The sequence below is a fragment of the Variovorax sp. GW821-FHT09B01 genome (genome assembly GCF_059418345.1).
Genome location: NZ_JBWKPQ010000011.1, coordinates 1 through 115343 on the forward strand (window position 1 = coordinate 1; position 115343 = coordinate 115343).

98 protein-coding genes and 1 riboswitch (1 of these 99 running past the window's edge) are annotated in these 115343 nt (G+C 70.1%); of the genes, 71 read left to right on the plus strand and 27 right to left on the minus strand.

Annotated elements, in window-relative coordinates; all coding sequences use genetic code 11:
• Positions 1–169 precede the first annotated feature (169 nt).
• Positions 170–1369 carry an AGE family epimerase/isomerase gene (locus AC07RV_RS26395; protein ID WP_296781990.1) on the plus strand — a complete coding sequence of 400 codons (1200 nt, stop codon included), beginning with the start codon at positions 170–172 and terminating at the stop codon, positions 1367–1369.
• A 6-nt stretch (positions 1370–1375) separates the two neighbouring features.
• Here the strand turns inward: AC07RV_RS26395 and AC07RV_RS26400 are convergent, their stop codons facing one another.
• Both AC07RV_RS26400 and AC07RV_RS26405 read right to left on the minus strand, forming a co-directional pair.
• Complete coding sequence (locus tag AC07RV_RS26400) at positions 1376–2317, minus strand: glutaminase (RefSeq protein WP_208511028.1); 942 nt, start codon at positions 2315–2317, stop codon at positions 1376–1378.
• Between the two features lie 13 nt (positions 2318–2330).
• Positions 2331–3233: a DMT family transporter gene (locus tag AC07RV_RS26405; protein WP_057592405.1), complete on the minus strand. Its 903-nt coding sequence runs from the start codon at positions 3231–3233 to the stop codon at positions 2331–2333.
• Between the two features lie 164 nt (positions 3234–3397).
• On the opposite strand from AC07RV_RS26405, the gene AC07RV_RS26410 reads away from it, so the two are divergent.
• The gene (locus tag AC07RV_RS26410) at positions 3398–3730 is read left to right on the plus strand and encodes a DMT family transporter (protein WP_296781989.1); all 333 of its coding nucleotides are present in this window, start codon (positions 3398–3400) and stop codon (positions 3728–3730) included.
• Between the two features lie 19 nt (positions 3731–3749).
• On the opposite strand, the gene AC07RV_RS26415 is transcribed toward AC07RV_RS26410, so the two are convergent.
• The 3 genes from AC07RV_RS26415 to AC07RV_RS26425 are packed head-to-tail and all read right to left on the minus strand — an operon-like array spanning position 3750 to position 5716.
• A complete protein-coding gene (locus tag AC07RV_RS26415; protein WP_296781988.1) occupies positions 3750–4256 on the minus strand; it encodes a BON domain-containing protein in 507 nt (168 codons plus the stop codon).
• A complete protein-coding gene (locus AC07RV_RS26420; protein WP_296781987.1) occupies positions 4253–4762 on the minus strand; it encodes a flavin reductase family protein in 510 nt (169 codons plus the stop codon). The genes AC07RV_RS26415 and AC07RV_RS26420 overlap by 4 nt, the downstream gene beginning before the upstream one ends.
• Before the next feature lie 30 nt (positions 4763–4792).
• Positions 4793–5716, minus strand: coding sequence for a LysR family transcriptional regulator (locus AC07RV_RS26425; RefSeq protein WP_296781986.1), 924 nt, complete (start codon positions 5714–5716; stop codon positions 4793–4795).
• Positions 5717–5830: 114 nt separating this feature from the next.
• Here AC07RV_RS26425 and AC07RV_RS26430 point away from each other — a divergent pair, with 114 nt between their 5' ends.
• Positions 5831–7822 (plus strand): alkyl/aryl-sulfatase, encoded by a 1992-nt coding sequence (locus AC07RV_RS26430; RefSeq protein ID WP_296781985.1) that lies wholly within the window; start codon positions 5831–5833, stop codon positions 7820–7822.
• Positions 7823–7829: 7 nt separating this feature from the next.
• Here the strand turns inward: AC07RV_RS26430 and AC07RV_RS26435 are convergent, their stop codons facing one another.
• On the minus strand, positions 7830–10031 hold the full coding sequence (locus AC07RV_RS26435; protein WP_296781984.1) for a DUF6351 family protein: 2202 nt from the start codon (positions 10029–10031) through the stop codon (positions 7830–7832).
• A 187-nt stretch (positions 10032–10218) separates the two neighbouring features.
• Between AC07RV_RS26435 and AC07RV_RS26440 the strand changes: the two genes are divergently transcribed.
• Entirely contained in the window at positions 10219–11109 is an 891-nt protein-coding gene (locus AC07RV_RS26440) for a helix-turn-helix domain-containing protein (RefSeq protein ID WP_296781983.1), read from the plus strand.
• Between the two features lie 19 nt (positions 11110–11128).
• Here the strand turns inward: AC07RV_RS26440 and AC07RV_RS26445 are convergent, their stop codons facing one another.
• Positions 11129–12157: an SDR family oxidoreductase gene (locus AC07RV_RS26445; RefSeq protein ID WP_296781982.1), complete on the minus strand. Its 1029-nt coding sequence runs from the start codon at positions 12155–12157 to the stop codon at positions 11129–11131.
• 64 nt (positions 12158–12221) lie between these two features.
• Here AC07RV_RS26445 and AC07RV_RS26450 point away from each other — a divergent pair, with 64 nt between their 5' ends.
• Positions 12222–13226 (plus strand): AraC family transcriptional regulator, encoded by a 1005-nt coding sequence (locus AC07RV_RS26450; RefSeq protein WP_296781981.1) that lies wholly within the window; start codon positions 12222–12224, stop codon positions 13224–13226.
• Positions 13227–13241: 15 nt separating this feature from the next.
• On the opposite strand, the gene AC07RV_RS26455 is transcribed toward AC07RV_RS26450, so the two are convergent.
• From AC07RV_RS26455 to AC07RV_RS26465, 3 genes are all read right to left on the minus strand, one after another.
• Positions 13242–13922, minus strand: a complete 681-nt coding sequence (locus tag AC07RV_RS26455) for a nitroreductase (protein ID WP_296781980.1) — start codon at positions 13920–13922, stop codon at positions 13242–13244.
• Positions 13923–13929: 7 nt separating this feature from the next.
• Positions 13930–14898 carry a Bug family tripartite tricarboxylate transporter substrate binding protein gene (locus AC07RV_RS26460; protein ID WP_296781979.1) on the minus strand — a complete coding sequence of 323 codons (969 nt, stop codon included), beginning with the start codon at positions 14896–14898 and terminating at the stop codon, positions 13930–13932.
• 70 nt (positions 14899–14968) lie between these two features.
• The gene (locus tag AC07RV_RS26465) at positions 14969–16135 is read right to left on the minus strand and encodes an acyl-CoA dehydrogenase family protein (protein ID WP_209540356.1); all 1167 of its coding nucleotides are present in this window, start codon (positions 16133–16135) and stop codon (positions 14969–14971) included.
• Between the two features lie 227 nt (positions 16136–16362).
• On the opposite strand from AC07RV_RS26465, the gene AC07RV_RS26470 reads away from it, so the two are divergent.
• The 6 genes from AC07RV_RS26470 to AC07RV_RS26495 are packed head-to-tail and all read left to right on the plus strand — an operon-like array spanning position 16363 to position 22261.
• The gene (locus AC07RV_RS26470; RefSeq protein WP_296781978.1) at positions 16363–17595 is read left to right on the plus strand and encodes a CaiB/BaiF CoA transferase family protein; all 1233 of its coding nucleotides are present in this window, start codon (positions 16363–16365) and stop codon (positions 17593–17595) included.
• Positions 17596–17639: 44 nt separating this feature from the next.
• Entirely contained in the window at positions 17640–18104 is a 465-nt protein-coding gene (locus AC07RV_RS26475; RefSeq protein WP_209540358.1) for a MaoC family dehydratase, read from the plus strand.
• Positions 18101–19396 carry an acetyl-CoA hydrolase/transferase family protein gene (locus AC07RV_RS26480; protein ID WP_296781977.1) on the plus strand — a complete coding sequence of 432 codons (1296 nt, stop codon included), beginning with the start codon at positions 18101–18103 and terminating at the stop codon, positions 19394–19396. The genes AC07RV_RS26475 and AC07RV_RS26480 overlap by 4 nt, the downstream gene beginning before the upstream one ends.
• Entirely contained in the window at positions 19387–20574 is a 1188-nt protein-coding gene (locus AC07RV_RS26485) for a CaiB/BaiF CoA transferase family protein (RefSeq protein ID WP_296781976.1), read from the plus strand. Before AC07RV_RS26480 ends, AC07RV_RS26485 begins: the two co-directional genes overlap by 10 nt.
• Positions 20574–21449 (plus strand): HpcH/HpaI aldolase/citrate lyase family protein, encoded by an 876-nt coding sequence (locus AC07RV_RS26490; protein ID WP_296781975.1) that lies wholly within the window; start codon positions 20574–20576, stop codon positions 21447–21449. Before AC07RV_RS26485 ends, AC07RV_RS26490 begins: the two co-directional genes overlap by 1 nt.
• A gap of 56 nt (positions 21450–21505) precedes the next feature.
• Positions 21506–22261, plus strand: coding sequence for an IclR family transcriptional regulator (locus AC07RV_RS26495; protein WP_296781974.1), 756 nt, complete (start codon positions 21506–21508; stop codon positions 22259–22261).
• On the opposite strand, the gene AC07RV_RS26500 is transcribed toward AC07RV_RS26495, so the two are convergent.
• Positions 22243–23472, minus strand: a complete 1230-nt coding sequence (locus AC07RV_RS26500; RefSeq protein WP_296781973.1) for a nucleoside recognition domain-containing protein — start codon at positions 23470–23472, stop codon at positions 22243–22245. The genes AC07RV_RS26495 and AC07RV_RS26500 overlap by 19 nt on opposite strands.
• Positions 23473–23579: 107 nt before the next feature.
• On the opposite strand from AC07RV_RS26500, the gene AC07RV_RS26505 reads away from it, so the two are divergent.
• From AC07RV_RS26505 to AC07RV_RS26520, 4 genes are all read left to right on the plus strand, one after another.
• Entirely contained in the window at positions 23580–25166 is a 1587-nt protein-coding gene (locus AC07RV_RS26505; RefSeq protein ID WP_296781972.1) for a phospholipase D family protein, read from the plus strand.
• A 126-nt stretch (positions 25167–25292) separates the two neighbouring features.
• Positions 25293–26456 (plus strand): ABC transporter substrate-binding protein, encoded by a 1164-nt coding sequence (locus AC07RV_RS26510; protein WP_296781971.1) that lies wholly within the window; start codon positions 25293–25295, stop codon positions 26454–26456.
• 134 nt (positions 26457–26590) lie between these two features.
• A complete protein-coding gene (locus AC07RV_RS26515) occupies positions 26591–28075 on the plus strand; it encodes a sensor domain-containing diguanylate cyclase (protein ID WP_296781970.1) in 1485 nt (494 codons plus the stop codon).
• A gap of 82 nt (positions 28076–28157) precedes the next feature.
• On the plus strand, positions 28158–28772 hold the full coding sequence (locus tag AC07RV_RS26520) for a TetR/AcrR family transcriptional regulator (RefSeq protein WP_256222581.1): 615 nt from the start codon (positions 28158–28160) through the stop codon (positions 28770–28772).
• 13 nt (positions 28773–28785) lie between these two features.
• On the opposite strand, the gene AC07RV_RS26525 is transcribed toward AC07RV_RS26520, so the two are convergent.
• Together AC07RV_RS26525 and AC07RV_RS26530 are read right to left on the minus strand one after the other, a co-directional pair.
• Positions 28786–29190: a phage holin family protein gene (locus tag AC07RV_RS26525; protein ID WP_093343829.1), complete on the minus strand. Its 405-nt coding sequence runs from the start codon at positions 29188–29190 to the stop codon at positions 28786–28788.
• Positions 29191–29273: 83 nt separating this feature from the next.
• Entirely contained in the window at positions 29274–30080 is an 807-nt protein-coding gene (locus AC07RV_RS26530) for a metallophosphoesterase (RefSeq protein WP_296781969.1), read from the minus strand.
• Positions 30081–30206: 126 nt separating this feature from the next.
• On the opposite strand from AC07RV_RS26530, the gene AC07RV_RS26535 reads away from it, so the two are divergent.
• Positions 30207–30380: a hypothetical protein gene (locus AC07RV_RS26535; protein WP_177239347.1), complete on the plus strand. Its 174-nt coding sequence runs from the start codon at positions 30207–30209 to the stop codon at positions 30378–30380.
• Positions 30381–30409: 29 nt separating this feature from the next.
• Here the strand turns inward: AC07RV_RS26535 and AC07RV_RS26540 are convergent, their stop codons facing one another.
• Positions 30410–31390 carry a LysR family transcriptional regulator gene (locus AC07RV_RS26540; RefSeq protein ID WP_093343834.1) on the minus strand — a complete coding sequence of 327 codons (981 nt, stop codon included), beginning with the start codon at positions 31388–31390 and terminating at the stop codon, positions 30410–30412.
• A gap of 102 nt (positions 31391–31492) precedes the next feature.
• Here AC07RV_RS26540 and AC07RV_RS26545 point away from each other — a divergent pair, with 102 nt between their 5' ends.
• Positions 31493–32038, plus strand: a complete 546-nt coding sequence (locus AC07RV_RS26545) for a hypothetical protein (RefSeq protein ID WP_093344175.1) — start codon at positions 31493–31495, stop codon at positions 32036–32038.
• Between the two features lie 85 nt (positions 32039–32123).
• On the opposite strand, the gene AC07RV_RS26550 is transcribed toward AC07RV_RS26545, so the two are convergent.
• The 3 genes from AC07RV_RS26550 to AC07RV_RS26560 form a co-directional block, all read right to left on the minus strand.
• Entirely contained in the window at positions 32124–33974 is a 1851-nt protein-coding gene (locus tag AC07RV_RS26550) for a phosphoenolpyruvate carboxykinase (GTP) (protein ID WP_296781968.1), read from the minus strand.
• 151 nt (positions 33975–34125) lie between these two features.
• On the minus strand, positions 34126–34278 hold the full coding sequence (locus AC07RV_RS26555) for a hypothetical protein (protein ID WP_177239348.1): 153 nt from the start codon (positions 34276–34278) through the stop codon (positions 34126–34128).
• 129 nt (positions 34279–34407) lie between these two features.
• A complete protein-coding gene (locus tag AC07RV_RS26560) occupies positions 34408–35607 on the minus strand; it encodes a threonine ammonia-lyase (RefSeq protein WP_177239349.1) in 1200 nt (399 codons plus the stop codon).
• Positions 35608–35723: 116 nt separating this feature from the next.
• Here AC07RV_RS26560 and AC07RV_RS26565 point away from each other — a divergent pair, with 116 nt between their 5' ends.
• The 3 genes from AC07RV_RS26565 (at position 35724) to AC07RV_RS26575 (ending at position 41220) form a co-directional block, all read left to right on the plus strand.
• Positions 35724–38048: an ATP-binding protein gene (locus AC07RV_RS26565; RefSeq protein ID WP_093343839.1), complete on the plus strand. Its 2325-nt coding sequence runs from the start codon at positions 35724–35726 to the stop codon at positions 38046–38048.
• Between the two features lie 148 nt (positions 38049–38196).
• On the plus strand, positions 38197–39768 hold the full coding sequence (locus AC07RV_RS26570) for a S41 family peptidase (RefSeq protein WP_296781967.1): 1572 nt from the start codon (positions 38197–38199) through the stop codon (positions 39766–39768).
• A 255-nt stretch (positions 39769–40023) separates the two neighbouring features.
• A complete protein-coding gene (locus AC07RV_RS26575) occupies positions 40024–41220 on the plus strand; it encodes a nucleoside hydrolase (RefSeq protein ID WP_444814153.1) in 1197 nt (398 codons plus the stop codon).
• A 6-nt stretch (positions 41221–41226) separates the two neighbouring features.
• On the opposite strand, the gene recQ is transcribed toward AC07RV_RS26575, so the two are convergent.
• Positions 41227–43101, minus strand: coding sequence for a DNA helicase RecQ (gene recQ, locus AC07RV_RS26580; RefSeq protein WP_093343842.1), 1875 nt, complete (start codon positions 43099–43101; stop codon positions 41227–41229).
• Between the two features lie 373 nt (positions 43102–43474).
• Between recQ and AC07RV_RS26585 the strand changes: the two genes are divergently transcribed.
• The 14 genes from AC07RV_RS26585 to AC07RV_RS26650 all read left to right on the plus strand — a co-directional run bounded on the left by AC07RV_RS26585 (position 43475) and on the right by AC07RV_RS26650 (position 59262).
• The gene (locus AC07RV_RS26585) at positions 43475–44437 is read left to right on the plus strand and encodes an ABC transporter substrate-binding protein (protein WP_093343844.1); all 963 of its coding nucleotides are present in this window, start codon (positions 43475–43477) and stop codon (positions 44435–44437) included.
• A 43-nt stretch (positions 44438–44480) separates the two neighbouring features.
• Positions 44481–45356 carry an ABC transporter permease gene (locus tag AC07RV_RS26590; RefSeq protein WP_296781966.1) on the plus strand — a complete coding sequence of 292 codons (876 nt, stop codon included), beginning with the start codon at positions 44481–44483 and terminating at the stop codon, positions 45354–45356.
• Between the two features lie 5 nt (positions 45357–45361).
• Positions 45362–46150 (plus strand): ABC transporter ATP-binding protein, encoded by a 789-nt coding sequence (locus tag AC07RV_RS26595; RefSeq protein WP_296781991.1) that lies wholly within the window; start codon positions 45362–45364, stop codon positions 46148–46150.
• 4 nt (positions 46151–46154) lie between these two features.
• A complete protein-coding gene (gene hutC, locus AC07RV_RS26600; RefSeq protein WP_203203650.1) occupies positions 46155–46934 on the plus strand; it encodes a histidine utilization transcriptional repressor HutC in 780 nt (259 codons plus the stop codon).
• 64 nt (positions 46935–46998) lie between these two features.
• Positions 46999–48564, plus strand: a complete 1566-nt coding sequence (gene hutH / locus AC07RV_RS26605; protein WP_296781965.1) for a histidine ammonia-lyase — start codon at positions 46999–47001, stop codon at positions 48562–48564.
• A 53-nt stretch (positions 48565–48617) separates the two neighbouring features.
• A complete protein-coding gene (gene hutU / locus AC07RV_RS26610; RefSeq protein ID WP_296781964.1) occupies positions 48618–50351 on the plus strand; it encodes a urocanate hydratase in 1734 nt (577 codons plus the stop codon).
• 2 nt (positions 50352–50353) lie between these two features.
• The gene (locus tag AC07RV_RS26615) at positions 50354–50935 is read left to right on the plus strand and encodes a HutD/Ves family protein (RefSeq protein WP_296781963.1); all 582 of its coding nucleotides are present in this window, start codon (positions 50354–50356) and stop codon (positions 50933–50935) included.
• Positions 50936–50958: 23 nt separating this feature from the next.
• Positions 50959–52203 carry an imidazolonepropionase gene (gene hutI, locus AC07RV_RS26620; RefSeq protein WP_296781962.1) on the plus strand — a complete coding sequence of 415 codons (1245 nt, stop codon included), beginning with the start codon at positions 50959–50961 and terminating at the stop codon, positions 52201–52203.
• Complete coding sequence (locus tag AC07RV_RS26625) at positions 52200–53582, plus strand: formimidoylglutamate deiminase (protein ID WP_296781961.1); 1383 nt, start codon at positions 52200–52202, stop codon at positions 53580–53582. Before hutI ends, AC07RV_RS26625 begins: the two co-directional genes overlap by 4 nt.
• A gap of 12 nt (positions 53583–53594) precedes the next feature.
• A complete protein-coding gene (gene hutG, locus AC07RV_RS26630) occupies positions 53595–54410 on the plus strand; it encodes an N-formylglutamate deformylase (RefSeq protein ID WP_296781960.1) in 816 nt (271 codons plus the stop codon).
• Between the two features lie 18 nt (positions 54411–54428).
• Positions 54429–55817: an FAD-binding oxidoreductase gene (locus AC07RV_RS26635; protein ID WP_296781959.1), complete on the plus strand. Its 1389-nt coding sequence runs from the start codon at positions 54429–54431 to the stop codon at positions 55815–55817.
• Complete coding sequence (locus tag AC07RV_RS26640) at positions 55814–56953, plus strand: histidinol-phosphate transaminase (protein ID WP_296781958.1); 1140 nt, start codon at positions 55814–55816, stop codon at positions 56951–56953. Before AC07RV_RS26635 ends, AC07RV_RS26640 begins: the two co-directional genes overlap by 4 nt.
• The gene (locus AC07RV_RS26645) at positions 56950–58155 is read left to right on the plus strand and encodes an MFS transporter (protein ID WP_296781957.1); all 1206 of its coding nucleotides are present in this window, start codon (positions 56950–56952) and stop codon (positions 58153–58155) included. Before AC07RV_RS26640 ends, AC07RV_RS26645 begins: the two co-directional genes overlap by 4 nt.
• Before the next feature lie 57 nt (positions 58156–58212).
• The gene (locus AC07RV_RS26650; protein WP_296781956.1) at positions 58213–59262 is read left to right on the plus strand and encodes a homocysteine S-methyltransferase family protein; all 1050 of its coding nucleotides are present in this window, start codon (positions 58213–58215) and stop codon (positions 59260–59262) included.
• 21 nt (positions 59263–59283) lie between these two features.
• On the opposite strand, the gene AC07RV_RS26655 is transcribed toward AC07RV_RS26650, so the two are convergent.
• Genes AC07RV_RS26655 through AC07RV_RS26665 form a run of 3 tightly spaced genes read right to left on the minus strand, consistent with a single transcriptional unit; the run spans position 59284 to position 60934 of the window.
• Positions 59284–59703 (minus strand): type II toxin-antitoxin system VapC family toxin, encoded by a 420-nt coding sequence (locus tag AC07RV_RS26655; protein ID WP_296781955.1) that lies wholly within the window; start codon positions 59701–59703, stop codon positions 59284–59286.
• Positions 59703–59963: a type II toxin-antitoxin system Phd/YefM family antitoxin gene (locus AC07RV_RS26660; RefSeq protein WP_296781954.1), complete on the minus strand. Its 261-nt coding sequence runs from the start codon at positions 59961–59963 to the stop codon at positions 59703–59705. Before AC07RV_RS26660 ends, AC07RV_RS26655 begins: the two co-directional genes overlap by 1 nt.
• A 53-nt stretch (positions 59964–60016) precedes the next feature.
• On the minus strand, positions 60017–60934 hold the full coding sequence (locus AC07RV_RS26665) for a LysR family transcriptional regulator (RefSeq protein ID WP_296781953.1): 918 nt from the start codon (positions 60932–60934) through the stop codon (positions 60017–60019).
• Positions 60935–61050: 116 nt separating this feature from the next.
• Here AC07RV_RS26665 and AC07RV_RS26670 point away from each other — a divergent pair, with 116 nt between their 5' ends.
• The 5 genes from AC07RV_RS26670 (at position 61051) to AC07RV_RS26690 (ending at position 67775) form a co-directional block, all read left to right on the plus strand.
• Positions 61051–61488 (plus strand): PACE efflux transporter, encoded by a 438-nt coding sequence (locus AC07RV_RS26670; RefSeq protein WP_093343867.1) that lies wholly within the window; start codon positions 61051–61053, stop codon positions 61486–61488.
• Between the two features lie 69 nt (positions 61489–61557).
• Positions 61558–61687: riboswitch (S-adenosyl-L-homocysteine riboswitch) on the plus strand.
• Between the two features lie 60 nt (positions 61688–61747).
• Entirely contained in the window at positions 61748–64462 is a 2715-nt protein-coding gene (gene metH, locus AC07RV_RS26675; protein WP_296781952.1) for a methionine synthase, read from the plus strand.
• 148 nt (positions 64463–64610) lie between these two features.
• Positions 64611–66356: an ArnT family glycosyltransferase gene (locus AC07RV_RS26680; protein WP_296781951.1), complete on the plus strand. Its 1746-nt coding sequence runs from the start codon at positions 64611–64613 to the stop codon at positions 66354–66356.
• Positions 66353–67369 (plus strand): glycosyltransferase family 2 protein, encoded by a 1017-nt coding sequence (locus AC07RV_RS26685; RefSeq protein WP_296781950.1) that lies wholly within the window; start codon positions 66353–66355, stop codon positions 67367–67369. Before AC07RV_RS26680 ends, AC07RV_RS26685 begins: the two co-directional genes overlap by 4 nt.
• 4 nt (positions 67370–67373) lie before the next feature.
• Positions 67374–67775 (plus strand): GtrA family protein, encoded by a 402-nt coding sequence (locus AC07RV_RS26690; RefSeq protein ID WP_296781949.1) that lies wholly within the window; start codon positions 67374–67376, stop codon positions 67773–67775.
• 12 nt (positions 67776–67787) lie between these two features.
• Here AC07RV_RS26690 and AC07RV_RS26695 read toward each other — a convergent pair whose 3' ends face one another.
• Genes AC07RV_RS26695 through AC07RV_RS26705 form a run of 3 tightly spaced genes read right to left on the minus strand, consistent with a single transcriptional unit; the run spans position 67788 to position 70496 of the window.
• Positions 67788–68987 (minus strand): amidohydrolase family protein, encoded by a 1200-nt coding sequence (locus AC07RV_RS26695; protein ID WP_296781948.1) that lies wholly within the window; start codon positions 68985–68987, stop codon positions 67788–67790.
• On the minus strand, positions 68933–69703 hold the full coding sequence (locus AC07RV_RS26700) for a TetR/AcrR family transcriptional regulator (protein ID WP_057593424.1): 771 nt from the start codon (positions 69701–69703) through the stop codon (positions 68933–68935). The genes AC07RV_RS26695 and AC07RV_RS26700 overlap by 55 nt, the downstream gene beginning before the upstream one ends.
• Before the next feature lie 19 nt (positions 69704–69722).
• Positions 69723–70496 carry a ferredoxin--NADP reductase gene (locus tag AC07RV_RS26705; protein WP_093343879.1) on the minus strand — a complete coding sequence of 258 codons (774 nt, stop codon included), beginning with the start codon at positions 70494–70496 and terminating at the stop codon, positions 69723–69725.
• A gap of 304 nt (positions 70497–70800) precedes the next feature.
• On the opposite strand from AC07RV_RS26705, the gene AC07RV_RS26710 reads away from it, so the two are divergent.
• The 28 genes from AC07RV_RS26710 (at position 70801) to AC07RV_RS26845 (ending at position 106259) form a co-directional block, all read left to right on the plus strand.
• Positions 70801–72426 carry a 6-hydroxynicotinate reductase gene (locus AC07RV_RS26710; protein ID WP_296781947.1) on the plus strand — a complete coding sequence of 542 codons (1626 nt, stop codon included), beginning with the start codon at positions 70801–70803 and terminating at the stop codon, positions 72424–72426.
• Positions 72427–72428: 2 nt separating this feature from the next.
• On the plus strand, positions 72429–73334 hold the full coding sequence (locus AC07RV_RS26715; protein ID WP_296781946.1) for a UPF0280 family protein: 906 nt from the start codon (positions 72429–72431) through the stop codon (positions 73332–73334).
• Positions 73335–73355: 21 nt separating this feature from the next.
• A complete protein-coding gene (locus tag AC07RV_RS26720) occupies positions 73356–74000 on the plus strand; it encodes an amino acid synthesis family protein (protein ID WP_057593420.1) in 645 nt (214 codons plus the stop codon).
• A 46-nt stretch (positions 74001–74046) separates the two neighbouring features.
• A complete protein-coding gene (locus AC07RV_RS26725) occupies positions 74047–74631 on the plus strand; it encodes an amino acid synthesis family protein (RefSeq protein ID WP_296781945.1) in 585 nt (194 codons plus the stop codon).
• Between the two features lie 73 nt (positions 74632–74704).
• Positions 74705–75910: an ABC transporter substrate-binding protein gene (locus AC07RV_RS26730; RefSeq protein ID WP_093343883.1), complete on the plus strand. Its 1206-nt coding sequence runs from the start codon at positions 74705–74707 to the stop codon at positions 75908–75910.
• 142 nt (positions 75911–76052) lie between these two features.
• Positions 76053–77984: an ABC transporter permease gene (locus tag AC07RV_RS26735; protein ID WP_296781944.1), complete on the plus strand. Its 1932-nt coding sequence runs from the start codon at positions 76053–76055 to the stop codon at positions 77982–77984.
• Positions 77981–78745, plus strand: coding sequence for an ABC transporter ATP-binding protein (locus AC07RV_RS26740; protein WP_057593416.1), 765 nt, complete (start codon positions 77981–77983; stop codon positions 78743–78745). Before AC07RV_RS26735 ends, AC07RV_RS26740 begins: the two co-directional genes overlap by 4 nt.
• A complete protein-coding gene (locus AC07RV_RS26745; protein WP_057593415.1) occupies positions 78742–79485 on the plus strand; it encodes an ABC transporter ATP-binding protein in 744 nt (247 codons plus the stop codon). The genes AC07RV_RS26740 and AC07RV_RS26745 overlap by 4 nt, the downstream gene beginning before the upstream one ends.
• Before the next feature lie 80 nt (positions 79486–79565).
• Positions 79566–80291: a bifunctional nicotinamidase/pyrazinamidase gene (gene pncA / locus AC07RV_RS26750; RefSeq protein WP_057593414.1), complete on the plus strand. Its 726-nt coding sequence runs from the start codon at positions 79566–79568 to the stop codon at positions 80289–80291.
• Between the two features lie 80 nt (positions 80292–80371).
• Complete coding sequence (locus AC07RV_RS26755; RefSeq protein WP_296781943.1) at positions 80372–81532, plus strand: ABC transporter substrate-binding protein; 1161 nt, start codon at positions 80372–80374, stop codon at positions 81530–81532.
• Positions 81510–82016: a (2Fe-2S)-binding protein gene (locus AC07RV_RS26760; RefSeq protein WP_296781942.1), complete on the plus strand. Its 507-nt coding sequence runs from the start codon at positions 81510–81512 to the stop codon at positions 82014–82016. Before AC07RV_RS26755 ends, AC07RV_RS26760 begins: the two co-directional genes overlap by 23 nt.
• Complete coding sequence (locus AC07RV_RS26765; RefSeq protein WP_296781941.1) at positions 82013–85756, plus strand: molybdopterin cofactor-binding domain-containing protein; 3744 nt, start codon at positions 82013–82015, stop codon at positions 85754–85756. Before AC07RV_RS26760 ends, AC07RV_RS26765 begins: the two co-directional genes overlap by 4 nt.
• 100 nt (positions 85757–85856) lie before the next feature.
• Positions 85857–87047: a fumarylacetoacetate hydrolase family protein gene (locus AC07RV_RS26770; RefSeq protein WP_296781940.1), complete on the plus strand. Its 1191-nt coding sequence runs from the start codon at positions 85857–85859 to the stop codon at positions 87045–87047.
• Positions 87048–87227: 180 nt separating this feature from the next.
• Positions 87228–88319 carry a type VI secretion system protein TssA gene (gene tssA / locus AC07RV_RS26775; RefSeq protein ID WP_093343890.1) on the plus strand — a complete coding sequence of 364 codons (1092 nt, stop codon included), beginning with the start codon at positions 87228–87230 and terminating at the stop codon, positions 88317–88319.
• 61 nt (positions 88320–88380) lie between these two features.
• Positions 88381–88947 (plus strand): type VI secretion system contractile sheath small subunit, encoded by a 567-nt coding sequence (gene tssB / locus AC07RV_RS26780; protein ID WP_093343892.1) that lies wholly within the window; start codon positions 88381–88383, stop codon positions 88945–88947.
• Positions 88948–88981: 34 nt separating this feature from the next.
• Complete coding sequence (tssC, locus tag AC07RV_RS26785; RefSeq protein WP_296781939.1) at positions 88982–90487, plus strand: type VI secretion system contractile sheath large subunit; 1506 nt, start codon at positions 88982–88984, stop codon at positions 90485–90487.
• 45 nt (positions 90488–90532) lie between these two features.
• Entirely contained in the window at positions 90533–91015 is a 483-nt protein-coding gene (locus AC07RV_RS26790; protein WP_057593445.1) for an Hcp family type VI secretion system effector, read from the plus strand.
• 257 nt (positions 91016–91272) lie between these two features.
• Positions 91273–92139 (plus strand): type VI secretion system accessory protein TagJ, encoded by an 867-nt coding sequence (locus AC07RV_RS26795; protein WP_296774492.1) that lies wholly within the window; start codon positions 91273–91275, stop codon positions 92137–92139.
• A complete protein-coding gene (tssE, locus tag AC07RV_RS26800) occupies positions 92139–92696 on the plus strand; it encodes a type VI secretion system baseplate subunit TssE (protein WP_093343897.1) in 558 nt (185 codons plus the stop codon). Before AC07RV_RS26795 ends, tssE begins: the two co-directional genes overlap by 1 nt.
• 188 nt (positions 92697–92884) lie before the next feature.
• On the plus strand, positions 92885–94765 hold the full coding sequence (gene tssF / locus AC07RV_RS26805; RefSeq protein WP_208511656.1) for a type VI secretion system baseplate subunit TssF: 1881 nt from the start codon (positions 92885–92887) through the stop codon (positions 94763–94765).
• The gene (gene tssG, locus AC07RV_RS26810) at positions 94762–95946 is read left to right on the plus strand and encodes a type VI secretion system baseplate subunit TssG (RefSeq protein ID WP_444814384.1); all 1185 of its coding nucleotides are present in this window, start codon (positions 94762–94764) and stop codon (positions 95944–95946) included. The genes tssF and tssG overlap by 4 nt, the downstream gene beginning before the upstream one ends.
• Positions 95943–98663 carry a type VI secretion system ATPase TssH gene (gene tssH, locus AC07RV_RS26815; protein WP_296774495.1) on the plus strand — a complete coding sequence of 907 codons (2721 nt, stop codon included), beginning with the start codon at positions 95943–95945 and terminating at the stop codon, positions 98661–98663. Before tssG ends, tssH begins: the two co-directional genes overlap by 4 nt.
• Positions 98664–98678: 15 nt before the next feature.
• Positions 98679–101072 (plus strand): type VI secretion system Vgr family protein, encoded by a 2394-nt coding sequence (locus AC07RV_RS26820; RefSeq protein WP_296774497.1) that lies wholly within the window; start codon positions 98679–98681, stop codon positions 101070–101072.
• A gap of 14 nt (positions 101073–101086) precedes the next feature.
• Positions 101087–101548: a hypothetical protein gene (locus AC07RV_RS26825; RefSeq protein WP_296774499.1), complete on the plus strand. Its 462-nt coding sequence runs from the start codon at positions 101087–101089 to the stop codon at positions 101546–101548.
• A 45-nt stretch (positions 101549–101593) separates the two neighbouring features.
• Positions 101594–104113 carry a DUF2169 family type VI secretion system accessory protein gene (locus tag AC07RV_RS26830; protein ID WP_296774500.1) on the plus strand — a complete coding sequence of 840 codons (2520 nt, stop codon included), beginning with the start codon at positions 101594–101596 and terminating at the stop codon, positions 104111–104113.
• Complete coding sequence (locus AC07RV_RS26835; RefSeq protein WP_296774502.1) at positions 104110–105159, plus strand: pentapeptide repeat-containing protein; 1050 nt, start codon at positions 104110–104112, stop codon at positions 105157–105159. Before AC07RV_RS26830 ends, AC07RV_RS26835 begins: the two co-directional genes overlap by 4 nt.
• A 43-nt stretch (positions 105160–105202) precedes the next feature.
• Positions 105203–105865 (plus strand): DUF3540 domain-containing protein, encoded by a 663-nt coding sequence (locus AC07RV_RS26840; RefSeq protein WP_296774503.1) that lies wholly within the window; start codon positions 105203–105205, stop codon positions 105863–105865.
• Positions 105866–105878: 13 nt separating this feature from the next.
• On the plus strand, positions 105879–106259 hold the full coding sequence (locus AC07RV_RS26845; protein ID WP_093343911.1) for a DUF4150 domain-containing protein: 381 nt from the start codon (positions 105879–105881) through the stop codon (positions 106257–106259).
• Positions 106260–106283: 24 nt separating this feature from the next.
• On the opposite strand, the gene AC07RV_RS26850 is transcribed toward AC07RV_RS26845, so the two are convergent.
• Genes AC07RV_RS26850 through AC07RV_RS26860 form a run of 3 tightly spaced genes read right to left on the minus strand, consistent with a single transcriptional unit; the run spans position 106284 to position 109728 of the window.
• Positions 106284–107102 carry a PP2C family protein-serine/threonine phosphatase gene (locus tag AC07RV_RS26850; protein WP_296774505.1) on the minus strand — a complete coding sequence of 273 codons (819 nt, stop codon included), beginning with the start codon at positions 107100–107102 and terminating at the stop codon, positions 106284–106286.
• Positions 107095–109266 (minus strand): type VI secretion system-associated FHA domain protein TagH, encoded by a 2172-nt coding sequence (gene tagH, locus AC07RV_RS26855; protein ID WP_296774506.1) that lies wholly within the window; start codon positions 109264–109266, stop codon positions 107095–107097. Before tagH ends, AC07RV_RS26850 begins: the two co-directional genes overlap by 8 nt.
• Before the next feature lie 45 nt (positions 109267–109311).
• Positions 109312–109728: a TssQ family T6SS-associated lipoprotein gene (locus AC07RV_RS26860; protein WP_093343915.1), complete on the minus strand. Its 417-nt coding sequence runs from the start codon at positions 109726–109728 to the stop codon at positions 109312–109314.
• A 124-nt stretch (positions 109729–109852) separates the two neighbouring features.
• On the opposite strand from AC07RV_RS26860, the gene tssJ reads away from it, so the two are divergent.
• The 4 genes from tssJ to tssM all read left to right on the plus strand — a co-directional run.
• The gene (gene tssJ / locus AC07RV_RS26865; protein ID WP_093343917.1) at positions 109853–110368 is read left to right on the plus strand and encodes a type VI secretion system lipoprotein TssJ; all 516 of its coding nucleotides are present in this window, start codon (positions 109853–109855) and stop codon (positions 110366–110368) included.
• Positions 110369–110557: 189 nt separating this feature from the next.
• On the plus strand, positions 110558–111940 hold the full coding sequence (gene tssK / locus AC07RV_RS26870) for a type VI secretion system baseplate subunit TssK (RefSeq protein ID WP_093343919.1): 1383 nt from the start codon (positions 110558–110560) through the stop codon (positions 111938–111940).
• 8 nt (positions 111941–111948) lie between these two features.
• Complete coding sequence (locus AC07RV_RS26875) at positions 111949–113286, plus strand: DotU family type VI secretion system protein (RefSeq protein ID WP_296774708.1); 1338 nt, start codon at positions 111949–111951, stop codon at positions 113284–113286.
• Position 113287: 1 nt separating this feature from the next.
• On the plus strand, positions 113288–115343 hold the 5' portion of the coding sequence (tssM, locus tag AC07RV_RS26880; protein WP_296774510.1) for a type VI secretion system membrane subunit TssM. Its footprint extends 1625 nt past the window's final position; the window shows 2056 of its 3681 coding nt (coding positions 1–2056); it begins with the start codon at positions 113288–113290; the stop codon falls past the right edge of the window.

The following is a 115343-nucleotide window of genomic DNA, read 5'->3' on the forward strand; positions in this document are numbered from 1 at the left end:
TCACCGTACGTGAGTACGGCTGCGGTCCTCGGCACGACCTCGGGGCGCTCGCTACGGTTTCTTCACACCTTGTGAGCACTGCGCAAGGGCGTCGTTTTTCGACGATCGGGCCGGGATGCTGATAGCCTGAGGTGCCGCGCTCAGCCATCGCAACCCAGCCCTTCTTGCCATGCCCGACTTCCGCTCGCCCGAATTCCTGATCGGCCACGTGCAGCACACGCTCGCGTTCTACGACGGCCGCAGCCTCGATCCGCACGGCGGCTTCTTCCACTTCTTCAAGGACGACGGCACGGTCTACGACCGCCGCACGCGCCACCTGGTGAGCAGCACGCGCTTCGTCTTCAACAACGCCACCGCCTGGCGCCGCTTCGGCCGGCCCGAGCACCTGGCGGCGACGCGCCACGGCCTCGAGTTCCTGCAGCGCGCCCATGCGCATCCGCAGGGCGGTTACCTGTGGGAGCTCGACTGGCACGAGGGCCGCGCGCAGGTGCGCGACGGCACCCACTACTGCTATGGCCTGGCCTTCGTGCTGCTCGCGCATGCGCACGCGGCGATGGCCGGCGTGGACGAGGCACGCGCGGGCATCGAATCGACCTGGCAGCTGCTGGAGCGGCATTTCTGGGAGCCGCGCCACCAGCTCTATGCGAACGAAGCCACTGCCGACTGGGCGGTGTCTCCCTACCGCGGCCAGAACGCCAACATGCATGCCTGCGAGGCGATGATGGCGGCCTTCGAGGCCACGGGCGATGCGAAGTACCTGGACCGCGCGGCGACGCTGGCGCAGGCGATCGCGCTGCGCCAGGCCGACATGACCGGGGGCAGGGTCTGGGAGCACTTCCGCGAGGACTGGTCGGTCGATGCCGACCACAACCGCGGCAACCGCGCCGACATCTTCAAGCCCTGGGGCTTCCAGACCGGCCACCTGACCGAATGGACCAAGCTGCTGCTGCAACTCGAGGGCCTGCTCGCCGGTCGGGGCGTGGAGACCGGCTGGATGCTGCCGCGCGCGCAGTCGCTGTTCGAGGCGGCGATGCGCCACGGCTGGGACGACGAGTTCGGCGGCCTGGTCTACGGCTTCGATCCCGAGGGCGCGCTCTACGACGGCGACAAGTACTTCTGGGTGCAGGCCGAGAGTTTCGCGGCCGCCGCGCTGCTCGCCGTGCGCACCGGCGAGTCGCGCTACTGGGACTGGTACGACCGGATCTGGGACTACGCCTGGCGGCACATGGTCGACCACGAGCATGGCGCCTGGTTTCGCATCCTGTCGCGCGACAACCGCAAGCTCAGCGACGAGAAGAGCCCGGCCGGCAAGACCGACTACCACACGATGGGCGCCTGCCACGACGTGCTGCGCGCCCTCCGCGCCTGAAGCAACTCAGAACACCGACAGCCCCGTGCGCGCCACGAACATCTCGAGCGCCTTCATGCCCAGCAGCGAGTTGCCGGTGGCATCGAGCGCGGGCGACCACACGCTGAGCGTGAGCCGGTCGGGCACCACGGCCACGATGCCGCCACCCACGCCGCTCTTGCAGGGCAGGCCGATCGAGAAGGCCACGTCGCCCGCGGCGTCGTAGGTGCCGCAGGTCAGCATCAGCGCGTTGATGCGCCGGGTCTGGCGCTCGCTGGTGATCGCGGCCTCGCCGTCGATCGGGTGCGCGCCGTCGCGGCACAGGTAGCCGGCTGCGCGCGCGAGCTGGCGGCAGCTCATGCGCAGCGCGCACTGGTGGAAGTAGGTGTCGAGCACCTCGGTCACGTCGTTGTCGAGCTTGCCGAAGCTCTTCATGAAGTTGGCCAGCGCCACGTTGCGAAAGCCGGTCTCGGCCTCCGAGCGCGCGACCTCCTCGTCGAAGCCCACGGGCTCGCCGGCCAGGCTGGCCATGAGCGCGAGGATGCGCGCTTTGGCGCTGCCGCCCTCGGCGCGCGCATGGCTCACGAGCCGGTCGGCGACCGCGATCGCGCCCGCATTGATGAAGGGGTTGCGTGGCTTGCCCTGCTCGTTCTCGAGCTGCACCAGCGAGTTGAACGGATTGCCCGAGGGCTCGCGGCCGATGCGTTCCCACAGCGCGTCGCCCACGGCCTGCATCGCGAGCGTGAGCGTGAACAGCTTGGACACGCTCTGGATCGAGAACGGCGTGTCGGCATCGCCGGCCGCGGCCTCCTCGCCGTCGCAGGTGCGCAGCGCGATGCCGAACTGCCGCGCGTCGACGCGCGCGAGCGCCGGGATGTAGCTGGCCACCGTGCCGGCCTGGCCCAGCAGCGGTTGCATCGCGGCCGCGATCTCGTCGAGCACGGGCTGGAATCGGGTGGATGTCGCCATGTCGCTCGTTCCTTCAGGCGCGGCGCGCGCCGCCGCGATTGACCAGCACGATGCCCACCGCCACGCCGGCCAGCGCCACCACCAGCTGCGGCGTGAGCGGCTCGGACAGCAGCAGCACGCCGAACACCAGCGCGAACAGCGGCGTGAGGAAGGTGAAGGAGGACATCTGCGTGGCCGGGTAGTGGCGCAGCATCCACATCCACGCGAGGTAGCTCGCGAAGGCGCCGATCACGGTCTGCAGCGCGATCGAGGTCCAGGCCCAGGCCGAGTAGTGCGTGCCCCAGGTTTCGCCGAGCAGCAGCGAGATCAGGGGGCAGACCGCGGCCGTCACCGCGACTTGGTAGAACAGCGTCTTCTCGGCGCTCGCGGTGGCGAGCCGGGTGGCGCGCAGGGTCAGCGTGGTCAGGCCCCACAGCATGCCGGCGGCGAGTGCCAGCGCGTCGCCACGCAGTTGCGACGAGGAGGTGTGGCCGAAGCCTTCGCTGAAGGCCAGCACCACGGCCGCGAAGGCGATCGCGAGCCCGGCCCACTGCAGCCCGCGCAGCCGCTCGGCCGGCACCCAGCGCGGCAGGAACAGCGAGACCCAGAACGGCGCCGTGTAGAGGAACACCGTGAGCCGCGAGGCGCTGGTGAGCTGCAGGCCCAGGTAGATGCCCGCGAACTCGCCCGCGAACAGCAGCCCCGCGAGCAGGCCGCCGGGCAGCGTGCCGTCGCGCTCGAACAGCGGCACCTTGCGCCAGGCGCACCACAGCCCCAGCAGCACCACCGCGCCGGCCATGCGCATCGAGGCCTGCCACATCGGCGGCACCTCGGCCACGGTGGTCTTGATGAGGATCTGCTGCAGGCCCCAGAAGGCGCAGCAGACGACGAGCAGGCCGATGGCGAGCGCGTCGAGGTGGGTTTTTCTCTGGATCATCTGTTGTTCGTTCTTCGCAAGGCGGCCCGCCCGCATCGCGCGGCGGCGCCGACGATCCTAGCGCGCGGGCGCTTCCCCGCTACCATCCGGGTTTCGTTCCCGGGTACCGCCCCTCCCGTTCCTGGTTCCGCATCCGGTATAGATGCGGGGCCCGGGAGGCATGCATGGGCATGCGGAATTTCTCGTGGCTGCTGCTCGCGGCCAGCATCGCGGCGGAGGTCGTCGGAACCCTCGCGCTGCGTCACGCCGACGGCTTCACGCGTGCACTGCCCTCGGCCGTGGTGGCGGCGGCCTATGCGCTCGCGATCTGGCTCATGGCGCTGGCGGTGCGGCAGCTCGAGGTCGGCCTGGCCTATGCGGTCTGGGCCGGCGCCGGCACCGCGCTGATCGCCGTCTGCGGCGTCTGGCTGTTCGGCGAAGCGGTCACGCTCGCGCGCTGCCTCGGCGTGGCGATGATCGTGCTCGGCGTGGTCGTGCTCCACCTCGACCCGCGCTGAGGTGACCCGCGCCGAGGCTTCAGCGCCCCGCGACCGGGTAAGGCGGCTTACCGCGCGTGCCCACCATCAGGTCGGGCACCACCGCCTCGACGTCGGGCAGCGCGCGCGCCGCGCGTTCGAGCTGGCGTGCCAGCGCGGACGAGGGCACGCAGCCCTGCAGGTAGACCCAGCGCCGCTGCACCATGACCCACACGCTGCCCCGGCGCAGGCCTGGCACCGCCTCGAGCGCGGCGCGCACCTTGGGCGCGAGCGGCTTGTCGTAGCGGTAGGCGTTGCTGTCGCTGCATTTGCCCGCGAGCCAGCAGCTGGTGCCGCGCTCGAGCCGCGAATGGATCTGGATGCGGCGCTCCTCGGCCGTGTAGAACGGGCCTTCGGGTTCGGGGCAGCCCGGCAGTCCGGCCGAGACGCGGAAGAAGGGATCGTCGAACCAGTTCTGCTTGGCAGGCGAGGCGGCGTCCTGCGCGCTCGCCGCATGCGGCGCGGCCACGGCGCACAGCAGGGCGAGCACCGGCGCCGCGTGCTTCACAAGGGATGTTCCGTGTAGAAGCGGCCGCCGTGGAACAACAGCGGCGAGGCGCCGGCGTCGTGGCTGCAGCGCTCCACCTCGCCGACGAAGATCACGTGGTCGCCCTCGTCGTAGCGGCTGCGGTTGAAGCACTCGAAGCTCGCCGCGGCGCCCGCGAGCACCGGCGCGCCGCCCAGGCCTTCGGTGAAGTCCACGTCGGCCCAGCGGTCGATGTCCTTGGTGGCGAAGCGCTCGGCCAGCGTCTTCTGGCTGGCCGCGAGGATGTTCACCGTGTAGTGCGAGCCGGCCCGCAGCGCGGCCATCGAGGCGGCGCTGCGCGACAGGCTCCAGAGCACCAGCGGCGGCGACAGCGAGACCGAATTGAAGGAGTTGGCGGTGAGCCCGACCAGCGCGCCGTTGGCCGCGCGCGCCGTGACGATGGTCACGCCGGTGGCGAACATGCCGAGCGCCGCGCGGAATTCAGCGGACGAGAAGGTGGGCGGCTGGGCGCTGCGCAAGGTGGTCACGAAGGAGCGGGAACGGTGGAGGGCAGGGGGCTATTCTGGCGCACCCGTCTTTCCCGCCCCCGGCGCGGCCGACATCACCTCGGTCACGAAGCGGGTGTAGGCGGCCGCGGCCGGCGAGGGCGTGCGGCCCGCGAGCGTGACCAGGCCGTAGTGGGTGCGCATGCCTTCGAGGCCCGCGATGGGCAATGGCACCAGCGGCTGGGTCTCGTGGCGGAAGGCCGGCGCATCGGGCGCGAGCACCACGGCGCGCGCCGTGAGCGCGAGATGGCGCAGGGTGCCGGTGTCGTCGCAGACCAGGTTGAACACGCCGCGTCCGGCGCGCTTCGCCTGGCGCTCGAACTGCGCGGCCACGCGCGCGGGCAGCTTCGGGCCGGCGACCGGGTAGTCCATCGCCTGCTCGAGCGTGACCGACGCCAGCCTGCGCAGCGGATGGCGCGGCTGCACGAAGAACGAGACCGGCACGTCGGGCAGCCGCATGGTCTCGAGGCCGCCCTGGCGCGCGAGGTCGCGCGTGTCGGCGATGAACAGGTCGATCTCGCGCCGGTGCAGCCGCTCGGCCAGGGTGGCGGTGTCGGCCACCTCGGTGCGCACCGAGAGCTGCGGATGCCGCTGCACCAGCAGCGTGAGCGCCGCGCGCCCGAGCATGCCGGCCGCGAACGGCCCCAGGCCCACCTGCAGGCTGCCGGCGGCCAGGCCCTCGAGCTGCAGCACGTCCTCCCTGAGCTGGCGCGCGTCGATGAGCAGTTCGCGGGCGCGCGCGAGCACCAGCTCGCCGGCCTGTGTGAAGCGCACCGTGCCGTAGGCGCGGTCGATCAGCCGCACCTGCAGGCCTTCCTCGAGCGCCTCGATGCTGCGCGAGAGCGCGGGCTGCGAGAGGTGCGAGGCCTGGGCCGCGCGGCCGAAGCTGCCCTGCTCGGCCAGGGCGACGAGGTGCTGGAGCTGGCGCAGCTGCATGGCGATCTTGTGTTTTTCTTCAAATCGATCGACGTATTTTGCATTTGCCAATGGTTTGGGGGCTGCCCAGAATCGCGCCACTTTCCAGCTTCCAGCTTCGCGCCAGGCCGCACCATGCATCTCCTCCACGTCCTTCCACGCGCGCATCGCGCCGCCGCCGCCTGTGCCGCGCTGGCCTGCGCCATGGCCTTCGCGCAGCCCGCAACGTCCCTCGCGCCCAAGCCGTCCGAGCCCGCCACGCTGGCCGCCAACGCCGAGTTCGCGAAGACGCTGCCCTTCGCCGACCGGCGCGATTTCGAGGACGCGATGCGCGGCTTCATCGGCACCGTGCCCGACGCGCTGGTGCCCGGCGCCGGCGAGCGCCCGGCATGGAGCATGAAGCCCTACGGCTTCCTGCAGGCCGACGCGCCGGCCGACAGCGTCAACCCGAGCCTGTGGCGCCAGGCGCAGCTCAATGCGATCCATGGGCTGTTCCGCGTGACCGACCGGGTCTACCAGGTGCGCGGCTTCGACATCGCGAACATGACCATCGTCGAGGGCGACAGCACGCTGATCGTCATCGACCCGCTGCTCGCCGCCGAGACCGCGCGCGCCGCGCTCGCGCTGTACTACCAGCATCGGCCGCGCAAGCCGGTCGGCACCGTGATCTACACGCACGGCCATGCCGACCACTTCGGCGGCGTCAAGGGCGTGGTCGACGAGGCCGACGTGGCGGCCGGCAAGGTGCAGGTGATCGCGCCCTCGGGCTTCATGGAGACCGCGGTGGCCGAGAACATCCTCGCGGGCAACGCGATGAGCCGGCGCTCGCAGTACCAGTTCGGCTCGCTGCTGCCGCCCGGCGTGCGCGGCCAGGTCGACACCGGGCTGGGCAAGGCGCTGGCGCGCGGCACCGTCACGCTGATCGCGCCCACCGCCACCATCGACAAGCCGACCGAGGAACGCACCATCGACGGCGTGCAGTTCGTGTTCCAGCTCGTGCCGGGCTCGGAGGCGCCGTCCGAGATGCTCATGTACCTGCCGCAGTTCCGCGTGCTCAACATGGCCGAGGACGTGACGCACACCATGCACAACCTCTACACCATCCGCGGCGCCGAGGTGCGCGACGGCAGCCTGTGGTCGAAGTACATCGACCAGGCGCGCGTGGCCTTCGGCGACAGGACCGACGTGCTGATCGCCCAGCACCACTGGCCCACCACGGGGCGCGATCGCATCGTCGAGCTGCTGAAGAAGCAGCGCGACATGTACAAGTTCATCAACGACCAGTCGCTGCGGCTGCTCAACCACGGCTACACCGCGGCCGACATCGCCGAGACCCTGCGCATGCCCGCGAGCCTCGAACAGGAATGGTCGGCGCGCGGCTACTACGGCACCCTGCGCCACAACGCGAAGGCGGTCTACCAGAAGTACCTGGGCTGGTACGACGCCAATCCCGCCAACCTGAATCCGCTGCCGCCCGTGGCCCAGGCCCGCAAGACGGTGGAGTACATGGGCGGCGCCGAGGCGGTGATTGCGCGCGCCCGCAGCGATTTCGCCAGGGGCGAGTACCGCTGGGTCGCGAGCGCGATGAGCCAGGTGGTCTATGCCGATCCCTCGAACCGCGCGGCGCGCGAGCTCGGCGCCGACGCGCTCGAGCAGCTGGGCTACCAGTCGGAGGCCGGCACCTGGCGCAGCGCCTACCTGGTGGGCGCGATGGAACTGCGCAACGGCGTGCCGAAGATCCCGTCGGGCGGCACCGCCAACGCCGACACGCTCAAGGCCGTGAGCAACGACCTGTTCTTCGACTACCTCGGCGTGCGCCTCGATGCCGCGAAGGCCGAGGGCAAGCGGCTGGTCATCAACTGGAACTTCACGGATTCGAAGCAGCAGTTCGTGCTGACGCTCGAGAACTCGGCCCTGACCCACATCGCCGGGCGGCAGCCGGATGCCGACGCCACGGTGACGCTGAGCCGCGCCACGCTCGACGCCGTGACGCTGAAGCAGACCAGCTTTCCGGCCGCGGTGCTGGCCGGCCAGGTGCGCATCGAGGGCGACCGCGCGAAGCTGGCCGAGCTGATGGCGATGCTCGACAGCTTCGAGCCGATGTTCCCGGTGGTGGAGCCGCGATGAACGCGGCTCAGGGCAGGTCGGGCAGCGGCATGCCGCCGACGACGACCTGGCCCAGCGTGTCCAGGTAGGTCTGCCAGAAGCGCGTGGGCTGCTGGCCCTTGCCGGGCCGGCCGAAGTCGCACACGCCGGTGGGGAAGGCGGCCTTCAGGCGCGACCATTGCGCGTCCGAGAACACCACCGCGCCGTAGCTCGCGCGGTCGAGCGGCGCGAGCTGACACTCGAGCACGTCGCCCGTGATGGCCTCGCCGGCCGCCATGCGCGTCGAGCCGTCGGCCAGGCCGGTGCATTCGAGCATCGAGAGCCCCGTGCCGTCGGCGCTGCCGCAGCGGTCGTTGGCGCTGGCGGGGCGATGGGCGATCACCTTCCGCGCGAGCGGCGTGGCGCCGCCGTCCCGCTCGATCGCGCCGAGCCAGGCATCCATCGTGTCGTAGGCCTCGCGCTGGCTGCCGGCCTGGTACCAGATCGCCTGGTTGGCGTGGCCGCCGTTGGCGCGGTCGAGCCGCGCGCGCAGGGTCCACGAGCGGTGCTGGTGATGGATGCCGCTGATGTCGAGCGTGCGGATGTCGATGATCGCGACCTGGCCCAGGCCGTTGGCCTGGTTGAACGAGCCCGAGCGGTACGAGGCCTCGATCGCGCCCGGATCGGCCGCCACGCGCGGCGCCTGCAGCGCGTAGTCGATGGTGTGCGAGCCGATGTTCGCGTTGAGGTCCACGAACTGCTCGGCGCTGATGCGGCCCGCCTTCAGCGCGAGCAGGCCGTACTGCAGGCCAACGTTCGAGTACGGCCGGTTGGCGAAGCCGTCGGGCCGCTTGCCGAAGATCGAGATCGCCGAGTCGGCCGAGGTGCAGCGCGCGCCGCCGGGGTTGAAGGTGGCGTCGTAGCGCGCGCCCGGGGGCGCGTCGCAGCCGCCGAGCGCGGTGGGCGAGGTGCCGGGAAGGTTCGCGATGTTGGTCGCGTAGGGGTTCAGGTTGTTGTTGAACTTGTAGAAGTCGATCCACTCGGCGCACACGGCGGTGTTCAGGTGGCCCGAGGCGGCGGCCTGCTGGTCGGGCGTCCACGCGGTGGCGGTGCGGCCGAAGTAGTTGCGCAGCAGCGCGCAGTCCTCGACCTCGTTGCCGGTCGATCCCGCATCGGGGAAGGAGGCGCCGACGATGATCCCCTGGTAGAGGCCCGGATAGGCGTTGGCCATCCACTGCTGGGCGATGGCGCCGCCCGAGCTGCCGTAGCCGAAGGTGTAGCGCAGCTCGCCATAGGCCTCGACGATGCGCTCCTTGGCCATCATCGTGGCCTCGGCCTGCACGGCGATGTTGCAGTTGTGGCCCGAGTCGTTGAGCGACACGGCCAGCACCGCGAAGCCGCGCGAGAGCGCATCGCGGTCGAGCACGCGCTGCGAGGACAGGGCGTTGGACTGGCCGTAGCCGTTGCCGCAGCCCGAGCCATGCTGGATCAGCAGCTTGCGGTTCCACGCGGCCTGCGGCTGCCACGGCGCCCAGGGCTTCGCGGGGTCGAACAGCACCGCCACGTCGTAGTAGTCGCGGTCCTGCACGCCGGTCTCGATGCGCACCACGAAGGGCACGGTACGACCCTGGTCGGTGGTGGTGGTGGCGACGTCGGCCGGCGGCCGGGCCGGGTCGTAGGGCTGGAAGCCCGCGACGGCCGGATCGCTCGACAGGTACTTGAAGCCGTAGCTCACGGGGCGGTTGCAGTCGGCGTCCTGCGCGCCGGCATCGCAGGCCCAGGGCTGGATCTGCGGGCCGTAGAGGATGCGCCCGCCGTTGGCGTGGTTGGTGATCACTAGCGACGACAGCGCCGTGTCGCCGGCGCGCGCGCTCAGCAGGTGGCGGCCCTCGCTCATGCCGGTGACCAGCCCCATGAAGCGCTCGCCGGGCCGCATCGCGAACGCGGACGACACGTCGGTGCCGTCGAGCTCAATGCGCAGCGCGCTCGCCGCGATGCCCGCGGCCGGCACGATCTCGACCAGCGCGTCGCCGCCGCTGACGAGGTCCGCGCGGTTCGACAGCACCTTGATGTCGGCCGCCTTGGTCGTCGTTGCGGGCGGCTGCGCGGGGTTGCCCGTGCTCGCGGGCGGAAGGCCCGCGAAGCGCGCGCCGCCATCGCCGCCGCCGCAGCCCGCGAGCAGCGCGCCGCCGCCGATGCACCACGCCGCCAGCAGCACGCTGCCGCGGCCGCTCCATGTCTTCTCGCTCATCGTGTCTCCAGGTATTGATTGGCGGCGCGATGCTAGGCAGCGCGCGCGGCCATGGCTTCCACGAAACGGCGCGGCTTTTCAGAATCTTGCAATTGCTTGCGGGCGCTGCGGGCAAACCTGCATGCCCGCGGCAGGCCGCGCGTCGGACACTCGTGTTTTTCTTCCCCGACAGAAAGACCAGACGCCCGTGCAGACCTTCGCCGAGCGATTCGACACCACGACCGCGTCCCGCACGAAGTTCGAACCCGAGGCGGTCCTGCTGCAGGACCAGGGCCTCTGGCCCGGGCTGCGGCTCGAGGAGTGGCGCGGCTCGGGTGGGGATATGCCCGAGACCGTGCTGTTCCAGCACGGCGTGATGCTCCACCACGAGGCACTGACCTCCGCGCGCATCCACTGGTCGGGGCACCGGCCGGTGACGGGCGACTTCGCGCCGGGCAGCTTCGGCATCTTTCCCGCCGGGCTGTCGTACAGCGGGCATGCGCGCGGCCGCTGGCGCGGCGTGGTGCTGGGTCTGACGCCGGGCCTGGTGCAGGCCGTCTCGAGCTCGCCGGGCGCGAGGACGGTCGAGCTGGTGCCGGGCAACGGCATCCGCGACGGCTTCGTCTGGCAGGCCAGCCTCGCGCTCGCCGCCGACATCCGCGAGGGCTATCCGGGCGGCGCGATCTACGGGGAAAGCATCGCGGTGGCGCTGGCGGCCTACCTGCGGCGGCACCATGCGGCCGATCCGCGGCTGCAGGTCGAGCGCATCGATGCCGGCGACGCGCTGCGCCGGCGCGTGCAGCAGTTCATCCTCGACCAGTTGCAGGAGAAGCTCACGCTCGCCGAGATGGCGGCCTTCGTGCAACTCGATGTCTATTCGTTCGCGCGCTGGTTCAAGCGCGCCTTCGGCATGCCGCCGCACCGTTACCTGATGGCCGCGCGGATCGCGCGCGCGAGGACGCTGCTGTTGCGCACCGAGCTGAGCCTGGTCGAGATCGCGCTGCAGTGTGGCTTCAGCAGCCAGAGCCACCTGTCGAGCGCGTTCCGGCGCTTCGCCGGCATCGCGCCCGGCAGCTACCGGGCACGCGGGAGGGAATGAGGCAGCGGCGGTGCGCCGCTCACGCCTTCAGCAGCTGGAGCCGCACCAGGCTCTCGGCCGTCGCGACGATCGCCTCCTCGGCCGAGCGCGGATTCCATCCGAGCAGCCGCCGGGCCTTCTCGCTGGTGGCGTTCATGTTCACGCCGAGCATCGGCACGACGGCCTTCATGCGCGGGTCGGTCTTGGCGCCGAGCCGCACCAGCCAGTTCGGCAGGGCCCGCGTCGACACCTTCTGCGCCGCCGCGCCCATGCGCTCGCGCAGGATGCCCGCCACGTCGGCCAGCCACAGGCTCTCGCCCGCGATCGCGAGGAAGCGCTCGCCCTTGCCGGCCGGATGCGTCATCGCGAGCAGGTGCAGGTCCGCGACATCGCGCACGTCGACGAAGCCCGAGTTGATCTTCGGCGAGCCGGGCTGGCCGTCCATCATTCCCTTGATGATCTGGATCGAGTGCGAGAAGTCGGCACCGAGCGCGGGGCCCAGCACCGCGGTCGGGTTGACGGCCGCGAGCTCGAGGCCGCGGCCTTCCTTCTCGACGAAGGCCCACGCTCCGCGCTCGGACAGCGTCTTCGACCGCTGATAGGGCGCGACATCGCCCGCGAGATTGCTCCAGTCCTCTTCATTGAAGGGCCGGCCCATCGGCCCATGGCCGACACCGACCGCGCCGAAGGCCGAGGTGAGGACCACGCGCTTGACGCCCGCATCGCGCGCGGCGCGCAGCACGCGCAGGTTGCCGTCGACGGCCGGCCGGACCCAGTCCTCGTCGGTGGCATAGCTGCCCGATGGCGTGGGCGAGGCGCCGTGGATCACGTAGGTGCATCCCTTCGCGGCCTCGGCCCAGCCGGCGTCCGCGCCCAGGTCCGCGACCACGAAGCCCAGCCGCTCGCCCGGCTCGGCGCCGCCTGTCTTGAGGTGCTCGCGGACCTCCGCTTCCCGTGCGAGCGTGCGCACCGTCGTGCGAACGCGAAATCCCTGCTCGAGCAGCGCGAGGATGCAGTGCTGCGCGATGAAGCCGGTGCCGCCGGTGACCAATACCAAAGCCTGTTCCATATCCGTTCCTTGTTCGTCCTTGATTCGAGATGGGGAACGATATTTCGAGGGGGTCGGACTGTGAATGCTTGGGAGTACGCTTTGCTTGCGCGATAGTACGAAGATGAGCGCCGATCCCTTCTCCGACATCCTCAAGCTGACCCATGCGCAAAGCCTGGTGACCGGCGGGTTCACGGCCGGCGGCACCTGGGCCCTCCGTTTTCCGGCGCCCGACAAGATCAAGTTCTTCGCCGTTGTGAAGGGCCACTGCTGGGTCCGCATCGAGGGGGAGCCCGAGCCCGCGCGCTTCGAGACCGGCGACGTGGGGCTGCTGTCGGCGCACCGCTGGTCGATCCTGTCCAGCGATCCCGAGGCCGAGCCGGTCGATGCCATGGGCCTGTTCTCGGGCGCGGGCCGCTCCTCGGCGCAGCTCGGCGACGGCAGCGAGTTCGCGCACATCGGCGGCCATGTGCTGCTCGATCCGGTCAGCGGGCCCTTGTTGCTGAATGCGCTGCCACCGTGGATCCATGTTCGCGCGTCGGCGCCGCAGGCCCCGGTGTTCCGCTGGCTGCTCGATCACCTGATGGAGGAGCGCACGCAGGCACAGCCGGGTGCGCAACTCGCCGCGGCCCAGCTCGCGCAGCTGCTGTTCATCCAGATCCTGCGCGCGCACCTGGGCACCTCGGGGCCGCTGGTCGCGGGCTGGCTGCGCGCCCTGAGCGAGCCGCGCATCGCGCCGGCTCTGCGGGCGATGCACGACGATCCGGCGCGTGCCTGGCACCTGGAGGAGCTGGCCAGCGCCTGTGCCATGTCGCGCACCACCTTCGCCTCGCACTTCAAGGCCGTGGCCGGCATCGCACCGCTGGGCTACCTGACCGAGTGGCGCATGCGCCTGGCCGAGCGCGCGCTGGGCGAGGACGACACGCCGGTCGCGCTCGTGGCGCAGAGCCTGGGCTACACCTCCGAGAGCGCCTTCAGCCATGCGTTCAAGCGCGTCACCGGGAGTTCGCCGACGGCCTACAGGCAGGCGCTGCGCGCGGGGGCGAGGGTGGGACTCACGGGCCGCGAGGCGGTGCCGCAGGAGTCCTAGGCGCCCGCGCGTCCTTCAGTCGCGCGACCACTGCAGGGTCGCGTCGACGGGCGCGCGCGAGGTCCTGTAGCCGTTCGCCGGATCGTCCGCATCGGCGTGGCCGAAGGAGATGCCGCACACGACCTGCTGGTCGGCGGGCAGGCCGAAATGCGCGCGGATCGCCGCGGCGTGCCGTGCCAGCGCGGCCTGCGCGATGGCCGCGACGCCGTGCGCCTCGGCCGCCAGCAGGAAGTTCGCGACCCAGCCGCCGGCGTCGACCAGCGCATAGGGCCCGAGCTCGGCCGGCACGGTGACGACCAGCACATGGGGCGCGCCGAAGAAGTCGAAGTTGCGCAGCGCCTGGGCCGCCGAGGCGTCGCGATCGCCGCGGCGCACGCCGACGGCGTCGTAGAGCTGCAGGCCGGCTTCGCGGCGCCGCTCGAGGTGCACGCCGCGGTAATCGGCAGGAAAGGGAAAGTCGCTGGCCGGTGGCTGCGCGCGTGCCGCGACCTGCATGGCCGCGCGAAAGCGCTCGGTGCCCGCGCCGCGCGTCACGACGATGCGCCAGGGCTGCGTGTTGCACCACGAGGCCGTGTGGCGCGCGGTCTCGAACAGGTGCTCGATGGTGGCGTCGGGCAGCGGCTCGTCCAGGAAGGCCCGGCAGCTGCGGCGGCGCGACACGAGGTGCGCGAGCGTCTGGACTTCGGATGCGCTCAACGCCGCCTCACTCCGCCTGGATGCCCGCGTCCTTGATGCGCGTGCCCCAGGCCGCTTCCTGCTCGACCATGAAGCGCGCGAACTCCTCGGGCGGCGCGGGATAGGGCTCCAGGCCCAGCGCCGCGAAGCGTTCCTTGATCGCGGGCTTGTTGAGCGACTTGACGACTTCGGCGCTGAGCTTCGCGACGATGTCCGGCGGGATGCCGGCCGGCCCCATCAGTCCGCCCCAGGCGATGTACGAGAAGCCCGGAAAGGTCTCGCCCAGCGCCGGCAGGCCCGGCATCAGGACCGAGCCCTTGTCGGCCATCATGGCCAGCGGCCGCACCTTGCCGTCCTTGACCAGCCCCTGCGACGAGGCCAGGTCCACGAACATGAAGTCGAACTGGCCGCCCACCAGGTCGACCAGCGCCGGCGGCGTGCTGCGGTAGGGCACCGCGATCGCCGAGAACTTGCCGACGTTCATCAAGTGGGCGCCCGCCACCTGGCCGGTGGCGTTGCCGTAGCCCATGGTGTTCTTCGCGCCGCCGCGCACGGCCTTGAGGAAGTCGGCGACGTTGGTCAGGGGCGAGGTGCCATTGACCACCAGCACGAACGGAAAGTTGGTGGTGCGCGCGATCGCGGTGAAGTCCTTGATCGGCGCGTAGTTGAGCTTCTTGTAGAGCCAGGGATTGGCCGAGTGGGCCGAGCTCGTGCCGAGCAGCAGGGTGTAGCCGTCGGGCGCGGCCTTGCTCACGGCCTCGGCGGCGATGGAGCCGTTGGCGCCGGGCTTGTTGTCGATCACGATCGGGGCGCCGAGTCCCTTGTGCACGTCCTCCATCAGCACGCGCGTCATCACGTCGGTGCCGCTGCCCGCGGCGAAGGGCACCACGACGCGGATCGGCTTGGCGGGATAGGGCTGGGCCGAGGCCGCGGCGCAGGCCAGGGCGAGCGTGCCCGCCGCGAGCGCCTTCGCCAGGAAGGAATCCAGAATCTGCATGCGTGTCTCCTGCCGCTGAGGGCTTGTTGTGGGTCCGGTCTGTCGATGCGTGGCGTGCGTGCCGTGTGCCTCAGTAGGACTTGGGCAGCCCCAGCACCTTCTCCGCGATGAAGCACAGCACCAGCTCGGGGCTGATCGGCGCGATGCGCGGGATCATGATCTCGCGCAGGTAGCGCTCCACGTGGTATTCCTTCGCGTAGCCGAAGCCGCCGTGCGTCATCACCGCCTGCTGGCAGGCATTGAAGCCGGCCTCGCCGGCCAGGTACTTGGCGGCGTTCGCGGCCGCGCCACAGGGCAGTCCGCTGTCGTACTGCCAGGCCGCCTGCATCACCATGAGCCAGGCTGCCTCGAGCTCGATCCAGTTGCGGGCCAGCGGATGCTGGATGCCCTGGTTCTGGCCGATCGGGCGGTTGAAGACCACGCGCTCGTTGGCATAGGCGGTGGCGCGCTCGAGCGCGAGCTGGCCCAGGCCGACTGCCTCGGCGGCGATCAGCACGCGCTCGGGGTTCATGCCGTGCAGGATGTATTCGAAGCCGCGGCCTTCCTCGCCGATGCGGTCCTCCACCGGGATCTCGAAGTCCTCGATGAACAGCTCGTTCGAGTCGACGCACTTGCGGCCCATCTTCTCGATCTCGCGCACCTCGATGCGGCTGCGGTCGAGGTCGGTATAGAACAGCGTGAGCCCGTGCGTGGGCTTCTCGACCTCCTCCAGCGGCGTGGTCCGCGCGAGCAGCAGCACCTTCTGCGCGACCTGGGCGGTCGAGATCCAGACCTTGCTGCCGTTGACCACGTAGCGGTCGCCGCGGCGCTGCGCGCGCGTGCGCAACTGGGTGGTGTTGAGGCCGGTGTTCGGCTCGGTCACGGCGAAGCAGGTCTTGACCTCGCCGCGCGCCATCGGCGGCAGCATGCGCTGCTTCTGGGCCTCGCTGCCGAACACGACCACGGGGTTGAGCCCGAACACGTTGATGTGCACCGCCGAGGCGCCCGACATCCCGGCGCCCGAGCGCGAGATGGTCTGCATCATCACGGCCGCATCCGCGATCGACAGCCCCGAGCCGCCGTACTGCTCGGGAATGCAGATGCCCAGCCATCCGTCCTTGGCCAGGCTGTCGGCGAACGCCGTGGGGAAGCCGCCTTCCCGGTCGCGTTCGAGCCAGTAGGCATCGTCGAAACGGCGGCAGATCTTCTGGATGGAATCGCGGATGGATTCCTGTTCGGCGCTGAGCTGGAAATTCATGGACGGGCGACAGGTTGAAAACCCAATCATTCATCTATGTGTTCAATATTGACATGAGGGAGAACACCTAGACTGATCGCCGATGGAGATGCTCTTCCTCTAGAGGCGAGCAAAAACTCGAAGTCAAAAGAGTTTGTCGAGTCAGCAGAAGCGTTTCAGGAGCTTGGCGATAATGTTCATGTATGTGTACTATTCGTACACGACAAAGAACAATCCTCAGGAGACGCATGACAGTTCCCCCCACGCCTGCGCCGCTCGCGGGCTTCCGCATCGTCGACATGAGCACGGTGCTCATGGGCCCGGTCGCGACCCAGGTGCTGGGCGACTACGGCGCCGACGTCATCAAGGTCGAGCCGCCCGAGGGCGACGTGATGCGCCACGCCGGCATGGCGCGCACGCCGCGCATGGGGGCGATGTACCTGGCGAACGGCCGCAACAAGCGCAGCATCGTGCTGGACATCAAGCAGCCGGCCGCGAAGGAGGCGCTGTTCGCGCTCTGCCGCTCGGCCGACGTGTTCATCCACAACGTGCGCCCGGCCGCGATGCAGCGTGCCGGGCTCGGCTACGAGGACCTGCGCGCGATCAACCCGTCCATCGTCTACGTCGCGCTCGTGGGCTACAGCGAGCACGGCCCCTATGCCAACCAGCCGGCCTTCGACGACATCATCCAGGCCGGCGCCGGCGTGTCGGGGCTGTTCGTGCGCGCGGGCCTGGAAGAGCCGGTGTTCGTGCCGATGACCGTCGCCGACCGCGTGACCGGGCTGACCGCGGCGCACGCCACGCTGGCCGCGTTGCTGATGCGCGAGCGCACCGGCATCGGCCAGGCGATCGAGGTGCCGATGTTCGAGACGCTGGTGCAGACCGTGCTCGGCGACCATCTCAACGGACAGGCCTTCGAGCCGCCGATCGGCGAGTCGGGCTACAGCCGCCTGCTCACGCCGCACCGCCGGCCCTACAGGACGCTCGACGGCTACATCGCCGCCACGCCCTACAACGACAAGCAGTTCCGGGCCTTCTACGCCGCGATCGGCCGCGCCGAGGAGATCGACAGCAATCCGCTTTTGGGCAGCCAGAGCGCGCGCGCCAGCAACTACCACGCGACCTACGCGCAGCTCGCCGAGATCATCGCCACCCGCAGCACCGACGAGTGGCTCGCGCTGTGCCGCGCGCACGAGGTGCCGTGCGCGCGCGTCAATTCGATCGACGACCTGCTGGTCGATCCGCACCTCGAGGCGGTGGGCTTCTTCGAGCGCGGCGAGCATCCGTCCGAAGGCCGCATCGTGCAGATGCGGCCCAGCACGCGCTGGAGCAGCGCCGACGTCTCGATCCGGCGGCATGCGCCGCGCATCGGCGAACAGAGCGTCGAGCTGCTGGCCGAGGCCGGCTTCGATGCCGCGCGCATCGACGCGATGCTGGCCGAAGGCAGCACCGTCGACGGCCGACCCGGACCGCGCGACTGAGATCCGTTTTCCTCTTCCGCTTCCACCCACGCACAGGACCCACCATGGCAGGCCTCTACTTCGAGCAGTTCGAGATCGGACACATCTTCCAGCACGCGACCACGCGCACCGTCACCGAAACCGACAACCTGCTGGCGACCGTGCTGAGCATGAATCCGCAGCCGCTGCACCTGGACGTCGAGTTCGCGGCCAGGACCGAGTTCGGCCGGCCGCTGGTCAACAGCACCTTCACGCTGGCGCTGGTCATCGGCCTGTCGGTCAGCGAGACCACGCTGGGCACCACCATCGGCAACCTCGGCATGCGCGAGGTCACGTTCCCGAAGCCGGTGTTCGCGGGCGACACGCTGCGCATCGAGACCACGGTCAAGAGCAAGCGCGTGTCGAAGTCGCGGCCCGACGCGGGCATCGTCGACTTCGAGCATCGCGGCTACAACCAGCGCGGCGAGATCGTCTGCGTCTGCCAGCGCGCCGCCTTCATGCGCCGGCAGCCCGAGCCGGCCCTCGCATGACGGGCGGGTCGTCGCCGGTCGACGCGCGCGACTTCGACCTGCGCGGCCTGCTGCGCGCGGACGACTGGATCGTCTGCGGCCAGGCCGCGGCCGAGCCGCTGACGCTGACGCGGCGGCTGCTGGCGGACGACGGCGCGGCGCTGCCGTCGACGGTGTTCCTCGGCACCACCCTGTCGGCGAGCTTCGACGGCCCGGTGCCGCCAGGCATGCGCTTCGTCTCGTACGGCGCGATGGCGCGCACCTGCGGCCTGGCCGACCGCGGCCTGCTCGAGGTGCTGCCCGAGCGCTATGCCTTGCTGGCCGGGTTGTTCGCCGAGGGCACGCTGCGCGCCGACGTGGTGCTGCTGCAGGTGGCGCCGGGCGGAGCGCACCGGCCGCCGAGCCTGGGCCTGGCCAACGACTACACGCTGGCCGCCGCGCGGCGCGCGCGCGTCGTGATCGCGGAGGTGAATCCGGCCGTGCCCTGGACCCATGGCGCGGCGCTGCCGGCCGACCTGCGCGTCGACCACTGGGTCGCGGCCGACGGCCCGCCGGTCGAGCTGGCGCCGGCCCGTTCCGGGCCGGTGGAGCAGGCGATCGCGCGCCATGTCGCGGCCGCCATTCCCGATGGCGCCACGCTGCAGACCGGCATCGGCAGCCTGCCCGATGCCGCGCTGGCTGAACTCGGCGGGCACCGCGACCTCGGCATCCATTCGGGCGTGCTCGGCGACGCCGGCGCGCGGCTCGTACGCGCGGGTGTGGCGAACAACAGCCGCAAGGGCATCGACGCCGGCATCTCGGTCACCAACACCGTGATCGGCAGCGCCGAGCTCTATCGCTGGGTCGACGACAACCGGGCCGTCGAGGTGCGCCCCGCCTGCTACACGCACGCGGTCGAGGTCATGGCGCGGCTGCATCGCCTGTGCGCGATCAATGGCGCGCTCGAGGTCGACCTGTCGGGCCAGGTCAACTGCGAGGCCATCGGCGGACGCCAGCGCGGCGGCGTCGGCGGCCTGCTGGATTTCGCGCGCGCCGCGCGCCAGTCGCCGGGCGGGCGCGCCATCACGGTGCTGCCGGCCACCGCCGACGGCGGACGGCGCAGCCGCATCGTGCTCGACCTCGCGGGCAACCCGGCCACCATCGGCCGCGCGGACGTGGACCTGGTCGTCACCGAATTCGGCGCCGCCGACCTGCGCCACGCCACGCTGGACCAACGGGCCGAGCGGCTGATCGCGATCGCCGCGCCCGCATTCCGTGAAACGCTGGACCGCGGCTGGCGCGCATCCACCGGGGGGAGAAGGTCATGGCACTGACGCAGGGACCGCTCGCCGGCATCCGCGTGCTCGAGTTCGCGGGCATCGGCCCAGGGCCGCTGTGCGGCATGCTGCTCGCGGACATGGGCGCCGAGGTGCTGCTGGTCGAGCGCAAGGAGGCGGCCGACATCGGGCTGCCGCGGCCGCGACGCTTCGAGCTGCCGCACCGCGGCAAGCACTCGATCGCGATCGACCTCAAGGCGCCCGAGGGCGTGGCGCTCGCGGCCGATCTCGCCGGCGCGGCCGACGTGCTGGTCGAGGGCTTCCGGCCCGGCACGATGGAGCGACTGGGGCTCGGCCCCGAGCCCTGCCTGGCGCGCCAGCCGGCGCTGGTCTACGGCCGCATGACCGGCTACGGGCAGCATGGCCCGATGAGCCGCGCCGCGGGCCACGACCTCAACTACATCGCGCTGGCCGGCGCGCTGCATGCCATGGGCCGGGCCGGGCAGGCGCCCACGCCGCCGCTGAACCTGGTCGGCGACTATGCGGGCGGAGCGCTGAACCTGGCCTTCGGCATCGCCTGCGCGCTGGTCGAGCGCGGACGCTCGGGCCGCGGCCAGGTCATCGATGCCTCGATGGTCGAGGGCGCGGCCCTGCTCATGACCTCGTTCTTCGGCCTCTATGCAGCCGGCATGCACGCGGCGCCGCGCGGCTGCAACCTGCTCGATTCGGGCGCGCCGTTCTACGACGTCTACCGCTGCGCGGACGGCGCCTGGGTCGCGTTCGCCGCGATCGAGCGCAAGTTCCGCGCGGTGTTCGCCGAACGCGCCGGCCTCGCGCCCGATGCGCTCGCGGGGCTCGACGATCCTGCCACCTGGCCCGCGGCCAAGGCCATGCTCGGCGCGCTGTTCGCGGGCCGCACGCAGGCCGACTGGTGCGCGCTGTTCGAGGACTGCGATGCCTGCGTCACGCCCGTGCTGTCGCACGAGCAGGCGGCGGCGCATCCACACAACCGGGCGCGCGCGAGCTTCGTGCGGGTCGACGGCGTCGCGCAGCCCGCGCCGGCGCCGCGGCTGTCGCGCACGCCGGGCGCCATCCAGCGCCCGCCACCCGAAACCGGCGCGGGCGGCCTGGCCGTCGCGCGCGCCTGGGGCATCGGTGGCGACCGGCTCGATGGCCTCCTGCAGGCCGGCGCGATCGCCGGCGCCCTCGATTCCCAATCCCAAGAGATGCCCTGATGCGATCCTTCCTCTTCGTGCCCGCGGACAGCCCGCGCAAGATCGACAAGTCGTTCACGAGCGCGGCCGACGCGCTGATCCTCGACCTCGAGGACGCGGTGGCGCCGCAGCGCAAGGACGAGGCCCGGCGGCTGGCGCGCGAGGCCCTGGGCCGCGAGCGGGCCGGGCGCCGGGTGTTCGTGCGCGTCAATGCCTTCGACACCGGCCTCACGCTCGCCGACCTCGGCGCCGTGATGCCCGGCGCGCCCGACGGCGTGGTGCTGCCCAAGTGCGCGGGGCGCGAGGACATCGTTCGCCTCGACCACGTGCTCGACGGCATGGAGGCGGCGCTCGCGCTGCCGCCGGGCCGCACCTCGATCATTGCCGTGGCGACCGAGACGCCGGCCGCCGTGCTGGGGCTCGCCGGCTATGCGGGAAGCAGCGCGCGGCTGTGCGGCCTGATGTGGGGTGCCGAGGACCTGGCGGGTGCGCTGGGCGCGTCGTCGAACCGCACGGACGGGCGCTACCGCGCGCCGTTCGAGCTCGCGCGCAACCTGTGCCTGCTCGGCGCCGCGGCGGCCGAGGTGATGGCCATCGACGCGGTCTACACCGACTTTGCCGATGCCGAGGGCCTGCGCGCCGAGGCCTCGGCGGCGCGCGTCGACGGCTTTCGCGCCAAGGCGGCGATCCATCCGGACCAGTGCGCCGTCGTCAACGCGGCCTTCGAACCCTCGGAGGCGGAGCGCCGCTGGGCCCGCGCCGTGCTGGACGCGCTCGCCGCCACGCCCGCGGGCGTGGCGAGCCTCGACGGCCGGATGATCGACCGGCCGCACGAGGTGCAGGCGCGCCGCATCCTCGGCCTGGCCGCTCCGGGCGGGCCGGTGGGCTCCGGCTAGACTTCCCGCCGGTACCGGGCCCCACTCCGTCGTCAGTCAGAAGGAAATTTTCATCCGTGGATGTCAAGCAGGTCGTCAACGCCCTGGAGCTGATCGAGTTCTTCGCGACGCATCGACGGCCGGCCACGCTGGCCGAGATCTCGAAGCATTTCGGCTGGCCGCGCTCGAGCACCTTCAACCTGCTGGGCACGCTGGCCAATCGCGGCTACCTCTACGAGCCGCGCGCGCGCGAAGGCGTCTATCCCTCGCCGCGCTGGCAGCAGCTCATCGATGCGATCGAGCGCGCCGCGCCGCTGCCGCCGAGCCTGCGCACGCTGCTGGAGGCGCTGTCGAAACGCACCCAGGAGACGGCCGTGCTCGGCGCCATCAGCGGCGGCCAGGCGCTGTTCATCGACGCGGTCGAGTCGCCGCATGCCGTGCGCTATTCGGCCGCGCCCGGCAAGCTGGTGCCGCTGCACGTCACCGCCACCGGCCGCGCGCTGCTGTCGCAGCTGTCCGACGCCGACCGCGCCACCTTGCTGCGCAAGGCCGTGTTCGAGCGCTACACGCCGACCACGCTGATGAGCGTGGAGGCGGTCGAGATCGAGATCGCGCGCTCGATCCAGCGCGGATGGTTCGAGGGTGCCGCGGAGTTCACGGCCGACCTCGGCGGCGTGGCGCTGCCGCTGCAGGTGGGGCAACGCCAGTTCGCGCTTCTGGTGGGCGGTCCGATGTTCAGGATCCAGCCGCGCCGTGAAGAGCTGGCGCGCATCATGCGCGAGGAGATCGCGGCGCACCTGCCGGACGCCGGTCTTCAGCCGAAGAACCAGTAGCAGACCGCGATCGCCGCGATCACGCCGGCCAGCTCGGCCAGCAGCGCGCAGGCCACCGTGTGCCGCGCGCGCTGGATGCCGACCGCGCCGAAGTACACGGCCAGCACGTAGAAGGTGGTCTCGGTGCTGCCCTGGATGGTGGCGGCCGCGAGCGCGGGGAAGCTGTCGACGCCCTGGCTCTTCATGGTCTCGATCAGCATCGCGCGCGCCGCGCTGCCCGAGAAGGGCTTGACCAGCGCGGTCGGCAGGGCGTCGACGAAGCGCGCGTCGAAGCCGCCCGCATGGACCAGCCAGCGCACGCCCTCGAGCGCGAGATCGAGCGCGCCCGAGGCGCGCAGCACGCCGATCGCGCACAGCATGGCGACCAGGTAGGGCAGCAGGTTCTTCGCGATGTCGAAGCCTTCCTTGGCGCCCTCGATGAAGCATTCGTAGACCTTCACGCGCTTCAGCGCACCGGCCAGCAGGAAGGCGACGAGCACGCCGAACAGCGTGAGGTTGCCCAGCAGCGAGGAGAGCGAGGCGATGGCCGCGGCCGAGAGCGTGCCCAGCAGCGCCATGAAGCCGCCGAGCAGCAGCGCGCCCGGCAGCAGGTAGGCCAGCACCACCGGGTCCCACAGCTTGAGCCGCTGCACCGCGGCCACCGACAGCAGCCCGACCAGCGTGGAGGCGCTGGTGGCCAGCAGGATCGGCAGGAACACCAGCGTGGGATCGGCCGCGCCCTGCTGCGCGCGGTACATGAAGATGGTGACCGGCAGCAGCGTGAGCGAGGAGGCGTTGAGCACCAGGAACAGGATCTGCGCGCTGGTGGCCGTGACCGGGTCGGGGTTGAGCCGCTGCAGCTCGCGCATCGCCTTCAGGCCGATCGGCGTGGCGGCGTTGTCCAGGCCCAGCGCGTTGGCCGCGAAGTTCATGGTGATCAGGCCCAGCGCCGGATGGCCGGCCGGCACGCCGGGCATCAGCCGGCGGAACAGCGGGCCGAGCATGCGCGCGAGCCAGCCCACGAGGCCGGCCGCTTCGGCGATGCGCAGGAAGCCCAGCCACAGCGTGAGGGTGCCGAACAGCAGCACCATGACCTCGACCGCGAGCCTGGCCATCGCGAACAGGCTCTCGACCAGCGCCGCGAAGACGGCCGGGTCGCCGCCGAGCAGCCAGCGGCCGAAGGCGGCCAGCGCCGCCACCAGGAAGAAACCCAGCCACAAGCCGTTGAGCACCCTTTTCTTACCTCTTTTCTTAGCCTTCTCTTACCCCGCACGGGCCGGTATCGCCGCGCCGATCATAGGTGTGCCGCTCGTCATCGCCGCGAGCTACATTTCGAGCCATGCCCGCCACCTCGCTCCGCCGCCTTGCCGCGCTCGCCCTGTGCGCCGCGGCCGCATGGATTTCGGGCTGCGCGAGCCTGCCGCCACCGCCGCCCGACAAGCCGCCGACGCTGGCCTTCACCGACGTGACGCAGACCGAGCTGGGCCAGCTCGCCTACAAGGACGCGCCGGGCGGCAGCGAAACCCCGCTGTCGGGCTTCCGGCTGCTGCCCGAGGCGGCCTTCGCCTTCGACGCGCGCATCTCGCTGGCGCGCCACGCCGAGAAGTCGCTCGACGTCCAGTACTACCTGATCCAGAACGACGACGTCGGCCTGCTGTTCCTCAAGGAGTTGCGCGAGGCGGCCGCGCGCGGCGTGCGCGTGCGCCTGCTGGTCGACGACCTCTACACCGGCGGCGCCGACGAGGTCTTCAGCACCTTCTCGGCCTTCCCGAACGTGGAGGTGCGGCTGTTCAACCCGCTGCCCTCGCGCTCGAGCTCGCTGGCCACGCGGCTGGCGCTGTCGATCACCGACTTCGGCCGCATCAACCACCGCATGCACAACAAGCTGCTGATCGCCGACAACAGCTTCGCGGTCTCGGGCGGGCGCAACATCGCCAACGAGTACTTCATGCGCAGCACCGCGGCGAACTTCATCGACATGGACGTGATCTCGTGCGGCCCGGTGGTGCGCAAGATGTCCGACGGCTTCGACCGCTACTGGAACAGCCCGCACGTGCGCCCGATCGAGAACATCGCGCCGCTGGCGATGACGCCCGAGGCGGCGCAGCGCCGCTTCGACGAGATCGCGCGCACCGCGGTGCCCGACGTGCCGATCCGCCCGCGCGACATCCTCGACAAGTCGCCGGTGGGCGAGCAGCTGATCACCGGCAAGCTCGACCGCTACTGGGCGCCGTTCACGCTGTTCGTGGACGACCCCGAGAAGATCACGCGCAAGCCCGAGCTGGCCTACCGCGGCAGCGTGACCGAGGGCGCGCTCGGCGTCATCGATTCGGCGCAGCACGACGTGAAGATCGCCTCGCCCTATTTCATCCCGGGCGCGCGCGGCATGGCGCAGATGAAGAAGAACGTGGCCTCGGGCGTGCGCATCACGGTGATCACCAATTCGCTGGGCGCCACCGACGAACCGCTGGCCTACGCGGGCTACGAGCGCTACCGCGCCGACATGCTGAAGATCGGCGTCAACATCTTCGAGATCGCGCCGCTGCTCAGCGGGCGCTCGGGCCAGTTCGGCGACTTCGGCAAGACCATCAGCCGGCTGCACGCCAAGCTCGCGATCGTGGACGAGGAGCGCTTCTTCGTCGGCTCGATGAACCTCGACCACCGCTCGGCCGCGGTCAACACCGAGATGGGGCTGGTGATCGACAGTCCCGACATGGTCAACGACTACGAGCGGCTGATGCGCACCACCGCGCGCGTGAACATCGGCTACCGCCTGCGGCTGGGGCCCGACGGCCGCCGCGTGCAGTGGCTCGAGTACGACGACGCGGGCGGCGACATCGTCCACGAGGACGAGCCCGGCGAGTTCATCTGGCTGCGCTTCAAGAACTGGCTGCTGCTGCCGATCGTGGGCGAAGAGCTGCTCTGACACGCCACGGCGGGCAGGGCGGCCGGCCTGTCATTCCGCCGCGAACGGTGTGAGTTACATTCCTGGCAAAAGTGTGAAGTTTTGTCACCAAGACATCGCCAGGATGTCGCCAGGGAGCCCCGAACCATGACCGTCGCGACGCCGCGCGTGCCGCCATCCCCCGTCCTGCCCACCGGCCGCCGCCGGGCCCTGGGCCGTATCGCGGCCACGGCCTTCGCCGCGGGCCTGGGCCTGCCGGCCTTCGCGCAGAACCGGCCGCTGCGCATCGGCGCCACCTTCGACAACAGCAGCGTGGAGAAGGTCAACGGCCAGGGGTTGTTCCAGGGCTCCTCGGCCTTCTTCGCGGCGATGAACCGCGCGGGCGGCTTCAACGGCACCAGGGTCGAACTCGTGATGGCCGACGACCAGTTCAAGCCCGAGCTGGCCAAGGCCAACGCGCTGGCCTTCGAGAAGGACGCTTCGGTGCTCGCGCTGCTGCATCCGCTGGGCACGCGCCCGTCCTCGGAGGTGATGGACGCGGTGCCGGGCATGGCGGTGGTGGGGCCGCTGACCGGCACCCTCGCGCTGCGCAAGAAGAACGCGCCCAACACCTTCTGGGTGCGCGTCAACTACGCGCAGGAGATCGAGAAGCTGGTGAGCACGGCCCGGGTGCTGGGCCAGGACCGCATCGGCCTCGTGCACTCCGACGACCCGCTGGGCCAGTCGCTGCTGGCGGCCTTCAAGGCCTCGCTCGCGAAGGCGAAGCTCGAGCCGGCCGTGGTCGCGACCACGCCCAACACCACCAGCATGGAGGTCGGCCCGGCCGCCACGGCCATCGCCCAGGCGAAGCCGCAGGTGGTGATCGTCGGCCTCGCGGGCACGGCGCCGGTGTTCCTCAAGGCGCTGCGCGAGGCGGGCGGCAACAGCTCGGCCTACGGGCTGTCGATCACGGCGAGTTCGCTCGGCACGCTCGGCGAGCTGTCGCGCGGGCTGGGCTTCACGATCGTGGTGCCGTCGCCGAACGCGACCAAGTTCGAGATCGTGCGCCGCTACCAGGCCGACATGGTCGCCAACGGCACGCGCGAGTTCTCGCTCGCGAGCCTCGAGGGCTACGTGAATGCCGCCGTGCTGGCCGAGGGCATGCGCCGCGCCGGGCCGTCGCTGAATCGCGCCTCGGTGCTGCAGGGGCTCGAGCGCATCGAGGGCTTCGACCTCGGCGGCCTGAAGCTGAACTACGGCCGCGCGAACCGCGAAGGCGGTAATTTCGTGGACGTGGCGGTGATCGGAAGCCGCGGCCAGATGCTGAGCTGAGCGGGGCTTTTCTGGACGGGCGGCAGGCAGAATCCCCGGTTGCGGGATGCGCCATCGTGTCTTGGCAGGGTAATAATTAGGTTTTAGTCCGCGCTGCCCCGCTTGTCCCGCCTCTTCTTTCGAAAGCTTCACGGATGGACCTGACCGACGCGACCGATGCCGCTCCCGTCGACGACCTCGACGCCACCTTCGACCTGGCGCCGGTCTCGCTCTGGATCGAGGACTACAGCGCGCTGCGGCGCATGCTCGACGGCTGGCGCGCGCAGGGCGTGACCGACCTCGTCGCCTTCCTGGCCGAGGACCCGCAGCGGGTGCGCGACTGCATGGCCTCGCTGAAGGTGCTGCGCGTGAACCGCCACACGCTCGAGCTGTTCGCGGCCGAGAGCCAGGCGCAGTTGCTCGGGTCGCTCGACAGCGTGTTCCGCGGCGACATGTCGGCCACCGTGGTGCACGAGCTCGACCAGCTCTGGCGCGGCCGGATGCGCTTCGAGAGCGAGACCGTGAACTACGCGCTCGACGGTCGCCGGCTCGACGTGCGGGTGCGCGCGCGCGTGCTGCCGGGCCACGAAGCGCACTGGGACCGCGTGCTGGTCGCGCTCGACGACGTGACCGAGCGCGTGGCGGCGCAGCGCCGGCAGGCCGAGAGCGAGCGCTATGCGCGCAGCCTGTTCGACCACTCGCCGGTCTCGCTGTGGGTGGAGGACTTCAGCGCGGTGCGCGGCCTGCTCGACAACCTGCGCGCGCGCGGCATCACCGACTTCGCCACCTTCCTCAAGGTGCATCCCGAGTTCGTGACCCGCTGCATGCAGGAGATCCGCGTCATCGACGTGAACCACGAGACCCTGCGCATGTTCGGCGCGCCCGACCTGCGCACCCTGCTGGGCAGCCTGTCGCGCATCTTCCGCGACGAGATGCGCGAATCGTTCGCCGAGCAGCTCAACGACCTGTGGAACCACAAGACGCTGCAGCAGCGCGAGGTGATCAACTATTCGCTCTCGGGCGAGCTGCTCAACATCCACATGCAGTTCGCGGTGCAGGAAGACCGGCTCGACAGCTGGGACCTGGTGCTGGTCTCGCTGGTCGACATCACCGCGCGCAAGAAGGCCGAGGCCTACCTCGAGTACCTGGGCAAGCACGACGTGCTCACGCAGCTGTGCAACCGCACCTTCTACACCGAGGAGCTCAACCGGCTCGCGCGCAAGGGGCCGTGGCCGGTGTCGATCGTGGCGATCGACCTCAACGGCCTGAAGCAGCTCAACGACCAGGAAGGCCACGCCGCCGGCGACACCATGCTGCGCCGCATGGGCGAGGTGCTCGACAAGGCGGTCGACACGCCGTCCTGGCCCGCGCGCATCGGCGGCGACGAGTTCGCGGTGCTGATGCCGCAGACCGACGAGCGCGGCGCCGAGGCGATGCGCGAGCGCATCCTCGCGCTGCTGGAGCTCAACAACCAGTTCCATGCCGGCCAGAGCGGCCATGCGCTGAGCCTGGCGATCGGGCTGGCGACCTGCCACGTGGGCGATTCGCTCGAGGCCGCGCTGCAGCGCGCCGACCGCGCGATGTACGCGGACAAGGCACAGCACTACAAGGACAGCGCGCACGAGCGCCGCGGCGCCTGAGCCCCGGGGTGGAACTTCAGACTGCTTGGTAATTCGGCACGCGCGCCGTATGCCGGATGACGCGCGAGACTAGAATTTCGGCATGACCGTTTCGACCGCCAAGCCTTCCTTCAAGGCGCAGATGCTGGCTGCGCGGGAAGAGGCCATCGTGCAGACCGCCAACCGGCTGCTGGCGCAGAAGGGTTTCGAGTCGATGACGGTCGACGAGGTCGCGGCCGCGGTGGGCATCGCCAAGGCCAGCCTCTACAAGCATTTCCCGAGCAAGGAAGACCTGGCGGCCGCCGCGATGGTGCGGCTGATGCAGCGCACGCTCGACATGCTCGCGGCGCTGCCGGCCGAGGAGCCGCCGATCGGCAAGCTGCGCGCCACGGTGCGCTGGGCGCTCGAGCTGCAGCTCGCGGGCGAGATGCCCACGCTGCCGCACCAGAACTCCAGCCTGCGCGCGACCCTGCTGGGCAACCGCGGCTACATCGACCGGCTGGTGACCATCAGCGACACCCTCGGCGGCTGGATCCAGGCGGCCCAGGCCGACGGCTCGATGAATCCCAAGCTGCCCGCGATCGGCGTGCTCTACACGCTCTATGCGCGCGGCTGCGATCCGGTGCTGGGTTTTCTCCAGGGCGGCGGGCAGCACAGCGACGCGCAGATCGTCGAGCTCGTGCTCTCGACTTGCTTCGACGGGCTGGCCGCGCGCTGAAGCGCGGCGCTGGCTAGAGCCAGTTGCCGGTGCCCTGCGGCATCTGGATCGTGGTGGCCGGATCGCTGCCGCCGACGAAGGCGCCGATCAGGATGCTGAGGATCGAGACGAACAGGCTCGCGAACAGCGCGGTCCAGAAGCCCGAGACCCGGAAGCCGCGCACCAGCGCCGCCACCAGCAGGATCATCAGCGCGTTGATCACCAGCAGGAACAGGCCGAAGGTCACCAGCGTGAGCGGCAGGGTCAGCACGATCAGCAGCGGCTTCACGACCGCGTTCGCCAGGCCCAGCAGCAGCGCCGAGATGATCAGCGCGCCGGTGCTCTCGAAGCTCAGCCCCTTGAAGATGCGGCTGGCGACCCAGAGCGAAAGCGCGGTGATGGCCCAGTGGATGAGGAAGGGTGCGAGGTTGTCGAGCATGCGCGGGCGGCAAGAGGCCGAAGGGCGGTGGTTGGAGGAGTGCGGGCCATCATATCGGCGGCATCACGGCGGCTTTGTCGGACTCAGCGGATCTCGATCAGCAGCTCGGGCCGGAAGCCCTCTTGCTCGCCCTTGCTGCGGTAGCCCAGCGGATTGGCGACCACACGGCAGCCGTCCTTCACGTAGTCGAAGGCGCAGTGCAGGTGGCCGTGCAGCCAGAGGCTGGCCTGCGGCAGCAGCTCGTCGAGCGAGTTGCAGAAGCCCGCGGTGCCGGGCGTGAGCCCGTAGCGAGGGTCGGCGCTGGCCAGCGAAGGCGCGAAATGGGTGATCGCGACCGTGGTGCCGTCGAAAGGCCGGGCCAGCGCCTCGCGCAGCCAGGCCTGGCATGCGAGCCCTTGCTCTCGCAGTTCGGCTGACAGGAAGGGCACGCCATTGCGCCGCGAGGACATCTTCTCGAGATAGAAGTCGGCCGCGCGCATTGCCTTGCCGCGCTTCTTGAGCGCCTCGGCGAGGCCGTCGGTGGGCGTCACGAGCGCGTCGAAATCGGCCCACAGCGTGGTGCCGATGAAGCGGATGCCCTCGATCACCAGCGTTTCGCGCTCGAGCCAGAGGATGCCGAGCTCCTCGCACAGTGCGCGCAGCCGAACGTGGGTTTCGTCGAAATCGAGGTTGTCGTACTCGTGGTTGCCCGGCACGTAGATCACCGGCGTCGGCCAGCCCTTCTTGGGCGAGAAGCGGCCGAGGCCGAAGTCGGGCTCCTCCAGGCGCGAGCCCTCCTGGTAGGAGCCCACGTCGCCCGCGAGCACCAGCAGGTCGGCGCCCGGCACGGGCTCGGCGTGGAAGCGCGGGTGGGATTCGAGATGCAGGTCCGAGAGCAGCTGCAGTTTCATCAGGGTTTCTATCTAGGTGGATCAGCCTATGCGTATCACGCATAGATGTGGCATTTTTTAACTAGGGTTAACCCCTAATCTATGGGGCATCAATCACTGCAGCGCAGCCAAGAGCCGCGCACCATCATGTTCAGCCTCATTGCCCAAGTGGCACGTTTCTTCCGTTCCTCCGCCAATTCTGCGCCGGCCAGCCACGCCGCGGCGCTGATGGAAAGCGCCGATGTGCGCGCGGGCCTCGACGCCCACCACGCGCAGGAACTGCGCGGCGCGGCAGCCGCCTGGCTGCGCGTCGTTCGCTAAGCAGCAAGCGATTCCAACCGCCGGGCGTTTCAGCCCGGCACCTGCTGCCCGAGTATCGAGCCCGCGAAAGCGGCCGCCGCCGAGCGCAGCAGCGATTGCCGCAGCCATTCGTGCGAATGGGCGTGCTGGGCGCGCCGGTGCCAGATGGCATCCACGTGCACCGGCGGCTGGTCGAAAGGCAGGTCGCGCAGCACCAGCTGGTCGCCGATGCCCGTGACCGTCACGAAATGGCGCGGCAGCACGGTCAGCAGATCGGTGGTCGCGACCACCTGGCCGGCCGTGAAGAACTGGTTCACCGTGACCACGATGCGCCGCTCGCGCCCGAGCGCGCCCAGCGTCTGGTCGATGAAGCCATAGGGCCGGCCCGAGAAACTCACCAGCAGGTGCCGCGCGGCGCAGTAGTCGTCGAGCGTGAGCGGCCGTTCGGCCAGCGGATGGCCGCGGCGCATCACGCATACATATTGGCCCAGGTACAGCCGCTGGGTCTCGAAGGGCACGCCCACGCCCGACTGGCCGCGCGCCGCGAGGCTCGCGATCACGGCCGGGAAGTAGCCGATCGCCATGTCGACCTCTTCGTGCTCGAGCATGCGGCGCGGGTCGCGCGTGGTCAGCGGCAGCACCCGCATCGAAATGCCGGGCGCCTCGGTCTCGGCGATCCGCACCAGGCCCGGCATCAGCTCGGCCGCGGTGGCATCGGCCATCGCCAGCAGGAAGGTGGTGTCGGCGGTGCCGGCATCGAATTCGCCCGGCGCCAGCGTGTGCTGCAGCTGGCGCAGCGCGTCGCGCACCGTGGGCCACAGCGCCAGCGCGCGCGGCGTGGGCTCCACGCCGGCACCGGCGCGGCGCACCAGCTCGTCGCCCAGCACCTCGCGCAGCCGCCGCAGCGCGTTGCTCACGGCCGGTTGCGTGATCGACAGGTTGCGCGCGGCGCGCGTGAGGTTGCGTTCCGCCATCACCTCGTCGAAGACGCGCAGCAGGTTGAGGTCGAGTGTGCGGAAATTGACGTCCATCAGTCTTGTGAATGATAAACATCAGAAAGATAAAGTGGAAACTTACTAGGGCAAACCCTAATATCGAGGCATCGGAAATAGAAACACGCCTTGGAGGGCACCATGACTAGCTTCATTCACGTCGACCAACCCACCGTCCACCCCGGCGTCCAACGCGCCGAAGTCCTGTTCGGACACCTGAAGGCCGCACGCGGCGGCAACAGCGCCCGTCCGCTGATCCTGCTGCTGATCGTCGCCATCGTCTCGGCGGTGCTCGTGGTGGCCGACACCATCGTCGCCCACTGGGACGAAGGCGCGCTGCTCGCGGCCTGGGCCCTGGTCTGCGCCGGTGCCTTCGCGGTCATCGCCCTGTTCGCCGGCTCGCTGGCCAACGGTGCCAACAAGTTGGGCGCGCTCTGGCTCGCCGCCGCACAGCGCCGCGCTTCGGCCCGTGCCGACGCCCGCTTCCTCGACACCGCGCAAAGCGACCCGCGCGTGATGGCCGAACTGCAAGCCGCCGTCTGGCGCCAGCAGTCCGAAGGCACGGCGAGCGTGGCCGACGTGGCCAGGATCGACGCGCTGGCCGGTGCCGCCGCCCGTACGCAAGCGGCCCGCATGCCCACGCTGTACGAAGCGATGCGCCGCATGAACAGCTCGCGCTACTACTGATCGGATCGGGCGATCGCGCCCACGAAAAAGCCGCCCTCGGGCGGCTTTTTTGCGTCTGGAACGCCCCTTGCGGGGCGCTTTGACATCAGGCCGCGAGGCGCTGCTCGATCGCCGCCTTGGTCGCGGGCAGTTCCTTCGGCAGGTGATGGGCCAGTTGCTCGAACAGCTCGTCGTGCAGCTTGAGTTCGGCCTGCCAGGCGGCCTTGTCGATGCTGGTGACGGTGGCGAACTGCTCGGCGCTGAAGTCCAGGCCGGTCCAGTTGAGGTCCTCGTAGCGCGGGCTCACGCCGGTGATGTGGTCGACGCCGTCGGCCTTGCCTTCGATGCGGTCGATCATCCACTTGAGCACGCGCATGTTCTCGCCGTAGCCGGGCCAGACGAACTTGCCGTCGGCGCCCTTGCGGAACCAGTTGGTGGTGTAGATGCGCGGCAGCGTGGCGCCCGAGGCCTGCAGCTTCTTGCCCAGGTCGAGCCAGTGCTGGAAGTAGTCGCTCATGTTGTAGCCCATGAACGGCAGCATCGCGAACGGATCGCGGCGCACCACGCCCTGCTGGCCGGCGGCCGCGGCGGTGGTTTCCGAGCCCATGGTCGCGGCCATGTAGACACCCTCGACCCAGTTGCGGGCCTCGGTCACCAGCGGCACGGTGGTCGAGCGGCGGCCGCCGAAGATGAAGGCGTCGATCTTCACGCCCTTCGGATCGTCCCAGGCGTCGTCGAGCGCGGGGTTGTTGGTGGCGGCCACGGTGAAGCGCGCGTTCGGATGGGCGGCCTTGGCGCCGGTTTCCTTGGCGATCTGCGGCGTCCAGTCCTTGCCCTGCCAGTCGATGCAATGCGCGGGCGCGTCGCCCATGCCTTCCCACCAGACGTCGCCGTCGTCGGTCAGCGCCACGTTCGTGAAGATCACGTCGCGGTCGAGGCTGGCCATGCAGTTCGGGTTGGTCAGGTCGTTGGTGCCCGGCGCCACGCCGAAATAGCCGGCTTCGGGGTTGATGGCGCGCAGGGTGCCGTCGGCCTGGGGCTTGATCCAGGCGATGTCGTCGCCGATGGTCGTGACCTTCCAGCCGTCGAAGCCGGCCGGCGGGATCAGCATCGCGAAGTTGGTCTTGCCGCAGGCGCTCGGGAAGGCGGCGGCCACGTGGTGCTTCTTGCCCGCGGGGCTGGTCACGCCCAGGATCAGCATGTGCTCGGCGAGCCAGCCTTCGTCGCGGCCCATGTTCGAGGCGATGCGCAGCGCGAAGCACTTCTTGCCCAGCAGCGCGTTGCCGCCGTAGCCCGAACCGAAGCTCCAGATCTCGCGCGTCTCGGGGTAGTGGACGATGTACTTGGTCTTGTTGCAGGGCCAGGCGACGTCCTTCTGGCCGGCCTCGAGCGGCGCGCCCACGGTGTGCACGCAGGGCACGAACTCGCCGTCGGCGCCCAGCACCTCGTACACGGCCTGGCCCATGCGGGTCATGATCTTCATGTTGACCGCGACGTAGGGGCTGTCCGACAGCTCGATGCCGATGTGCGCGATCGGCGAGCCCAGCGGGCCCATGCTGAACGGCACGACGTACATCGTGCGGCCCTTCATGCAGCCGTCAAAAAGAGGCTGCAGAGTGGCACGCATCTCGGCCGGGGCCATCCAGTTGTTGGTGGGGCCGGCGTCTTCCTTGTTGGCGGAGCAGATGTAGGTGCGGTCCTCGACGCGCGCCACGTCGCTCGGGTCGGACGAGGCGAGGAACGAGTTCGGGCGCTTGGCGGGATTGAGCTTCTGGAAGGTGCCGGCGTCCACCAGCTGCTGGCAGAGACGGTCGTACTCTTCGTTGCTGCCGTCGCACCAGTAGATGGATTCGGGTTTGCACAGCGCGGCCATCTCGGCGACCCAGGCAATCAGCTTGGCGTTCTTGACGTAGGCGGGCGCCTGAATGCCAAGGCCCTTCGTCGTGGGTGCGTTCATCGGAAATCTCCTAAGTTGAAAAATCGTCTTTCCGAACGGTGCGCCACGCCGCGGGGGGCGTGGAGGTCCGTTTGAGAAAACGTTTCGGCTCGGGAGAGGAGGATGCGTCAGCGCGGGCCGCACGACCCGCGGACGAAAGCGCAAATGCCTGTCAGGCCAGGAAGACGGCGATCGATGCCAGCAGCAGCATCAGCACGCCGCCGGCGATCGGCAGCACGAGCGGCATCAGGTGAACGATCGACTCGACCGTGTCTTGCTCGGCGGCGGCGCCGTGTGCGGGCTCGACAGGAGTGGGGTGGGACATCGGAAATACCTCTGATACTTTGAATGACACGAACTGATGGCATTTTACCGGTGGGGTGCAGGCCCGCGGTCTAGGGGGTTGCCAGACCCCTGGAACCAGACGTAACCGGACGAGCCGGCCCGGCCTGGCTCAGTGCTGCTCCTGCGCCTCGAAGCCCGCCGTGGCCAGCGCTTCCAGCACGCTGGCCAGGTGTTCGCGGCCGCGGGTCTGCAGCACCAGCTCGATGTCGACGTTCTGCGCCGCCAGCATGGTGAAAGCCCGTTGGTGGTGGACCTCGTCGACGTTAGCGCCCGCTTCGGCCACGGTGGCCGTGATCTGGGCCAGCGAGCCCGGCACGTCGCGCGCGCTGACGCGCACTCGCGCGAGCCGGCCGGCACGCACCATGCCGCGCTCGATGATGGCCGCGAGCAGCAGCGGATCGATGTTGCCGCCCGACAGCACCAGGCCCACGCGCTTGCCCTTGAAGCGTTCGGGGTGCCGGATCAGCGCGGCCAGCCCGGCGGCGCCGGCGCCTTCGACCAGCGTCTTCTCGATCTCGAGCAGCATCAGCACGCCCTGCTCGATGTCGCCTTCGTCGACCAGCACCAGGTCGTCGACATGGCGCGCGATGATCTCGCGCGTCAGCACGCCCGGCGTGCCGACGGCGATGCCCTCGGCGATGGTGCTCTTGCCCTGCGGATGCTGCGTGCCCTGGACCGCGTTGACCATGGCGGGGAAGCGCGTGGTCTGCACGCCCACGATCTCGATGCCGGGCTTGAGCGCGCGCGCGGCCACGGCCATGCCCGCGATCAGGCCGCCGCCGCCGACCGACACCACCAGGGTGTCGAGCTCGGGCTCGGCCGCGAGCATCTCGAGCGCCACCGTGCCCTGGCCGGCGATGATGGCCTCGTCGTCGTAGGGATGCACGAAGGCCAGGCCCTCGCGCTGCGCCAGTTCGACCGCGTGGGCGCGCGCCGCGTCGAGCGTGTCGCCGTACAGCACCACCTCGGCGCCGAAGCCGCGCGTGCGCTCGATCTTCACGCCGGGCGTGAAGCGCGGCATCACGATCAGCGCGCGCAGTCCGAGCCGCTGCGCGTGATAGGCCACACCCTGTGCATGGTTGCCGGCCGACATCGCGATCACGCCGCGGGTGCCGCTCTCCGACAGGTCGACCAGCTTGTTGCAGGCGCCGCGCTCCTTGAACGAAGAGGTGAACTGCAGGTTCTCGAACTTGAGGAACACCTGCGCGCCCACGATCTCCGACAGCGTGCGCGATTCCACGCAGGGCGTGTCGAGCACCTGTCCCGCGAGGCGTGCCGCGGCGCGGCGTATTTCTTCGATTTCGACCATGGCGCGCATTGTGGACGGAATCGGACACCAGGGTTTTTACCCTTTCGGCGTCTTCCCGAAGCCAAAAGTCTGCGTTATGGTCTGGCCGGTAATTCCCCTCTCTGGAGGTTCGTCCGATGGTCAAGCGTGCGGGTGTCGATGTAGTGGCTGCTGCGGTTCGCGGGCAGGCATTGCCGTCGCCCGGTCTCAAGGAAGCACCGGTGCTCGAGCTCATGTGCTCGCACTTCGTGCTCACGCTCGCCGCCAAGCAGGGGCCGCGCTTCAACGTGCGGCGCGACATCAACGGCCTGCTCTCCCTGACCGGCCGCCACCTGGTGTGGCCGGCCGCGGTGCTGCAGCGGCTGCGCGAATTTCTCGGCCGCCGCTGTGCGGGCAACGAGGCCTGGAAGGGCATCGAGAACCTCGACGGCCGCACGCTGCTCGAGCGCCACGGCGTCTGGCGCGGCCCGTACGAGGAAGGCACGCTGTTCTTCTACCTCGACGAGTACGCCAAGGACCAGCCCAAGGACCTGCTGTCGGTGCTGGCCGTCACGCGCGACTGGCTCACGCATGCGCTGCGCAAGCAGTCCACGCTGGTCGAGAAGAACATCGATGCGCTCGCGGGCCTGCTGCAACTCAACAAGGCCGAGCGCGCGCTGCTGCTGTACGGCACGCTCGCGCGCTACCAGCGCGACCTGCGCTCGCTGCTGGTCGAGTTCAAGGTCAACAACGCGCCCGAGGCCTATGCCGCGATCGCCGATATCGCGGGCGTCAACGCGAGCGAGGTCGGCGAGGCGCTGCGGGCCGGCTCGCGGCTCGAGCGCATCGGGCTGGTCGAGAACCTGATCTCCGAACACAACATCACCGACCTCGCCGACCTGATGAAGGTCAGCGAGAAGCTGCCGCCGGTGCTGATGCGCGAGTACCGCGACCACAACGAGCTGATGGCCGTGTTCACGCGGCCCTCGGCCAAGAGCGCGCTGCTGCCGAACGACTTCTCCTTCGTCGACGAGGAGGTGCGCGTGCTCGTCACGCTGCTGCGCGCGGCGGTCGCGCGCAAGGAGCTGGGCGTGAACGTGCTGCTCTACGGCCCGCCTGGCACCGGCAAGACCGAGCTCGCCAAGGTGGTGGCGCAGGCCGCGGGGCTCGAGCTGTTCGAGGTCGAGTACGCCGACCGCGACGGCAATTCGCTGTCGGGCCGCGACCGCTACCGCTCGCTGCAGATCGCGCAGGTGTTCCTCAAGGGCAGCGCCCAGGCCGCGCTGCTGTTCGACGAGGTCGAGGACGTGTTCCCGCCGATCAGCACCGAGGCCGCGCAGTACATGGCGCGCGCCGAACAGATTCCCGCGCCGGCCAACGGCAGCGTCAGCGGCAAGGCCTGGGTCAACCAGATCCTCGAGGCCAACCCGGTGCCCACGCTGTGGGTCACCAACCGCATCGAACAGATCGATCCGGCGTTCCGCCGCCGCTTCGCCTACCACCTCGAGCTCAAGTCGCCGCCGCCGGGTGCGCGCGAGCAACTGGTCAAGAAGACGCTCGAGGGCGTGACGGTGTCCGAGGCCTTCACCGCCAAGCTGGCCGAACGCAAGGGCCTGACGCCGGCGCAGATCCGCACCGCGGTGCGCTTCGCGGGCCTGGCCCGGACCGACGGCGCCTCGGTCGAGGCGCTGATCGAACGCCAGCTGCGCAATGCCGACCTCGCCCTGGGCACCAGCGACACCGGCCGCGGCGAGCGCCGCACCGTGACCACCTACGACCTCGACATGCTCAACGTCGAGACCCGTTTCGAGATCCCGCGCATCGTCGAGGCGCTGAAGGCGCGCGGCCACGGCACGCTGTGCTTCTACGGCGCGCCCGGCACCGGCAAGACCGCGCTCGCCGAGCACATCGCCAAGGCCATCGCGCGGCCGCTGATCGTGCGCCAGGCCAGCGACCTCATGAGCAAGTACGTCGGTGAGACCGAGCAGAACATGGCCGCCATGTTCCGCGAGGCCGAGAGCGAGAAGGCCGTGCTGCTGCTCGACGAGGCCGACAGCTTCCTGCAGGACCGCCGCGGCGCCCAGCGCACCTACGAGGTCACCGAGGTCAACGAGATGCTCCAGGGCATGGAGCGCTTCAATGGCATCTTCGTGTGCACCACCAACCTGCTCGAGCGGCTCGACCAGGCGGCGCTGCGGCGCTTCACCTTCAAGATCAAGTTCATGCCGCTGACCGCGGCGCAGCGCGAGCGCATGTTCGTGACCGAGGCGCTCGCGGGCGACGCGTCGCTGCTCACGGGCGAGGTCCGCGCACGGCTGGCGCAGCTCTCGCAGCTGTGCCCCGGCGATTTCGCGGCGGTGAAACGGCAGACCGATATCCTGGCGACCGAGTTCTCGGCGGCCGAATTCCTCGACCAGCTCGAGGCCGAGCACCGCATCAAGCCCGAAGTGCGCGAATCGCGCGGCATCGGCTTCGTGCAGTAGCGGCCCCGCGCCGCCGCCGGGGCGCAGCAAGAAAAAAGGCGGAAGGGAAGCCGCCATCACGCCGGGAGACACGCGCCGAGGGCGGCCGGGCGCTTCCGGGTTCCAGACGTCCGCCCGCGTTCGCGGGCCCGCATGAGGGAGATGTTCGATGAGGTTTCGCAACGCAGGCCGCGCGCGGCAACACGCCGGGGCTTCGACCCCCTGGGCCCTGGCCGGTGCCCTGGCCCTCGCGGGGCTGCTCGCCGGTTGCGGCGGTGGGGGCGGCGGCGGAGGCGGTGGCCTGCCGTTCATTCCGGGCCCGGGCGGCGGCACGCCCGGCGACGACGATGCGATCGTCGCCTCGTCGAGCGTGGCCGGCCAGTGCGCGACGCCGCGCCCTGGTATCAACCCGGCCACCGGCATCGGCTACCCCGACCGCGCCGGTTCGCTGGCGATCGAGAAGCGCTGGGTGCGCGCCTGGATCGACGAAACCTACCTCTGGTACAACGAGGTGCCGACCACGCTCAAGGCGGCCGACTACGCGACGCCGGTGGCCTACTTCAACGTGCTGAAGACCCCGCTCACCACGTCCTCGGGCCGGGCCAAGGACCGCTTCCACTACATCTACGACACCGAGGTCTACCGCCAGCTGTCCGAGGCCGGGGTCTCGGCCGGCTACGGCATCGAGTTCGCGTTCGTGCGCAACTCGCGTCCGCGCGACCTGCGCGTGGCCTTCACCGAACCGAACTCGCCGGCCGCCAACGCCGGCATCGCGCGCGGCGCCAAGATCCTCGAGGTCGACGGCATCAGCGTGGTCAACAGCACCAACACCACCGCCATCAACAACGCGCTCTCGCCCGACGACCTCGGCGAGTCGCACAGCTTCAAGCTCGAGGAGGCCGGCGGCGCCACGCGCACCGTCACGCTGACCTCGGCGCGGATCACGCGCACGCCGGTGCAGAACGTGAAAACCGTCGACACGCCGAGCGGGCGCGTCGGCTACCTGCTGTTCAACGACCACATCACGACCTCCGAGGCGCAACTGATCTCGGCCATGAACAAGTTCCAGGCCGACGGCGTGCAGGACCTCGTGCTCGACATGCGCTACAACGGCGGCGGCCAGCTCAACATCGCGAGCCGGCTCGCCTACATGGTGGCCTCGCCGGCCGCGACCGCGGGCAAGACCTTCGAGCGGCTGGCTTTCAACAACAAGAGCCCGTTCGGCCTCCAGCCGCCGCTGCCTTTCCTCGGCACCTCGCGCAACAGCCAGCCGCTGCCGCAGCTCGGCCTGTCGCAGGTCACGGTGCTCACCAGCCCCGACACCTGCTCGGCCAGCGAGTCGGTCATCAACGGCCTGCGCGGCGTGGACGTCCGGGTCAACCTCGTGGGCGGCGCCACCTGCGGCAAGCCCTATGGCTTCTATCCGCAGGACAACTGCGGCACCACCTACTTCGCGATCCAGTTCCAGGGCGTGAACAACAAGGGCTTCGGCGACTACGGCGACGGCTTCACGCCCAACTGCACGGTGGCCGACGACTTCGCGCATGCGCTGGGCGACCCGAGCGAGGCCCGCTTCTCGGCCGCGCTCGCGCTGCGCAGCACCGGCAGCTGCCCGGTGCCGGTCGCGGCCGCGGCGCGCGCCGCACCGGGGCTCGAGAAGGCGGAGGCGGCGCCCGACGCGGGTCCGACGCTGCTGCTGCGCTCGCCGCTGCGCGAGAACCGGTTGATCGAGACCGACTGATCCACCGGCCGGCGCCGCTTCGCCGGCACCCTTCTTGCCGAACCGACAAACGGGCCCGACGGGGCCCGTTTTCACGTGTCCGAGCGCGCCCGCCGCGCGCCATCCGCCTCGCGGAAAACCCCTAGGCCACGGGCCTTGCCTGTGCCGTGCCCTCGCGCCCAGAATTCGGCAAACGTTTGCGCAAACGTTTTCGTTCGAGCATCCGTTCGACGGCTTCCCCCTGAAAAGACACCACTATTCCAAGGAGAGAGAGAAATGCAGATGCCCAGAAGACGATGGATCGTGTCGGCCCTGTCGGCCGCGGTGCTCACCGCCTGCGGCGGCGGTGGCAGCAACGGCTTCGCGTTCGTGCCGACCGGCAGCGCGCCGCCGCCCCCACCCCCGCCGCCTCCGCCGCCACCCCCTCCGCCGGCGCGCAAGATCATCATCGACAGCGACTACAACACGATGAGCGACGACGGCCAGCTCGGCGCCATGGCCGCGCAGCTGCAGGCCGAGGGCAAGGTCGACGTGCTGGGCATCAGCGTGGTGTCGGGCAACAAGTGGCTGCGCCAGGGCGTGGCCGAGGCGCTGAAGTCGGTCGAGCGGCTCGGCGTGGGCGAGCGCATCGGCGTCTACGTGGGCGAGAACTACGCGCTGAACCACACCAAGGCGGACATCGACGCCGAGATGAAGGCCGGTGCCGGCGGCGACGGCTACCTGGGCGCCTGGAGCTCGCCCGAACCCAAGAGCGACGCCGACCTGGTGCCGATCCCCGACGGCTTCGCCACCCACACCAAGGTGCAGGCCAAGGGCGCGGTCGACTTCCTGATCGATGCCATCAAGGCGAACCCGAAGGAGGTCAGCATCCTCGCGATCGGCCCGCTCACGAACATCGCGCTGGCCGCCAAGCGCGCGCCCGAGATCGTGCCGCTGATCAAGGAGATCATCTACATGGGCGGCGCGGTCCACGTGGCCGGCAACACCACCAAGACGGCCGAGTTCAACTGGTGGTTCGATCCCGACGCGGCGCAGTACGTGGTGCGGCTGCCGATCCCGCAGGTGGTGCTGCCGCTGGACGTGACCGACACCGTGCTGATGACCAAGGCCATCTACGACAAGATCGCGCACCCGGCCACGCCCACGCCGGTCACCGAGGTCTTCCGCAAGGAGTGGTTCGCGGATTCGTTCGAGACCAAGCCCGGCTACACCTCGAACATCTGGGACACGCTGACCATCGCCTACCTGCTCGACCCGAGCTACGCGACCGAGGTCAGCGAGGAGTACGTCGACGTGATCGCCAAGCCCGGCGATCCCGAGAACGGCCGCTCGGTCGGCTATGCCACGCCGCCCGCGGGCGTGCCGCTGCAGAAGATGAAGGTGGTGAAGAAGTTCGACAACGCGCGCTTCTACGACCTCTACGTCGACCTGCTCACGCGGCCGGTGCCGGTGAAGCTGCCCGTCGCGAACTGAGGCCGGCTAGAACGCCGAGCACACCCGCAGCACCTCGCTGCCGTAGGCCTCGAGCTTCTTGGTGCCGATGCCGCTGATGCCCTTCAGGTCCTCGAGCGTGGCCGGTGCTCGCTCAGCGATCGCGGCCAGCGTGGCGTCGTGGAAGATCACGTAGGCCGGCAGGTTGTGCTCGCGCGCCACCTCGGCGCGCCAGGCCTTGAGCGCGTCGAAGCGCGACTGGCCCTGCGCGTCGAGCGTGGCCGCGGCCGGCGAGGGCGCGCCGCGCGCGGTCTTCTCGCGCCGTGCCTTGCCGCCGCGCGCCGTCGGCGAGGAGATCGACTCGCGCAGCGACACCGTGGTCTCGCCGCGCAGCACCGCGCGCGAGCCCTCGGTGAGCTTGAGCGTGTTGTAGGCCTCGGCGTCGACCGCCACCGCGCCGATCGCGATCAGCTGGCGCAGCACGCCGCGCAGCTGCACCTCGCTGAATTCCGCGCCGAGCCCGAAGGTGCTGATGCGCTCGTGGCCGAACTGCTTGACCTTCTCGGTCTCCTTGCCGCGCAGGATGTCCATCACGTGGCCGGCGCCGAAGCTGATGCCGCTTTGCTGCTGCACGCGGTAGACAGTGGACAGCAGCTTGCGCGCCGCGTCGGTGCCGTCCCAGACCTGCGGCGGCGCGATGCAGTTGTCGCAGTTGCCGCAGGGCGTGCTCTGCTCGCCGAAGTAGCCCAGCAGGCGCACGCGCCGGCAGTCGCTGGCCTCGGCCAGCGAGAGCAGCGCGTCGAGCTTGCCGCGCATCACCTGCTTGAACTCCTCGCCGGCCGGGCTCTCGTCGATCATGCGGCGCTGGTTCACCACGTCCTGCAGGCCGTAGGCCATCCAGGCCTGGGCCGGCTCGCCATCGCGGCCCGCGCGGCCGGTCTCCTGGTAGTAGCCCTCGATGTTCTTGGGCATGTCGAGGTGGGCCACGAAGCGCACGTCGGGCTTGTCGATGCCCATGCCGAAGGCGATGGTGGCGCACATCACGATGCCTTCCTCGCGCAGGAAGCGGTCCTGGTGCGCCTGGCGCACCGAGGCGTCGAGCCCCGCGTGGTAGGGCAGGGCGTTGATGCCCGCGTCGCGCAGCGCCACCGCCACGTCCTCCACGCGCTTGCGCGACTGGCAATAGACCACGCCGGCATCGCCCTCGTGCTCGCGCTCGATGAAGCGCAGCAGCTGCGTGGTGGCTTCCTTCTTCTCGACGATGGTGTAGCGGATGTTCGGCCGGTCGAAGCTCGAGACGAACTGCTGCGCCTGCTCGAGCTGCAGCCGCTCGACGATGTCGGCGCGCGTGAGCGCGTCGGCGGTGGCGGTCAGCGCGATGCGCGGCACGCCCGGGTAGCGCTCGTGCAGCACGGTCAGCGCGCGGTACTCGGGACGGAAGTCGTGGCCCCACTGGCTCACGCAATGCGCCTCGTCGATCGCGAACATCGACAGCTTGCCGCGCGCGGCCAGCGCGTCCATCAGCTCGAGGAAGCGCGGCGTGGTCACGCGCTCGGGGGCGGCGTACAGCAGCGTGACCTCGGCGCGCGCCATGCGGCGCTCGACGTCCTGCGTCTGCTGCCAGTCGAGCGTGGAATTGAGGAAGGCGGCGTCCACGCCGGCCTCGTGCAGCGCGCCGACCTGGTCGTGCATCAGCGCGATCAGCGGCGACACCACCACCGCGATGCCGTGCCCGGCGCGCTGGCGCGCGATCGCGGGGATCTGGTAGCACAGCGACTTGCCGCCGCCGGTGGGCATCAGCACCAGGGCGTCGCCGCCGCCGGTCACGTGGTCGACGATCGGGGCCTGCGGACCGCGGAAGGCGGCGTAGCCGAAGACCTCGTGCAGGATCTGCGCGGGGTCGGCGGAAGGTGAATTGGACAAGGCGGCGGGCTGGGTGGCGACGGAAGGGGTCGATTGTCGCCGCAGCGCAGCACGCGCGCCGCCGCGGTCGCGGGGCCGGGCGCGACCGCCCGTCGGCCTGGGTGCCAAGCCTGGCTGGCACGCCGTTTGCAAGCAGTCGGCATTCGCTTGAAACGCCTGTATAGACAGCATACTGGTGCATGGGCCGGGCGGTTCGCACCAATACAAGGTGCGCTCCGCGCCGGCTTGCACCGTTCTCGCCGCGGCTTTTTCGGGTTATCCTGTATATACAGGGGTGTTCAGGCGAATGACACTGCGGCCGCGCACCACGGAAAGCTCCGACGGGCGCTGCCAGCCGATTCAATTGACGCTTCACACGAACAGGAGGGCCTCGATGGCCAAGACAGTCGCAAAGATCGCCACGCTGCTGGCAGCCGGTGCATGTATCGCGGGCGCGGCCGGAGGCGCCGCCGCCCAGACCAAGATCACGCTCGGCATGTCGGGCTGGACCGGCTTCGCGCCGCTGTCGCTGGCCGACAAGGCCGGCATCTTCAAGAAGAACGGGCTCGACGTGGAGCTCAAGATGATTCCGCAGAAGGACCGCCACCTCGCGCTGGCCGCGGGCGCGATCCAGTGCGCCGCCACCACCATCGAGACGCACGTGGCCTGGAACGCCAACGGCGTGCCGATCGTGCAGATCTTCCAGATGGACAAGTCCTACGGCGCCGACGGCATCGCGGTGCGCAACGACGTCAAGAGCTTCTCCGACCTCAAGGGCAAGACCGTCGGCGTGAGCGCGCCCGGCACCGCGCCGTACTTCGGCCTGGCCTGGATGCTGTCGAAGAACGGCATGAGCATCAAGGACGTGAAGACCGTCTCGCTCGAGCCCCAGCCGGCCGCGCAGGCCTTCGTCGCGGGCCAGAACGATGCCGCCATGACCTACGAGCCCTACCTGTCGACCGTGCGCGCCAACCCGCAGGCCGGCAAGATCCTCGCGACCACGCTCGACTACCCGATGGTGATGGACACCGTGGGCTGCGCGCCGACCTGGCTCAAGGCCAACGCCAAGGCCGCGCAGGCGCTGACCGACTCGTACTTCGAGGCGCTCGAGATGATCAAGTCCGACCCGGCCAAGTCCAACGAGCTGATGGGCAGCGCGGTCAAGCAGAGCGGCGAGCAGTTCGCCAAGTCCTCGGCTTACCTGCGCTGGCAGGACAAGGCGGCGAACCAGAAGTTCTTCAGCGCCGAGCTGACCCAGTTCATGAAGGAGTCGGTGCCGATCCTGCTGGAGGCCGGCGTGATCCGCAAGGCGCCCGAGGACCTGGCCGCGACCTTCGACGCGAGCTTCATCAAGTAAGCCACCTCAACGCATAACGACGAAGCGCCACGCATCGCCCGCCATGGAAGCGACGACCGTCATCCCCTCCACGCCAGCCGCTCCCGCGGCGGCCTCCGTTCCCCCCGCCGCCGTGCGCGTGGCTGCCGCGCGGCGCCGCCGCGCGATGGCGCCGCTCGAACCCGTGAGCCCGCGCGCGCGCTGGATGCTCGGCGTCGGCTTCTTCGTGCTGTTCTTCGCCGTCTGGGCCTTCTTCACGCTCGGCGGCTTCGTCTCGCCGACCTTCCTGGCCAGCCCGGTCACGATGCTGCGCGAAGGCTGGCTGCTGTTCACCGAGTACAACTTCATCCAGGACATCGGGATGACGGTGTGGCGCGTGGTCGGCGGCTTCGTGCTGGCCTCGGTGATCGCCGTGCCGCTGGGCATCGCGATGGGCGCCTACAAGCCGATCGAGGCCTTCCTCGAGCCCTTCGTCTCGTTCTGCCGCTACCTGCCGGCCTCGGCCTTCATTCCGCTCTTGATCCTCTGGGCCGGCATCGGCGAGAGCCAGAAGCTGCTGGTGATCTTCATCGGCTCGGTGTTCCAGGTGATCCTGATGGTGGCCGTGACCGTGGGCAGCGCGCGCAAGGACCTGGTGGAGGCCGCCTACACGCTGGGCGCCAGCAGCCGGGGCATCGTGCGCCGCGTGCTGATCCCGGGCGCCGCGCCCGGCATCGCCGAGACCCTGCGCCTGGTGCTGGGCTGGGCCTGGACCTACGTCATCGTGGCCGAGCTCATCGGTTCCTCCTCGGGCATCGGCCACATGATCACCGACAGCCAGGCGCTCCTGAACACCGGCCAGATCATCTTCGGGATCATCGTCATCGGCGTGATCGGCCTCGTGTCCGACTTCGCCTTCAAGGCGGTCAACCGCCGCCTCTTCGCCTGGAGCACGCTGTGAGCGCCATCATCAAGCCGGCCCAGTTGTCGATCCACGGCGTCTCTCGCACCTTCACCGGCACGCGCGGCCAGCGCACGCAGGCGCTGCTGCCGGTCGACTTCGAGGTGCGCGAGAACGACTTCGTCACCATCCTCGGCCCCTCGGGCTGCGGCAAGTCCACCCTGCTGCGCATCGTCGCGGGGCTCGACTTCCCGACCACCGGCGAGGTGCTGCTCGACGGCCAGCCGATCGAGGGCCCGGGCGCCGACCGCGGCGTGGTGTTCCAGAGCTACACCCTGTTCCCCTGGCTCACGATCGCGCAGAACATCCGCTTCGGCCTGCGCGAGCGCGGCACGAGCGAAGCCGAGCAGAAGGAGCGCAGCGAGTTCTTCATCGCCAAGGTCGGCCTGCGCGGCTTCGAGCACCACTATCCCAAGCAGCTCTCGGGCGGCATGCAGCAGCGCACCGCGATCGCGCGCGCGCTGGCCAACGATCCCAAGATGCTGCTGCTCGACGAGCCCTTCGGCGCGCTCGACAACCAGACCCGCGTGCTGATGCAGGAGCTGCTGCTGGGCATCTGGGAGTCGGCGCAGAAGACGGTGCTGTTCGTCACGCACGACATCGACGAGGCCATCTTCATGGCCAACCGCGTGGCCGTGTTCAGCGCCCGGCCCGGCCGCATCAAGACCGAGATCGCGGTCGACTTCCCGCATCCGCGCCACTACACGATCAAGACCTCGCCCGAGTTCATGGAGATCAAGGCCCGGCTGACCGAGGAGATCCGCGCCGAATCGATGGCGGCGGCGGAGCATTGAGACCATGAAGCGCGACCTGCCGTCCTCCGCACCGAACCCCGCCGGCGCGCCCGCGGCCGCGCCGTCGCTCGCGCTCTATGCGCAGGTCAAGGACCACATCTCGCGCAAGATCCAGGACGGCACCTGGCCGCCCGGCCACCGGCTGCCGTCCGAGCACGAGCTGGTGGCGCAGTTCGCCATCTCGCGCATGACCGCCAACCGCGCGCTGCGCGAGCTCTCGGAGCAGGGCCGCATCGTGCGCGTGGCCGGCGTGGGCAGCTTCGTGGCAGAGAACAAGCCGCAGTCCACGCTGCTGCAGATCGCCAACATCGCGAGCGAGATCCGCCAGCGCGGCCACGACTACCGCTGCGAGTTCATCGCGCTCGAGCGCATCGCCGCCTCGCCCGACATCGCCGTGTGGCTCGACCTGCGGCCCGGCGAGTCGGTGTTCCACACCGTCTGCCTGCACCTGGAGAACGGCACGCCGGTGCAGATCGAGGACCGCTACGTCAATCCGCGCGCCGTGCCCGAATTCCTCGACCAGGATTTCTCGGTCGTCTCGCCCGGCGAGTACCTGGTGCGCAACGTGCCCTTCGACCAGATCGAGCACGTGGTCGACGCGGTGCTGCCCACCGCCGAACAGGCCGAGCGCCTGGACATGCCGCCGGCCGATCCCTGCCTGCTGCTGACCCGCCGCACCTGGACCCGCGACCTGCCCGTGACGCTGGTGCGCTGCCTGCACCCGGCCTCGCGCTACCGGCTCGGCAGCCGCTTCCGCGTCGACGGCAACCAGGCCTTCGGCTGAATCCACGCACGCCATTCCGGCCTTCGATTTTTTTCGCACCTACTTGTATATACAGGATCGCACCATGAAGCTTGCTCCCCACGCCGCCACCGAACCGCTCGTGCTCTCGCCCGGCGAGGTCGACCTGCCCGCGCTGCGCCGCATCCATGCGGGCGGCGCGCGGCTCGAGCTCGCCGGCGCCGCGCGCGCCGGACTGCTGGCCGCCCAGGCCACCGTGCGCCGCATCGTCGAGGCCGGCGAGGTGGTCTACGGCATCAACACCGGCTTCGGCAAGCTCGCGCAGACCATCATTCCGCCCGAGCGCCTGGCCGAGCTGCAGCGCAACCTCGTGCTCTCGCACAGCGTCGGCACCGGCGTGCCGCTGCCCGACGGCGTGGTGCGGCTGGTGCTCGCCACCAAGGCCGTGAGCCTGGCGCGCGGCCATTCGGGCGTGCGGCCCGAGATCGTCGATGCGCTGCTCGCGTTGTTCAATGCGGGCCTGCTGCCGCGCATCCCGAGCAAGGGCTCGGTCGGCGCCTCGGGCGACCTCGCGCCGCTGGCCCACATGGCCTGCGTGCTGATCGGCGAGGGCGAGGTCGGCACGCCCGAGGGCGAGACCATCGGCGGCACCGAGGCCATGCGCCGCATCGGCCTCGCGCCCTTCGTGCTCGGCCCCAAGGAAGGCCTGGCGCTGCTCAACGGCACGCAGGTGTCGACCGCGCTCGCGCTGGCGGGCCTGTTCGGCGCCGAGGACGTGTTCGCGGCCGGCCTGATGGCGGGCGCGCTCTCGCTCGAGGCGATCCAGGGCTCGATCAAGCCCTTCGACGAGCGCATCCACGCCGCGCGCGGCCAGCCGGGCCAGATCGCGGTGGCGGGCGCGGTGCGCGCGCTGCTCGAGGGCAGCGCCATCGTGCCTTCGCACGCCGACTGCGGCCGGGTGCAGGACCCGTACTCGATCCGCTGCGTGCCCCAGGTCATGGGCGCCTGCCTCGACAACCTCGCGCATGCGGCGCGGGTGCTGCGCATCGAGGCCAACGCGGCGTCGGACAACCCGCTGGTCTTCAGCGACACCGGCGACGTGATCTCGGGCGGCAACTTCCACGCCGAGCCCGTGGCCTTCGCGGCCGACATCATCGCGCTGGCGGTGAGCGAGATCGGCGCCATCTCCGAGCGCCGGCTCGCGCTGCTGCTCGACTCCGGCCTCTCGGGCCTGCCGCCCTTCCTGGTGCGCGACGGCGGCGTCAACTCCGGTTTCATGATCGCGCAGGTCACGGCCGCGGCGCTGGCCTCCGAGAACAAGTCGCTGGCCCATCCGGCCAGCGTCGACAGCCTGCCGACCTCGGCCAACCAGGAAGACCACGTGTCGATGGCCACCTTCGCGGGCCGCCGCCTGGCCGAGATGGTCGACAACACCGCGGTGGTGGTCGGCATCGAGGCCATGGGCGCCTGCCAGGGCATCGAGCTCAAGCGCGACGCCGACAGCCCGCGCAGCTCCGCGCTGGTCGAGGCCGAGTTCGCCGCCATCCGCGAGCGCGTGGCCTTCATCGAGCAGGACCGCTTCATGGCGCCCGACGTGGAAGCCATGCGCCTGTGGGCCCGCCGCGGCGACTGGGCCGCGCCGCTGGCCGCCGTGCTGCCGAGCCGCGCCTGAACCTTCCCCCGATTCCTCGTCCGACCTTCCTTGCCATCGAAAGGACTCCCGCCATGAACGCACCCGACAAATTCGTCGCCGCCAACGCTTCCATCGCCGCCGATCCGCGCCACGACCCCACGCGCGTGATCCGCGCCCCGCGCGGCAGCCAGCTGAACTGCAAGAGCTGGCTCACCGAGGCGCCGTTCCGCATGCTGCAGAACAACCTCGACCCCGAGGTGGCCGAGCGGCCGCAGGACCTCGTGGTCTACGGCGGCATCGGCCGCGCCGCGCGCAACTGGGAATGCTTCGACCAGATCCTCGCCTCGCTGAAAGAGCTCGAGGACGACGAGACCCTGCTGATCCAGTCGGGCAAGCCGGTGGGCGTGTTCAAGACGCACGAGAACGCGCCGCGCGTGCTGCTCGCCAACTCGAACCTGGTGCCGCAGTGGGCCAACTGGGAGCACTTCAACGAGCTCGACCGCAAGGGCCTCTTCATGTACGGCCAGATGACGGCCGGCAGCTGGATCTACATCGGCAGCCAGGGCATCGTGCAGGGCACCTTCGAGACCTTCGTCGAGGCCGGCCGCCAGCATTACGACAACAGCCTCGCGGGCAAGTGGATCCTCACGGCCGGCCTTGGCGGCATGGGTGGCGCGCAGCCGCTCGCGGCCACGCTCGCGGGCGCGGTGTCGCTCAACATCGAGTGCCAGCAGTCGAGCATCGACTTCCGCCTGCGCACCCGCTATGTCGACAAGCAGGCGCGCGACATCGACCATGCGTTCGAACTGATCAAGCAGCACTGCGACGCCAAGGAAGCGGTGTCGATCGCGCTGCTGGGCAACGCGGCGGAGATCCTGCCCGAGCTGGTGAAGCGCGCGAAGGCCGGTGGCCTCAAGCCCGACCTCGTGACCGACCAGACCTCGGCGCACGACCTGATCAACGGCTACCTGCCCGCGGGCTGGAGCGTGGCGCAATGGCAGGCCGCGATGAAGGACGAGTCGCAGCACGCCGCGCTCAAGAAGGCGGCCGCGCAGTCGTGCGCGGTGCACGTGCAGGCCATGCTCGACTTCCAGGCCATGGGCATCCCGACCGTGGACTACGGCAACAACATCCGCCAGGTGGCCTTCGACGAAGGCGTGAAGAACGCCTTCGACTTCCCGGGCTTCGTGCCGGCCTACATCCGGCCGCTGTTCTGCGAGGGCAAGGGCCCGTTCCGCTGGGTCGCGCTCTCGGGCGATCCGGAAGACATCTACAAGACCGATGCCAAGATCAAGGAGCTGTTCCCCGAGAACACCCACACGCACCGCTGGCTCGACATGGCGCGCGAGCGCATCAGCTTCCAGGGCCTGCCCGCGCGCATCTGCTGGCTCGGCCTCGGCGAGCGCCACAGGGCCGGCCTGGCCTTCAACGAGATGGTGAAGTCGGGCGAGCTCAAGGGCCCGATCGTGATCGGCCGCGACCACCTCGACACCGGCTCGGTCGCCAGCCCCAACCGCGAGACCGAGGCGATGAAGGACGGCACCGATGCCGTGAGCGACTGGCCGCTGCTCAACGCGCTGCTCAACACCGCGGGCGGCGCCACCTGGGTCAGCCTGCACCACGGCGGCGGCGTGGGCATGGGCTACTCGCAGCATTCGGGCGTGGTGATCGTCTGCGACGGCACCGATGCGGCCGCCAAGCGCATCGAGCGCGTGCTGTTCAACGACCCCGCCACCGGCGTGATGCGCCATGCCGACGCGGGCTACGACATCGCCGTGGCCACCGCGAAGAAGCAGGGCCTGAAGCTGCCGATGATCAAGGGCTGAGCATGGCCGGCGGCACGCAGCGCTTCTCGCGCGCCACCTTGCCCGTGATGCCGTGGAAGAACGGCGGCGGCACCACGCAGGAGATCGCCTGCTGGCCGGCCGGCGCCGGGCTCGAGGACTTCGGCTGGCGCGTGAGCATCGCGAGCATCGCGCAGGCCGGCCCGTTCTCGCGCTTCGCGGGCATCGACCGCAGCATCATGCTGCTCGAGGGCGACGGCGTGCGGCTGCGCTCGGCCGACGGCGCCATCGACCATCCGCTCGATGTGCCGCACCGGCCCTTCGCCTTCAGCGGCGACACCGCGCTCGACTGCACGCTGCTGGGCGGCGCCTCGAGCGATTTCAACGTGATGACCCGCCGCGGCGCCTGGCGCGCCGAAGTGCGCGTGCTCGACGGCGCCACGGCGCTCGAAGCCGCGCCGCATGGCGTGCTGCTCGCGCTGCGCGGCGGCTGGCGGCTCGATGCCGGCGGCGCGGCGTGCCGCGAGGGCGAGGGCCTGTGCTGGTCCGATGCGCCGCGCGCCTGGCAGCTCGCGCCCGAGGACGCGACGGCACGCCTCGTGGCCGTGCGCATCGTTCCCGCCTGAGGCCGCAACCCGAGACCACAGACATGACCCTCTCCCATCCTTCCGCCGATGGCCTCTGGACCGGCCTGCGCCTCGCGCCAGGCGCCGCACCCGGCATCGAATCGGACGATGCCGCCCTCGTCGTCGCGCAGGGCACGATCCGCTGGGTCGGCGCGCGCGCCGCGCTGCCGGCCGAGTACGCGGCATTGCCCGTGCACGACGGCGGCGGCGCGCTGGCCACGCCGGGCCTGGTCGACTGCCACACCCACCTGGTCTACGGCGGCCAGCGCGCCAACGAGTTCGCGATGCGGCTCGCGGGCGCGAGCTACGAGGAGGTGGCGAAGGCCGGCGGCGGCATTGTCTCCTCGGTGCGCGCCACGCGCGAGGCCGACGAGGACACGCTGTTCGCCCAGGCCGCGCCGCGGCTCGAGGCATTGCTGGCCGACGGCGTCTGCGCGATCGAGATCAAGTCGGGCTACGGCCTCGCGCTCGCGCACGAGCGCAAGCAGCTGCGCGTGGCGCGGCGGCTCGGCGAACACTACGGCGTGACGGTGCGCACCACCTTCCTCGGCGCCCATGCGCTGCCGCCCGAGTACGCGGGCCGCAGCGGCGAGTACGTCGAGCTGGTCTGCCGCGAGATGCTGCCGGCGCTCGCGGCCGAGGGGCTGGTCGACGCGGTCGACGTGTTCTGCGAGCGCATCGCCTTCTCGCTCGACGAAACCGAGCGCGTGTTCCAGGCCGCCCGGGCGCTGGGCCTGCCGGTCAAGCTGCATGCCGAGCAGCTCTCGGACATGGGCGGCGCCGCACTGGCCGCGCGCTACGGCGCGCTGTCCTGCGACCACATCGAGCACCTGTCGGCCGAGGGCATCGAGGCGATGCGCGCGGCCGGCACCGTGGCCGTGCTGCTGCCCGGCGCGTACTACACGCTGCGCGACACCCACCTGCCGCCGATCGAGGCGCTGCGCGCCGCGGGCGTGCCGATGGCGGTCTCGACCGACCACAACCCCGGCACCTCGCCCGCGCTGAGCCTGCTGCTGATGGTCAACATGGCCTGCACCCTGTTCCGCCTCACCGTGCCCGAGGCGCTGGCCGGCGTTACCGTGCATGCGGCGCGCGCGCTCGGCCTCGAGGCCACGCATGGCGCGATCGCCGCGGGCCGGCCCGCGAACTTCGTGCTCTGGTCGGTGCGCGACGCGGCCGAGCTCGCCTACTGGTTCGGCCAGCGACCCGTGCGCACCGTGGTGCGGCAGGGCCGTATCGCCGTCGAAGCCGTGGGAGCTTCGGCATGACGCGCGCGCTGTTCGCGGCCGATGCGCTGCTGCCCACCGGCTGGGCGAAGAACGTGCTGCTGGCATGGAACGCGGCCGGCCAGCTCGTCGAGGCAAGGGCCGGCGCCGACAAGCCCGCCGCTGCCGAGACGGCCGGCGGCCCCGTGATCCCCGGCATGCCCAACCTGCATTCGCATGCCTTCCAGCGCGCCTTCGCGGGCCTGACCGAGCACCGCGCCGAACAGCAGGACAGCTTCTGGAGCTGGCGCACGCTGATGTACCGCTTCGCCGCGCGCCTCGGCCCGCGGCAGATGGAGGACATCGCGACCTGGCTCTATGCCGAGATGCTCGAGGCCGGCTATACCAGCGTCTGCGAGTTCCAGTACGTGCACCACGACGCCGACGGCAAGCCCTATGCCGACGACGCCACGCTGAGCCGCGCGCTGCTGCGCGCCGCCCACAAGACCGGCATCGGCTTCACCCTGCTGCCGGTGCTCTACCAGACCAGCGGCTTCGGCGGCCTGCCGCCCAACGAGGGGCAGCGGCGCTTCATTCGTTCCACCGACTCGATGCTGCGGCTGCTCGAGGCGCTGAAGCCCGCCTGCGACGCGCAGGGCGCGCGGCTCGGCCTCGCGCCGCACTCGCTGCGCGCGGTGCCGCCCGAGGCGTTGCGCGAGGCGCTCGCGGGGCTCGATGCGATCGAGGCCGGCGCGCCGGTCCACATCCACATCGCCGAGCAGACCAAGGAGGTCGACGACTGCATCGCCTGGAGCGGCCAGCGTCCCGTGGCATGGCTGCTCGAGCACGCGCCGGTCGACGCGCGCTGGTGCCTGGTGCATGCCACGCACATGGATGCCGACGAATACCGGCGCGGCGCTCGCAGCGGCGCGGTCGCCGGCCTCTGCCCAACCACCGAGGCCAACCTCGGCGACGGCCTGTTCGACTTCGCGGCCTGGCGCCAGCACGGCGGCGCCTGGGGCCTGGGCTCCGACAGCCACGCCTGCGTCGATGCGGCCGAGGAGCTGCTGATGCTCGAGTACGGCCAGCGCCTGCGCACGCGCCAGCGCAACGTGGGCGCGACCGCGGCGCAGCCGCACGTGGCGACCGCGTTGACCCTGCAGGCGGTGCAGGGCGGCGCGCAGGCCGCGGGCCGCGCCATCGGCGGCCTCGCGGCAGGCCAGCAGGCCGACTTCGTGGTGCTCGACGCGCAGCAGCTCGCGCTGCAGGGGCTGTCGGCGCCCGACATGCTGTCGGCGCACGTCTTCGCGAGCCACCGCACCCGCGCCATCGACGCCGTGTGGGTGGCGGGCCGCCCGCGCGTCGCCGCCGGGCGCCATGCGCTGCATGCCGAGGCCGCGTCCGCCTTCGTGGCCGCGCGCACCCAACTGCTTCAAGACTGAGGAACCCACGCCATGAGCTTCACCACCACCGAACCGGCCTTCCGCTTCCGCCAGGGCACGCGCCCGTTGCTGATCTCGATGCCGCACGTGGGCACCCACGTGCCGGGCGCGCTGCTCGCGCGCTTCACCGAGGAGGCGCGCCATGTGCCCGATACCGACTGGCACCTCGAGCAGCTCTACGACTTCGCCGACGCGCTCGGCGCCTCGGTGCTGGTGGCCACGCACTCGCGCTACGTGATCGACCTCAACCGTCCGCCCGACGGCGCCAGCCTCTACCCGGGCCAGAGCGTCACCGGCCTGTGCCCGGTCGACACCTTCGACGACACGCCGCTGTACGCCGCGGGCGACCTGCCCGGCGAGGCCGAGATCGCCGCGCGCCGCGAGGCGATCTGGCAGCCCTACCACGCGCAGCTCGCGGCCGAGCTGGCCCGCCTGAAGGCCGCGCACGGCACCATCGCGCTGTGGGACGCGCACTCGATCCGCTCGGTGCTGCCGCGCTTCTTCGAAGGCAAGCTGCCCGACCTCAACCTTGGCACTGCCGACGGCAAGAGCTGCGACCCCGCGCTCGCCGCCACCTTGATGGGCATCGCGACGTCGAACCCCGGCTACACCGGCGTGCTCAACGGCCGCTTCAAGGGCGGCCACATCACGCGCCAGTACGGCAATCCCGCGGCCGGCGTGCATGCGGTGCAGCTCGAGATGACGCAATCGAGCTACATGCAGGAGGCGCTGCCCTTCGCCTACCTGCCCCCGGTGGCGGCCGGCGTGCAGCCGCAGGTGCGCCGCATGCTCGAGGCGGTGCTCGACTTCGTCGAAGGCCGCGGGTGAAACAGGAATGAACCGGCAATGAACCAGGAGGCCTTTCTCGCCGCGCTCGGCGAGGCGCTGGGCGCCGGCCAGGTGCTGCGCGGCGAGGCCATCGCCGAGCGCCACCGCAGCGACTGGAGCGGCGTGGCGCCGGTGCTGCCGCTGGCGCTGGTGCGCCCGCGCGACACGCGAGAAGTGTCGGCCGTGCTGCGCATCTGCAGCGAGCACCGCGTGCCCGTGGTGCCGCAGGGCGGGCTCACGGGACTGGCCGGCGCGGCGGTGCCGCGCGCGGATGCGATCGCGCTCTCGCTCGAGCGCATGAACGCCATCGAGTCGCTCGATGCCGCCGCCGGCACGCTGACCGTGCAGGCCGGCGCCACCCTGCAGTCGGTGCAGGAGGCGGCCGCTGCTCGGGGCCTGCTGTTCGGCGTGGACTTCGGCGCGCGCGGCTCGTGCCAGATCGGCGGTGCGCTGTCGACCAACGCGGGCGGCAACGGCGTGCTGCAGTTCGGGATGATGCGCGAGCAGGCGCTGGGCCTGGAGGTGGTGCTGGCCGACGGCCGCGTGCTGCCGATGCTGCGGCCCATGCTCAAGAACAACACCGGCTACGACCTCAAGCAGTTCTTCATCGGTGCCGAGGGCACGCTGGGCGTGATCACGCGCGCGCTGCTGCGGCTGCATCCGGCGCCGCGCGCCAAGGCCACGGCGCTGGTCGCGCTGCCGGACTTCGAGGCCGCGCTGGTGCTGCTGCGCCGGCTCGGCGCGCGCTTTCCGGGCGCGCTCGCGGCCTTCGAGCTGATGTGGCGCGACTTCGTGCAGACCTCGCTGCGCTGGCAGCAGCTGCGCGAGCCCTTCGACGCGGCGCATCCGCTGGTGGCGCTGGTCGACGTGACCGGCGAGGACGAGGCCGCGCTGCGCGAGGCGCTCGAGGCGGCGCTGGCCGGCGCGATGGAGGAGGGCGCGGCGGTCGATGCCGCCATCGCCCAGTCGCAGTCGCAGGCGCGCGCCTTCTGGAAGATCCGCGAGGCCACGGCCGAGCTGCCGGTGCACATGCATCCGCCGATCAACCTCGATGTGAGCCTGCCGATGGCCAGCATCGGCCGCTTCGCCGACGACTGCCGCGCGGCGCTCGATGCGCGCTGGCCCGGGCACCACTCGCTGTTCTTCGGCCACGTGGGCGACAGCAACCTGCACGTGACCACCGACGGCCAGGCCATCGGCGGCGAGGCCGAGGCCTTCGAGCGCATGGTCTACGCGCAGGTCGAGGCCCGCGGCGGCAGCATCTCGGCCGAGCACGGCATCGGCCTGCACAAGAAGCCCTACCTGGGCGCGAGCCGCACTCCCGACGAGCTGGCCGCGATGCGCGCCATCAAGCAGGCGCTCGATCCCCTCCACCTGCTCAACCCCGGCAAGGTATTCGACCTGTGAACACGACCGCCATCCATGCCCTCGCGCGGCCCGAAGTCGCGCCGCTGCCGGCCTACAACGCCGGCCTGTCCTCGGAGGCCGTGCGCGCGCGCTACGGCGTCGACGAGATCGCTCGGCTCGCGAGCAACGAGAACCCCTACGGCGCGAGTCCCGCGGTGGCGCGCGCGCTGGTCGACCTGGCGGCGCGCGCGGGCACCTACCCCGATGCCCACTGCACCGCATTGCGCGCCGCGATCGCCGAACGCTGCGGCGCGCAGCCGTCGGAACTGGTGATCGGCAACGGCTCGGAGGACATCCTCCAGATGCTGTGCCAGGCCTTCCTGGGCCCGGGCGACCGCGTGCTCACGCAGCGCCCGGCCTTCGGCCTGCACGAGATCTATCCGCGCATGATGGGCGCGCAGGTCGAGCTGCTGGCGCTCACGCCCGAACTGGGCTTCGACATCGAGGCCTGGTGCGCGGCGCTCGCGCGCGGCCCCAAGCTGGTGATGCTGGCCAATCCCTCGAACCCGGTCGGCTGCATGTTCGACGCGCGGGACTTCGAGCGCCTGCTGGCCGCCGTGCCCGCGGGCACGCTGCTGGTGGTCGACGAGGCCTACTACGAATACGCGCGGCTCGCGAGCGGCTACCCCGACGTGCTCGCGCGACTGCGCGGCGAAGCAGTGGCCTTCCCGTGGATCGTGCTGCGCACCTTCTCCAAGGCCTGGGGCCTGGCCGGCCTGCGCGTGGGCTACGGCATCGCGTCCGACGCGGCGCTGGTGCAGCTGCTCGACCGCGTGCGCACGCCCTTCAACGTGAACCTCGCGGCGCAGGCCGCGGCGCTCGCGGCCTGGGGCGACGAGGCCTGCATGCAGGCAGCCGTGGAACAGACGGTGCGGCTGCGCGACGCGCTGACCGCGCAACTGCGCGCGCGCGATTGGCCGGGGCTGCGCATCGCGCCCTCGGCGGCCAACTTCCTGTTCATCGACCTGGGCCGGCCCAACGGGCCGGTCAACGAGGCGCTGCTGGCGCGCGGCATCATCGTCAAGCCGTGGAAGGAGCCGGGCTTCGAGCGCTTCATCCGCGTCTCGGTCGGCGCGCCGCACGAGCTCGAGCGCTTCGTCGCGGCGATGGACGCGATCATGTCGAAGGCGCCATGAGGCTCTTTCGCGGCTGGGGCGTCGTCGCGGCGGCCCATGTGCTGCTGGCGCTGGTGTTCGGCGCCGCCTATTCCTTCGGCGCCTTCTTCGCCGGCATCCAGGCCAGCTTCGGCGCCGGCCGCTTCCCGGTCGCCTCGCTGTTCTCGGCCACGGCGCTGCTCTACTACATCGTCGGCGCCTTCTCGGGCGCGCTGGCCGACCGCTTCCCGCTGCGCGCGGTGGTCGGCACCGGCATCGTGCTGCTCGCGGCCGGTTTTGCGCTGGCCAGCCTGGCGCCGTCGCTGGCCGTGCTGTTCGCGCTGTTCGGCCTGTTCGTCGGCTTCGGCGTCGGGCTGGTCTACGTGCCGGCGGTGGCCGCGGTGCAGCGCTGGTTCGTGCGCCGGCGCAGCCGGGCCTCGGGGCTGGCGCTGGCGGGCACCGGGCTCGGCACCTTCGTCGGCCCGGTGACGGCCGGCGCGCTGCAGCAGCACCTGTCGTGGCAGGCCACCATGCAGCTGTTCGCGCTCGGCATCCTGCTGCTCGGCGGCGTGGCGGCCTGGGCGATCCGGGCCCGGCCGCAAGAGCTAGGCCTGCTGCCCGACGGCGACCGGGTGTCCGCGTCGGCGGGCGCGCCCGTCGAGACCGGCCTGCGCTGGCGCGAGGCGGTGCGCGGCGCCTGCTTCTGGTGGTACTTCGCGGCCATCGGCTGGGGCTCGATCGGGCTGTTCGTCGCGCTGGTCCACGTGGCGCCGGCGGCGCAGGGGCTGGGCATCGGCGCGGCCGACGCCACCTTGCTGATCGGACTGATCGGCGTGGGCAACGTCGGCGGCCGGCTGGTGCTCGGCGGGCTCGGCGACCGGCTCGGCGCGCGCCGGCTGCTCTCGCTGCTCACGCTGGCGCTGGCCGCGCTGCACCTGCTGTGGTGGGCGGCCGGCGGCTTCGTTTCGCTGGCGCTGTTCGCGCTGCTGTTCGGCGCAGCCAACGGCGGCTGCATCGCGCTCTACCCGGCGCTGGCGGCGCGCTGGTACGGCACGCGCGCGCTGGGCGCCATCCTCGGCACGCTCTACATCGCGGTCGGCGTGGCCGCCTCGATCGGTGCCAGCGCGGCCGGCCTGCTGTTCGACCTGCGCGGCAGCTACGACCTGGCCATCGGCGCCAGCGGCCTGCTGGCGCTGCTGTCGGTCGGCTGCCTGGCGCGCGCGGCGCGGCACGCGCCGGTCTGAAGTCCCGAAGACCGCTTTGGCGGCGCGGCGCGGGGGCGTTTTCTACAATCCGGACCCATGAAGCCGATCGTCTACACCCGTGCCCAGCAACTGCCCGAGATCCTCGGGCGCCGCATCGCCATCCTCGATGGCGCCATGGGCACCATGATCCAGCGCTTCAAGCTCACCGAGGCCCAGTACCGCGGCGAGCGCTTCAAGGACTTCGAGCGCGACGTGAAGGGCAACAACGAGCTGCTGTCGCTGACCCGGCCCGACGTCATCTCCGACATCCACGAGGGCTACCTCGCGGCCGGCGCCGACCTGATCGAGACCAACACCTTCGGCGCGACCACCATCGCGCAGGAGGACTACAAGATGGCGCACCTGGCGCGCGAGATGAACCTCGAGTCCGCGAAGCTGGCGCGCGCGGCCTGCGACAAGTACTCGACCCCCGACAAGCCGCGCTTCGTGGCCGGCGCCCTCGGCCCGACGCCCAAGACCGCGAGCATCAGCCCCGACGTCAACGATCCGGGCGCGCGCAATGTCGATTTCGAGGCCCTGCGCGCCGCCTACTACGAGCAGACCGAGGCGCTGGTCGAGGGCGGTTCCGACGTGATCCTGGTCGAGACCATCTTCGACACGCTCAACGCCAAGGCCGCGCTGTTCGCCGTCGACGAGTACTTCGAGAACAGCGGCCAGCGCCTGCCGCTGATCATCAGCGGCACCGTGACCGACGCTTCGGGCCGCATCCTCAGCGGCCAGACCGTGACCGCCTTCTGGCACAGCGTGCGCCATGCACGGCCGCTGGCCATCGGCCTGAACTGCGCGCTGGGCGCGGCGCTGATGCGCCCCTACATCCAGGAACTGGCGCGCGTGGCCGACGACACCTTCATCAGCTGCTACCCCAACGCCGGCCTGCCCAATCCGATGAGCGACACCGGCTTCGACGAGACGCCCGACGTGACCTCGCGCCTGCTGCACGAGTTCGCTGCCGAGGGGCTGGTCAACATCGTTGGCGGCTGCTGCGGCACCACGCCGGACCACATCGCGGCCATTGGGCGCGCGGTGTCGCCGGTGGCGGGGCGGCTGCTGAACAATGCGGCCGGGTTCTACAAGGAAGCCGCTTGAGTTCGTTGCGGCCCAGGGCGCTCAGCCTTCGGCCGGCCAGGGGTTGAGCAGCTTCGCGCCGCTTCTCTCGAAATCGCGCAGGTTGCGCGTGACCAGCGTGAAGCCGTGCGCCAGCGCCGTGGCCGCGATCATCGAATCGCGGTAGTCGCGCGGATCGGGAACGTGCATCGGCGCGCACAGCAGTGCGGCTTCCGCCCCGAAAGGAAGAATCCGGCCGTCGAAGGCTTCGCGCAGGGCGTCGAACCAGCGGCGCAGCGATCCACCTTGCGGCGGTGAGCGGCGCTCCATCCGCAGGATGCCCGTCTCGATCTCGAGCACGGTGATCGCGCTCAGGAAGAAATGGCGCTGCGGGATCGAGGCCGCCCAGTCGCGCACGGCGGGCGACGGGTTCGGCTTGCCGTGCCGGAGTTCCGACACGACGTTGGTGTCGAGGACGTACATCAGCCGAGGTCCGGTGTCTTCGGCACGATCTGCGCGCGCGGCGGATCGAAGGGTTCGTCGTCCGTGGCGGGCAGGCTGTCCATGAGGGCGAGCAAGGACTCCTCGGCTTCTCCGCTTTCGCGGCGGTAGTCCTCGATGCGCTGGAGAACGTACTCGGGCACGCCGCGGTTCGTGATGTAGACCGGCCCGTGGGTGGCCGCACGCTTGGCGGCGGCCACGTCGCGGGTGAAGTCCCGGCTGGAAATGCTGGTGATGGTCATGGCAGCTCCCTGGTCTAGTTTGTTTGTATGTTATGACAATCAGCGGGCGCGCGTCAATCCACCCCCATCGACTTGGCCGCCACCCGCTCCCGCGAAATCAACGCCACGAAGCGCTGCGCCCCCAGCCCCAGCGGCCGTTCGCGCGACCACACCACGTCCACCCACAGGTTCAGGCCGTTGCTGAGGTTCTCGAGCGGGATCTCGACCAGCGCGCCCGCCGCCACGTGCGGCCGCACGAAATTGCGCGGCAGCCAGCCCCAGCCGACGCCGGCGGTGATCAGGCTCAGGGCGGCCAGCGCGTTGTCGGTGCGCCAGAGGTGGCGCGCGAACACGCTGCGCGGGTCCATGGCCGTGACGAGGTCGCGGCCGGCCACCACGATCTGGCGGGTGGCGATCAGGTGCTCCTCGCGCAGGCGGCCGCCGGGCGCGGCGGCGAGCACCGGGTGGCCCGGCGCCATCACCGCGACCATGGTGTCGCTGCCCACCTCCTGGAAGCCCTCGCGCCCGTCGAGGCTGGGCCGCTCGAACACCAGCGCGAGCTGGGCCCGGCCGCTGTGCAGCAGCGCCAGCGCGTCGGCCTGCGGCGCGGCCAGCACCTCGACCTGCAGCAGCGGGTACTCGTGCGCCAGCTCGGCCAGCGCGCCGCTCCAGGGCGCGGCCAGCAGCTCGGGCGCGATCGCGAGCGTGAGCCGTTCCTCCAGCCCCTGCGTGAGCGCCAGCGCCTGCGCGTCGAGCTGGCGCAGCTGTGCGGCCAGCGAGCGCGCCTGCGGCTCGAGCGAGCGCGCGGCGGCCGTGGGCCGGGGCTCGCGGCCCTTGCGGTCGAACAGCTGCAGGTCGAGCTCGGCCTCGAGGTGGGCGATGGCCATGCTGACCGCCGACGGCACGCGGCGCAGGGCGCGGGCGGCGGCCGAGAAGGAGCCGTGGTCGATCACGGCCAGGAAGACCTCGACGCTGTCGCTGGAGAAGCTCATGGCCGCCTCATGGGGTCGATCTTTCAATAAAACTGAAACAAGTTGACTTTTTATATCAGCAAGAGACACATAAAGTCGACGGATCGCAGTCACACAACAAGCCAAGAGAGTCCGTCATGCAGGGAATCCAGCGTCGCATCGTCTACATCACCCTCTACGAAGGGATCGCCATCGTGGCCGCCAGCGCCGGGCTGGCGCTGCTGACGGGCGCCGGCCTCGGCCATTCGGGCGCGCTGGCGGTGGCGGCCTCGGTCATCGCGGTGATCTGGAACCTGATCTTCAACAGCCTGTTCGAGCGCTGGGAGGCGCGCCAGGCGGTGCGCGGGCGCAGCCTCAAGCGCCGCATCGCCCATGCGATCGGCTTCGAGGGCGGCCTGATCGGCCTGCTGGTGCCGATGTTCGCCTGGGGCCTGGGCATCTCGCTGTGGCAGGCGCTGGTGATGGACCTGGGGCTGGTGGTCTTCTTCCTGGTCTACACCTTCGTCTTCAACTGGGCCTTCGACCGCGCCTTCGGGCTGCCGGCCTCGGCGGCGCCGGTCGCGCAGGCGGCCTGAGCCTTTCCGGCGGCCCGCGGATACACCCGCGGGCCGTCGGCACGGCCGGCAGCCGGTAAAATCGCCACCCCTTCCAAGGAGCGTTGCAGCGGCGGCGCGCGGGACCCCGGCTCGGGTCCGCGCATCCGCCGTCAGGCTTGGAAGGCGCCTTCTCGCAAAACCCGCCCGGAAGGCCCGGTTGCAACGACGCTCACCTGACGTGTCTTCCCCTGCCCAGGTGAGCCCCATGAGCGATGTCCCCGCGCCTTTCGTTTCTCCCATGAAGCTGTCCGGTCTCGAACCGGTGGCCATCGGCGAGGGATCCCTGTTCGTCAATATCGGCGAGCGCACCAACGTCACCGGTTCCAAGGCCTTCGCGCGCATGATCCTCAACGGCCAGTTCGAGGAGGCGCTGGCGGTCGCGCGCCAGCAGGTCGAGAACGGCGCGCAGGTGATCGACATCAACATGGACGAGGCCATGCTCGACAGCAAGGCCGCGATGGTGCGCTTCCTCAACCTGATCGCCAGCGAACCCGACATCGCGCGCGTGCCGGTGATGGTCGACAGCTCGAAGTGGGAAGTGATCGAGGCCGGCCTGCGCTGCATCCAGGGCAAGGGCATCGTCAACTCGATCTCCATGAAGGAGGGCGTGGACAAGTTCAAGCACGAGGCGAAGCTCGTGAAGCGCTACGGCGCGGCCGCCGTGGTGATGGCCTTCGACGAGAAGGGCCAGGCCGATACCTACGAGCGCAAGGTCGAGATCTGCGAGCGCGCCTACCGCATCCTGGTCGACGAGGTGGGCTTCCCGCCCGAGGACATCATCTTCGACCCGAACATCTTCGCGATCGCCACCGGCATCGAGGAGCACGACAACTACGCGGTCGACTTCATCAACGCCGTGCGCTGGATCAAGCAGAACCTGCCGGGCGCCAAGGTCTCGGGCGGGGTGTCGAACGTGAGCTTCAGCTTCCGCGGCAACGACCCGGTGCGCGAGGCGATCCACACCGTGTTCCTGTACCACGCGATCCAGGCCGGCATGGACATGGGCATCGTCAACGCCGGCATGGTCGGCGTCTACGACGACCTCGAGCCCGAGCTGCGCGAGCGCGTGGAGGACGTGGTGCTCAACCGCCGTCCCGACGCCGGCGAGCGCCTCGTCGAAGTGGCCGAGAGCGCCAAGAGCGGCGCCAAGGACGACAGCAAGAAGCTCGAGTGGCGCGGCACGCCCGAGCAGCCGGTGCACGTCAACCAGCGGCTGTCGCACGCGATGGTGCACGGCATCACCGACTTCATCGTGGAAGACACCGAGGAGGCCTACCAGCAGATCCTCGCCAAGGGCGGCCGTCCGCTGCACGTGATCGAGGGCCCGCTGATGGACGGCATGAACATCGTGGGCGACCTGTTCGGCCAGGGCAAGATGTTCCTGCCGCAGGTGGTGAAGTCGGCGCGCGTGATGAAGTCGGCCGTGGCCCACCTCATCCCCTACATCGAGGAAGAGAAGCGCCAGGACGAGGCCGCGGGCCGCGACGTGCGCACCAAGGGCAAGATCATCATCGCCACCGTGAAGGGCGACGTGCACGACATCGGCAAGAACATCGTCACCGTCGTGCTCCAGTGCAACAACTTCGAGGTGGTGAACATGGGCGTGATGGTCCCGTGCCACGAGATCCTCGCCAAGGCGAAGGTCGAGGGCGCGGACATCGTGGGCCTGTCGGGCCTGATCACGCCGAGCCTGGAAGAGATGCAGTACGTGGCCGGCGAGATGCAGAAGGACGACCATTTCCGCATCAAGAAGATCCCGCTCCTGATCGGCGGCGCCACCACCAGCCGCGTGCACACGGCCGTGAAGATCGCGCCGCACTACGAAGGCCCGGTGGTCTACGTCCCCGACGCCTCGCGCAGCGTGAGCGTGGCGCAGTCGCTGCTGAGCGACCAGGCCGCGGCCTACATCGGCGAGATCAACGCCGACTACGAGAAGGTGCGCACGCAGCACGCCAACAAGAAGCAGGTGCCGCTGTGGCCGCTGGCCAGGGCGCGCGCCAACAAGACGCCCATCGACTGGTCGAGCTACGTGCCGCCCGCGCCCAAGTTCATCGGCCGGCGCGTGTTCCGCAACTTCGACCTGACCGAGCTCGCGAAGTACATCGACTGGGGCCCGTTCTTCCAGACCTGGGACCTCGCGGGGCCGTTCCCGGCCATCCTCAAGGACGAGATCGTCGGCACCGAGGCCGTGCGCGTCTACGCCGACGGCCAGCGCATGCTCAAGCGCCTGATCGAGGGCCGCTGGCTCAGCGCGAGCGGCGTGGTCGGCTTCTGGCCGGCCAACACCGAGAACGACGACGACATCGTGCTCTACACCGACGAGTCGCGCAGCGAGGCCGCGCTCACCTGGTACGGCCTGCGCCAGCAGACCGAGAAGCAGGAGATCGAGGGCACGATGCGCCCGAGCCGCTGCCTGGCCGACTTCGTCGCGCCGCGCGACAGCGGCCTGAAGGACTACGTGGGCATGTTCGCCGTGACCGCGGGCCTGGGCGTGGAGAAGAAGGAGAAGTACTTCGTCGACGACCTCGACGACTACTCCGCGATCATGCTCAAGGCGCTGGCCGACCGGTTGGCCGAGGCCTTCGCCGAGGCCATGCACCACCGCGTGCGCACCGACCTCTGGGGCTACGCGGCCGACGAGGCGCTGAGCAACGAGCAGATGATCGCCGAGAAGTACCGCGGCATCCGCCCCGCGCCCGGCTACCCGGCCTGCCCCGACCACAGCGTGAAGAAGCCGATGTTCGACCTCCTGAACTGCACGGACATTGGCATGAGCCTGACCGAAAGCCTCGCTATGATGCCGGCCGCCAGCGTGTCGGGGTTCTACCTCGGGCACCCCGACAGCACGTACTTCAACGTAGGCAAAATCGGCCATGACCAGCTGCAGGACCAGGCGGTGCGCCGCAAGGCGAGCGAATCCGAACTGGAGCGGCTGCTGGCGCCCAACCTCTGACGGCGCGCGGCGGGCCCTTCCGTTCCCCCGCGCCGCCGCCATCCACGCCGCCCGCCCCGCGGGCCGCTGAACCGATCCAGGCTTCCGGGGGATTCCCATTCAGACACTGCTCTTCATCCTCGCGCACCACGCGGCGCTGGCGCTCTTCGTGGCCGGCGCCTGGGGCTTCGGCGCCACCGTGCTGGCGCGCTTCGGGGCGCCCGCGCGGCGCGACGCCTGGCTCGAGGGCGCGATCGCGACCACGCTCGGCGTCGGCCTGTTCATCGTGGCCTTCCAGGCGCTGGCGATCGCCGGTGCGCTGCGCCAGGGCGCGGTGCTCGCGCTGCTGGGCGCCGGCATCGTGCTGGCGCTGCTGCGGCTGCCCGGCTGGCGCCGCGAGCTGAAGGCGCGCGCCGCGCTCGCGCCCGCGCAGCCGGCGCCGACCCTCGGCGAGAAGTGCGCGTTCGCCGCGCTGCTGCTCGTGGGCCTGCCCACGCTGTTCTCGCCGCTGGCGCCGCCGGTGGCCTTCGACGAGGTGATGTACCACCTGCCGTATGCGCGCCAGGTCGCGCAAAGCGGCACGCTGGGCGTCTACGAGTGGCTGCGCTACCCCTGGTTCCCCTACAACTACGACCTGCTCTACGCCGCCGCGCTGACGGTCTACGACGACGTCTTCACCCACTTCATCCACGGCCTCGCGGGCTGGCTGTCGGTGCTGATGATCCATCGCCTCGGCCGGCTGCACGCCAACCGCTACATCGCCTGCCTGGGCGCCGGCATCTGGCTCGCGCTGGGCGACTATCCCAACTCGTACATCGACATGGGCGTGGCGCTGTTCGTGCTCGCGGCCTTCGTCGCGCTGTGGTGGTGGGACGAAGGCCACGTGCTCGAACCGGCGCCCGGCGCAGCGCGCCACGGGCGCGCGCGCTGGTTGCTGCTGGCCGCCTTCTTCCTCGGCGTGGCGGCGGGCTCCAAGTACCAGGCGCTGATCTTCCTGCCGCTGGTGGCGGTGTTCGTGGCGCGGCGCGAGCGCCGGCCGCTGCCGTGGCTCGCGGCCCTCGCGCTGTTCCTGGTGCCGTGCATCTACTGGTATGCGCGCAACTACCTGCAGACCGGCGATCCCTTCAACCCGATCGGCGCGCGCGTGTTCGGCTTCACCAACTGGAACATGGCCGACTACACGCAGCAGCTGGCCGACGTGCGCGACCACGCCAACATGCCCAACGGCCTGTTCTGGCCGCTGCTGCTGGTGCCGTTCAGCCCGCTGTGGCGCCCGGGTCCGGTGCGCGCGGCCTTCGTGTTCTGCCTCTACTCGCTGGTGATCTGGGTCGCGACCTCGCGCTATCCGCGCTACATGATGGCCTCGTTCCCGTTGCTCGCGCTGATGGCCGCCGTGGGCTGGCACACGCTGCTGGGCTGGGCCGGTGCCTTCGTGCGGCGCCGGCTGCCGGCGCTCGCGCGCGGGCGCACGCCGGGCGTCTTCGGCGGGCTGCTGATGGTGGTGCTCGCGGGCTTCGCGCTCGCGCATTCGGTGCGCGACGTGCGCATGATCTCGCCCACGCCCGCCTCGCGCGAAGCCTTCCTCACCCAACGCGTGCCCGGCTACGAGGTGCTGAGCCAGCTGCGCGCCAACCCCGTGGGCCGGCTCTATCAGGTCGGCCTCAACGACTCGATCTACTTCGCGCCCAACCCGGTGTGGGGCGACATCTTCGGGCCCTTCCGCTATTCGGACTACCTGTACCTGCCGGCCGACCAGCTCGCGCGCAAGCTGGCCTCGCAGCAGTTCGGCTCGATCGTGATCCAGACCGCGCTCGCGCCCTATGTCCACACCAAGCCCGACTTCGACAAGTACTTCAGCCTGATCGTCGAGAAGGACGGTGTGAAGGCCTACCGCATACTCGCGCCCACGCCATGACGACCGCCGACCGCCTCGCTTCCCCCACGGCCGCCGCCGCGCTCTCGCCGCTGCCGCCGGCGCTGCGCATCGCCGCCATCATCCCCTGCTACAACGAGGCGCTGGCCATTCCCAAGGTGGTGGCCGACTTCCGTGCCGACCTGCCCGAGGCGCAGATCCACATCTTCGACAACAACTCCACCGACGGCACCGCCGAGGTCGCGCGCGCCCATGGCGCGCACGTCGTGCACGTGCCGCTGCGCGGCAAGGGCAACGTGGTGCGGCGCATGTTCGCCGACGTCGAGGCCGACATCTACGTCATGGTCGACGGCGATGCCACTTACGACCTCTCGACGGTGCGCGAGATGATCCGCATGCTGGTCGAGCAGAAGCTCGACATGGTGGTGGGCGCGCGCGTCGACGACCAGACCGATGCCCAGACCTACCGTCGCGGCCATCGGCTGGGCAACCAGATGCTGACCGGCGCGGTCGCGGGCCTGTTCGGCGGCAGCTTCACCGACATGCTGTCGGGCTTTCGCGTCTTCTCGCGCCGCTACGTGAAGTCCTTTCCCGCGCTGGCCAAGGGCTTCGAAATCGAGACCGAGCTGACCGTGCACGCGCTCGAACTGCGCATGCCCTATGCCGAGGTGCCCTCGGTCTATCGCTCGCGGCCCGAGGGCTCGGTGAGCAAGCTGTCGACCTACCGCGACGGCTGGCGCATCCTCGTCACCATCTCCAAGCTGTTCGTGAGCGAGCGGCCGCTGATGTTCTTCGCGATCCTCGCGGGCCTGCTCGCGCTGGCCTCGGTGGGGCTCGCGATCCCGCTCGCGATGACCTTCTGGGAGACCGGCCTGGTGCCGCGCCTGCCCACGGCCGTGCTGGCCACCGGCCTGATGCTCAGCGCGATGCTCGCGCTGGTCTGCGGCGCGGTGCTGCACACCGTGACCATCGGCCGGCAGGAGGCCAAGCGGTTGCGCTACCTCGCCATGCCCGCGGCCGGGTCGGCCTCGTGGCAAGACGGCGCCTGCGGTTGAGCCGATGAAGCAGGCCGGGCGCCAGTTCCTGCTGTTCGCCGTGGCCGGCGTGGTGGGCTTCGGCGTCGACGTGGCGGTGCTGTACCTCGCCGCGCCGCTGCTGGGCTGGTACGGCGCGCGCGTGCTGTCCTTCCTCGCGGCCGCCACCACCACCTGGGTGATGAACCGCCACCTGGCCTTCGGCGACCGTCATTCCGAGACCACGGTGTGGCGTGAATATGCGAGCTACCTCGCGACCATGCTCGGCGGCGCGGTCGTGAACTACGGCGCCTACGTGCTGGTGCTGCATTCGGCGAGCGGCCGCTGGGCGCCGATGCTCGGCGTGGCCGTGGGCAGCGGCGCGGGCATGGTCGTGAACTTCTTCGCCGCGCGCTACCTGGTCTTCAAGGCGCGGCGCTCGCCCTGAGCGCAGCGCGCCTCAGTGCGCGCCCGACACCACCACCGGAATCTCGGTCGCTGGCGGCGTGTTGCGGCTGCGGCCGCAGCGCACGATGCCGTCGATCATCACCATGCCCACGCCCGGGATGTCGCCGAGCTGCACGCTCTCGAGCAGGCCCGGCGCGGGCGAATGCTGCGCGCGGTCCATGAAGACGAAATCGGCGTCGCGGCCGATCTCGATCAGGCCGCAGTTGAGCTTGCGGATCTTCGCGGTGTTGCCGGTGGCGAAGCAGAACACCAGCTCGGCCGGGATGTTCGCGATCGACGACAGCATCGCGACCATGCGCAGGATGCCCAGCGGCTGGACGCCCGAGCCCGCGGGGCCGTCGGTGCCGAGGATCACGCGGTGCGGGCACTTGAGCTCGAGCGCCGCCTTGGCCGCCGCGATCGCCACCTTCTCGTTGCCGTTGTGCACGATCTCGATCGCGCGCGAGCTCTTCTCGCAGAGCTCGCACACGTGGGCCTCGGGCAGAGAGGTGTGGCCGCCGTTGATGTGGCCGATGACGTCGGCATCGGCCTCGAGCACCACGTCCTTGTCGATCAGGCCCGAGCCCGGGATCGAGGGGCCGCCCGTGTGGATCGTGCTCTGGATGCCGTACTTGCGCGCCCAGGCCACCATCTCCTTGGCCTCGTAGCCGGCCTTCACCGAACCCAGGCCGACCTCGCCGAGCAGGCCCACGCCGGCCTCGGCGAGTTCCTTGAAGTCGCTCTCGACCATGCCCTTCTCGATCACCGGCGCGCCGGCCAGCACCTTCACGCCGCCGGGGCGGAAGTTGTCGAAGGCGCGCTGCGCCGTGATGGCCAGGGCCTTCAGGCCCACGATGTCCTTGGGGCGGCCAGGCAGGTGCACCTCGCCGGCCGAGATCATGGTGGTCACGCCGCCGTGCATGGTGGAGTCGATCCAGCCGATCTGGCCCTGGCGCGGCGTCCAGTCGCCGAACACCGGGTGCACGTGGCTGTCGATCAGGCCGGGCGCGACGCAGGTCCGGCGCGCGTCGATGACGGTCTTCGCGCCCTCGATGTCGCAATCCTTCTGCTTGCCGATGGCGACGATCAGGCCGTCGTTCACCACGATGGTGTCGGCGTCGAGGATGGGCTTGTCGATGTCGCCCGAGAGCAGCAGCCCTATGTTCTGGATGACGACCTTGCCCGACTTTCCGCTGCTCGCGATTTCTGCCATTTCGTGTTGTCCTCGTCGTGGGGGGGAGTGTTGTTGTCCTGCAGATCGTCCGCGCGCACGGTGCGCAGCACGGTCTCGATCACGAAGTCTTCCCAGTGCCGGATCGCGTCCGGCGACTCCAGCGGCTCGCCGAGGAAGGCCGTGAGCGTGTGGCGGTTGGAGGTATAGAAATAGCCGGTGGACGCGATCAGCAGGTAGATGTCGCGCGCCACGAGGTCCTTGCGGAACAGCCCCTGGGCCGCGCCGCTCGCGAGGATCTCCGAGATGATCGCCACCGCCCGCGACGAATACTCGCGCGCGCGCAGCGACTTCGAGATGTGCCGGCCCTTGTGCAGGTTCTCGGTGTTGAGCAGCGTCACGAACTCGGGGTTCTTGCGGTAGTAGCCGAGCACGAAGCGGATCACTTCGGTGAGCGCCTCCACCGGGCGCGAGGCATCGAGCGCGATCGCGGCCTCGGCGTCGTCCATGCGCTGGTAGATGCCTTCGAGCACCGCGATGAACAGGCCTTCCTTGCTGCCGAAGTAGTAGTAGATCATCCGGTCGTACGACTTGGCGGCCTTGGAGATCTTCTCCACGCTGCCGCCGTCGTAGCCGTACTTGGCGAACACCTTGGTCGCCGACTTGAGGATGCTGTCGCGCGTGGCCTGGGCCGCGGCCTCGCGCACGCCGGTGCGGCGCTGGGGCTTGGGCTTGGTGATGGAGCGGCTGTCGGCCATCGATCGCGCGGCGTCCTGCTTACTTCTCGGCGAAGGCGCGTTCGACGACGAAGTCGCCCGGCGTCGAGGTGTTGCCTTCCTTGAAGCCGCGTGCCTCGAGGATGTGCTTGAGGTCGACCAGCAGGCCCGGGCTGCCGCACAGCATCACGCGGTCTTCCGCGGCGTTGATCGGCGGCAGGCCGAGGTCGTCGGTGAGCTTGTTGCTCGCGATCAGGTCGGTGATGCGGCCCTGGTTGCGGAACTCCTCGCGCGTGACCGTGGGGTAGTACAGCAGCTGCTTGGCGACCATCTCGCCGAGAAACTCGTGCTTGGGCAGGTGGTCGGTCACGAGGTCGTGGTAGGCCAGCTCGTCGACCTGGCGCACGCCATGCACCAGGATGACCTGCTCGAACTTCTCGTAGGTCTCGGGGTCGCGGATCACGCTCATGAACGGTGCCAGGCCGGTGCCGGTGCCGAACAGGTAGAGGCGCTTGCCGGGCAGCGTGTAGTCGATCAGCAGGGTGCCGGTGGGCTTGCGGCCCACGATGATGGTGTCGCCCACCTGGATGTGCTGCAGCCGCGAGGTCAGCGGGCCGTCTTCCACCTTGATGCTCAGGAACTCGAGATGCTCCTCGTAGTTCGGGCTCACGATGCTGTAGGCGCGCAGCAGCGGCTTGTCGTTGACGCGCAGGCCGATCATCGTGAAGTGGCCGTTGGAGAAACGCAGCGCCGGGTCGCGCGTGGTGGTGAAGGTGAACAGGCGGTCGGTCCAGTGGTGGACGCTCAGGACCTTCTCTTCGCTGAATGCACTCATACGGAACTCAATAGTGGTGAATGACGGGGGTTGGCTGAGCCGGGATGCACGCCCTTGGGGCGCCAGCTGCCGGCCGGCTCCGAACCCTCCATTGTCGTTGGTCGGAAAAACCCCGATGAACATCGCGAGAAAACACCATTGCAAGCATCGGGCCCGTTTGCTACATTGACCTTCAATGTAGTGAATGCAACATGAAAGTGTAGGGGATGCTACACAAACGAAAGCCCCGGCACAAGCGGACATGCGGCACGTTTGTTGCAAACCCCGCCACCACGATTTGCAGCCAACAAGAGGTCGCCCCCCGATGACGGAACACACGAAGACAGACGGACTGCCGGGCATGGACGTGCCGGTGGTCGCCGAGGCCGGCCCCGGCGGTTTCGGCAAGGCGCCGCTGCGCAACGAGCGCATGAGCGCGGCCAAGGTCGAATGCAATGCCTGCCCGGTGCTGTGCCAGATCTCCGACGGACGCACCGGCGCCTGCGACCGCTATGCCAACCGCGAGGGCGTGCTGGTGCGCGTCGATCCGGTGGTGCTGCTGCGCCGCCAGCTCGCGAGCGATGCGCCCGCGCTGGTGGCTTTCGACCGCACGGCGGTGGCCGAAGACGGCAAGGCCGAAGAGTCGTCGCCCGACTGGAATGGCGACCTGCTGCATGCCGACGAGGTCTTCGTCACCGGCGTCGGTTCCTCCACCACCTACCCCGACTACAAGCCCGCGCCCTTCATCGTCGCCTCCAAGGCGCAGGGCGTGGACATGGTCACCGTGGTCACCGAGGGCATCTTCAGCTACTGCAGCTTCAAGGTGAAGATCGACACCGACCGCTTCCTCGGCGCCGAGCAGGCCAACGTGCGCTACCGCGGCGAGGTGGTGGGCCACGTCACCACGGCCGAGTACGGCTCGCAGATGCTGTCGCTGGGTGGCGTGCACCACCTCACGGGCGGCAGCAAGAAGGAAGGCCGCATGACGGCCGAACTGATGCAACTGCTGGGCAACAAGAAGGCCATCGAATGCACCATCGACGGCGGCGCCAGCCTGGTGATCCAGGCCGGCAAGGCGCCGATCGTCAACGGCGTGGAAGAGCAGCGCATGCGCGTGGGCTGCGGCTCCGCGGCGGTCGGCATCTTCGCGCGCCAGTTCGCCGGCGTGGCCGACGAGGTGGTGGTGGTCGACGACCACATCACGGGCGTGCTGACCGAGCACCAGGCCGGCCGCTGCCTCGACATGCCGCCCTCGGGCATCCAGATGCTGGGCCGCAAGTCGACGCCGGGGCGCTACTTCCAGGTCGCCAATCCGGGCAACGGCTGGGGCGGCACCGACATCGCCGATCCGCTGTCGATCATCGAGGGCTGGGAGGAGGGCGTGGCCAAGCCCGGCTTGCGCCTGCTCATGACCTCGACCACCGGCGAGCATGCGCAGTGGTACGTGCTCGACGATGCGCTGCAGCCCGTCGAGCAGCCGATGCCGCCCGAGGTCAAGCGCATCGTCGAGCGCATCGGCGAGAACTGCGAACCCTCGCTGTGCACCGTGCTGTTCCTCGGCGGTGCCGGCGGCAGCCTGCGCGCGGGCGTCACCGAGAACCCGGTGCTGCTCACGCGCGCCATCAAGCGCGCGCTGGTCAACGTCACCTGCGGTGGCGCGCCGGCCTATGTGTGGCCGGGCGGCGGCATCACGGTGATGGCCGACGTCATGCGCATGCCCGACAACAGCTTCGGCACCGTGCCCACGCCCGCGATCGTCGCGCCCATCGAGTTCAGCATGCGGCGCGCCGACTACGAGGCGCTCGGCGGCCACATGGAGCATGTCTTCCCGCTCGAGCAGGCGCTCGCGCGCGGTGCCTGGCAGGAAGACGGCGCGCCGCTCGCGCGCCAATGGCTCGTCATCGACGAAGCCAATCCCTGGCCCCTCGGTCACGTCCCGATGCTGGGATAACCATGTCCGCCCAACGCACGGCGCTCGACGAGCACCGCTGGCACTTCAACCACGGCCCGATCGACATCGTGGCCGAGGCGCACGGCGACCGCTACGCGGTGGCGGCCGCGCACGATGCGGCCTGGGCGCGCTTCGCGCACGTGCTCGACGAACTGGTGCACGAACTGCCGCTGCTGCGGCTGCCGGTCACCGACAAGATGCGTCCGCGCGGCGTGGTGGCGCGCCGCATGTGGGATGCCTGCGCGGCGTTCGCGCCGACCTTCATCACGCCGATGGCCGCGGTCGCGGGCGCGGTGGCGCAGGAACTGATCGCCTTCTACCAGCGCCCCGGCATCGAGCGCGCCTGGGTCAACAACGGCGGCGACATCGCCGTGCATCTGGCGCCGGACCAGACCGCGCGCGTGGGCGTCTACGCGGACCTCGCGCGCTTCGACTGGCGCGATGCCAACGGCCTCGTCGACACCGACGGCCAGTTCGAACTGCGCGCCGACCAGCCGGTGCGCGGCGTCGCGACCAGCGGCTGGCGCGGGCGCAGCTTCTCGCTCGGCATCGCCGACAGCGTGACGGTGCTGGCGGCCACCGCGGCGCAGGCCGACGCGGCCGCGACCGTGATCGCCAACGCGGTCGACGTCGACAACGAGGCGATCCGCCGCGTGCCCGCGAGCGAGCGCAAGGACAACAGCGACCTCGGCGACACGCTGGTCACCGTCGACGTGCCGCCACTGCCCCCCGCGCAGGTGCGCAGCGCACTCGATACGGGCGCGGTGTGCGCCCGCGTCCTGCAAAAAGGCGGGCTCGCATGGGCCGCTCTGCTCGTTTGCCAGGGGCAGTGGCGACTGGTCGAGCCCTTATGCTCGAAGCCCCTCGAAGCAAGGCTTTCGCGCGCAGTTGGTTCAGTAATTGCTTAACGAAAAGCAAGGTTCTTTTTCATGATCGATATCCGCCGAGTCTTCACCCAGGTCGAGCACATCCACCACGAGTTCGGGCCGCGTGCCCAGACGCCGCTGGTGCGTGGTGCCATCGCCGCCGTGCTGACCAATCCCTTCGCGGGCCGTTACGAGCCCGACATCCTGCCGATGATGAGCCTGCTCGATCCGGTGGGCCTCGAGATGGCGCACAAGCTGCACGCCGCGATGGACGTGCCGCTCGAGCAGCTCGCCACCTACGGCAAGGGCGCCATCGTCGGCGCCGCGGGCGAGCTCGAGCACGGCGCGCTGTGGCACGTGCCCGGCGGCTACGCGATGCGCGAGCTGCTCGGCTGGAAGGGCGACCGCGTCGCCTATGCCAAGGGCACCGTCGACGAGAAGAAGACCGGCCAGCCCGGCAATGCGCTGTCGATCGTGCCCTCTACCAAGAAGGTCGGCGCGCCCGGCACCACGCTCGACGTGCCGCTGACCAACATCAACGCCAGCTATGTGCGCGGCCAGTTCGACGCCATCGAAGTTCGCGTGCCCGGCGCGCCCGCGGCCGACGAGATCGTGTTCATCCTCGCGATGAGCACCGGCTACCGCGTGCATGCACGCGTCGGCGGCCTGCTAGCCGAAAACATCGCCAAGTGGGACGGCTTGCGCTGAGCCCGTGTACGAAGAGACAAGAAGAGAAGCCAAAGGAAATCCAGACATGACCGCCAACATCCGCAAGCTCGTCGTCCAGGTCGACGAAACCCGCAAGGAAATGGGCCGCGACATCGCGCCGCCCACGCGCCGCGCCGTCGCCATCGCCGTGATCGCCAACCCCTACGCGGGCCGCTACAGCGAGAACCTCGACGAGCTGATCGCGATCGGCGAGGAGCTCGGCGCGCTGCTGGGCCAGAAGGCCGTGAAGGCGCTGGGCATCGAGCCCGGCCAGGCGCAGAGCTACGGCAAGGCCGCGATCGTCGGCGAAGGCGGCGAGCTCGAACACGCGGCCGCGATCCTGCATCCCAAGCTCGGCGCGCCGCTGCGCGTGGCGGTCGAGAAGGGCGCGGCGCTCGTGCCCTCGGCCAAGAAGCTCGGCACCCTCGGCACCGCCATCGACGTGCCGCTGGGCCACAAGGACGCGGCCTTCGTGCGCAGCCATTTCGACGCCATCGAGGCCCGCGTCTCCGACGCCCCGCGCGCCGGCGAGATCTTGGTGGCCGTGGCGGTCACCGACAGTGGCCGCCCACTGCCGCGCATCGGCGGCCTACAGGCCGGCGAGATCAAGGGCGAAGACGGCCTGCGCTGAGGCGACACTCCACCTTTCCACCGATTTCCTCGTTCCTTTCCCGTTTTTCTCGAACCCCACCAGGAGCTTCCCGATGATCCCCTTGCGCCATGTTTTCAGCGCGGCTTCCGTCCTGACCCTGACCTGCGCCCTCGTTCCCGCGCACGCCCAGGGCGTGATCAAGATCGGCGAGATCAACAGCTACAAGGCGCAGCCGGCCTTCCTCGAGCCCTACAAGAAGGGCATGGAACTCGCGGTCGACGAGATCAACGCCAAGGGCGGGGTCAACGGCCGGAAGATCGAACTGATCAGCCGCGACGACAACGCCAACCCCGGCGACGCCGTGCGCGTGGCCGAGGAGCTGATCTCGCGCGAGAAGGTCGACGTGCTCGCGGGCGCCTTCCTCTCGAACACCGGCCTGGCGCTGACCGACTTCGCGAAGCAGAAGAAGTTCTTCTATCTCGCCGCCGAGCCGCTGACCGACAAGATCGTCTGGAGCAACGGCAACCGCTACACCTACCGCCTGCGTCCCTCGACCTACATGCAGGTCGCGATGCTGGTGCCCGAGGCCGCCAAGCTCAAGAAGAAGCGCTGGGCCATCGTCTACCCCAACTACGAGTACGGCCAGTCCTCGGTCGCGACCTTCAAGACCCTGCTGAAGGCCGCGCAGCCCGATGTGGAGTTCGTCGCCGAGCAGGCGCCGCCGCTGGGCAAGGTCGATTCGGGCAGCGTGGTGCAGGCGCTCGCCGATGCCAAGCCCGACGCGATCTTCAACGTGCTGTTCGGCGCCGACCTCTCGAAGTTCGTGCGCGAGGGCAACACCCGCGGCCTGTTCAAGGACCGTGAAGTGGTCAGCGTGCTGACCGGCGAACCCGAGTACCTCGACCCGCTGAAGGACGAGGCGCCCAACGGCTGGATCGTGACCGGCTATCCGTGGAGCGGCATCAAGACGCCCGAGCACAAGGCCTTCCTCGATGCCTACCAGGCCAAGTTCAAGGACTACCCGCGCCTGGGCTCGGTGGTCGGCTACAGCGCCATCCACTCGATCGCGGCCGGCATCCAGAAGGCCGGCAGCACCGACACCGAGAAGCTGGTCGCGGCCTTCAAGGGCCTGCAGCTCGACAGCCCCTTCGGCAAGATCAGCTACCGCGCGCAGGACAACCAGTCGACCATGGGCGCGTACGTGGGCAAGACGAAGAACGACGGCGGCAAGGGCGTGATGGTGGACTACGTCTACCTCGACGGCGCCAAGTTCCAGCCGAGCGACGACGAAGTCAAGAAGATGCGCCCCGCCGACTGATGCCGCTGCGCGCGGACCGCGGGCATTGCCCGAACGGTCCGCGCGTGCACGGCATGGGCAGCAGGTGGCACCACCACCGCGTCAGCCATGCGCCTCGGGCGCCTGGCGGGGGCGGGAGTTTCCAGTTCCTCGGGATCCTTGAATGAGCTTTTCAGGCTTCGTTGTTCAGTTGCTCAACGGGTTGGCCGGCGCCTCGTCGCTGTTCTTCGTGGCGGCCGGCCTCTCGTTGATCTTCGGCGTGACGCGCATCGTCAATTTCGCCCATGGATCCTTCTTCATGGTCGGCATCTACCTCGCGTACACGCTGGTCGACAAGCTCGGCGCGAGCCTGGGCTTCTGGCCCGCGCTGCTGATCGCGGCGGTCGCGGTCGGCGTGCTCGGCGCGCTGATCGAGGTGCTGCTGCTGCGCCGCATCTACAAGGCGCCCGAGCTGTTCCAGCTGCTCGCCACCTTCGCGCTGGTGCTGGTCATCAAGGACGCGGTGCTGTGGCTCTGGGGCCCCGACGAGCTGCTGGGCCCGCGCGCGCCCGGCCTCAAGGGCTCGGTCGAGATCCTCGGGCGCCAGTTCCCCTCCTATGACCTGTTCCTGATCGTGGTCGGCCCGGTGGTGCTGGGCCTGGTCTGGTTGCTGCTCACGCGCACGCGCTTCGGCACGCTGGTGCGCGCCGCCACGCAGGACCGCGAGATGGTCAGCGCGCTGGGCGTCAACCAGGCGTGGCTGTTCACCGCGGTGTTCGCGCTCGGCGCGCTGCTCGCGGGCCTGGGCGGCGCGCTGCAGCTGCCGCGCGAGCCCGCCACGCTCGAGATGGACCTCAACACCATCGGCGCCGCCTTCGTGGTGGTGGTGGTCGGCGGCATGGGCTCGCTGCCCGGCGCCTACGTGGCCGCGCTGCTGATCGCCGAGATCAAGGCCGTGTGCATCTGGCTCGGCGTGGTGCAGATCTTCGGCATCGACGTGTCCTTCTCCAAGCTCACGCTGATGGTCGACTTCCTCGTGATGGCGGCCGTGCTGGTGTGGCGCCCGTGGGGCCTGTTCGGCCGCGCGCAGGCGCCGAGCCGCTACGTCGGCATGCAGGAGGAACCGCTGCGCCGTTCCGGCAACCTCTACCTGGCCGGTGCCGTGGTGCTCGCGCTGGTGCTCGCCGCGCTGCCGGTGCTGACGGCCGGTTCGCCCTACACGCTGGTGCTGATGATCGACCTGCTGATCGCGGCCCTGTTCGCCGCCAGCCTGCACTTCATCATGGGCCCGGCCGGCATGCACTCGTTCGGCCATGCCGCCTACTTCGGCCTCGGGGCCTACGGCGCCGCGCTGCTCGCACGCTCGCTGGGCCTGCCGATGGAGCTCACGCTGGTGGTCGCGCCGCTGGTGGCAGCGCTCGGCGCCTTCGTCTACGGCTGGTTCGCGGTGCGGCTGTCGGGCGTGTACCTCGCGATGCTCACCTTGGCCTTCGCGCAGATCACCTGGGCCATCACCTACCAGTGGGACAGCTTCACGGGCGGCAGCAACGGCCTCACGGGCGTCTGGCCCTCGGCCTGGCTGTCGGACAAGCGCGCCTACTACTGGCTCACGCTGGTGCTGGTGTCGGCCGGCGTCTGGTGGCTGCGCCGCGTGCTGTATTCGCCCTTCGGCTACACCCTGCGCGCGGGCCGCGACTCGGTGCTGCGCGCCGACGCCATCGGCATCGACGTCAAGCGCATGCAGTGGGCCGCCTTCGTCATCGCGGGCGCGGTGGCGGGCCTGGCCGGCGCGCTGTTCGCGTTCTCCAAGGGCAGCATCTCGCCCGAGACGCTGTCGGTCGGCAAGTCGGTCGACGGCCTCGTGATGGTGCTGCTCGGCGGCATCCAGACGCTCGCGGGCCCGGTGGTCGGTGCCGTCACCTTCACCTGGCTGCACGACACCGTGGCGCGCAACACCGACTACTGGCGCGCGATGCTCGGCGCCATCATCCTGATCCTGGTGCTGCTGTTCCCGCAGGGCATCGCGGGATCGATCAAGCAGCTCGCGGAGCGTTTCCGCGCGCCGAAGGAAGAGAAGAAAGCCGTCGATGGGAAGCTCGAGGAGGTGAAGGCATGAGCCTGCTCAAGGTCAACAACCTCGGCAAGTCCTTCGGGGGCGTCAAGGCCGTCGATGGCATCAGCTTCGAGTTGCCCCCGGGCGAACTGCTGGCGCTGATCGGCCCCAACGGCGCCGGCAAGTCCACCACCTTCAATATGGTCAACGGCCAGCTCAAGGCCGACCAGGGTTCGATCACGCTCGACGGCCAGGAACTCGTGGGCCGCAAGCCGCGCGAGATCTGGCGCATGGGCGTGGGCCGCACCTTCCAGATCGCCGAGACCTTCGCCTCGCTCACGGTGGTCGAGAACGTGCAGATGGCGCTGCTCTCGCACGACCGCAAGCTGTTCTCGATGTGGCGCCGCGCCGCCGAGCACCAGCGCGACGAGGCGCTGGCGCTGCTCGACCAGGTCGGCATGAAGTCGCAGGCCGACCGGCCCTGCAGCGTGCTGGCCTACGGCGACGTCAAGCGCGTCGAGCTCGCGATCGCGATGGCCAACAGCCCCAAGCTGCTGCTGATGGACGAGCCCACGGCCGGCATGGCGCCGAAGGAACGCAACTCGCTGATGGCGCTCACCAAGCAGCTGGTCATCGATCGCGGCATGGCCGTGCTGTTCACCGAGCACAGCATGGACGTGGTGTTCGCCTATGCCGACCGCATGATCGTGCTGGCGCGCGGCCGCCTCATCGCGCAGGGCAAGCCGCTCGAGATCCGCGACCACCCGAAGGTGCAGGAGGTGTACTTCGGCAGCGGCAAGACCTTCGAGAAAGCAGCGGCATGAACACGACGAACGCTTCCGAACCCCTGCTCCAGGCCAAGGCCCTGTGCGCCTGGTACGGCGCCGCCCAGATCCTCTACGACGTCGACCTCGAGGTGCGGCGCGGCGAGGTGGTCGCGCTCATGGGCCGCAACGGCGCCGGCAAGTCGACCACGCTCAAGGCGCTGATCGGCATGCTCGGCAAGCGCCGCGGCGCGGTGCGCTTCCTGGGCCACGACATCTCGAAGAGCGAGCCGCACCACGCGGCGCGCCTGGGCCTGGGCTTCGTGCCCGAGGACCGGCGCGTGTTCACCGACCTCACGGTGATGGAGAACCTCGAGGTCGGCAAGCAGGCCGCGCGCCGCTGGGCCGACGGCAGCGAGGCGCCGCTGTGGACGCCCGAGCGGCTGTTCAAGCTGTTCCCCAACCTCGGCGAGATGCCCCACCGACCCGGCGGTCGCATGAGCGGCGGCGAGCAGCAGATGCTGACCGTGGCGCGCACGCTGATGGGCAACCCCTACCTGGTGCTGCTCGACGAACCGTCCGAAGGCGTGGCGCCGGTGATCGTCGAGCAGATGGCGAACATGATCCTCGAGCTCAAGGCGCAGGGCGTGAGCATCCTGCTGTCGGAGCAGAACATGCACTTCGCGGAGCTGGTCTCCGACCGTGCCTACGTGCTCGAGAAGGGCCAGATCCGCTACCACGCCACCATGGCCGAGCTCGCGGCCAACGAGGAAGTGCGGCGCGCGTACCTGAGCGTCTAGTCAGTCAGTCAGTCGATGCGCCTTCGGGCGCATTCCTTGCAGGGTTTCGTTTCCATCAACGCAAGCACGGAGCACAGACCATGAACGACACGCACCGCAGACGCTTCCTCCAATCCACGGCCGCCCTCGGCCTGCTCGGCGCCTCGGGCGCGCTCTTCGCCGCCGGCGCGAAGATCAAGCCCGGCGACAAGGCCGTGCTGATCGTGGTCGACGTGCAGAACTGCTTCATCGACGGCGGCACGCTGCCGGTGAAAGGCGGTGCCGACGTGGTGCCGGTCATCAACCAGCTGGCGGCCTCGTTCCAGAACATCGTGGTCACGCAGGACTGGCACACCCAGGGCCATGCCTCGTTCGCGAGCGCGCACGCGGGCCAGAAGCCCTTCAGCAGCATCAAGCTGAACTACGGCAACCAGGTGCTGTGGCCCGACCACTGCGTGCAGGGCACGGACGACGCGGCGCTGCACAAGGACCTCAAGCTGCCGACCGCGCAGCTGATCATCCGCAAGGGCTTCCATGCCGACGTCGACAGCTACTCGGCCTTCGAGGAAGCCGACCGCAAGACCTCGACCGGCCTGGCCGGCTACCTCAAGGCGCGCGGCATCAAGACCGTGTTCGTGACCGGACTGGCGACCGACTTCTGCGTCGCCTGGACTGCGCTCGATGCGCGCAAGGCCGGCTTCGATGCCTACGTGATCGAGGACGCCACGCGCGCCATCGACCTCAACGGCTCGCTGGCCGCGGCCTGGAAGCAGATGAGCGCCAAGGGCGTGAAGCGCATCCAGTCGGCCGACATCCAGGGCGCCTGAGAAGACGACAGGGAAGCCCGCCGGTGCGCGGGCCCGTGCCGCGCACCCGACACACCACCACTGCGAGACAAGACGACCCCATGACGATTTCCCTCTCCAGGCGCTCCCTGGTGGCCGGCGGCGCGGCCCTCGCGCTCGGCCCCGGCCTGCTGGCCGCCGCGCGCGCCGAGAACGGCGTGAGCGACGGCGCCATCCGCATCGGCCAGTCGGCCGTGTTCAGCGGCCCGGCCAAGGACTTCGGCATCGACTACCGCGCGGGCATCAAGCTGCACTTCGACCGCGTCAACAAGGGCGGCGGCATCAACGGGCGCCGGCTCGAGCTGGTGAGCTACGACGACGTCTACGAACCCGCGAAGACCGCGCTCAACACCGCGAAGCTGATCGACGAGGACAAGGTGTTCGCGCTCACGGGCTACGTCGCCACCGGCAACCTCGCGGCCGCGATGCCGCTGGCCGAGAAGTCGGGCGTGCCGATGTTCGCGCCGCTGGTGGGCACCACCTCGTTCCGCACCAAGACCAACCGGCTGCTGTTCCACGTGCGCGCGGGCTACGACCTCGAACTGCGCAAGATCATCAGCCACCTGTCGACCATCGGCATCCAGTCGATCGCGGTGGTGCACCAGGACAGCGCCTTCGGCAAGTCGAACCTCGCGACCTGCGAGGAGCTCGCGGCCGACTACAAGGTGAAGGTGGTCAAGACCTTCCCGCTGGCGATCGCCGCCGAGGACGCGAAGCCGGTGGTCGCGGGCCTGGCCGAGGCCAGGCCCGGCGCGGTCGTGATGATCATGGCCGGACGCCAGGTCGAGGTCTTCATGCGCGACTACCGCGCGAGCGCGGGCGGCGCGCCGCTGTACACGCTGTCGGTCGGCATCACCGACGCGGCCGGCTCGGCGCAGCGGCTCGAGGGCAAGCTCGCGGGCCTGGTCACGGCCAGCATCGTGCCGCCGCCGCAGGCCGTGCGCGTGCCCATCGTGGCCGACTACCAGCGCGACCGCGCCGAGTTCGGCGAGAAGATCGACAGCTACACCGCGCTCGAGGGCTACATCGTCGCGCGCGTGATGGCCGAGGGCCTGCGCCGCGGCGGCAAGGCGCTCACGCGCGAGAGCTTCGTCGCGGGCCTCGAGAGCATCGGCAGCACGCGCTTCGGAGACTTCCCGATCGAGTACGGGCCGAAGAACCACAACGGCTCGAACTTCGTGGACCTGGAGATGTACACCCGTGACGGCCAGCTGCGGCGCTGAGGGCCGTGCCGAGCCGCTGCAACTGAGGGTCAACGGCCACGCGCGCGCGCTCGCGGTGCCGCGCGAGGCCTCGCTGCTGCAGGTGCTGCGCAACGACCTCGGGCTCAACGGTCCCAAGTACGGCTGCGGCCTCGGCCAGTGCGGCGCCTGCACGGTGCATGTCGACGGCATGGCCGCGCGCGCCTGCGTGATCCCCGCGCACGGCGTGGCGGGCCGCGCCATCACCACGCTCGAGGGCCTGGGCACGCGCGGCGACTGGCACCCGGTGCAGGCCGCCTTCGAGCAGGCGCAGGCCGCGCAGTGCGGCTACTGCCTCAACGGCATGGTGATGCAGGTGGCGGCATTGCTGGCGCGCGAGCCCGGCGCCAGCGAGGCGCGCATCCGCAGCGAGCTCTCGGGCAACCTGTGCCGCTGCGGCACGCACATCGAGATCCTCGACGCGGCGCAGCGCGCGGCGCGCCAGCTGCGGGCGACGTCGCCATGACGCGGCGCGCCGACCTGCCGCGCACGCGCGCGGAGTTCCTCGCCGCCGAAGGCGTGCTGCTGGTGGTGCGCGAGACCCCGCCGGCACCGCCGCCGGCCCAGGGCCAGCCGGCCTTCATCGCGGGCAATCCCGCCGAGGGCGACGAGGTGCTGCTCGCGGTGTGGGACGACGGCAGCGCCTCGGCGCTCAACGGCCACGTCGACCTCGGCACCGGCATCCAGACCGCGCTGGGCCAGATCGTGGCCGAGGAGCTCGAGCTCGGCATGCCCTGCGTGCGCGTGATGCTCGGCGACACCGCGCGCGCGCCCAACCAGGGCGCGACCATCGCGAGCGCCTCGATCCAGATCCATGCGCAGCCGCTGCGCCTCGCGGCCGCGCAGGCGCGCGCCTGGCTGCTCGCGCGCGCGGCCGAGCGTCTGGGCGTGGCGCCCGAGGCATTGCAGGCGCGCAACGGCATCGTGCGCGTGGCCGAGTCGCCCGAGCGGCGCCTGAGCTATGCCGAACTGGTGGCGGGCCAGCGCACGGTGCTCAAGCTCGATGCGAAGGCCGCCATCAAGGACCCGGCCGACTACCGCGTGGTCGGCACGCGGCAGGCGCGCGTCGACATCCCGGCCAAGCTCGCGGGCGAACTGGTCTTCGTGCACGACATGCGCGTGCCCGGCATGCTGCACGGCCGCGTGGTGCGCCCGCCCTACGCGGGCGCTGACCATGGCGACTTCATCGGCAACACGCTCGAGTCGGTCGACGAATCGTCGATCGCGCACATCCCCGGCATCCGCGCGGTGGTGGTGATCCGCGACTTCGTCGGCCTCGTGGCCGAGCGCGAGGAGCACGCCGAGCAGGCGCTGCGCGAACTGCGCGTGCGCTGGAAGCCCTGGCCCGGCATGCCCGGCCTCGACGACCTCGCGCAGGCGCTGCGCGACAACCCCTCGACGCAGCGCCTGCTGGTCGACGAGGGCGACGTCGACGGCGCGATCGCGCGCGCCGCGCATCCGATGCCGCGCACCTATGTCTGGCCCTACCAGATGCATGCCTCGATCGGGCCCTCGTGCGCGCTGGCCGAATGGCAGCCCGAGGACGGCAGCGGCATCCAACTGCGCTGCTGGGCCGGCACGCAGAACCCGCACGTGCTGCGCGCCGATCTCGCGAAGCTGCTCGGCGTGCAGGACCTGCAGGTCGACGTGGTGCGCATGGAGGCCGCGGGCTGCTACGGCCGCAACGGCGCCGACGACGTGGCCGCCGATGCCGCGCTGCTCGCGCGCGCCGTGGGCGCGCCGGTGCGCGTGCAGCTCACGCGCGAGCAGGAGCATGCGTGGGAGCCCAAGGGCGCCGCGCAACTGATGGAGATCGATGGCGGCCTCGCGGCCGACGGCAGCGTCGCGGCCTACGACTTCCAGACTTCCTATCCGTCGAACGGCGCGCCCACGCTCGCGCTGCTGCTCACGCGCGCCATCGAGCCGGTGGCGCAGGCCTACGAGATGGGCGACCGCACCGCGCGCCCGCCCTACGGCTACGACAACCTGCGCGTGAAGGTCAACGACATGGCGCCGATCGTGCGCGCCTCGTGGCTGCGCGGCGTGTCGGCGCTGCCGAGCTCGTTCGCGCACGAGTCGTACATCGACGAGCTCGCGACCGCGGCCGGCGTCGACCCGGTGCAGTTCCGGCTGCGCCACCTCGACGATCCGCGCGCGGTCGAGCTGGTGCAGGCCACCGCGCAGAAGGCCGGCTGGCGGCTGCGCACCGGCCCGCAGGAGAACGCCGAGGGCGGGCTCGGCCCCGGCGGCGACATCCTGTTCGGCCAGGGCTTCGCCTATGCGCGCTACGTGCACAGCAAGTGGCCGGGCTTCGGCGCCGCCTGGGCCGCCTGGGTGGCCGACGTCGAGGTCAACCGCCGGACCGGCGAGGTGCATGTGCGCCGCGTGGTGGTCGGGCACGACGCGGGCCTGCTGGTCAATCCCGCGGGCGTCGAGCACCAGGTGCACGGCAACGTGATCCAGACCACGAGCCGCGCGCTCAAGGAGCAGGTGCAGTTCGCGCCGCAGTCCGGGCCGGCCGAGGGCGGCGAACGCCTGCCCGGCGTGCTGCCCTCGGGCGTGGTCGCGAGCCGCGAATGGGGCAGCTACCCGATCATCAACTTCCGCGAAGTGCCGGTGATCGAGGTGATGCACATGCCCCGTCCCGGCGAGCCGTCGCTGGGCGCGGGCGAGTCCTCGTCGGTGCCGGGCACGGCGGCGATCGCGAACGCGATCTTCGATGCGACGGGCGTGCGCTTCAGGGCGCCGCCGTTCACGCCGGAGACGGTGCTGGCGGAGTTGAATCGCGGGCTGCTGCCTCCTCCGCCCGGAGAGGGCGGCGGCAAACCGCAGGCCGATGGCGATGCCGGCGTGCCCCTATCCCGACCTTCCCCCAGAGGGGGAAGGAGTCACGCCATCTGGCCACGGCGCAAGGGCCTGTGGGCCACGGGCGCCGCGCTCGTGGTCGGCGGCATCGGCGTCGTCGCGGGCCTGCTCGGCTGGCGCTCGGCGATCGCGCCGGTGTCGCTCACCGCGCCGGTCTACAGCGAGGCCACCATCGAGCGCGGCCGCGTGCTCGCGGCGCTCGGCGACTGCGCGGTCTGCCACACCGCGCCGGGCGGTGCGCCCAACGCCGGCGGCCGCGCGATGGACACGCCCTTCGGCATGCTCTACACCACCAACCTCACGCCCGATGCCGAGACCGGCCTCGGCCGCTGGTCCTTCAGCGCCTTCCAGCGCGCGATGCGCGAGGGCGTGTCGCGCGACGGCCATCACCTCTATCCGGCCTTCCCCTACACGGCCTTCGCGAAGACCAGCGACGACGACCTGCAGGCGCTCTATGCCTACTTCATGGCGATGCCGGCGGTGCGCGCCGAAACGCCGAAGTCCGAACTCAAGTTCCCGTTCAGCCTGCGGCCGCTGATGGCCGGATGGAACGCGCTCTTCCACGATCCCGCGCCGCTCGCGCCCGTGGCCACGCAGAGCGCGGAATGGAACCGCGGCGCCTACCTCGTCAACGGCCTCGGCCATTGCGGCGCCTGCCACACGCCGCGCAACGCGCTCGGCGCGGAGCAGGGCGGCAGCGCCTTCCTGTCGGGCGCGATGGTCGACGGGTGGGAGGCACCTTCGCTCACGGCGCGCTCGAAGTCCGCCATGCCCTGGGACGCCGATTCGCTCTACCGCTACCTGCGCGACGGCCATTCGCCGCGCCATGGCATCGCGGGCGGCCCGATGGCCGAGGTGGTGCGCGAGCTCGGCGCCGTGCCCGATGCCGACGTCCGCGCGATGGCGACCTACCTCGCCTCGTTCAACCCCGAGCCCGTGCCCGAGGCCACCGCACAGGCCCAGGCACGGCGCATCGTCGACACGGCGGCGCGCACGCAGGGGCAACTGCTCGGCCCCGCGCAGCGCATGTTCGACAGCGCCTGCGCCGCCTGCCATCACGACGGCGACGGTCCCACGCTGCTGGGCGTGAACACGCCGCTCGCGCTCAACGGCAACCTCGCGAGCGCGAAGCCCGACAACCTGCTGCGCACCATCCTCGATGGCGTGCGCCATCCCGCGACGCGCGACATCGGCTTCATGCCGGCCTTCCGCGACGCGCTCGACGACCGCCAGATCGCCGAGCTCGCGGGCTACATGCGCGCGCGCTTCGCGCCGCAGGAGCCCGCCTGGCCCGACCTGCAGGCCGAGGTCGCGCGCGTGCGCGCCGCGCCGGGGCACTGAGGCCACACGGAGTCCCTGTCGGTGGAAGACCGCACGCCGCGGCGCGTGCGGCGCTACGATGCCCGCGCATCCCTTCCAACCTCCAGAGACAACCACCGCCATGCCACTCGATCTCCAGACCGCCACCAGCCTCCCGCAAGACGCCGACCAGGCCACCCTCGTCGGCCGCCTCTGGCAACCGGGCGTGGGCCCCGTGCTCGTGGCTGTGCAGGGCGACGGCCTGCATGAGCTCTCGCGGCTCGCGCCCACCATGAGCGACCTGCTCGAACTGCAGGAGTCGCCCGCCGATGCCGTGCGGCGCGTGCTGCGCAGCGGCCAGGCACCGCGCATCGCGGCGCTGGCCGAGGTGCTCGCCAACAGCGACGGCGGCGCGCGCAATGAGGACCGGCCGTGGCTGCTCGCGCCCTGCGACCTGCAGGCCGTCAAGGCCAGCGGCGTGACCTTCGTCGCGAGCCTGCTCGAGCGCGTGATCGAGGAACAGGCGCGCGGCGATGCATCGAAGGCCGAGGCCACGCGCGCGGCGCTCGGCGGCGTGCTCGGCGACAACCTCGCCGACATCGTGCCGGGCTCGCCCGAGGCGATGAAGGCCAAGGAGGTGCTGATCGCGCAGGGCGCGTGGTCGCAATACCTCGAGGTCGGCATCGGGCCCGACGCGGAGATCTTCACCAAGGCGCCCGTGCTCTCGTCGGTGGGCACGGGCGCCGACATCGGCATCCATGCGGCCTCGGTGTGGAACAACCCCGAGCCCGAGGTCGTGCTCGCTGTCAACAGCCGCGGCGAGACGCTGGGCGCCGCGCTCGGCAACGACGTCAACCTGCGCGACTTCGAAGGCCGCAGCGCACTGCTGCTGGGCAAGGCGAAGGACAACAACGCCTCGTGCGCCATCGGTCCGTTCATCCGCCTGTTCGATGCGCACTTCGGCATCGCGCAGGTGCGCCGCATCACGGTCGCGCTCGAGGTCCGCGGGCCCGAGGGCTTCGTGCTCGAAGGCTCGAGCTCGCTCGCGAAGATCAGCCGCGATCCGCTCGACCTCGTGGCGCAGGCCATCGGCATCCATCACGACTACCCCGATGGCCTGATGCTGTTCCTCGGCACGATGTTCGCGCCCACGCAGGACCGCCACGGTCCGGGCCAGGGCTTCACGCACACGGTCGGCGACATCGTGCGCATCGCGGCGCCCGAACTCGGCGCGCTCGTCAATCGCGTCGCGCATGCCGACAAGGCACCGCGCTGGACCTTCGGCATCGGCGCGCTGATGCGCAACCTGGGCGCGCGCGGCCTGCTGCGCTGAGTTCTGTCATGGTGCCGTCATGCACCGTTAAGCCGTACTGTGTAACGTTAATGGAAGATGTACTTCTTTGTGATTCAGAGACGGCATGATGACCTCTGATGTAGTTGACCGGCTCCTCGCTTCCACTCAAGATAACTAATGATTCGTTAATGTTTTGATTGGTTGAACGAGGGAGATCGGGTGTCGCAGGCAGAGATCGAGCTTTTGCAAAAGCCCGTCGAGGGCCCGCTTCCGTGCGGTGAGGATCTGGAATACGACGCCGATTTCATGGCGTTGCAGCAGGCAACGCTCGGCAAGCGCGAGCAGCAGTTCGGCAACACCATCATTCCGGCCGAGCCGCCCGACTGGACCAAGGTCGAGCGCATCGCCAGGCAGTTGTGCGAACGCACGCGCGACCTGCGCGTGCTGGTGCCGCTCACGCTCGCATGGACCGAGAACCGCGGCCTGCCGGGCTATGTCGAGGGCCTGCAACTGGTCGATGTGGTGCTGCAGACCTACTGGGACGACGTGCATCCGCGCGTGGTCGACGGTGGCGACGAGGACCCGCTGCCGCGCATGAATGCATTGGCCGCGCTGGCCGAGAGCGAAGGCATCGGGCGCAGCGTGCGCGATGCGCGGTTGCTCGATGACGGTGGCGTGACGATGACCTTGCGGCAGGTCGAGGCGCTGCTCGATTCGAGCAAGGCCGACCAGATCGACTACCCGGGCGGCGTGGGCCGCCTGCGCGAGGCCGCGCGCCGCGCCTACGACAACGACGCACCGCCGATCGTCGCGCTGCGCGCGGCGCTCGCGCTGCTGCAGCGCATCCGCGAGACCTCCGAACGTGCACTGGGCCAGAGCTGGGCCCCCGATTTCTCGCGCCTCGAACGATCGATGCGCACGGTGGCGCAGCTGCTGCCCGAGCAGGCATTGCAGAGCGCGGTCGAGGCGCCACAGACCGCACGCCAGAGCCCATCGGCGATCGATCCGGCCGCGACGTCTTCGTCGCCCGGCGCGATCGAGACCGCTGCAAGTGGCGGTCCCGGCCTACGCGCGATCGGTATCAACGATATTGAAATAACGAGCCGCGAAGATGTGCAGGTGTTGTTGGAAAAGGCGTGCCGGTATCTGGAGCGCGCGGAGCCCAGCCATCCCGCGCCCCTGTTGATACGCAGGGCGCAGAAGCTGCTGGCGCTCAACTTCTTCCAGATCATCGAGGAGCTCATGCCCGAGGGACTGCAGAAGCTGGAGAGCCTGGCGGGCCGGCCTTCGGGGTCCGACGCATCGCAGTAGGCGCCGGCGGCCGGCGCACGCGGTCCGCACGCATTCGATCGAAGAATCAAGAGGAAGCTTTATGGCAGACAACCGTGTCAGGAACAGTGGTCAGAAGTTCATCGCGCGCAATCGCGCGCCGCGCGTGCAGATCGAGTACGACGTCGAGATCTACGGCAGCGAACGCAAGATCCAGCTGCCCTTCGTGATGGGCGTGATCGCCGACCTCGCGGGCAAGCAGGTCGACCCGATGCCCGATCTCGCCGAGCGCGAGTTCATGGCGGTGGACATCGACAACTTCGACGACCGCATGAAGTCGATCAAGCCGCGCGTGGCCTTCCAGGTGCCCAACACGCTGACCGGCGACGGCCAGCTCAACGTCGACATCACCTTCGACAGCATGGACGACTTCTCGCCCGCGCGCATCGCGCGCCAGGTCGACGCGCTGCAGCAGCTGCTCGATGCGCGCACCGAACTGTCGAACCTGCTGTCCTACATGGACGGCAAGAACGGCGCCGAGCAGCTCATCGCGCAGGCGCTGCAGAACCCGGCGTTGCTGAAGTCGCTGGCCACCAGCCCGAACCCGGCCGTGGCCGGTGCGCTGGATGCGGCGGCGGCCAGCGAGAAGCCGGCCGGCAGTTCCGAATAAGGCGCGAGCCGATCACGTCGACAGGACCACCACCATGAGTACCGTGCAAAAACAATCCGTTCGCGCGCAGCAGACCGTCGAGGCGCTCGAGCCGAACGAGTTCTCGGACCTGCTCCAGCGCGAGTTCAAGCCCAAGACCGACCAGGCGCGCGAGGCGGTGCAGAACGCCGTCAAGACGCTGGCGGTGCAGGCGCTCGAGAGCTCCGTCACCATCTCCAACGATGCCTATCGCACGGTGCAGGCCATCATCACGGAGATCGACCGCAAGCTCTCCGAGCAGATCAACCAGATCCTGCACCACGAGGACTTCCAGCAGCTCGAGGGCGCCTGGCGCGGCCTGCACTACCTCGTGAACAACACCGAGACCGACGAGCAGCTCAAGATCCGCGTGATGTGCGCCTCCAAGCGCGAAGTGGCGCGCTCGCTCAAGCGCCACAAGGGCATCGGCTGGGACCAGAGCCCGCTGTTCAAGAAGATCTACGAGGCCGAGTACGGCCAGTTCGGCGGCGAGCCCTTCGGCGCGCTGATCGGCGACTTCCATTTCGACCACAGCCCGCCCGACGTCGAGATGCTCGGCGAGATGGCCAAGATCGCCGCGGCCGCGCACTGCCCCTTCATCGCGGGCGCCTCGCCGACCGTGATGCAGATGGACTCGTGGCAGGAGCTGTCGAACCCGCGCGACCTGACCAAGATCTTCCACAACACCGAGCACACCGCGTGGCGCTCGCTGCGCGACTCGGAAGACGCGCGCTACATCGGCCTGGCGATGCCGCGCTTCCTCGCGCGTCTGCCCTATGGCGCGCGCACCAACCCGGTCGACGAGTTCGAGTTCGAGGAAGAGACCGATTCGGCCGCGCACAGCCGCTACACCTGGGCCAACTCGGCCTATGCGATGGGCGTGAACATCAACCGCTCGTTCAAGCAGTACGGCTGGTGCACCTCGATCCGCGGCGTGGAATCGGGCGGCGCGGTCGAGAACCTGCCGACCCACACCTTCCCGACCGACGACGGCGGCGTCGACATGAAGTGCCCGACCGAGATCGCGATCAGCGACCGGCGCGAGGCCGAGCTTGCGAAGAACGGCTTCATGCCGCTGGTGCACCGCAAGAACTCCGACTTCGCGGCCTTCATCGGCGCGCAGTCGCTGCAGCAGCCGGCCGAGTACTACGACGCCGATGCCTCGGCCAACGCGAACCTCGCGGCGCGCCTGCCCTACCTGTTCGCCTGCTGCCGCTTCGCGCACTACCTGAAGTGCATCGTCCGCGACAAGATCGGCTCGTTCCGCGAGCGCGAGGACATGGAGCGCTGGCTCAACGACTGGATCATGAACTACGTCGACGGCAGCCCCGGCACCTCGTCGCAGGACACCAAGGCGATGAAGCCGCTGGCGGCCGCCGAGGTCCAGGTGGAGCCCATCGAGGACAACCCCGGCTACTACGCCGCCAAGTTTTTTCTCCGGCCGCACTACCAGCTCGAAGGGCTCACGGTGTCTTTGCGGCTGGTTTCGAAGTTGCCGTCCAACAAGAAGGACAGCAGCTAATTCAACAGTGCCTCGATGGGGCACGCACAACTCCGGGGGTTAATGATGGCAGTAGACATGTTCATGCGCGTCGAAGGCGCGAACGGCGAATCCAAAGACTCGAACCACAAGGACTGGACGGATATCAAGTCGTTCGCATGGGGTGCGACGCAGCCTGGCAACATGGTCAGCGGTGGTGGCGGTGGCGTGGGCAAGGCCAGCTTCAACGATCTGCAGGTGCTCGCGCGCATCGACAAGGCGGCCCCGTCCGTCATGAAGAATTGCGCCAGCGGCAAGCACCTGAGCAAGGTCGAGGTCTCGGTCTGCAAGGCCGGCGGCGGACAGATCGAGTACACGCGCGTGACGCTCGAGGAAGTGCTGGTCACCTCGGTGCAGTACACGGCCGAGCAGGGCAGCGACGCGGTGTTCGTGCAGTACGCGTTCCAGGCCGCCAAGGTCAAGCAGCAGTACTGGGAACAGACCGACAAGGGCGGCAAGGGCGCCGAAACCCAGCTCGGCTGGAACATCAAGGAAAACAAGGAAGCCTGATCCGCGGGCCCGGCCGGGCTTGCGGGCGGTGCCTCGGCGCCGCGCGCGAGCCGGTCTCCGGCTGACGGTCTTCGGGCCGCCAGCCGAAGGCCGAGCGGCGAAGGCGGCGCATCGCGCCGCCATCCGCGACAGGGCCGCGGCCCCGCGAGGCGGGCGCCGGCGGCCACGAGCGATATCCAACCACCGACCACGGCGGCGGCTCTGGCTTCATCAGGGCCGGGACCGCGCATTGGCGAAACGACAGAGGAAGCTGCTTCATGGGCGATGCGTTTGCAGTGCTGGGCGAGCGCTCGGTGGCCGAGCACACCGAGGGGATACAGCGGCAGATCCGCGCCGATCCCCAGAACGCCAGCCTGCGGCTCGCGCTGTGCCACTTCCTCGCGCTGCGCGGCGAATGGCAGCGCGCCGAGGACCAGCTCAAGGCGGCCGTCAAGTTCGATCCCTCGTTCACGCCCGCGAGCGCCACCTGCTCGATGGCGCTGGCCGGCGAGCGCCAGCGCAGCGCCTTCTGGGCCGGCGATGCCGCGCGCGCGCCCGCGGTGCTCGGCGACGGCGCGGACTGGGTCGATGCCTTGATCGCGGCCGCCGCGCTGCCGGCCGACCAGGCCGACGAGGCCACCCGGCTGCGCGAGTCGGCGCGCGATGCCACGCCCGCGCTGCGCGGTCTGCTGCAGGCCGTGGACCGATCGGGCGATGCGGCGAGCGAACGCGTCGATGGCGAAGCGCTCGAGCGCATCGACTTCGACTGGCTCTGCGATGGCGATGCGCGCCTGGGCGCCGCGCTCGAGGTCATCACGCCCGCGGGCTATGGCTGGCTGCCGCTGCCCTCGGTGCGCCGCCTGAGCTTCCAGCGGCCGCAGCACCTGGTCGACCTGCTGTGGTCGCCGGTGCAGGTCGAGCTGGCCGATGGCCGCGCGCTGGCCGTGCTGGTGCCGGTGCGCTATGCGGGCGAGCTCGCCGCGCTCGAGGACGGCCTCGCGCTCGCGCGCCGTACCGACTGGCTGCCGCTGCCCGGCGAGGCCGCGTTCGCGGGCGCGGGCCAGCGCACCTTGATCAGCGACGCGGGCGACCATGCGCTGCTCGAACTGCGCACCATCGAATTCACCGCCGGGGAGGCCGCCTGATGGCCACGGCCGGCGCCTCCGCCTGGTCGGGGCCCGATGCCGAGGGCGAGCAGGAGAGCGTCGCGCGCGACCGGCTGCAGCCGGTGCTGCTCGACCGCCTGACCGACAAGCAGCCGAGCAACCGCCAGGAGCGCGCGGGCGCCTTCCTGATGAGCGGCAAGCTGTTGCGCGACTCGGTGCTGCGCGACCTGCAGTGGCTGTTGAACACCACCAACTTCGGCACCGCGCATTCGATCCAGGACCTGCCGCGCGCGCGCCGCTCGGTCGTCAACTACGGCGTGCGCGGCTGGGCCGGCGGGCGCATGTCGGAGGTCGACTTCGCCGACGTCGAGGCCGCCATCCGCACCGCCATCATCGACTTCGAGCCGCGCATCATGAAGGACAGCATCGACGTGCGCTGCGTGACCGACGCTACCGAGCTCGAGCACCACAACCTGCTCGCGCTCGAGATCCGCGGCACGCTGTGGTCGGTGCCTTACCCGATCGAGTTCATCCTGCGCTCCGAACTCGATCTGGAAAGCGGCCACATGATGCTGCGCCCCACCGGAGGCCTGTGAAATGAGTCCTCCCCCGAATCTCCGCGCACTTCGTGTCGCTTCGGATCCCCCCTCAAGGGGGCGCACCCGATGGCCCGGCGAAGCCGGTTCCATGGGTGCTCTGGCATGGCCTGCTCCGCGGCCTTTCGATGGGGCCATGTCGTGTTTCATGCAAGGCGAGCCACTGGGCAGCGCAACGGACAGTTGAGATGGACGCCAGACTTCTCGATTACTACAACCGCGAACTCACGTACATGCACGAGCTCGGTGCCGAGTTCGCGCAGCGCTATCCGAAGATCGCGGGCCGCCTGGGCATGCGCGGCATCGAGGTCAGCGATCCCTACGTCGAGCGGCTGCTCGAGGGCTTCAGCTTCCTCACGGCGCGCATCCAGCTCAAGATGGACGCGGAGTTCCCGCGCTTCTCGCAGCGGCTGCTCGAGGTGGTCTATCCGAACTTCCTCGCGCCGCTGCCCGCCATGGGCGTGGTGCAGATCGACGGCAACCTCAACGAGGGCTCGTTGAAGGCCGGCTACGAGCTGCCGCGCCACACGATCCTGCGCGGCCGCATGATCAAGGGCGAGCAGACGGCCTGCGAGTTCCGCACCGGCCATGCGGTCACGCTGTGGCCGATCCGCATCGCCGAGGCCAGCCTGGGGCCGGTGCCGGCCGAGATCCTGCATGCGCTGCCGATCGTCGCGCGGCAGGCCAAGAGCGCGATCACGATCAAGCTCGAGGCCGTGGGAGGCGCGCGCTTCGCCGAGATGCCGCTCGATCGGCTCGAGTTCTTCCTCTCGGGCGCCGAGCTGCATGCGCTGCGCGTGCTCGAGCTCGCGGTGCACCACTCGATCGGCACCGTCTGCCGCAGCGGGCCCGGCACCGCGGGGCAGGGCGCGCGCATCGTGCCGCTGGGCGAGGAGGCGATCCGCCACGAGGGCTTCGACCCCGACCAGGCGCTCCTGCCCTACGACGCGCGCTCGTTCCAGGGCTACCGGCTGCTGCACGAGTACTTCGCCTTTCCCGACCGCTACCTGTTCTTCAGCGTCAACAAGCTGCGTGCCGCGGCCGCGGCGATGAGCGGCACCACGATGGAGATCGTGATCCTGCTCGACCGCGCCGACGGCGACCTCGAGCGGCTGATCGACGCACGCCAGTTCTCGCTGTTCTGCACGCCGATCGTCAACCTGGTGCCGCGCCGCAGCGACCGCATCCCGGTGGGGCCGGGCCAGCACGAGCACCATGCGGTGATCGACCGCACGCGGCCGCGCGACTTCGAGATCTTCACCGTCGAGCGCGTGGTCGGCCACATGAGCAACGGCTCCGAGGAGCGCGAGTTCCGGCCCTTCCTCGGCTCCTTCGCCTCCGACGACGGCGACTTCGGCGCCTACTTCTCGGTGCGGCGCGAACCGCGGCTGGTGTCGGACCGCGCGCGCGCGCAGGGCACGCGCACCAGCTACACCGGCAGCGAGGTCTACGTCTCGCTGGTGGACCAGCACGACGCGCCCTTTCCGCACAGCCTGCGCCACATCACGCTCGATGCGCTGTGCACCAACCGCGACCTGCCGCTGTTGCTGCCCACCGGGCTGGAGTCGGACTTCACGCTGCGCGTGTCGGCGCCGGTGCGCGCGATCCGCATCCTGCGCGGGCCCTCGCGGCCCTACCCGGCGCTGGCCGAGGGCGCGCTGACCTGGCGCCTCATCAGCCACCTGGGCCTCAACTACCTGAGCCTCACCGACGTCGATGCCGACCAGGGCGCGGCCGCGCTGCGCGAGATGCTCGATCTCTACGGCAACCTCGCCGATCCCGCGGTGCGCCGGCAAATCCAGGGCGTGCGCTCGATGAAGCTGGCGCCGGTGTTCCGCCGCCTGCCCGAGCCGGGCCCGATCGTCTTCGGCCGCGGCGTGGAGATCGCGCTGAAGCTCGACGAGACCGCGTTCTCGGGCGCGAGCCCGTACCTGTTCGGCGCCGTGCTCGAGCAGTTCTTCAGCCGCCACGTGTCGCTCAACGCCTTCACCGAGTTCGCGCTGGCCAGCCTGCAGCGCGGCGAGATCGCGCGCTGGACGCCGCGCATCGGACGCCGCCCCGCCGTATGAACAGCACCACCGACCTCCGCGAGGACTCGGACGCCGCGCAGGACGCGCAGGCGAGCGACGCGGTGGATCGGGCGATGGCGAGCGAGGCACGGACCGAGGCCGCGCCGCCGCCCGCGCGCGGCCTGCCGCAGGTCGATCCGACGCTGTGGGCCGGCCTGGTCGAGCAGCCCTTCGAGCACGACCTCTTCATGCTGCTGCGCCGGCTCGACGCGCACGGCGACCATCCGCTGCTGGGCCGCGCGCCGCGCCCGCTCGACGAGCCGCTGCGCCTCGGGCAGGAGCCCTCGATGGCCTTCGCGCCCTCGAACGTCTCGGGCGTGGACGACAGCCGCGACGGCCCGCCGCAGATCTCGATCTACGGCTTCGGCCTGTTCGGCCCCAACGGCCCGCTGCCGCTGCACCTGACCGAGTACGCGCGCGAGCGCAAGCGGCACCACAACGACCACACGCTCAGCGCCTTCGCCGATCTGTTTCACCACCGGCTGATCCTGCTGTTCTACCGCGCCTGGGCCGATGCGCAGTCGGTCAACAGCCTCGACCGGCCCGACGGCCACCGCTTCGTCGAGTACGTCGCGAGCCTCATGAACATGGGGCAGCCCGGCCTGAAGGAACGCGACCGCATCGCCGACCATGCGCGCACCCACATGGCGGGCCACCTGGTGCGCCAGACGCGCAATCCCGAGGGCCTGATCCAGATCCTGCGCCTGTACTTCGACCTGCCGGTGCGCGTCGAGGAGTTCGTGAGCGACTGGGTGACCATCGACGAACCGCAGGTCAGCCGCATCGGCCTGTTCGGGCGCAACCACCGGCTCGGTGCCGGCGCCACCATCGGCCTCGCCGTGCGTGACGCGCAGAGCAAGTTCCGCCTCGAGCTCGGGCCGCTCACGCTCGAGCAGTACCGCGCCTTCCTGCCCGGCAGCCAGCGGCTGCAGCAGGTGGTCGACTGGGTGCGCCAGTACGTCGGCATCGAATTCGCGTGGGAGCTGCGGCTCGTGCTGCGCAAGGAGGAGGCCGGCGGCATGCAGCTCAACGGCGGCCAGCGCCTGGGCTGGGGCAGCTGGCTCGGCACCCGCCTGTCCGACACCGATGCCGGCGACCTGGTGTTCGCGCCCGAGGCCCTGCATTCGCGTTCCGCAGCCACCGCTTCCCACACCTCCGCTTCCTTCACCCAGGCCTCATGACCGACATCCGCCGCGTCTCGCTGTTCTCCAAGCTCAACCCGATGCTCTACAAGGCATTGGAGACCGCCACCGCCTTCGCCAAGCTGCGCGGCAATGCCTACGTCGAACTCGTGCACTGGCTGCACCAGATCCTGCAGCTGCAGGACAGCGACCTGCTGCGCATCGTCAAGCGCGCCGGCCTCAACCTCGACGCGGTCGAGCAGGACCTGGTGCGCGCGCTCGACCGGCTGCCGCACGGCGCGACCTCGATCAGCGACATCTCCGAGCACGTCGACAGCGCGGTCGAGCGGGCCTGGGTCTATGCCAGCCTGCGCTTCGAGGCGACCTCGATCCGCGGTGCCTACCTGCTCGCGGGCATCGTCAAGACGCCGGGGCTGCGCCAGGTGCTCTCGGGCATCTCGCGCGAGTTCGACAAGCTGGTGCCCGACGTGCTGATCGCGCAGCTGCCGGCCTGGACCGAAGGCTCGCCCGAGGACGACTACGACATCGCGCCCGAACCGGCGGCCGGCGGCGCGCCGGCCCAGGCCGGTGCCGCGCCGCAGGCCGCGGGCGGCTCGGCGCTGGCCAAGTACGCGAGCGACCTCACGGCCAAGGCGCGCGCGGGCGAGCTCGATCCGGTCTACGGCCGCGACGACGAGATCCGCCAGATCGTCGACATCCTGATGCGGCGGCGCCAGAACAACCCGCTGCTCACGGGCGAGGCCGGCGTGGGCAAGACCGCGGTGGTCGAGGGCCTGGCGCAGCGCCTGGCCGCGGGCGACGTGCCGCCCTCGCTGCGCGAGGTCTCGCTGTGGGTGCTCGATCCCACGCTGCTGCAGGCCGGCGCGGGCGTCAAGGGCGAGTTCGAGCAGCGGCTGCGGCAGGTCATCGACGAGGTCGAGAAGAGCCCGAAGCCCATCGTGCTGTTCGTCGACGAGGTCCACACGCTGGTGGGCGCGGGCGGCACCGCCGGCACCGGCGATGCCGCCAACCTGCTGAAGCCCGCGCTCGCGCGCGGCCGGCTGCGCACCATCGGCGCCACCACCTGGTCCGAGTACAAGAAGTACATCGAGAAGGACCCGGCGCTCACGCGGCGCTTCCAGACCATCCAGGTGCAGGAGCCGACCGAGGACAAGGCCGTGATCATGCTGCGCGGCATCTCGGCCGAGCTCGAGAAGCACCACGGCGTGCTGATCCTCGACGCCGCGCTCGAGGCCGCCGTGAGCCTGTCGCACCGCTACATCCCCGCGCGCCAGCTACCCGACAAGGCCGTGAGCCTGCTCGACACCGCCTGCGCGCGCGTGGCGCTGAGCCAGCACGCGCTGCCGGCCGCGCTCGAGGACCTGCAGCGGCGCATCGAGGTGCTGGGCATCGAGTCGGGCATCGCGCAGCGCGAGGCCGCGATCGGCGTCGGCGAGGCGCAGCGCGTGCAGGACATCGCGGCGCAGATCGATGCCGCCAAGGCCGAGCTCGCGACGCTCGAGCAAAGGCGCAGCGAGGAGGCCGAGCTGGTCGAGCGCATCGTGGCGCTGCGCCGGCGGCTCTCGCCGGCGGCGGTGCCGGTGCAGGCTGAAGAGGTCGCCGAAGACGGCGATGAAGAAAGCGAAGAAGAGGCGGCGCCCGCCGAGCCCGAGGCCTCGCCCGAGCAGATGCGCGCCGAGCTCGACGCGGCGCAGCAGAAGCTCTCGCAACTGCAGGGCGAATCGCCGCTGATCCTGGCCGCGGTCGACGCGCAGGCCGTGGCCACGGTGGTGGCCGACTGGACCGGCATCCCGATCGGCCGCATGGTGCGCGACGATGCGCAGTCGGTGCTGCGGCTCGGCGAGATCCTGTCGCAGCGCGTGGTCGCGCAGACCGATGCACTCGACACCATCGCGCGGCGCATCCGCACCGCGCGCGCGCGGCTGGACAACCCCAACAAGCCGGTCGGCGTGTTCCTGCTGTGCGGCCCCTCGGGCGTGGGCAAGACCGAGACCGCGCTCGCGCTGTCGGAGGCGCTCTACGGCGGCGAGCAGAACCTCGTCACCATCAACATGAGCGAGTTCCAGGAGTCGCACACCGTCTCCACGCTCAAGGGCGCGCCGCCCGGCTACGTGGGCTACGGCGAAGGCGGCGTGCTGACCGAGGCGGTGCGCCGGCGGCCCTACAGCGTGGTGCTGCTCGACGAGATCGAGAAGGCCCACCCCGACGTGCACGAGATCTTCTTCCAGGTCTTCGACAAGGGCTGGATGGAGGACGGCGAGGGCCGCCACATCGACTTCCGCAACACCGTGATCATCATGACCTCGAACGTCGGCACCGACCTGGTCATGCAGCTGTGCGAGGACCCGGTGCTGCGCCCCGACCCCGAGCCGCTGGCGCAGGCGCTGCGCGAGCCGCTGCTCAAGGTGTTCGCGCCCGCGCTGCTCGGGCGGCTGGTGGTGGTGCCCTACTACCCGCTGCATGCCGATGCGCTGCACCGCATCATCCGGCTGCAGCTCGACCGGGTGGCCGCGCGCCTGCAGGCCAACCACGGCATTGCCCTGGGTTACACCGACAGCGCCGTGGCGCTGGTGGCGCGCCGGTGCACGGCCATCGAGTCGGGCGGACGGATGATCGATGCGATCCTCACGCACACCATCCTGCCGCGATTGAGCGAGGAAGTCATCGGCGCCACGGTCAGTGCGCGCAAGCTCGCGGGCGTCGAACTCTCGGCGCAGGGCGACGACTTCCACTACGAATTTTCCGAAGCCAGCTAAGCGAAGGGAGTTGCCATGGCCCGTGTCGTCACCGCCCACACACCGCTCGCAGAAGACCAGCTGCTGTTCCGCTCGATGCACGGCAGCGAGGGCCTGTCCCAGCTGTTCGAGTTCGAGGTCGACCTGCTGAGTCCGAACACCTCGGTCGACATGAAGGCCATGCTCGGCAAGCCGCTCACGCTCGAGATCCGCACGCTCACCGGCACGCCGCGCTACCTCAACGGCCAGATCACGCGTTTCACGCTGGTCGGGCGCGACGCGGCCTCGTCGCGCTACATGGTGTACCGCGCCTCGGTGCGGCCTTGGCTGTGGTATCTCACGCGCACCAGCGACTGCAAGATCTTCCAGAACAAGTCGGTGGTCGAGATCCTCGAGGAGGTGCTCGGCGAGTACGGCTTCGCGCTCGAGAAGAAGCTCACGGCCTCGTACCGGCAGTGGGACTACTGCGTGCAGTACCAGGAGACCGACTTCGCGTTCGTGAGCCGGCTCATGGAGCACGAGGGCATCTACTACTTCTTCAAGCACGAGAAGAACCAGCACACGTTGGTGCTGGCCGACGACATGAGCGCGCACGAGACGCTGCCCGAGTACCCGAGGATCAGCTACGTCTCGACCGACCGCGTGGGCGACCCGGGCCGCGAGGCCATCGACCAGTGGGAGGTGACCGAAGAGATCCGTCCCGGCACCTACGTGGTCGACGACTTCGACTTCAAGAAGCCCAAGGCCGACCTGCTCACCGCGCGCAGCCAGCCGCGCGGCAACGACCACGGCCAGTACGAGATGTACGAATGGCTCGGCGGCTACAGCGACGCCGGCCAGGGCGAACACTACGCGCGCATCCGGCTCGAGGAGGCGCAGGCCCAGGCCGAGCTCGACATCGGCCACGCCACCGTGCGCGGCATGGCGCCCGGCTACCGCTTCACGATGCAGAACGCGCCGCGCGACGAGGACAACCGCGAGTACCTGATCGTCTCGGTGCTCTACAACCTGCGCGAGGGCGGCTACGCCTCGGGCAACGGCGACGGCGACTACGGCTTCCAGTTCGGCGTGCAGCCGACCTCGTTCCCCTACCGCGCGCCGCGCGTGACGCGCATCCCGACCACCAACGGGCCGCAGACCGCCACCGTGGTGGGGCCGGCCGGCGAGGACATCTGGATCGACAAGTACGGCCGCGTGAAGGTGCAGTTCCGCTGGGACCGCTACGGCCAGCGCAACGAGGACAGCTCGTGCTGGGTGCGCGTGTCGAGTGCCTGGGCCGGTTCGAACTTCGGCGCGGTCAACCATCCGCGCATCGGCCAGGAGGTGGTGGTCGACTTCATCGCCGGCTGCCCCGACCGGCCGCTGATCATCGGCCGCGTCTACAACGCCGACCAGATGCCGCCGCTCGAGCTGCCGGCCAAGGCCACGGTCAGCGGCTTCATCAGCCGCACGATCAAGGGCAACGGCGAGCTGGCCAACCACTTCGTGATCGACGACGACCCGAGCAACGAGTCGATCAAGATCCATGCGCAGAAGGACTTCGTCATCGAGGTCGAGAACGACGAGACCCACACGGTGGACGGCAACCGCACCACCCATGTCCAGAAGAACGACGAGCTGACCGTGGACCAGGCGCGCACCACCACGGTCAACGAGGGCCTCGACCACGCAATCTACAAGTCGGGCTCGAAGCTCGAGGTGACGAAGAAGACCGAGCACTTCTTCAACAACAGCATCGAGATCACGACCAAGGAAGGCGCCAAGGAAACGGTCGAGACCGGGCGCTCCGAGGTGCACGTGATGGCCGACCTGCGGCAGGAGACCTTCGACCAGGCGCTGCACGTGGACGTGAAGGAGGGGATGATCGAGCACGTCAAGACCGGCGACTCCAGGCTGGAGACCTGGACCGGCAAGCGCTTCGAGAGCTACAAAACCGGGTGGGAGCGCGACATCCTGAGCGGCGGCGGCAAGGACACGATCAAGGACGGCCTCACGGAGACGATCTCGACCGGCAACCACACCTCCACCGTCTCGGCCGGCGACTACAAGGGCTGGGCCAAGAACGTGTCGATCGAGGCCGAGACCGACTTCAACGTCAAGGCCAAGAAGATCCTGCTGCATTCGACCGAGAAGCACACCAACAAGTACGACGGCAGCATCGAGACCGTGGCCGGCGGCAGCGCCACCACCAAGGCCTCGAGCTACATCCGCTCGCAGGCGCCGCTGCTGTTCTCGATCGCCTTCGTGAACTCCTTCACCTACGCCTCGCTGTCGGAGACCTTCAACCTGGCCTCCACCAACATCGGCGGCGCGAGCTTCGACATCAAGGCCTACCGCTGGTCGAACCGCGCGCTGAACCAGAAGACCGAAACCAAGATCTCGATCGGCCCGATCTACGTGGACATCAAGGTCCTGGTGCTGATCATGTGATGGCAGCGACCGCCATGCCCCGCCGACGTTGGATCCGGGTCCTGGGTGCCGTGCTGGTGGCCGCGGGCCTGCTGCCAATGCTGGTGCCGCTGGAAACCTTCCCGATGTGGCTGGCGCTGCCCTGCATCGCGCTGATGTTCGCGGGCTCGGCGCTGCTGTGCGGCGCCTGGGAGCTGCTCGAGATCCGCCGCCGCGAGGCACGCAGCCGCGGCTTCGACGCGCAGGCGCAGGGCGTGATCGTCGGCAGCGAGATCGGCGATGCCTACAGCGACACCAGCCCGCTGATGAACCTCACCGTGCGCTTCGCCGACCGCGGCGGCATCGAGCGCCAGGTCGGCGTGCAGCAGGTGGTGATGCTCAACGAGCTGCCGCTATACGCGGTGGGCCGCCCGGTGCTCGTGCGTTTCGCCTCCGCCTCGCCCGCCACCGACCTGGTGATCTCGCCGATCGCCGGGCCGGCCGGCTTTTCCTTCTGATCCCGCGCAGGCATCGCGCGCAGCCTTCCCTTCCGAAGCCGACCCTTGAAGATCGTCAAGCCCTTTCGCCTCAGCCTGCTCACCCGCCCCTATCGCTGGCGCTCCGGCAACCACCTGGGCATCGCCGTGCTGGCCTGCGCCAGCCTGGAGGCCGAGCCGCGGCTGCAGCCCGAGCAGGAGCTCTGGCAGATGGCGGGCGAGGTGCTCGACCCCGGCAGCGTGCTCGACATGAGCATGCCCAAGGGCGAGGCCGAGGTGCTGGCCAGCGGCTTCGCCTACACCGCGCACCAGGAGGACAAGACCCGCTGCGCGGCGCGGCTGCGCGTGGGCACGGTCGATCGTTCGCTGGCCGTGTTCGGTGACCGCTTCTGGCTCGGCGGCCACATCACCGAGCCGGCCGCGTTCGAGCGGATGCCGCTCGACTGGCGCCATGCCTTCGGCGGCCCCGACGTGCCCGAGAACCCGCTGGGCCTGGGCACGGTCGACGAGCTCGTCAACGGCGTGCCGACCTGCCGGCTGCCCAACGTCGAGGTGGTGGGGCAGCAGATCCAGCGCCGCGGGCAGCGGCCGCGACCGGCCTCGTTCTCGGGCTTGCTGCCCGATGCGCCGCAGCGCATGGCGCTGGTCGGCACGCGCTACGACGACGCCTGGCTGCAGAACGGCTTCCCCGGTTTCGCCGACGACCTCGACTGGCGCTTCTTCAATGCGGCCGGCCCCGAGCAGCGCTTCGGCCAGCCGGCGCTGCCCGCGGGCGCGCCCTACGAGATCTGGAACATGCACCCGAGCATCCCGGTGCTGCGCGGCCACCTGCCGCCGTGGCAGGCCGTGTGCCACCTCAACTTCGACCAGGAGGTCGGCGAGCTGCGCCGGGTCGAGCTCGGACTCAGCACCGCCTGGTTCTTTCCCGACCGCGAGCGCGTGGTGCTGGTGTGGCACGGCTCGACGCCGATCCGCGAGGACGACGCGGCCGACGTGAAGCACATCATGCCGTCGCTCGAACTGCCCGATGCGCCGCGCACGGACGCGCACTACGCCGACGTGCTGCGCAAGCGCATCGACCCGGAAAAGAGCGCCGTCCACGTGCTGCGCGACAGCGACCTGGTGCCGCGCGCGCTGCTGGCGGAATGGACCGCGATGCGCATGCCCGACACCCTGGCCGAGCCCTTGCCGCGCAACCTGCAGGCCGGCATGCGTCGGCACCACGAGCAGCAGCGCGCCGAGCTGCTCGCGCAGGGGCTCGACCCCGCCGAGTACCTCGCGCCGCTGCCGGTGCCCGAGGTGCTGCCGGGCTTCGACGACCTGCCCGAGTACCTCGAGCGGGCCGAGGCGCAGGCGCAGCAGGCGCGCGAACGGCTCGAGGGCGAGGTGGCGCGCGTCGAGGCCGAGCGCGCGACGGCGCCGCAGGAACCGGCGCCGTCGGCCTTCGGGGAGGACGAGCAAGGCCCGGGCGACGAGGACGCCGACCCGCCGCTGGAGACCGATCCGCTGAAGCTGCAGGGCCGCCTGTACTCGGCGCACCTGGCGCCCGAGGCCCCGCGCGTGACCAGCTTCCGCGCCGCCAAGCTGCGGCGCCGGCTGGAAGCGGCCGCGCCCGAGGCGCGCCATTTCTCGAAGATGAACCTCACGGGCGCCGACCTTTCGGGCATGGACCTGCGCGGCGCCGACTTCAGCCACGCGGTGCTGGCCGACGCGAACCTGCAGGGCGCCAACCTCGAGGGCTGCGACTTCACCGAAGCCGTGCTCGCGCGCGCGCTGCTGACCGGCACGCGGCTGGCCGGCAGCCGGCTCGACAAGGCCAACCTCGGCGGCGCGCACCTGCAGGACTGCGACCTCTCGTCGGCCAGCCTGCGCGAGACCCTCTGCCACGGCACGCGCTTCACGGGCTGCAACCTGCGCGGCGCGCAACTCGACCAGACCCAGCTGCACGAGACCGAGATGGTGGAATGCGCCATGCAGTCCTCGCGCTGGACGCAGGTCGCGCTGCGCCGTATGACGCTGCGCGACCTGGTGCTGGACCAGGCCGAGCTCAACCAGGTGCTGCTGCTCGAATGCAGCCTGGAGCGCGTGTCGCTGAATGCCGCGCGGCTGGTGCGCTGCGGCTTCGTCACGGTGCGGCTGGTGGCGCAGGTCGATCTCTCGCATGCGCGCTTCGATGCCTGCAGCATCGCGCTGGGCAGCGCGTTCGCGGGCGTGACGGCGGTGGGCGCCTTCATGAAGCAGTGCGGCATGCGCGGCACCTCCTTCGCGGCCGCGGACCTGAGCGCGGTGCGGCTGGAGAACTGCGACCTGTCGGAATGCGACCTGTCGGACGCGCGGCTCGACGGCTTCGTCGCGGGCGAGAGCCTGTTCGTGCGCGCCAACCTCGCGCGTGCCTCGCTGCGCGGGGCCAACCTGATCGACGCCAACTTCTCGAAGTCGAACCTGCTGGGCAGCGACCTGCGCGAGGCCAACCTGTTCCGCGCCGACGTGTCGCAGGCCTTCATCGATGCCACCACGCTGCTCGAGGATGCCTACACCCAGCATGCCAAGGTCTGGCCGCGGCGCGATCCGGAGGCGACGCCATGACCCTCGACGAACTGCTCGATGCGGTGCGCCACGGCGTGCAGCTCCAGGGCCTCGACTGCCGCGGCTGGGACCTGCGCGGGCTCGACCTGTCGGGCGCGCTGTGGGACCGCATCGACTTCACCGGTGCCGATTTCCGCGGCGCCGACCTCTCGGGCGGCATCCTCAGCCATTGCACGATGGCGGACTGCGACTTCGCGGGCGCCAAGGGCGAGCAGCTGCAGCTGTTCCGCGGGCGTTTCGAGCGCGCGAACTTCTCGGGCGCCCTGCTCGAGCAGGCCGGGTTCGTCGAGTCGCACCTGGCGCTCGCGCGCTTCGACGACGCGCTGCTCGACCGCGTCACCTTCTTCCGCTGCGACCTGACCGAGGCCTCGCTGCGCACCCGGCGCATGGCGCAGGCCACCGTCACGGAATCGAACCTGGCGCGCTGCGACTTCACCGGCGCCAGCCTGCAGTCCGTGACCATGTTCAAGCTCGACCTGCGCAGCACCGTCTTCGCGCAGTTCCAGGGCGACGGCGTGGTGTTCCTCGAATGCGAGCTCGCGCGCCAGCAGTTCGCCGGGCTCGTGCTGCCGCGCTGCCAGTTCACCGACTCGCGGCTCGACGAGGTCGACTTCCGCCAGGCCACGCTGACGCAGAGCAACTTCAAGGGTGCCTCGCTGCGCGGCGCGCGCTTCGGCGGGGCCGAGGCCTGCATGACGATCTTCGCGGAGGCCGATCTGGCCGGCGCCGACTGCGGCGCGGGGCGCTTCGACCAGTCGCTGTGGGTGGATGCCACGCTCGAGGGCGTGAACTTCGCGCAGGCCCGGCTGCCGCTCGCCGTCTTCCACCGCGCGCGCTGCCGGGGCGCGAGCTTCGCGCAGGCCGGGCTGGAGGACGCCGACTTCTCCTATGCCGACCTCACGGACGCGGACCTCGTCGATGCGCACTTCCTGCGCACCCGCATGCACCGCGCCATCCAGCAGGGCACCCGTTTCTCCAGGCGCGGCGGCATCATCGAAAACGACCCGGACCTGCACCGCGCGCAGTCGTGGTCCGACGCCCGCTGATGCCGCGCCATCGTTTCATCCGAGCTCGAAAAGGGAAATCACCATGAACGTCGTTCCGCTGCGCGTCGCCTCCGACGCCTCGTCCCCGGTTCATTCGATCGGCACGGTTCGCAGCCTGCTGGCCGACGGGCAGTTCGCCATCGAGGACGAGGCCGGCGGCCTGCGCACCTGCCGCCGCGCGGCCAGCTGCCTGCTCAAGCCGCAGCTCGGCGACACCGTGCTGGTCTCGGGGCCGGACGCCTACCGCGTGTTCCTGATCGCGGTGCTCGAGCAGGCCGATGCCGCCGTCAGCCGCATCGAGGTCGACGGCGCGCTGGTGCTCGGCGGCAACGCGCACCCGGTCGCGATCGAGAGCGAGGGCGAGGTGCGGCTGCGCAGCGGCACGCGGCTCGCCATGAGCGCGCAGCAGTGGTCGATGCAGGCCGACAGGGCCGACTGCCGCACCGACGCGCTGCGCCTCACGGCGAAGGAGGTCGAGGCGACCACCGGCACGGCGAAGCTGTTCGGCAAGGTCTTCGAGACCGTGGCCGACCGCATCGTGCAGATGGCGCGCAACACGCTGCGCATCGTCGACGAGATGGACCAGTCGCGCGTGCGCCACCTCGACTGCAAGGCCAGCGAGACGGTGCGCATCCACGGCCGGCACACGACCGTCACCGGGCAGGACCTGGTGAAGGTCGATGCCGCGCAGATCCACATGGGTTGAGGAGGGAGGCCGCATGTTCGCCAATTGCCAGCTGTTCGGGATGGACCTCGCGTTCCCCGATGTGTGCCGCACACCGGTGCCCATTCCCTTTCCCAACATGGCGCTGGGGCCGATGGCCATTCCCAATGCCTGGAACATCCTGTTCATGGGCATGCCGGCCCACAACATGGCGACCGTCACGCCGATCACGCTCGGCGACCAGCCCGGGGTGCTCGGCGGCATGATCTCGCAGACCTTCATGCAGCAGTCGCGCCACCTGACGGGCGCCTTCACGGTGCTGCTCAAGGGCACGCCCGCGACGCGCGTCACCAGCATCACGCTGCAGAACCGCTGCAACATCGTCGGCATGCGGCTGGTGCCGAGCCAGCTCAAGGTGCTGGTGCTGGCGGCCTGAAGCCGCCGGGCCCGCGCTCAGCGCTCAGCGCGGCGTGGCCGTGCCCGCCAGCGTCACCTGCTGCGGAAAGCCCACCCACACCGCGAGCGCCGAGAAGTTGTCGCGCGACTCGTCGGCCTTGGCCTCGGCCGCGCGGCGCAGCAGCGCGAGCCATTCCTCGGCGCTGTCGGCCAGCTGCAGCGAGCGCTCCATGACCTGCTGCGAGATCAGTTGCCACAGCCCGTCGGTGCACAGCAGGAAGGCATCGCCGTCGGCCAGCCGCTGCGTGCCCGAGACGGTGGCCTCGGCGCGCTCGCGCGCGCCCAGCGCGCGGTAGAGCAGGTTGCTCTGGATCAGCGCCTGCGCGCCGTTGGCGGGCACGGCCTCGCCTTGGGCCATGCCTTCGCGCGAGCGCTGCGACAGGCTGTGGTCCTCGGTGCGTTCCATCAGCACGCCGCGACGGAACCAGTAGAGGCGGCTGTCGCCCACGTGGGCCCAGCGCGCCTGGCCGTTGCTGCGGTCGACGAACAGCGAGACGAAGGTCGCGCTCATCTTTCCCTGCTCGGCCTGCGCGCGCTGGCGCGCGAGGATCGCGTCGTTGGCGCGCGTCACGCACTGCTGGATGTCCTCGGCGGCCACCGAGGGGTTGGCGACGAAGGCATTGAGCGCGGTGTCGACCGCGGTGCGCGCGGCCTGCTCGCCGCCGGCGTTGCCGCCGACGCCGTCGCTCACGACGAAGCAGCCGAACCAGTCGTCGAGGTGGTAGCCGATCGCATCCTGGTTGCCGCTGCGCTCGCCCACGCAGGAGAACTGCGACGTGGACAGCGGGACGGCGAACGGGGTCGTGCGGGTCGCTTCAAGCACGGCGTGCCTCCTTCAATCGTTCCATTTCCCGGTCGTAGGCCTGCTGGAAGGCCCGGCCGAACACGGCCTGGAAGTCGTCCTCGACGGCAGCGGTGGTCTCGGCATGCAGCTGCTGCAGCTGGCGCCACAGGCGCGCCTCGCGGCCGCCGGGCAGCAGCTTCTCGCCGAGGCCGCCGTCGTGCGGCGTGTCCTTCTTGAGCGCCTCGGGGTCGAAGCGCTGCAGCACCATCAGCAGCGCGGCGCGCATGCCCGCGACCATGCCGAGCTGGTGCGACTGCAGGTCGCCGAGCGCGTCGTGCACCGCGGCCTCGGGCGGCAGGAAGCCCGGCATGCGCGCGCCGAACATCTGCATCAGCACCGCGCGGCCATTGGGCAGGATCTTGAACGGGTTGTTCTCCTCGTCCACGATCATCGTGATCTCGGCGCGCACCTCGCGCTTGAGCATCGCGCGCGAGGACAGCAGCTCGATGGTGCCGTCGGTGAAGGCCCGCATCAGCCGGCCGAGCCTGCGCATCATCTCGGCATCGAGCTGCTGCTGGCCCGCGACATCGGGCACGCCGGCGCCGTCGAGGAAGGCGCGGAACAGCGCCTCGCAGGAGGCAGCGGGCAGCGCGGGCGCGGTGTCGACCGCGGCGGGGCTCGGGGGCGCAACCACGGCGACCGGTTCGGGGTTCGCCTTCGGCGCGACGACTTCGACAGGCACCTCGACCACGGCCGGCGCGGGTGCCACCACGGGCGCCGCCACCGGGGCCATGGTCGAGAGCGCCGCCGGCAGCGGCGTTTCGGCGGGCGTGGCGGGTGCGCGCGTCGGCATCGACGCGAGCGCGGCCTCGACGGGCGCGCCCTGCATCGATGCGGTGGGCGGCGCGGCGACCGGCGCCGCGGGCGCTGCCTCGCGCACGGGCTCGGGCTCGACCATGCGCGCGGGCGGCTGCGCCACGGGCAGCGGCATCGGCGTCGGTGGACGGAACTGGCCCGACACCTCGCGCGCATGGTTCGACTGGCTGTAGCCGGGCACCGTCGGCCGCTTCTCGAGCAGGTCCATCGCGGGATGCACGTCCTCGAGCGCGGGCGCATGCGTGAGCGCGGTGGGGCGCGGATCGGACAGCGGCGAGGGCGCATGCTGGTCGGCCGCGAACAGCGACAGCGGATCGATGCCGCGCTTGAGCGCGAAGTCGGACACGTCGGTGGTGGCGCCGGGATTCAGCTGCGCCAGCGGATCGGCCGGGTTCTTGCGCGCCTGCGAGGGCAGCTCGAAGGGCTCGTGCGCGAACGGGTCGGGCATGGGCTCGGGCGTGCTGTCGACGCGGCGCGGCGCGTTGGCGAGGATCGCGTCCCAGTCGGCGGCGGTGGGCATGGCCGAGCGCGTGGCCGGTGCCGGTGCCGGTGCGGGCACCGCGAAGGGTGACGGCGTCGCGGCGGGCGGAGGCGCGAACGCGGGGGGCGGCGCCGGCGCGAAGACCGGTGCGGCCACGGGCGCGGGCGGCCGCTGCACCGGTGGCGGCACCGGTTGCGGCGCGGGCACTTCGCGCGGCGGCGCGGCATGCGTGTCGCCGATCGGCAGCGCGCCCGCGCCGAACAGGTCGGCGAACACATCGGACACCGGTGCCTGCGGCAGCAGCGCATCGAGCGGCGCTGCCGCGGGCATCGATGATGGATGGGCCGGTGCGGGCGGCGGCATCGACGTCGGCAGCGACGCGGCCTGCGCACCGAAGTCCGGTGTCGATGCGATGCGCGAGCTCACGGGCGCCGACGCCAGGCGCGAGCTCGCGGGCTCGATCGCGGGCGGCCACGCGATGGTGGGCTCGGCGGCCGCGATCGATGGCGCCGCGCGGCTCGTGGCTGCTGCACTCGCAGGCGCGGCCTCGAGCACGTAGCTGCCGATGGTCACGCGATCGCCCTCGGCGATCGGCGACTCCTGGTCGTGCCGCAGCGTCTGTCCGTTCACGCTGATCGGCAGCACCGCGCTCATGTTGCGCAGCACCGCGCGGCCTTCGTCGTCGAAGCGCACCGTGGCCTGCAGGCGCGAGATCTGCCGCTGTTCGTCGGGCAGCACGAGGTGGTTGTCGGGGCTGCGGCCGATGGTGCCGCCCGGGGCCGCGAGCAGGGCCGACGGGCCCGCGGCCACCGGCCTGCCCGCATGTTCGATCACCGTCCAACGCATGGCATCTCCCAATTCATGACACGGGCTCCTGGCGTGGGAGACCCGTCAGCGCTTCATCTTCTTGGCGGCTTCGAACGCGGGGCCCCACACGGGATGCTTGCGCTCGGCGATGCTGAGATCGAAGGAGGGGAAGGCGTCGAGGATCTTGAGGAACTGCGTGCGGCACTCGGGCAGCTGATTGGCCACGCAGTAGCTGAAGGCCTCGAGCTTCATCGCGGCGAGCCGCGTGGTGGGCTCGGCCGCATCGAACACCGACACGCCGCCGCTCTTGAGCGTGGAGATGGCCTTCGCGTAGTCGCCGTCGTCATAGGCCTGCTGCGCGCGTTCGAGCGTGGTGCGCGCGACCTGCTGGCTCAAGCGTTCGGGTTGCGGCGGTCCCGGATCGACGGGGGCCTTCGGCGTGGTGTCGCAGCCTGCGATCAGAAAGAGCGGGATCAACAGAGCGCACAGCAATGACTTCAATCTTCTCTCCTGCCTTGCAAAGTTAAGCCTGGATACTGTGCCGCATCGATATGACGGCACGTCGGCCGACATCGGCCCTGCATGACGTCTCGATACTATAGGTGCGAACTTCGATGGAGAACCCATGCATCGACGAACCCTGTTGCGAAGTGCGATCGTGACGTCGCCATGGCTCGCCGGACTCGGCGGCTGTGCATCGACGGCCAAGTCCATGCCCACGCCCTACGCGGTGTCGATCAAGGTCGACGACGGCGTCAATCCCGATGGCCGCGGGCAGGCCGCGCCGATCCTCGTGAAGGTCTTCGAGCTCAAGTCCTCGGGCAACTTCGAAACGGCTGACTACTTTGCACTGCAGGACCGCGATCGCGAGACGCTCGCGGCCGAACTCGTGAATGCCGACCAGGCCATTCTGCGCAGCGGCGAGGAGCGCACCTTCAAGCGCGAGGCCGGCCTCGATTCGCGCGCCATCGGCGTGATCGCGGGCTACCGCAAGCTCGAGAACGCACGCTGGCGCCTCGTGCTGCCGCTCAAGGAGCCCAAGCAGACGAACCTCTACAAGGTCTGGCAGTTCTCTCCGAGTGAACAAAAGGTTCGCATCGTGATCCGCAAGAGCGGTATCGAACTGTTGCCGACTACGTGATTTCGTAGCACTTGCACGCACGCCCTAGTACGAAAGTGCGCCGCACGTAGGCCGACACCTCGACGCTGCAAAAACGGTGCAAATCGTAAACATCGCCGTGTAGCATCGACACGCATTGCGCCCATGCAGGGAGGCCGTCGCGACGATGGACCGCCCGCACGAGAGTGGCCGCACTCCAGGAGGTTTTCTTTGGTGACAGTTCGCAATCCGGGCGCCATCAGCAGAACGGGCGCCCATCCGCAGGCATTGGCGAATCGCGTGGTGTGGTCCGAGGGCATGTACCTGCGGCCGCAGCACTTCCAGCAACTGGAGCGCTATGTCGAGCAGTACGTGACGCGCCGCACCGCGGGCCTGCAGGGTGCGTACTGGGGCTGGCTGCACCTGGACATCGATCGCGATGCGCATGCGCTGGGCCGCGTCTCGCTGCTCGGCGGCGCGGGCGTGATGCCCGACGGCACGCCGTTCTCCTTCGGCGTCGAGGACGCACCCGTTCCCTACGACGTGCCCGGCGACCTGACCGACGAGCTCGTGGTGCTCGCGCTGCCGCTGCGCCGGCCCGGCGGCGAGGAGGTCATCTTCGCGGAGGACACGACCTCGGCCGCGCGCTTCCACGTGGTCGAGCGCGAAGTCGCCGATGGCAACGCAGTTGCATTGGGACCGGCGGTGCTGCAGCTCGCGGCGCCGCGGCTGCGGCTGGTGCGCGCCTCGTCGCTCACCGCGGAGTGGCAGGCGATCGGCGCGCTGCGCGTGATCGAGCGCCGCACCGACCACAAGCTGGTGATCGACGCGAACTACATCCCGCCGGTGCTCGACGTGTCGGCGCAGCCGATGCTGCGCAGCATGGTGGCCGAGCTGCACGGCCTGCTCACGCAGCGTTCCGAGGCGCTGGCCTCGCGGCTCTCGCAGCCGGGGCGCGGCGGCGTCAGCGAGGTCTCCGACTTCCTGCTGCTCGAGCTCGTGAACCGCTACCTCGCGCTCACCTGGCATGCGCAGCAGGCGGTGCAGGTGCATCCCGAGGAACTGTTCGTCGACTGGTTCAAGCTCGCCTGCCATCTCGCCACGCACACCTCGCCCACGCGGCGGCCCGTGGTGTGGCCGGTGTACGACCACGACAACCTCAACGAGAGCATCCGCCCGCTGATGGAGGAACTGCGCCGTTCGCTGTCGGCGGTGCTCGAGCAGAGCGCGATCGCGATCGAGCTCGAGGAACGCAGCCACGGCGTGCGCGTGGGCCGCATGCCCGACCCGGTGCTGGTGCGCAACGCCGGCTTCGTGCTCGCGGTGCATGCCGACCTGCCGGCCGATGCGATCCAGCAGCGCTTCCCCACGCAGGTGAAGATCGGCTCGGTCGAGCGCATCCGCGACCTGGTGCAGCTGCAGCTGCCGGGCGTGACCGTGCGGCCGCTGCCGGTGGCGCCGCGGCAGATTCCCTACAACGCGGGCTACCACTACTTCGAGCTCGACAAGAGCGGCGACATGTGGCGCCAGCTCGAGAAGTCGGGCGGCGTGGCCATGCACCTGGCCGGCGAGTTCCCCGGCCTGGCCATGGAGTTCTGGGCCATCCGTCCGTGAGCGATCGCATGAACGGCATCAACGACGTGGCCGTCGGGCCGGGCGGCTTCGTGCCGCCGAATCCGGGCGGCGGCAGCAACGCGGGCAACAACCCGCTGAACGCGCCGCGCGGCCTCGGCGAGCAGCCGCAGGCCTTCACCGCCTTCCACGACACGCGGCGCCCGCATGCGGGCGACACCGCGCTGGCCGGCAACAACCCGCTGGTGGCCGCGGCCAACCCGCTGCTCGACCTGATCCCGCAGATCCGCGCCACCGGCCACCACGACTCGCCCGCGCAGCTGCGCGAGCACCTGGTCGACGAGGTGCGCCGCTTCGAGACGCGCGCGCAGCACAGCGGCATCTCGCCCGAGGTCATCATCGGCGCGCGCTACTGCCTGTGCACCGCCGTCGACGAGGCGGCCGCGCTCACGCCCTGGGGCGGCAGCATCTGGTCCTCGCAGAGCCTGCTGGTGATGTTCCACAACGAGACCTGGGGCGGCGAGAAGTTCTTCCAGCTGCTCTCGCGCCTGGTGCAGAACCCGCAGCAGCACCTGCACCTGATCGAGCTGATCTACTTCTGCCTCGCGATGGGCTTCGAGGGGCGCTTCCGCGTCATCGACAACGGCCGCTCGCAGCTCGAGACCCTCAAGCAGCGCCTGCTGCAGATCATCCGCCAGACACGCGGCGAGATCGCCGTGCCGCTGTCGCCGCACTGGCAGGACACCAGCGCGCCGGTGCGCCGCACGCGCAACTGGCTGCCGGTGTGGGCCGTGGGCGCGGTGGCCGCGGTGCTGCTGATGATCGCCTTCGCGCTCCTGACCTTCAACCTCGGCGGCACCTCCGACGGCGCCTTCTCCGCGATCAACGCGGTGCGCCTGCCGCAGACGCAGCGCGCGGTGGCGCAGCCCGCGCCGCAGCCGCGGCTGCAGCGCTTTCTCGAGGCCGAGATCCGCGAGGGCCTGGTCAGCGTGCGCGACGAGGCCGACCGCAGCGTGGTGATCCTGCGCGGCGACGGCCTGTTCGCCTCGGGCGCCGACAAGGTGCTCGACCGCTACGTGCCGGTGCTCAACCGCGTGGCCGAGGCGCTCAACGCGGTCGATGGCAGCGTGCTGATCAACGGCTACTCCGACGACCAGCCGATCCGCAGCGTGCGCTTCCCGTCGAACTGGCACCTGTCGCAGGCGCGGGCCGACTCGGTGCGCAAGATGATCGGCGCGCGCATGACGCGCCCCGACCGGCTGCGCGCCGAGGGCCGCGGCGACGCCGACCCGATCGTGCCGAACGACTCGCCGGCCAACCGCGCGCGCAACCGCCGCGTGGAAGTGACCTTGCTGGTCGCGCCGGTGGCACCGCAGGGAGGACGCTGAGATGCTGCGCGCGTTCTTCCGTTTTCTGGTCAGCCGCGACCTCTGGGTCTTCTTCGGCCTGGTCGCGCTGGCCTTCCTGATCTGGATCATCGGCCCGGTGATCGCGGTCGGCCGCTATCGCCCGCTCGAGAGCGAGTTCGTGCGCATCGTCGTGATCGCGCTGATGTTCGCGATCTGGCTGGTGCGCGTGGCCTACCGCAAGTGGCGCGAGCGCCGCCTCAACGCGCAGCTGCTGAACCAGCTGCGCACGCCCTCGAAGAAGGAGAAGGAGGCCAAGCCCGAGGAGGCGCCCGAGATCAAGGAGCTGCAGACCGGCTTCAACGACGCCACCTCGATCCTGCGCAACATGCGCTTCGGGCCGGGCGAGGAGGGCAAGGCCGCGGGCCGCTTCTCGGTCTTCGATCGCCAGTACCTCTACCAGCTGCCCTGGTACATCTTCATCGGCGCGCCGGGCTCGGGCAAGACCACGGCGCTGGTCAACTCCGACCTCGACTTTCCGCTCGCCGACCAGCTCGGCAAGGCCGCGGTGCGCGGCATCGGCGGCACGCGCAATTGCGACTGGTGGTTCACCAACGACGCGGTGCTGATCGACACGGCCGGTCGCTACACCACGCACGAGAGCAACCGCGAGACCGACGAGGGCGAGTGGAAGGGCTTCCTCGAGCTGCTCAAGAAGTTCCGTCCGCGCCAGCCGATCAACGGCGCGATCCTCACCATCAGCATCGCCGACCTGCCGCTGGCCGACGACGCGCAGCGCGCGCGCCACGCGATGGCGCTGCGCAAGCGGCTGCTCGAGCTGCGCAATGACCTGGGCATCAACTTCCCGGTCTACGTGATGGTGACCAAGGCCGACCTGCTGGCCGGCTTCAACGAGTACTTCGGCGGCCTGAGCCGCGCCGAGCGTGCGCAGGTCTGGGGCTTCACCTTCCCGATCGACGCGAGCGCCGCCAGCGCCAAGGCCGCCAGGGGCGACCAGCGCGCGGGCACCGCCACCACGCTCGAGGGCAGCGACCTGCGCGAGCGCTTCCAGCAGGAGTACCGGCTGCTGCACCAGCGGCTCGACGAGCGCCTGCCCGAACTGCTGGCCGCCGAGCCCGACCCGATGCGCCGCGCGCAGGCCTACCTGCTGCCGCAGCAGTTCGCGAGCTTCGAGGACATCCTCGGCACCTTCCTGGCCGACGTCTTCAACCCGTCGAAGTTCGAGACCGCGCCGATGCTGCGCGGCGTCTACTTCACCAGCGGCACGCAGGAGGGCACGGCCTTCGACCGCGTGATGGGCGCGATCAAGCGCTACCTGCAGGTCAACGCGCCGCCGGCGCCGCCGCCGGGCCCGGGCAAGAGCTACTTCCTCAAGGAACTGCTGCAGCAGGTGATCTTCCGCGACGCGGGCGTGGCCGGCACCAACCTGCGCTGGTACCGGCGCAAGCGCGCGGCCGACCTGGTGGGCTACAGCGTGATCGGCGTGCTGCTGGTGGCGCTGCTGGGCGCCTGCGTCAACAGCTGGCACAACAACAAGGCGTACGTGGCCGAGGTCGACGGCAACGCGAAGTCCTTCAACCGCGCCGCGGCGCGCGGCGAGCTGCCGACCGTGGTCGACTCGAGCGGCGACCTCGCGAGTTCGCTCTTGATCCTCGACCGGCTGCGCGACCTGCCGAAGTCGGAGAAGTTCGACATCGGCGATCCGCCGCTGGGCTACCGCTTCGGCCTCTACCAGGGCGAGAAGCTGCAGGCCGCGACCGACGGCGTCTACCAGCGCGCGCTCGAGAGCGTGCTGCTGCCGCAGGCCGCGCAGCGCGTGGAGCAGTCGCTGCGCGAGGCCTCGAAGAACAACCCCGAGTACAGCTACGAGGCGCTCAAGGCCTACCTGATGCTGTACGACGCCGAGCGCTACGACGCCGACTTCCTGCAGGCCTGGCTGCTGACCGACGTGGACCGCAAGGTCGGTGCCGCGCTCACGCGCGAGCAGCGCACCAACCTCGAGTCGCACCTGAAGGCGCTGTTCGGCGGCCGCGTCGTGAGCTCGCCGTTCGCGAAGGACGAGCGCCTGATCACCGAGA

Bases quoted from the DNA above. Each gene is read 5' to 3' on its own strand.
- AC07RV_RS26525 (WP_093343829.1), bottom strand. From the start codon at position 29,190: ATGCTCGACAACCTCGCACCCTTCCTCATCCACTGGGCCATCACCGCG.
- AC07RV_RS26875 (WP_296774708.1), top strand. From the start codon at position 111,949: ATGAACGGCATCAACGACGTGGCCGTCGGGCCGGGCGGCTTCGTGCCG.
- AC07RV_RS26405 (WP_057592405.1), bottom strand. From the start codon at position 3,233: ATGATCCAGAGAAAAACCCACCTCGACGCGCTCGCCATCGGCCTGCTC.
- tssJ (WP_093343917.1), top strand. From the start codon at position 109,853: ATGCATCGACGAACCCTGTTGCGAAGTGCGATCGTGACGTCGCCATGG.
- AC07RV_RS26655 (WP_296781955.1), bottom strand. From the start codon at position 59,703: ATGTACGTCCTCGACACCAACGTCGTGTCGGAACTCCGGCACGGCAAG.
- AC07RV_RS26685 (WP_296781950.1), top strand. From the start codon at position 66,353: ATGACGACCGCCGACCGCCTCGCTTCCCCCACGGCCGCCGCCGCGCTC.
- AC07RV_RS26770 (WP_296781940.1), top strand. From the start codon at position 85,857: ATGCCACTCGATCTCCAGACCGCCACCAGCCTCCCGCAAGACGCCGAC.
- AC07RV_RS26795 (WP_296774492.1), top strand. From the start codon at position 91,273: ATGGGCGATGCGTTTGCAGTGCTGGGCGAGCGCTCGGTGGCCGAGCAC.
- hutH (WP_296781965.1), top strand. From the start codon at position 46,999: ATGAAGCTTGCTCCCCACGCCGCCACCGAACCGCTCGTGCTCTCGCCC.
- AC07RV_RS26840 (WP_296774503.1), top strand. From the start codon at position 105,203: ATGAACGTCGTTCCGCTGCGCGTCGCCTCCGACGCCTCGTCCCCGGTT.
- AC07RV_RS26740 (WP_057593416.1), top strand. From the start codon at position 77,981: ATGAGCCTGCTCAAGGTCAACAACCTCGGCAAGTCCTTCGGGGGCGTC.
- AC07RV_RS26720 (WP_057593420.1), top strand. From the start codon at position 73,356: ATGATCGATATCCGCCGAGTCTTCACCCAGGTCGAGCACATCCACCAC.
- tssG (WP_444814384.1), top strand. From the start codon at position 94,762: ATGAACAGCACCACCGACCTCCGCGAGGACTCGGACGCCGCGCAGGAC.
- AC07RV_RS26645 (WP_296781957.1), top strand. From the start codon at position 56,950: ATGAGGCTCTTTCGCGGCTGGGGCGTCGTCGCGGCGGCCCATGTGCTG.
- AC07RV_RS26710 (WP_296781947.1), top strand. From the start codon at position 70,801: ATGACGGAACACACGAAGACAGACGGACTGCCGGGCATGGACGTGCCG.
- AC07RV_RS26550 (WP_296781968.1), bottom strand. From the start codon at position 33,974: ATGAACGCACCCACGACGAAGGGCCTTGGCATTCAGGCGCCCGCCTAC.
- AC07RV_RS26615 (WP_296781963.1), top strand. From the start codon at position 50,354: ATGGCCGGCGGCACGCAGCGCTTCTCGCGCGCCACCTTGCCCGTGATG.
- AC07RV_RS26505 (WP_296781972.1), top strand. From the start codon at position 23,580: ATGCCCGCCACCTCGCTCCGCCGCCTTGCCGCGCTCGCCCTGTGCGCC.
- pncA (WP_057593414.1), top strand. From the start codon at position 79,566: ATGAACGACACGCACCGCAGACGCTTCCTCCAATCCACGGCCGCCCTC.
- AC07RV_RS26820 (WP_296774497.1), top strand. From the start codon at position 98,679: ATGGCCCGTGTCGTCACCGCCCACACACCGCTCGCAGAAGACCAGCTG.
- AC07RV_RS26690 (WP_296781949.1), top strand. From the start codon at position 67,374: ATGAAGCAGGCCGGGCGCCAGTTCCTGCTGTTCGCCGTGGCCGGCGTG.
- AC07RV_RS26730 (WP_093343883.1), top strand. From the start codon at position 74,705: ATGATCCCCTTGCGCCATGTTTTCAGCGCGGCTTCCGTCCTGACCCTG.
- AC07RV_RS26535 (WP_177239347.1), top strand. From the start codon at position 30,207: ATGTTCAGCCTCATTGCCCAAGTGGCACGTTTCTTCCGTTCCTCCGCC.
- metH (WP_296781952.1), top strand. From the start codon at position 61,748: ATGAAGCTGTCCGGTCTCGAACCGGTGGCCATCGGCGAGGGATCCCTG.
- AC07RV_RS26435 (WP_296781984.1), bottom strand. From the start codon at position 10,031: ATGAGCGAGAAGACATGGAGCGGCCGCGGCAGCGTGCTGCTGGCGGCG.
- AC07RV_RS26515 (WP_296781970.1), top strand. From the start codon at position 26,591: ATGGACCTGACCGACGCGACCGATGCCGCTCCCGTCGACGACCTCGAC.
- AC07RV_RS26475 (WP_209540358.1), top strand. From the start codon at position 17,640: ATGGCAGGCCTCTACTTCGAGCAGTTCGAGATCGGACACATCTTCCAG.
- AC07RV_RS26585 (WP_093343844.1), top strand. From the start codon at position 43,475: ATGGCCAAGACAGTCGCAAAGATCGCCACGCTGCTGGCAGCCGGTGCA.
- AC07RV_RS26575 (WP_444814153.1), top strand. From the start codon at position 40,024: ATGCAGATGCCCAGAAGACGATGGATCGTGTCGGCCCTGTCGGCCGCG.
- tagH (WP_296774506.1), bottom strand. From the start codon at position 109,266: ATGCGTTGGACGGTGATCGAACATGCGGGCAGGCCGGTGGCCGCGGGC.
- AC07RV_RS26700 (WP_057593424.1), bottom strand. From the start codon at position 69,703: ATGGCCGACAGCCGCTCCATCACCAAGCCCAAGCCCCAGCGCCGCACC.
- AC07RV_RS26395 (WP_296781990.1), top strand. From the start codon at position 170: ATGCCCGACTTCCGCTCGCCCGAATTCCTGATCGGCCACGTGCAGCAC.
- AC07RV_RS26545 (WP_093344175.1), top strand. From the start codon at position 31,493: ATGACTAGCTTCATTCACGTCGACCAACCCACCGTCCACCCCGGCGTC.
- AC07RV_RS26705 (WP_093343879.1), bottom strand. From the start codon at position 70,496: ATGAGTGCATTCAGCGAAGAGAAGGTCCTGAGCGTCCACCACTGGACC.
- AC07RV_RS26410 (WP_296781989.1), top strand. From the start codon at position 3,398: ATGGGCATGCGGAATTTCTCGTGGCTGCTGCTCGCGGCCAGCATCGCG.
- AC07RV_RS26485 (WP_296781976.1), top strand. From the start codon at position 19,387: ATGGCACTGACGCAGGGACCGCTCGCCGGCATCCGCGTGCTCGAGTTC.
- AC07RV_RS26835 (WP_296774502.1), top strand. From the start codon at position 104,110: ATGACCCTCGACGAACTGCTCGATGCGGTGCGCCACGGCGTGCAGCTC.
- AC07RV_RS26460 (WP_296781979.1), bottom strand. From the start codon at position 14,898: ATGCAGATTCTGGATTCCTTCCTGGCGAAGGCGCTCGCGGCGGGCACG.
- hutI (WP_296781962.1), top strand. From the start codon at position 50,959: ATGACCCTCTCCCATCCTTCCGCCGATGGCCTCTGGACCGGCCTGCGC.
- AC07RV_RS26715 (WP_296781946.1), top strand. From the start codon at position 72,429: ATGTCCGCCCAACGCACGGCGCTCGACGAGCACCGCTGGCACTTCAAC.
- AC07RV_RS26570 (WP_296781967.1), top strand. From the start codon at position 38,197: ATGAGGTTTCGCAACGCAGGCCGCGCGCGGCAACACGCCGGGGCTTCG.
- AC07RV_RS26530 (WP_296781969.1), bottom strand. From the start codon at position 30,080: ATGAAACTGCAGCTGCTCTCGGACCTGCATCTCGAATCCCACCCGCGC.
- AC07RV_RS26755 (WP_296781943.1), top strand. From the start codon at position 80,372: ATGACGATTTCCCTCTCCAGGCGCTCCCTGGTGGCCGGCGGCGCGGCC.
- AC07RV_RS26480 (WP_296781977.1), top strand. From the start codon at position 18,101: ATGACGGGCGGGTCGTCGCCGGTCGACGCGCGCGACTTCGACCTGCGC.
- tssE (WP_093343897.1), top strand. From the start codon at position 92,139: ATGGCCACGGCCGGCGCCTCCGCCTGGTCGGGGCCCGATGCCGAGGGC.
- AC07RV_RS26635 (WP_296781959.1), top strand. From the start codon at position 54,429: ATGAACCAGGAGGCCTTTCTCGCCGCGCTCGGCGAGGCGCTGGGCGCC.
- tssC (WP_296781939.1), top strand. From the start codon at position 88,982: ATGAGTACCGTGCAAAAACAATCCGTTCGCGCGCAGCAGACCGTCGAG.
- AC07RV_RS26400 (WP_208511028.1), bottom strand. From the start codon at position 2,317: ATGGCGACATCCACCCGATTCCAGCCCGTGCTCGACGAGATCGCGGCC.
- AC07RV_RS26450 (WP_296781981.1), top strand. From the start codon at position 12,222: ATGCTTGGGAGTACGCTTTGCTTGCGCGATAGTACGAAGATGAGCGCC.
- AC07RV_RS26565 (WP_093343839.1), top strand. From the start codon at position 35,724: ATGGTCAAGCGTGCGGGTGTCGATGTAGTGGCTGCTGCGGTTCGCGGG.
- tssH (WP_296774495.1), top strand. From the start codon at position 95,943: ATGACCGACATCCGCCGCGTCTCGCTGTTCTCCAAGCTCAACCCGATG.
- tssF (WP_208511656.1), top strand. From the start codon at position 92,885: ATGGACGCCAGACTTCTCGATTACTACAACCGCGAACTCACGTACATG.
- tssB (WP_093343892.1), top strand. From the start codon at position 88,381: ATGGCAGACAACCGTGTCAGGAACAGTGGTCAGAAGTTCATCGCGCGC.
- AC07RV_RS26555 (WP_177239348.1), bottom strand. From the start codon at position 34,278: ATGTCCCACCCCACTCCTGTCGAGCCCGCACACGGCGCCGCCGCCGAG.
- AC07RV_RS26625 (WP_296781961.1), top strand. From the start codon at position 52,200: ATGACGCGCGCGCTGTTCGCGGCCGATGCGCTGCTGCCCACCGGCTGG.
- AC07RV_RS26660 (WP_296781954.1), bottom strand. From the start codon at position 59,963: ATGACCATCACCAGCATTTCCAGCCGGGACTTCACCCGCGACGTGGCC.
- AC07RV_RS26735 (WP_296781944.1), top strand. From the start codon at position 76,053: ATGAGCTTTTCAGGCTTCGTTGTTCAGTTGCTCAACGGGTTGGCCGGC.
- AC07RV_RS26670 (WP_093343867.1), top strand. From the start codon at position 61,051: ATGCAGGGAATCCAGCGTCGCATCGTCTACATCACCCTCTACGAAGGG.
- AC07RV_RS26825 (WP_296774499.1), top strand. From the start codon at position 101,087: ATGCCCCGCCGACGTTGGATCCGGGTCCTGGGTGCCGTGCTGGTGGCC.
- AC07RV_RS26745 (WP_057593415.1), top strand. From the start codon at position 78,742: ATGAACACGACGAACGCTTCCGAACCCCTGCTCCAGGCCAAGGCCCTG.
- AC07RV_RS26540 (WP_093343834.1), bottom strand. From the start codon at position 31,390: ATGGACGTCAATTTCCGCACACTCGACCTCAACCTGCTGCGCGTCTTC.
- AC07RV_RS26665 (WP_296781953.1), bottom strand. From the start codon at position 60,934: ATGAGCTTCTCCAGCGACAGCGTCGAGGTCTTCCTGGCCGTGATCGAC.
- hutU (WP_296781964.1), top strand. From the start codon at position 48,618: ATGAACGCACCCGACAAATTCGTCGCCGCCAACGCTTCCATCGCCGCC.
- AC07RV_RS26725 (WP_296781945.1), top strand. From the start codon at position 74,047: ATGACCGCCAACATCCGCAAGCTCGTCGTCCAGGTCGACGAAACCCGC.
- AC07RV_RS26695 (WP_296781948.1), bottom strand. From the start codon at position 68,987: ATGGCAGAAATCGCGAGCAGCGGAAAGTCGGGCAAGGTCGTCATCCAG.
- AC07RV_RS26845 (WP_093343911.1), top strand. From the start codon at position 105,879: ATGTTCGCCAATTGCCAGCTGTTCGGGATGGACCTCGCGTTCCCCGAT.
- AC07RV_RS26445 (WP_296781982.1), bottom strand. From the start codon at position 12,157: ATGGAACAGGCTTTGGTATTGGTCACCGGCGGCACCGGCTTCATCGCG.
- AC07RV_RS26590 (WP_296781966.1), top strand. From the start codon at position 44,481: ATGGAAGCGACGACCGTCATCCCCTCCACGCCAGCCGCTCCCGCGGCG.
- hutC (WP_203203650.1), top strand. From the start codon at position 46,155: ATGAAGCGCGACCTGCCGTCCTCCGCACCGAACCCCGCCGGCGCGCCC.
- AC07RV_RS26560 (WP_177239349.1), bottom strand. From the start codon at position 35,607: ATGGTCGAAATCGAAGAAATACGCCGCGCCGCGGCACGCCTCGCGGGA.
- AC07RV_RS26470 (WP_296781978.1), top strand. From the start codon at position 16,363: ATGACAGTTCCCCCCACGCCTGCGCCGCTCGCGGGCTTCCGCATCGTC.
- AC07RV_RS26520 (WP_256222581.1), top strand. From the start codon at position 28,158: ATGACCGTTTCGACCGCCAAGCCTTCCTTCAAGGCGCAGATGCTGGCT.
- AC07RV_RS26465 (WP_209540356.1), bottom strand. From the start codon at position 16,135: ATGAATTTCCAGCTCAGCGCCGAACAGGAATCCATCCGCGATTCCATC.
- AC07RV_RS26790 (WP_057593445.1), top strand. From the start codon at position 90,533: ATGGCAGTAGACATGTTCATGCGCGTCGAAGGCGCGAACGGCGAATCC.
- AC07RV_RS26510 (WP_296781971.1), top strand. From the start codon at position 25,293: ATGACCGTCGCGACGCCGCGCGTGCCGCCATCCCCCGTCCTGCCCACC.
- AC07RV_RS26430 (WP_296781985.1), top strand. From the start codon at position 5,831: ATGCATCTCCTCCACGTCCTTCCACGCGCGCATCGCGCCGCCGCCGCC.
- hutG (WP_296781960.1), top strand. From the start codon at position 53,595: ATGAGCTTCACCACCACCGAACCGGCCTTCCGCTTCCGCCAGGGCACG.
- AC07RV_RS26765 (WP_296781941.1), top strand. From the start codon at position 82,013: ATGACGCGGCGCGCCGACCTGCCGCGCACGCGCGCGGAGTTCCTCGCC.
- AC07RV_RS26490 (WP_296781975.1), top strand. From the start codon at position 20,574: ATGCGATCCTTCCTCTTCGTGCCCGCGGACAGCCCGCGCAAGATCGAC.
- AC07RV_RS26425 (WP_296781986.1), bottom strand. From the start codon at position 5,716: ATGCAGCTGCGCCAGCTCCAGCACCTCGTCGCCCTGGCCGAGCAGGGC.
- AC07RV_RS26650 (WP_296781956.1), top strand. From the start codon at position 58,213: ATGAAGCCGATCGTCTACACCCGTGCCCAGCAACTGCCCGAGATCCTC.